This is a genomic window from Flavobacterium galactosidilyticum (assembly GCF_020911945.1).
GTDB lineage: Bacteria > Bacteroidota > Bacteroidia > Flavobacteriales > Flavobacteriaceae > Flavobacterium > Flavobacterium galactosidilyticum.
On record NZ_CP087135.1, the window covers coordinates 1,730,144 to 1,845,486 of the forward strand.

103 protein-coding genes and 1 pseudogene (2 of these 104 running past the window's edge) are annotated in these 115,343 nt (G+C 32.6%); 37 read left to right on the top strand and 67 right to left on the bottom strand.

All coding sequences use genetic code 11. The annotated features are described in order from the left end of the window. On the top strand, positions 1-73 hold the end of the coding sequence (rpsT, locus tag LNP27_RS07605) for a 30S ribosomal protein S20 (protein ID WP_229943996.1). Its footprint begins 179 nt before the window's first position; 73 of the gene's 252 nt are visible here — the last part of the coding sequence; its start codon lies beyond the left edge, outside the window; the stop codon is at positions 71-73. A gap of 71 nt (positions 74-144) precedes the next feature. Here the strand turns inward: rpsT and LNP27_RS07610 are convergent, their stop codons facing one another. Both LNP27_RS07610 and LNP27_RS07615 read right to left on the bottom strand, forming a co-directional pair. Beyond that, complete coding sequence (locus LNP27_RS07610) at positions 145-555, bottom strand: response regulator (RefSeq protein ID WP_229943997.1); 411 nt, start codon at positions 553-555, stop codon at positions 145-147. After that, positions 555-2,279 carry a PAS domain-containing sensor histidine kinase gene (locus LNP27_RS07615; RefSeq protein ID WP_229943999.1) on the bottom strand — a complete coding sequence of 575 codons (1,725 nt, stop codon included), beginning with the start codon at positions 2,277-2,279 and terminating at the stop codon, positions 555-557. The genes LNP27_RS07610 and LNP27_RS07615 overlap by 1 nt, the downstream gene beginning before the upstream one ends. 171 nt (positions 2,280-2,450) lie before the next feature. Here LNP27_RS07615 and typA point away from each other — a divergent pair, with 171 nt between their 5' ends. Then, the gene (gene typA, locus LNP27_RS07620; RefSeq protein WP_229944000.1) at positions 2,451-4,247 is read left to right on the top strand and encodes a translational GTPase TypA; all 1,797 of its coding nucleotides are present in this window, start codon (positions 2,451-2,453) and stop codon (positions 4,245-4,247) included. Positions 4,248-4,481: 234 nt separating this feature from the next. On the opposite strand, the gene LNP27_RS07625 is transcribed toward typA, so the two are convergent. From LNP27_RS07625 to LNP27_RS07650, 6 genes are all read right to left on the bottom strand, one after another. Beyond that, positions 4,482-8,753 carry a T9SS type B sorting domain-containing protein gene (locus tag LNP27_RS07625; protein ID WP_229944002.1) on the bottom strand — a complete coding sequence of 1,424 codons (4,272 nt, stop codon included), beginning with the start codon at positions 8,751-8,753 and terminating at the stop codon, positions 4,482-4,484. Positions 8,754-8,777: 24 nt separating this feature from the next. Further along, positions 8,778-10,841: a T9SS type B sorting domain-containing protein gene (locus LNP27_RS07630; RefSeq protein WP_229944003.1), complete on the bottom strand. Its 2,064-nt coding sequence runs from the start codon at positions 10,839-10,841 to the stop codon at positions 8,778-8,780. Between the two features lie 15 nt (positions 10,842-10,856). After that, entirely contained in the window at positions 10,857-11,693 is an 837-nt protein-coding gene (locus tag LNP27_RS07635) for an ABC transporter permease (RefSeq protein WP_346432400.1), read from the bottom strand. Positions 11,694-11,740: 47 nt separating this feature from the next. Next, the gene (locus LNP27_RS07640) at positions 11,741-12,637 is read right to left on the bottom strand and encodes an ABC transporter ATP-binding protein (RefSeq protein ID WP_229944004.1); all 897 of its coding nucleotides are present in this window, start codon (positions 12,635-12,637) and stop codon (positions 11,741-11,743) included. Between the two features lie 238 nt (positions 12,638-12,875). Beyond that, on the bottom strand, positions 12,876-13,103 hold the full coding sequence (locus tag LNP27_RS07645; protein WP_229944005.1) for a response regulator: 228 nt from the start codon (positions 13,101-13,103) through the stop codon (positions 12,876-12,878). Continuing rightward, positions 13,093-14,922 (bottom strand): PAS domain-containing sensor histidine kinase, encoded by a 1,830-nt coding sequence (locus LNP27_RS07650; RefSeq protein WP_229944006.1) that lies wholly within the window; start codon positions 14,920-14,922, stop codon positions 13,093-13,095. The genes LNP27_RS07645 and LNP27_RS07650 overlap by 11 nt, the downstream gene beginning before the upstream one ends. A gap of 722 nt (positions 14,923-15,644) precedes the next feature. Here LNP27_RS07650 and LNP27_RS07655 point away from each other — a divergent pair. Together LNP27_RS07655 and LNP27_RS07660 are read left to right on the top strand one after the other, a co-directional pair. Continuing rightward, positions 15,645-16,709 carry a hypothetical protein gene (locus LNP27_RS07655; RefSeq protein ID WP_229944007.1) on the top strand — a complete coding sequence of 355 codons (1,065 nt, stop codon included), beginning with the start codon at positions 15,645-15,647 and terminating at the stop codon, positions 16,707-16,709. Between the two features lie 141 nt (positions 16,710-16,850). Then, positions 16,851-17,726: an SdiA-regulated/phytase-like domain-containing protein gene (locus LNP27_RS07660; protein ID WP_229944008.1), complete on the top strand. Its 876-nt coding sequence runs from the start codon at positions 16,851-16,853 to the stop codon at positions 17,724-17,726. Here LNP27_RS07660 and LNP27_RS07665 read toward each other — a convergent pair. Beyond that, complete coding sequence (locus tag LNP27_RS07665) at positions 17,709-21,446, bottom strand: metallophosphoesterase (protein WP_229944009.1); 3,738 nt, start codon at positions 21,444-21,446, stop codon at positions 17,709-17,711. The genes LNP27_RS07660 and LNP27_RS07665 overlap by 18 nt on opposite strands. Before the next feature lie 25 nt (positions 21,447-21,471). On the opposite strand from LNP27_RS07665, the gene LNP27_RS07670 reads away from it, so the two are divergent. Then, on the top strand, positions 21,472-22,644 hold the full coding sequence (locus LNP27_RS07670) for a Pycsar system effector family protein (protein ID WP_229944010.1): 1,173 nt from the start codon (positions 21,472-21,474) through the stop codon (positions 22,642-22,644). On the opposite strand, the gene LNP27_RS07675 is transcribed toward LNP27_RS07670, so the two are convergent. The 8 genes and pseudogenes from LNP27_RS07675 to LNP27_RS07710 form a co-directional block, all read right to left on the bottom strand. After that, a complete protein-coding gene (locus tag LNP27_RS07675; protein WP_229944011.1) occupies positions 22,641-25,010 on the bottom strand; it encodes a GAF domain-containing protein in 2,370 nt (789 codons plus the stop codon). The two genes, LNP27_RS07670 and LNP27_RS07675, sit on opposite strands and share 4 nt — an antisense overlap. Positions 25,011-25,165: 155 nt before the next feature. After that, positions 25,166-26,224 carry a nucleoid-associated protein gene (locus LNP27_RS07680; RefSeq protein WP_229944012.1) on the bottom strand — a complete coding sequence of 353 codons (1,059 nt, stop codon included), beginning with the start codon at positions 26,222-26,224 and terminating at the stop codon, positions 25,166-25,168. Between the two features lie 154 nt (positions 26,225-26,378). Then, positions 26,379-26,918 carry a plasmid pRiA4b ORF-3 family protein gene (locus LNP27_RS07685; RefSeq protein WP_229944013.1) on the bottom strand — a complete coding sequence of 180 codons (540 nt, stop codon included), beginning with the start codon at positions 26,916-26,918 and terminating at the stop codon, positions 26,379-26,381. Positions 26,919-27,130: 212 nt separating this feature from the next. Continuing rightward, complete coding sequence (locus LNP27_RS07690; protein WP_229944014.1) at positions 27,131-27,742, bottom strand: HPP family protein; 612 nt, start codon at positions 27,740-27,742, stop codon at positions 27,131-27,133. 6 nt (positions 27,743-27,748) lie between these two features. Beyond that, positions 27,749-29,029, bottom strand: a complete 1,281-nt coding sequence (locus LNP27_RS07695; RefSeq protein WP_229944016.1) for a chloride channel protein — start codon at positions 29,027-29,029, stop codon at positions 27,749-27,751. A gap of 130 nt (positions 29,030-29,159) precedes the next feature. Next, a pseudogene (gloA2, locus tag LNP27_RS07700) lies at positions 29,160-29,550 on the bottom strand (SMU1112c/YaeR family gloxylase I-like metalloprotein). A 48-nt stretch (positions 29,551-29,598) separates the two neighbouring features. Beyond that, positions 29,599-29,994: a hypothetical protein gene (locus tag LNP27_RS07705; RefSeq protein WP_229944017.1), complete on the bottom strand. Its 396-nt coding sequence runs from the start codon at positions 29,992-29,994 to the stop codon at positions 29,599-29,601. A gap of 46 nt (positions 29,995-30,040) precedes the next feature. After that, positions 30,041-30,607 carry a sugar O-acetyltransferase gene (locus tag LNP27_RS07710; RefSeq protein WP_229944018.1) on the bottom strand — a complete coding sequence of 189 codons (567 nt, stop codon included), beginning with the start codon at positions 30,605-30,607 and terminating at the stop codon, positions 30,041-30,043. Between the two features lie 141 nt (positions 30,608-30,748). Between LNP27_RS07710 and LNP27_RS07715 the strand changes: the two genes are divergently transcribed. The 6 genes from LNP27_RS07715 (at position 30,749) to LNP27_RS07740 (ending at position 36,614) form a co-directional block, all read left to right on the top strand. Then, a complete protein-coding gene (locus LNP27_RS07715; protein WP_229944019.1) occupies positions 30,749-32,908 on the top strand; it encodes a TonB-dependent receptor in 2,160 nt (719 codons plus the stop codon). 186 nt (positions 32,909-33,094) lie between these two features. Next, positions 33,095-33,715, top strand: a complete 621-nt coding sequence (locus tag LNP27_RS07720; protein WP_229944020.1) for a hypothetical protein — start codon at positions 33,095-33,097, stop codon at positions 33,713-33,715. Positions 33,716-33,727: 12 nt separating this feature from the next. Then, the gene (locus LNP27_RS07725; RefSeq protein ID WP_229944021.1) at positions 33,728-35,083 is read left to right on the top strand and encodes a histidine kinase; all 1,356 of its coding nucleotides are present in this window, start codon (positions 33,728-33,730) and stop codon (positions 35,081-35,083) included. A gap of 137 nt (positions 35,084-35,220) precedes the next feature. Beyond that, positions 35,221-35,439, top strand: coding sequence for a 2TM domain-containing protein (locus LNP27_RS07730; RefSeq protein ID WP_346432403.1), 219 nt, complete (start codon positions 35,221-35,223; stop codon positions 35,437-35,439). 15 nt (positions 35,440-35,454) lie between these two features. Further along, the gene (locus LNP27_RS07735; protein WP_229941066.1) at positions 35,455-35,808 is read left to right on the top strand and encodes a 2TM domain-containing protein; all 354 of its coding nucleotides are present in this window, start codon (positions 35,455-35,457) and stop codon (positions 35,806-35,808) included. A gap of 50 nt (positions 35,809-35,858) precedes the next feature. Further along, entirely contained in the window at positions 35,859-36,614 is a 756-nt protein-coding gene (locus LNP27_RS07740) for a LytR/AlgR family response regulator transcription factor (protein ID WP_229941067.1), read from the top strand. 107 nt (positions 36,615-36,721) lie between these two features. Here LNP27_RS07740 and LNP27_RS07745 read toward each other — a convergent pair whose 3' ends face one another. The 7 genes from LNP27_RS07745 to LNP27_RS07775 form a co-directional block, all read right to left on the bottom strand. Continuing rightward, on the bottom strand, positions 36,722-36,904 hold the full coding sequence (locus tag LNP27_RS07745) for a CsbD family protein (protein WP_229941068.1): 183 nt from the start codon (positions 36,902-36,904) through the stop codon (positions 36,722-36,724). 216 nt (positions 36,905-37,120) lie between these two features. Continuing rightward, positions 37,121-37,894: a CDP-alcohol phosphatidyltransferase family protein gene (locus LNP27_RS07750; protein ID WP_229941069.1), complete on the bottom strand. Its 774-nt coding sequence runs from the start codon at positions 37,892-37,894 to the stop codon at positions 37,121-37,123. 92 nt (positions 37,895-37,986) lie between these two features. Continuing rightward, positions 37,987-39,009, bottom strand: coding sequence for a COX15/CtaA family protein (locus tag LNP27_RS07755; protein ID WP_229944048.1), 1,023 nt, complete (start codon positions 39,007-39,009; stop codon positions 37,987-37,989). Positions 39,010-39,296: 287 nt separating this feature from the next. Next, positions 39,297-39,476 (bottom strand): hypothetical protein, encoded by a 180-nt coding sequence (locus LNP27_RS07760; RefSeq protein WP_229941070.1) that lies wholly within the window; start codon positions 39,474-39,476, stop codon positions 39,297-39,299. Positions 39,477-39,533: 57 nt separating this feature from the next. Further along, entirely contained in the window at positions 39,534-40,949 is a 1,416-nt protein-coding gene (locus LNP27_RS07765; RefSeq protein WP_229941071.1) for a CCA tRNA nucleotidyltransferase, read from the bottom strand. Positions 40,950-40,978: 29 nt separating this feature from the next. Next, on the bottom strand, positions 40,979-41,362 hold the full coding sequence (locus tag LNP27_RS07770) for a GxxExxY protein (protein ID WP_229941072.1): 384 nt from the start codon (positions 41,360-41,362) through the stop codon (positions 40,979-40,981). An 85-nt stretch (positions 41,363-41,447) separates the two neighbouring features. Next, a complete protein-coding gene (locus tag LNP27_RS07775; RefSeq protein WP_229941073.1) occupies positions 41,448-42,014 on the bottom strand; it encodes an L-threonylcarbamoyladenylate synthase in 567 nt (188 codons plus the stop codon). Positions 42,015-42,082: 68 nt separating this feature from the next. On the opposite strand from LNP27_RS07775, the gene LNP27_RS07780 reads away from it, so the two are divergent. Both LNP27_RS07780 and LNP27_RS07785 read left to right on the top strand, forming a co-directional pair. After that, positions 42,083-42,958 carry a lysophospholipid acyltransferase family protein gene (locus LNP27_RS07780; protein WP_229941074.1) on the top strand — a complete coding sequence of 292 codons (876 nt, stop codon included), beginning with the start codon at positions 42,083-42,085 and terminating at the stop codon, positions 42,956-42,958. Positions 42,959-43,002: 44 nt separating this feature from the next. Then, a complete protein-coding gene (locus tag LNP27_RS07785; protein WP_229941075.1) occupies positions 43,003-44,184 on the top strand; it encodes a glycosyltransferase in 1,182 nt (393 codons plus the stop codon). Here the strand turns inward: LNP27_RS07785 and LNP27_RS07790 are convergent. The 3 genes from LNP27_RS07790 to LNP27_RS07800 are packed head-to-tail and all read right to left on the bottom strand — an operon-like array spanning position 44,179 to position 46,939. Then, positions 44,179-44,967, bottom strand: coding sequence for a glycosyltransferase family 2 protein (locus tag LNP27_RS07790; RefSeq protein ID WP_229941076.1), 789 nt, complete (start codon positions 44,965-44,967; stop codon positions 44,179-44,181). The genes LNP27_RS07785 and LNP27_RS07790 overlap by 6 nt on opposite strands. A gap of 23 nt (positions 44,968-44,990) precedes the next feature. Next, positions 44,991-46,103 (bottom strand): glycosyltransferase family 4 protein, encoded by a 1,113-nt coding sequence (locus tag LNP27_RS07795; RefSeq protein WP_229941077.1) that lies wholly within the window; start codon positions 46,101-46,103, stop codon positions 44,991-44,993. 20 nt (positions 46,104-46,123) lie between these two features. Beyond that, positions 46,124-46,939, bottom strand: a complete 816-nt coding sequence (locus LNP27_RS07800) for a 2,3,4,5-tetrahydropyridine-2,6-dicarboxylate N-succinyltransferase (protein WP_229941078.1) — start codon at positions 46,937-46,939, stop codon at positions 46,124-46,126. Positions 46,940-47,362: 423 nt separating this feature from the next. Between LNP27_RS07800 and LNP27_RS07805 the strand changes: the two genes are divergently transcribed. The 3 genes from LNP27_RS07805 to LNP27_RS07815 all read left to right on the top strand — a co-directional run bounded on the left by LNP27_RS07805 (position 47,363) and on the right by LNP27_RS07815 (position 49,568). Further along, a complete protein-coding gene (locus tag LNP27_RS07805; protein WP_229944049.1) occupies positions 47,363-47,539 on the top strand; it encodes a hypothetical protein in 177 nt (58 codons plus the stop codon). Between the two features lies 1 nt (position 47,540). Further along, on the top strand, positions 47,541-47,957 hold the full coding sequence (ruvX, locus tag LNP27_RS07810; RefSeq protein ID WP_229941079.1) for a Holliday junction resolvase RuvX: 417 nt from the start codon (positions 47,541-47,543) through the stop codon (positions 47,955-47,957). 114 nt (positions 47,958-48,071) lie between these two features. Continuing rightward, entirely contained in the window at positions 48,072-49,568 is a 1,497-nt protein-coding gene (locus tag LNP27_RS07815; protein ID WP_229941080.1) for a malate:quinone oxidoreductase, read from the top strand. Positions 49,569-49,610: 42 nt separating this feature from the next. On the opposite strand, the gene LNP27_RS07820 is transcribed toward LNP27_RS07815, so the two are convergent. Further along, positions 49,611-51,845, bottom strand: a complete 2,235-nt coding sequence (locus LNP27_RS07820; RefSeq protein WP_229941081.1) for an FUSC family protein — start codon at positions 51,843-51,845, stop codon at positions 49,611-49,613. A 195-nt stretch (positions 51,846-52,040) separates the two neighbouring features. On the opposite strand from LNP27_RS07820, the gene def reads away from it, so the two are divergent. The 3 genes from def (at position 52,041) to mazG (ending at position 54,077) form a co-directional block, all read left to right on the top strand. After that, a complete protein-coding gene (gene def, locus LNP27_RS07825; RefSeq protein WP_229941082.1) occupies positions 52,041-52,628 on the top strand; it encodes a peptide deformylase in 588 nt (195 codons plus the stop codon). An 86-nt stretch (positions 52,629-52,714) separates the two neighbouring features. Then, positions 52,715-53,167: a DUF5606 family protein gene (locus tag LNP27_RS07830; protein ID WP_229941083.1), complete on the top strand. Its 453-nt coding sequence runs from the start codon at positions 52,715-52,717 to the stop codon at positions 53,165-53,167. Positions 53,168-53,294: 127 nt separating this feature from the next. Further along, positions 53,295-54,077 (top strand): nucleoside triphosphate pyrophosphohydrolase, encoded by a 783-nt coding sequence (gene mazG, locus LNP27_RS07835; RefSeq protein ID WP_229941084.1) that lies wholly within the window; start codon positions 53,295-53,297, stop codon positions 54,075-54,077. A gap of 596 nt (positions 54,078-54,673) precedes the next feature. On the opposite strand, the gene LNP27_RS07840 is transcribed toward mazG, so the two are convergent. Beyond that, complete coding sequence (locus tag LNP27_RS07840; protein WP_229941085.1) at positions 54,674-55,354, bottom strand: Crp/Fnr family transcriptional regulator; 681 nt, start codon at positions 55,352-55,354, stop codon at positions 54,674-54,676. 109 nt (positions 55,355-55,463) lie between these two features. On the opposite strand from LNP27_RS07840, the gene LNP27_RS07845 reads away from it, so the two are divergent. The 8 genes from LNP27_RS07845 to LNP27_RS07880 all read left to right on the top strand — a co-directional run bounded on the left by LNP27_RS07845 (position 55,464) and on the right by LNP27_RS07880 (position 64,294). Continuing rightward, on the top strand, positions 55,464-57,869 hold the full coding sequence (locus tag LNP27_RS07845; RefSeq protein WP_229941086.1) for a heavy metal translocating P-type ATPase: 2,406 nt from the start codon (positions 55,464-55,466) through the stop codon (positions 57,867-57,869). Positions 57,870-57,986: 117 nt separating this feature from the next. Beyond that, a complete protein-coding gene (ccoS, locus tag LNP27_RS07850; RefSeq protein WP_229941087.1) occupies positions 57,987-58,190 on the top strand; it encodes a cbb3-type cytochrome oxidase assembly protein CcoS in 204 nt (67 codons plus the stop codon). Between the two features lie 53 nt (positions 58,191-58,243). After that, complete coding sequence (ccoN, locus tag LNP27_RS07855) at positions 58,244-60,421, top strand: cytochrome-c oxidase, cbb3-type subunit I (RefSeq protein ID WP_229941088.1); 2,178 nt, start codon at positions 58,244-58,246, stop codon at positions 60,419-60,421. Between the two features lie 18 nt (positions 60,422-60,439). After that, positions 60,440-60,619 carry a CcoQ/FixQ family Cbb3-type cytochrome c oxidase assembly chaperone gene (locus LNP27_RS07860; RefSeq protein WP_229941089.1) on the top strand — a complete coding sequence of 60 codons (180 nt, stop codon included), beginning with the start codon at positions 60,440-60,442 and terminating at the stop codon, positions 60,617-60,619. Between the two features lie 19 nt (positions 60,620-60,638). After that, positions 60,639-61,520 (top strand): cbb3-type cytochrome c oxidase N-terminal domain-containing protein, encoded by an 882-nt coding sequence (locus LNP27_RS07865; RefSeq protein WP_229941090.1) that lies wholly within the window; start codon positions 60,639-60,641, stop codon positions 61,518-61,520. Between the two features lie 95 nt (positions 61,521-61,615). Then, positions 61,616-63,034: a cytochrome c oxidase accessory protein CcoG gene (ccoG, locus tag LNP27_RS07870; protein WP_229941091.1), complete on the top strand. Its 1,419-nt coding sequence runs from the start codon at positions 61,616-61,618 to the stop codon at positions 63,032-63,034. 37 nt (positions 63,035-63,071) lie between these two features. Next, a complete protein-coding gene (locus LNP27_RS07875) occupies positions 63,072-63,524 on the top strand; it encodes a FixH family protein (protein ID WP_229941092.1) in 453 nt (150 codons plus the stop codon). Positions 63,525-63,592: 68 nt separating this feature from the next. Then, positions 63,593-64,294, top strand: coding sequence for a sulfite exporter TauE/SafE family protein (locus LNP27_RS07880; RefSeq protein ID WP_229941093.1), 702 nt, complete (start codon positions 63,593-63,595; stop codon positions 64,292-64,294). A 70-nt stretch (positions 64,295-64,364) separates the two neighbouring features. On the opposite strand, the gene hemN is transcribed toward LNP27_RS07880, so the two are convergent. From hemN to LNP27_RS07915, 7 genes are all read right to left on the bottom strand, one after another. Next, on the bottom strand, positions 64,365-65,729 hold the full coding sequence (gene hemN / locus LNP27_RS07885; RefSeq protein ID WP_229941094.1) for an oxygen-independent coproporphyrinogen III oxidase: 1,365 nt from the start codon (positions 65,727-65,729) through the stop codon (positions 64,365-64,367). A gap of 119 nt (positions 65,730-65,848) precedes the next feature. Further along, positions 65,849-66,325 (bottom strand): hypothetical protein, encoded by a 477-nt coding sequence (locus tag LNP27_RS07890; RefSeq protein ID WP_229941096.1) that lies wholly within the window; start codon positions 66,323-66,325, stop codon positions 65,849-65,851. A 643-nt stretch (positions 66,326-66,968) separates the two neighbouring features. Beyond that, a complete protein-coding gene (locus LNP27_RS07895; protein ID WP_229941098.1) occupies positions 66,969-68,990 on the bottom strand; it encodes a DUF349 domain-containing protein in 2,022 nt (673 codons plus the stop codon). Between the two features lie 256 nt (positions 68,991-69,246). Then, positions 69,247-69,996: a shikimate dehydrogenase family protein gene (locus LNP27_RS07900; protein ID WP_229941100.1), complete on the bottom strand. Its 750-nt coding sequence runs from the start codon at positions 69,994-69,996 to the stop codon at positions 69,247-69,249. Further along, positions 69,996-71,393 (bottom strand): tetratricopeptide repeat protein, encoded by a 1,398-nt coding sequence (locus tag LNP27_RS07905; protein ID WP_229941102.1) that lies wholly within the window; start codon positions 71,391-71,393, stop codon positions 69,996-69,998. Before LNP27_RS07905 ends, LNP27_RS07900 begins: the two co-directional genes overlap by 1 nt. A 228-nt stretch (positions 71,394-71,621) precedes the next feature. Next, positions 71,622-72,809 (bottom strand): aspartate aminotransferase family protein, encoded by a 1,188-nt coding sequence (locus tag LNP27_RS07910; RefSeq protein WP_229941104.1) that lies wholly within the window; start codon positions 72,807-72,809, stop codon positions 71,622-71,624. A 16-nt stretch (positions 72,810-72,825) separates the two neighbouring features. After that, positions 72,826-74,481 carry an OstA-like protein gene (locus tag LNP27_RS07915; protein WP_229941106.1) on the bottom strand — a complete coding sequence of 552 codons (1,656 nt, stop codon included), beginning with the start codon at positions 74,479-74,481 and terminating at the stop codon, positions 72,826-72,828. 275 nt (positions 74,482-74,756) lie between these two features. On the opposite strand from LNP27_RS07915, the gene LNP27_RS07920 reads away from it, so the two are divergent. Next, positions 74,757-76,628 carry an alpha-amylase family protein gene (locus tag LNP27_RS07920; protein WP_229941108.1) on the top strand — a complete coding sequence of 624 codons (1,872 nt, stop codon included), beginning with the start codon at positions 74,757-74,759 and terminating at the stop codon, positions 76,626-76,628. A gap of 81 nt (positions 76,629-76,709) precedes the next feature. On the opposite strand, the gene LNP27_RS07925 is transcribed toward LNP27_RS07920, so the two are convergent. From LNP27_RS07925 to rsfS, 7 genes are all read right to left on the bottom strand, one after another. Next, a complete protein-coding gene (locus LNP27_RS07925; protein ID WP_305070156.1) occupies positions 76,710-77,483 on the bottom strand; it encodes a superoxide dismutase in 774 nt (257 codons plus the stop codon). Between the two features lie 7 nt (positions 77,484-77,490). Then, complete coding sequence (locus tag LNP27_RS07930; RefSeq protein ID WP_229941110.1) at positions 77,491-77,760, bottom strand: acyl-CoA-binding protein; 270 nt, start codon at positions 77,758-77,760, stop codon at positions 77,491-77,493. Then, positions 77,760-78,413 carry a phosphatidylserine decarboxylase family protein gene (locus tag LNP27_RS07935; RefSeq protein ID WP_229941111.1) on the bottom strand — a complete coding sequence of 218 codons (654 nt, stop codon included), beginning with the start codon at positions 78,411-78,413 and terminating at the stop codon, positions 77,760-77,762. Before LNP27_RS07935 ends, LNP27_RS07930 begins: the two co-directional genes overlap by 1 nt. Beyond that, positions 78,403-79,293, bottom strand: coding sequence for a phosphatidate cytidylyltransferase (locus LNP27_RS07940; protein WP_229941113.1), 891 nt, complete (start codon positions 79,291-79,293; stop codon positions 78,403-78,405). Before LNP27_RS07940 ends, LNP27_RS07935 begins: the two co-directional genes overlap by 11 nt. Before the next feature lies 1 nt (position 79,294). Then, positions 79,295-79,897: an LUD domain-containing protein gene (locus LNP27_RS07945; protein ID WP_229941114.1), complete on the bottom strand. Its 603-nt coding sequence runs from the start codon at positions 79,895-79,897 to the stop codon at positions 79,295-79,297. 115 nt (positions 79,898-80,012) lie between these two features. Next, on the bottom strand, positions 80,013-81,938 hold the full coding sequence (gene ftsH / locus LNP27_RS07950; protein WP_229941116.1) for an ATP-dependent zinc metalloprotease FtsH: 1,926 nt from the start codon (positions 81,936-81,938) through the stop codon (positions 80,013-80,015). A 19-nt stretch (positions 81,939-81,957) separates the two neighbouring features. Next, complete coding sequence (gene rsfS / locus LNP27_RS07955; RefSeq protein WP_229941117.1) at positions 81,958-82,329, bottom strand: ribosome silencing factor; 372 nt, start codon at positions 82,327-82,329, stop codon at positions 81,958-81,960. Between the two features lie 94 nt (positions 82,330-82,423). Here rsfS and LNP27_RS07960 point away from each other — a divergent pair, with 94 nt between their 5' ends. Continuing rightward, a complete protein-coding gene (locus tag LNP27_RS07960) occupies positions 82,424-83,152 on the top strand; it encodes a biotin--[acetyl-CoA-carboxylase] ligase (protein WP_229941118.1) in 729 nt (242 codons plus the stop codon). A gap of 118 nt (positions 83,153-83,270) precedes the next feature. On the opposite strand, the gene LNP27_RS07965 is transcribed toward LNP27_RS07960, so the two are convergent. Together LNP27_RS07965 and pyrE are read right to left on the bottom strand one after the other, a co-directional pair. Continuing rightward, positions 83,271-83,663: an SRPBCC family protein gene (locus LNP27_RS07965; RefSeq protein ID WP_229944051.1), complete on the bottom strand. Its 393-nt coding sequence runs from the start codon at positions 83,661-83,663 to the stop codon at positions 83,271-83,273. A 21-nt stretch (positions 83,664-83,684) separates the two neighbouring features. Next, entirely contained in the window at positions 83,685-84,332 is a 648-nt protein-coding gene (gene pyrE / locus LNP27_RS07970; RefSeq protein WP_229941119.1) for an orotate phosphoribosyltransferase, read from the bottom strand. 7 nt (positions 84,333-84,339) lie between these two features. Here pyrE and LNP27_RS07975 point away from each other — a divergent pair, with 7 nt between their 5' ends. Next, positions 84,340-84,942 carry an NUDIX hydrolase gene (locus tag LNP27_RS07975; RefSeq protein WP_229941120.1) on the top strand — a complete coding sequence of 201 codons (603 nt, stop codon included), beginning with the start codon at positions 84,340-84,342 and terminating at the stop codon, positions 84,940-84,942. A gap of 130 nt (positions 84,943-85,072) precedes the next feature. On the opposite strand, the gene LNP27_RS07980 is transcribed toward LNP27_RS07975, so the two are convergent. Beyond that, positions 85,073-86,803, bottom strand: coding sequence for a M14 family metallopeptidase (locus LNP27_RS07980; RefSeq protein ID WP_229941121.1), 1,731 nt, complete (start codon positions 86,801-86,803; stop codon positions 85,073-85,075). A gap of 135 nt (positions 86,804-86,938) precedes the next feature. Here LNP27_RS07980 and LNP27_RS07985 point away from each other — a divergent pair, with 135 nt between their 5' ends. Continuing rightward, positions 86,939-88,285 carry a DEAD/DEAH box helicase gene (locus tag LNP27_RS07985; protein WP_229941122.1) on the top strand — a complete coding sequence of 449 codons (1,347 nt, stop codon included), beginning with the start codon at positions 86,939-86,941 and terminating at the stop codon, positions 88,283-88,285. Between the two features lie 147 nt (positions 88,286-88,432). Here LNP27_RS07985 and LNP27_RS07990 read toward each other — a convergent pair whose 3' ends face one another. From LNP27_RS07990 to LNP27_RS08005, 4 genes are all read right to left on the bottom strand, one after another. Next, positions 88,433-89,011 (bottom strand): PhnA domain-containing protein, encoded by a 579-nt coding sequence (locus LNP27_RS07990; protein WP_229941124.1) that lies wholly within the window; start codon positions 89,009-89,011, stop codon positions 88,433-88,435. Between the two features lie 95 nt (positions 89,012-89,106). Further along, on the bottom strand, positions 89,107-89,562 hold the full coding sequence (gene coaD, locus LNP27_RS07995) for a pantetheine-phosphate adenylyltransferase (protein WP_121924403.1): 456 nt from the start codon (positions 89,560-89,562) through the stop codon (positions 89,107-89,109). A 39-nt stretch (positions 89,563-89,601) separates the two neighbouring features. Then, complete coding sequence (locus tag LNP27_RS08000; protein ID WP_229941125.1) at positions 89,602-90,294, bottom strand: DUF421 domain-containing protein; 693 nt, start codon at positions 90,292-90,294, stop codon at positions 89,602-89,604. Positions 90,295-90,303: 9 nt separating this feature from the next. Then, positions 90,304-91,278 carry a D-alanine--D-alanine ligase gene (locus tag LNP27_RS08005; protein WP_229941127.1) on the bottom strand — a complete coding sequence of 325 codons (975 nt, stop codon included), beginning with the start codon at positions 91,276-91,278 and terminating at the stop codon, positions 90,304-90,306. Positions 91,279-91,481: 203 nt separating this feature from the next. Between LNP27_RS08005 and LNP27_RS08010 the strand changes: the two genes are divergently transcribed. Then, the gene (locus LNP27_RS08010; protein ID WP_229941128.1) at positions 91,482-92,084 is read left to right on the top strand and encodes a PASTA domain-containing protein; all 603 of its coding nucleotides are present in this window, start codon (positions 91,482-91,484) and stop codon (positions 92,082-92,084) included. Between the two features lie 10 nt (positions 92,085-92,094). Next, the gene (locus LNP27_RS08015) at positions 92,095-93,135 is read left to right on the top strand and encodes an RluA family pseudouridine synthase (RefSeq protein WP_229941129.1); all 1,041 of its coding nucleotides are present in this window, start codon (positions 92,095-92,097) and stop codon (positions 93,133-93,135) included. 11 nt (positions 93,136-93,146) lie between these two features. Here the strand turns inward: LNP27_RS08015 and cysK are convergent, their stop codons facing one another. The 7 genes from cysK to truA form a co-directional block, all read right to left on the bottom strand. Continuing rightward, positions 93,147-94,061, bottom strand: coding sequence for a cysteine synthase A (gene cysK, locus LNP27_RS08020; protein WP_229941130.1), 915 nt, complete (start codon positions 94,059-94,061; stop codon positions 93,147-93,149). Positions 94,062-94,066: 5 nt separating this feature from the next. Beyond that, positions 94,067-94,903 carry a serine O-acetyltransferase gene (locus LNP27_RS08025; RefSeq protein WP_229941132.1) on the bottom strand — a complete coding sequence of 279 codons (837 nt, stop codon included), beginning with the start codon at positions 94,901-94,903 and terminating at the stop codon, positions 94,067-94,069. Positions 94,904-95,194: 291 nt separating this feature from the next. Further along, a complete protein-coding gene (gene lpdA / locus LNP27_RS08030; RefSeq protein WP_229941133.1) occupies positions 95,195-96,583 on the bottom strand; it encodes a dihydrolipoyl dehydrogenase in 1,389 nt (462 codons plus the stop codon). 149 nt (positions 96,584-96,732) lie between these two features. Then, positions 96,733-96,945, bottom strand: coding sequence for a hypothetical protein (locus tag LNP27_RS08035; protein ID WP_229941134.1), 213 nt, complete (start codon positions 96,943-96,945; stop codon positions 96,733-96,735). Then, positions 96,938-97,150 (bottom strand): hypothetical protein, encoded by a 213-nt coding sequence (locus LNP27_RS08040; RefSeq protein WP_229941135.1) that lies wholly within the window; start codon positions 97,148-97,150, stop codon positions 96,938-96,940. The genes LNP27_RS08035 and LNP27_RS08040 overlap by 8 nt, the downstream gene beginning before the upstream one ends. Positions 97,151-97,266: 116 nt before the next feature. Next, positions 97,267-99,021, bottom strand: a complete 1,755-nt coding sequence (locus LNP27_RS08045) for an ABC transporter ATP-binding protein (RefSeq protein ID WP_229941136.1) — start codon at positions 99,019-99,021, stop codon at positions 97,267-97,269. 68 nt (positions 99,022-99,089) lie between these two features. Next, on the bottom strand, positions 99,090-99,824 hold the full coding sequence (gene truA / locus LNP27_RS08050) for a tRNA pseudouridine(38-40) synthase TruA (RefSeq protein WP_229941137.1): 735 nt from the start codon (positions 99,822-99,824) through the stop codon (positions 99,090-99,092). 266 nt (positions 99,825-100,090) lie between these two features. Here truA and LNP27_RS08055 point away from each other — a divergent pair, with 266 nt between their 5' ends. After that, complete coding sequence (locus tag LNP27_RS08055) at positions 100,091-100,588, top strand: metallophosphoesterase family protein (protein WP_229941138.1); 498 nt, start codon at positions 100,091-100,093, stop codon at positions 100,586-100,588. Here LNP27_RS08055 and LNP27_RS08060 read toward each other — a convergent pair. The 3 genes from LNP27_RS08060 to LNP27_RS08070 all read right to left on the bottom strand — a co-directional run bounded on the left by LNP27_RS08060 (position 100,585) and on the right by LNP27_RS08070 (position 103,558). Further along, positions 100,585-102,303 carry a tetratricopeptide repeat-containing sensor histidine kinase gene (locus LNP27_RS08060; protein WP_229941139.1) on the bottom strand — a complete coding sequence of 573 codons (1,719 nt, stop codon included), beginning with the start codon at positions 102,301-102,303 and terminating at the stop codon, positions 100,585-100,587. The genes LNP27_RS08055 and LNP27_RS08060 overlap by 4 nt on opposite strands. Positions 102,304-102,340: 37 nt before the next feature. Further along, positions 102,341-103,003, bottom strand: coding sequence for a response regulator (locus LNP27_RS08065; protein ID WP_229941140.1), 663 nt, complete (start codon positions 103,001-103,003; stop codon positions 102,341-102,343). Between the two features lie 141 nt (positions 103,004-103,144). Continuing rightward, positions 103,145-103,558 (bottom strand): DUF4293 family protein, encoded by a 414-nt coding sequence (locus tag LNP27_RS08070; protein WP_229941141.1) that lies wholly within the window; start codon positions 103,556-103,558, stop codon positions 103,145-103,147. Positions 103,559-103,741: 183 nt separating this feature from the next. Between LNP27_RS08070 and rho the strand changes: the two genes are divergently transcribed. Further along, positions 103,742-105,490, top strand: coding sequence for a transcription termination factor Rho (gene rho / locus LNP27_RS08075; protein WP_229941142.1), 1,749 nt, complete (start codon positions 103,742-103,744; stop codon positions 105,488-105,490). Between the two features lie 136 nt (positions 105,491-105,626). Here the strand turns inward: rho and LNP27_RS08080 are convergent, their stop codons facing one another. The 3 genes from LNP27_RS08080 to LNP27_RS08090 form a co-directional block, all read right to left on the bottom strand. Then, positions 105,627-106,883, bottom strand: coding sequence for an RsmB/NOP family class I SAM-dependent RNA methyltransferase (locus tag LNP27_RS08080; protein WP_229941143.1), 1,257 nt, complete (start codon positions 106,881-106,883; stop codon positions 105,627-105,629). 140 nt (positions 106,884-107,023) lie between these two features. Then, complete coding sequence (locus LNP27_RS08085; protein WP_229941144.1) at positions 107,024-108,985, bottom strand: KUP/HAK/KT family potassium transporter; 1,962 nt, start codon at positions 108,983-108,985, stop codon at positions 107,024-107,026. Between the two features lie 113 nt (positions 108,986-109,098). Next, the gene (locus LNP27_RS08090) at positions 109,099-110,583 is read right to left on the bottom strand and encodes a hypothetical protein (protein WP_229941145.1); all 1,485 of its coding nucleotides are present in this window, start codon (positions 110,581-110,583) and stop codon (positions 109,099-109,101) included. A 114-nt stretch (positions 110,584-110,697) separates the two neighbouring features. On the opposite strand from LNP27_RS08090, the gene LNP27_RS08095 reads away from it, so the two are divergent. Then, positions 110,698-111,762: a sialidase family protein gene (locus LNP27_RS08095; RefSeq protein ID WP_229941146.1), complete on the top strand. Its 1,065-nt coding sequence runs from the start codon at positions 110,698-110,700 to the stop codon at positions 111,760-111,762. Positions 111,763-111,829: 67 nt separating this feature from the next. Here LNP27_RS08095 and LNP27_RS08100 read toward each other — a convergent pair whose 3' ends face one another. The 4 genes from LNP27_RS08100 to LNP27_RS08115 form a co-directional block, all read right to left on the bottom strand. Beyond that, on the bottom strand, positions 111,830-112,285 hold the full coding sequence (locus tag LNP27_RS08100) for a sensor of ECF-type sigma factor (protein ID WP_229941147.1): 456 nt from the start codon (positions 112,283-112,285) through the stop codon (positions 111,830-111,832). Positions 112,286-112,326: 41 nt separating this feature from the next. Continuing rightward, on the bottom strand, positions 112,327-112,740 hold the full coding sequence (locus tag LNP27_RS08105) for a hypothetical protein (RefSeq protein ID WP_229941148.1): 414 nt from the start codon (positions 112,738-112,740) through the stop codon (positions 112,327-112,329). Positions 112,741-112,770: 30 nt separating this feature from the next. Beyond that, complete coding sequence (locus LNP27_RS08110; RefSeq protein WP_229941149.1) at positions 112,771-113,313, bottom strand: RNA polymerase sigma factor; 543 nt, start codon at positions 113,311-113,313, stop codon at positions 112,771-112,773. A gap of 63 nt (positions 113,314-113,376) precedes the next feature. Then, positions 113,377-114,501, bottom strand: a complete 1,125-nt coding sequence (locus tag LNP27_RS08115) for an SRPBCC family protein (protein ID WP_229941150.1) — start codon at positions 114,499-114,501, stop codon at positions 113,377-113,379. Between the two features lie 605 nt (positions 114,502-115,106). On the opposite strand from LNP27_RS08115, the gene LNP27_RS08125 reads away from it, so the two are divergent. Then, positions 115,107-115,343, top strand: partial view of a pyrophosphohydrolase domain-containing protein gene (locus LNP27_RS08125; RefSeq protein WP_229941152.1) — the 5' portion only. The gene runs 147 nt beyond the window's last position; only the first 237 of its 384 coding nucleotides appear in the window; it begins with the start codon at positions 115,107-115,109; its stop codon lies beyond the right edge, outside the window.

The following is a 115,343-nucleotide window of genomic DNA, read 5'->3' on the forward strand; positions in this document are numbered from 1 at the left end:
AAAGAATATTATCCATGATAACAAAGCTTCTAATTTAAAATCTAAATTAACGAAACTTGTTGCTAAATTGTAATTAACACAATTTATTTGATACAAAAAAAAGCTCTTAATTTATTGAGAGCTTTTTTTTGTATACAAACATTTTTAACCAAGTTTGCTTTTTAAATATTCTAGCATAATTACAGTTATCGGTTTTGACAAAAAGTCTATTACCATTGGATAGTTTTTTGATTTCTCCTGGTCTTCTGGATCAATGGTTGAGGATAGTATAATAACTTTTATAGAGTGGAATTCTGCGTATTCTGGAGTAATAAAATGATCTAAAAACTCCCAGCCTCCCATTACAGGCATATTTAAGTCTAAAAATATAAGTTCTGGTTTAAGCGAAGGTTTGTCTTTATTGTTTGAGTATTTAATGGTGTTGAAGTATTGAAGTGCTTCCTGACCATTTTGAAAAGTGAAGATTTCATTAGTAAACGAAGCTTTAGTAATTACTTTTTTGCATAGCATTAAGGTTATTGGGTCATCATCAACGCATAAAATTTGGTTTAGCATTATTGTTTGTTTTTGAATATTAATGTGAATATAGTTCCTTTATTGACTTGGCTTTCGATGTCGATAATTCCACCCATAGTTTCCACCTGAGATTTTACTAAATATAATCCAAGCCCTTTACTGTCTGGGTAGTTATGAAAACGTTGGTATAATCCAAACACTTTGTCTTTGTTGCGTTCTAAATCAATTCCTATGCCGTTGTCTTTAAAAGTTAAAATAACCGCGTCGTTCAGTTGGCTTGTCGCTATGGATATTTTGAGTTTTCTATTTTCAGATTTGTACTTTATAGAATTTGTTAATAGATTCATTAAGATGCTCTCTATATAAGCTTTGTTGACATAAAGTGTAGTTGCTTTTTCGAAATCAAGTTTAATGATTGGTTTGTATAATTCAATTTGAGAATTTAGTTGGCAGAAGACATTTTCAAAAATTCCTTTCAGTAAAAGTTCTTCTTTTAGAATGGATGGATTGTCTTTAATGATCATAACTTTTGCTAAATCATTGATAGTGTCATTTAATAAATGTGTCGATTTGCTAAATCCGCCTATTAATTCTTTTAATTCTTGATTGTCGTTTGGAGTGTCTTCAATTAAATTTAAAAGTCCAATTAAATTAGACAATGGTGCTCTCAAATTATGTGAAGTTATATAAGAAAATTGCTTTAAATCCTTATTGTTTTGGGTTAATTCACGAATTAGCTGTTCTTTTTCTTTTTCTTTTTCTTGATTTTTTTCTTCGGTTACATCTCTTTGTATAGAAATCCAGTGTGATACCTGATTTTCCGAATTGTAAATTGGAATCATTGAGAAGCGAACCCAATATTCTTCGTTGCTTTTCTTATAACTGATGGTTTCTATAAGGCATTCTTTTTTCGCTTTTATTGCATTAATTAGTTTAAAGTATTCCTGCTCATCGGAATTTGGTCCCTTGAAGATATCTGGTGTTTTTCCTAAGATTTCGTCAGATTCATATCCAGACATATTGGTAAAAGCAGGGTTGGCGTAAATTATTTTTGGAATCGTTAAATTTTCCGAATCTGGTTCAGTTATAATTATTGAATCTTTCGATTGTGTAATAACGGTTTCTAGTAACTTAAGTCTTTGTTCTTCTTCCTTTTGTTTAGTGATGTCTTGAATTGCACCAATCATTCTAATGGCTTTGCCATTATCGTCTTTTAATAAAAAACCCCTATCTAAAACATACTTATAAGTGTTATCAGCGCATCTAAAACGATATTGATCTTGCCAGTTCTCTGTTTTTTGTTCAATGAACGAGTATAGTTTTATAGACATTTTTATGCTGTCCTCAGGATGAATTTTATCGAACCACCAATCAGAACTTTTTCCTACGTCTTCTGGTGAATAACCAAAAACACTTTCTATCCCTTTGTTCCAAGAGATGCTGTTGTCTTGTATTTTCCAATCCCATATAGTGTCACTTGTAGCTTTTGCTACAATATTATATTTTTCATTAGATTCTTTAATTTCTTTATTTGTTTTTTTGAGCTTTTCAAATGTAATGCGGTTTCTCTGGTCGTTCTTAGAAAGAATAAATTTGAAAATTATACCAGTAAAAAGTACAAAGAGAATGTCTTGGATAAAAGCGTAAAATGTACTATTTTCATTATAAGTATGGTTTTGCTGTAGTGCTTTATGACTAATAATAACTACAAACAAAGAGACAAGTATGTAGGTGATGATTACCTGATTCGTTTTACTTTTCATTACTCAAATGTAAATAATTATTGTCTAATTATTAAACATCATTACTAACTTATTTTGAACTTTTTTTTGCAAGAGTTTTTAGTTGCTAATGCGTTAGTTACATGGAAACTATTTGGTAAATGTTATTTATTTAAAAAAAAATTGTACATTTGCGCCCATTAAAAAACACAGATGGAATCTATAAGAAACATTGCAATTATTGCCCACGTCGATCACGGTAAAACAACAGTGGTTGACAAAATTATGTATCACTGTCAACTATTTCGTGACAATGAAAACTCAGGTGATTTAATCCTTGATAATAACGACTTAGAGCGTGAAAGAGGTATTACTATTACGTCTAAAAACGTTTCTGTTCAGTATAAAGGGACAAAAATTAATATTATTGACACTCCTGGTCACGCCGATTTTGGTGGTGAAGTAGAGCGTGTATTGAACATGGCTGATGGAGTTTGTCTACTTGTAGATGCTTTTGAAGGGCCAATGCCACAAACACGTTTTGTATTACAAAAAGCGTTAGATCTTGGTCTAAAACCTTGCGTTGTTATTAATAAAGTTGATAAAGAAAACTGTACTCCTGAAGAAGTTCATGAAAAAGTTTTTGATTTAATGTTTGAATTAGGTGCTACTGAAGAGCAATTGGATTTCCCTACTGTTTATGGTTCAGCTAAAAACAACTGGATGTCTGATGACTGGAAAGTGCAAACAGAAAATATCGAGCCATTACTAGATATGGTTATCGCTAACGTACCAGCTCCTAAAGTATCAGAAGGAACTCCACAAATGTTAATTACATCTTTAGATTTCTCTGCTTTTACAGGTCGTATCGCTATTGGTCGTCTTGAAAGAGGAGTTTTGAAAGAAGGAATGCCAATATCTTTAGTAAAAAGAGATGGTACTGTTTCAAAATCTAGAATTAAAGAATTACATACTTTTGAAGGTCTTGGACGTAAAAAAGTACAAGAAGTAATTGCTGGAGATATTTGTGCAATTGTTGGGGTTGAAGGTTTTGAAATTGGTGATACTATCGCTGATCATGAAAACCCTGAAGGATTAGCATCTATTGCTATCGACGAACCAACTATGAGTATGTTGTTTACAATTAATGATTCTCCTTTCTTTGGAAAAGAGGGTAAATTTGTAACTTCTCGTCATATTAGAGAACGTTTAAATAAAGAATTAGAGAAAAACTTAGCAATGAAATTAGGTGAAACTGATTCAGCTGATAAGTTTATGGTTTTTGGTCGTGGTGTACTTCACTTATCTGTTCTTATTGAAACAATGAGAAGAGAAGGGTATGAGTTACAAATTGGTCAGCCACAAGTTATCATCAAAGAAATTGATGGTAAAAAATGTGAGCCTATCGAGGAACTAACAATCGATTTACCAGAAAACCTTTCAGGTAGAGCGGTAGAATTTGTTACTATGCGTAAAGGTGAAATGTTGAGTATGGAAACTAAAGGTGACCGAATGGTTGTAAAATTCAATATTCCATCTCGTGGAATCATTGGATTGCGTAATCAATTGCTTACTGCTACTGCAGGTGAGGCTATTATGGCACACCGATTCATAGGGTATGAGCCTTACAAAGGAGAAATTTCTGGACGTAACAAAGGTTCATTAATCTCTATGGAAAAAGGAAAAGCTATCCCTTACTCTATTGATAAATTGCAAGATCGTGGTAAGTTTTTTGTTGAACCAAACGCTGAAATTTACGAAGGACAGGTTATTGGTGAAAACTCACGTAGCGATGATATGTGTGTTAACGTAACTAAAGAGAAAAAGCAGTCTAACGTACGTTCATCTGGAAATGATGAAAAAGCGAGAATTATTCCTCCAATTATTTTCTCTCTAGAGGAAGCATTAGAGTACATTCAAAAAGATGAATATGTTGAGGTAACTCCAAAATCTATTCGTTTGAGAAAAATCTATTTGACTGAAACTGATAGAAAAAGATTCAAAATCTAAGACTTTGAAATTTCAATATTTAAAATCCCAAATTCCTATTATAGGAATTTGGGATTTTTGTTTTTAATTGTCTTCCGGAATTAAAAAATGTTAGTTTACTACTTTGATTGCGTGAAGGATAGGAGCCTGCTACCGAAGTAGCGCGGATAGCCTGACAGCATAAGGAAAAGGGCCAACCCACTATTATGATCAGTTGGCCCTTTTTGTTTATGGTGGCACGCCCAAATAATTTTATTATCTTTTTAGGCTGAAATGTCCTTTAGCTTGGCGCCCATCTTCTAACTTGACAGTGTACCAATAATCATCTGAAGGTAGTGGCGCACCGTTGAAAGTGCCATCCCATCCTTGGCCTAAAGGGTTCAATTGTTTTAGTAATTTACCGTATCTATCGAATATATAAATAGTGGAATTTGGATTAAAATTTGAATTTATTCCTTTTACGTTCCAATAATCATTGTATGTATCGTTGTTTGGAGTAAAAAACTTAGGAATCCCAATTACTGAAATAGTTTTACTTACAGTTCCACAACCATTGATGTCATTTATAAACACATCATGAATACCGGAAGGCACATTGCTAAATACGTTATAGGTCTGATAGGGTCCTGAAGGATTATCGAGACTGTATTCGTATAGGCCTTTTCCGGTTACATTGATAGTTACTGAATTTATATCGGTAAAATCTACAATAGCAATAGTTGTGATAGTCGCTATGTCTGATGCGGTGACTTTTATATTCCTAGTGCTACTGCAACCTAAAAGTGTGCTTACTTCAACAGTATAATTTCCTTCAGCATTAACAATGATTGTTGGGGTTGTATCGGGTAAAACCACGCCATCTTTTGACCAAATATAGGAGTAATCAGTAGCCGGTGAACCGTCCTGAATTCCTGCAGAGAGTGTTACGACGAAAGTGGGATCATTAGAGCAAACTAGTTGATCTTGACTATGGTCTTCGTTGGTGTCTATTTTTGGTTTTGGATTTACTATGAGTTTAATATAGGGGCCTATACCAAAACAGGCATTGTCCAACGTGCTATCTACTCGTATCCATATTTGTTGAGAATTTGGACTGCTATTCCTATAATTTGTAATGTCATTGATTCCATTTAGTTGTGATAAAGCATCTGCTTGATTTTGGTAATAATTTATAGTGTAGTTTCCTACTGGGAGTATGTTATTAATATCTGTTGCGACACTACTTAAATCAAAAGTAGCGATTCCATCTTTATCATCGTTTAAGGAATCTATATAATCATCACAAGTTTCAAATGTTTTTTGGAACGTGTTAGGAATTGAAGTGGCTGAAATTTTTAAATCAATTTGCGCTACGCTAAAACATCCATAGCTATTTTCAATTCTTACCCAAACGGTTTGGTTAAATGAAATTTGATTTGTGAAAGCTAAAGGGTCATTAATCAATTGCAAAGGATCTTCCGTGTTTGCTCCAGCAAAACTTTTATAAAAAGTAAAATCTTCAGAATTAGAAGTGCTGGAAATATAAACATTTTTTATGGTTAGATTAAAAGCGGTAAGACCATCTAAATCATCATCGCATTGTACTATAGATATATTATTAACAATCGGAAGCGGATTAGTAATTAGAGTGGTTTCATCCGATAATAATTTACAGCTATTTCCTGTTTTATTTAGTTGAACGCGATATTTATAGCCATTCATTATATTTTTTACATTTGTTAGAACTAGACTATTTGTTGTAACTCCTGAGTACGTTGCATCGTTAACAATATTATTCCAGCCTGAACCTGAATTTAATTCCCATTGATAGGTTTCTGCATTATCTACAATGTTAATAACTGTGTTTTGAAGTTCACATGTTGGAGTAGCTTGTGGTTGTATGGTAATTAGTATTGGTGAGGCAATTAAATAGTTTGCGTTTGGCGTAGTATAAGGTGCTCCAATAATCAATCCATTTGGATCTACTGTAAATGGAGAGCTTGCATACCTTCCATCGCCTTCAGGATCAAGAAAACCCGCTTCGATAACGTCATTACAAAGATCGCCATCGCTATCTAAATCACGATAATTTTTGATACCGTCGCCATCAAAGTCAGTAGCAGTTTCAACTGAATCTAAAATCCCATCATTATCGCTATCTAAATCTAAATAATCTGGAACGCCATCTAAGTCAGTATCTACTGGTGTAAATCCAGGTTCCAAGGCATTATCTAAGCCGTTTTTATTCGTGTCGGCGTTTGACATAGCCACGGAAACGTTGCCCTGAGCTTCTATAGTATCCGGAATACCGTCGTTATCAGTATCGGTGTCTAAATCATCTGTGATACTGTCATTATCAGAGTCTCTTGTAATTATTTCTTTGATGACAAAAGTGGCTTTATTAGAATTTATATCTGAAAGATTATAGTGTATAAATTCTACTTTCTTTGCAAGATAGGATTCGATTTTAAATGTACCTGTTCCGGGTAAGAGCGAAGTAGTTCCTTTTAATCTAAATCGGATTTCGAAAGAAGAAAATTCTTTAACGCCGCTTTCAAAAACCCCGTCATAATTAGTGTCTACCTCAAGTTGCCCATCCGGATCTGTTAGTGTTAGTGTTTGTGATGGATCAACTCTTAAAACAAAATCACCGTCATTATTTGCCAATTCACTTACGGAAGTTGTTTGCGTGGCGGTATCTGCAGTAATATACTCAAAACTTATAGACCGTGGATTGGTAAAAGTCATACTATAGGTATTCGATTTTGTAATTCCCGCTGGTACGATAGATAGAAATCCCCAATTAGTTTTCCCCAGTATAGGACCGTCTCCTGTAATTACTCCACTAAAATTCGTTCCTAAAAGTGTGTTACTTTGATTTATAAAATTTGAAGTAGATTCGACAGTATTTAGTATCCCGTCATTGTCTAAGTCAATATCAATATTATTGTTTACCCCGTCTCCATCTGTATCTGGAGGACATATGCTAACTGGGATTTTATCGGATAATGTAGAAATACAATTTAAGATACTTCTTCTGACTTGGTAATAACCAGCTTGTGTAGGGAGAATACTGTTGGATATTGCGCCAGGAATATCAACACCATTAAAAATCCACTGAAAACTATAATCTGGATCTGGATTAGTTTTTAATGTTATGTTTGGAATACAGTTTCCTGTTACTGATAGATTAGTTTCTAATAGAATCTCAGGTTTTAAGTCAAATCCGGAGTAATATCCTCCGTAAGTGGCTACGTTGTTAGTCCCATAATAGGAAACATAAACTTGCTTACTGGATTTTATGCTAACATTTCCCGAAAGGGAATTAAGAGAGTAAAATACAAAATTGGAATTTCCGGCAATTGGTCTAGGAGTTGATACAATTGGATTATTATCTATCTCAACCGTTGCACCAGTTTCAGTAACAATATTTACAGTACCGTTAAAAAATTTATTTCCAATTTTATCTATATCAGGTATATTATCAACCACTTTTGGGGTGGAACAATTGAGCGGTGGAACAAAAAATAAATTTTGATTAGCATTAGAATTTTCTCCAATACTTTGATAAGCAAATACTTTTTTAGATGTTTCTATGGATAAACTACCATTGGTAAAAGCACTTCCATCTAAGATATATTTTTGACCAGCTTCGATAGTTTCTACGGCAGTTGGGCTTCCATTAACAAAAATTTCAGTGTTATCTTCGTCTGCAATGAGTAAAACACGTTCTATTGCATTAAAACCATTTCCTTTTATGAAAATGTATTCGGCGCCAATTTTATCTGCGCCAACGATTTGATCAAAGCCTAAATCTCTTCCTGAAGTGCTAGCATTTGATGGATCGTTAGTTCCTCCAAATGATCCACTATTGACTACTATATTTTTATCGGACTCGATTAAGGCCCCAATTAAATTGAAGCCTGAAAGCCCATCGATTGCTAAAATATAACTTTGATTTTTATTTAAAGTGATAGTTTCCGGCCCATCAAAAATAGTTCCGTCGGCTAAAACGGTTCCAGGTAGAATATTTGAAATGGTTATTGTTGTGTTATTCTCGGTAGCTAAAATTGAAAAGAAATTTAGTAGTCCAGCGATGTTTGATGTGTTTAACATTGCACCAGCTCTAAATCGCTTACCTAAAGCACTATTGCCTTTTGCTAGTAGTCCTCCCGCCTGATTTCCGTTACCTGAATTAGTTCTAACACTAGCAAATATCAAACCTTCAGCTTCAATAATATAACCTTTATTTGAAACTACTCCCGTTGAAGTACTTGTGACAAATAGTTGCGTATTAATACCGCTACCTATGTAGTGCTTATACGCATTGCTGTTGCTAACAGTCTCGTTTATTATATTTCCACCAATTTCTATAATTTTAAAATTAACAATAGTAGTACTAGGTGTAGAGATATAAATATAATGGTCTTGAGGAGTTACCGCAGAATTATTATTTGAAGTTAAGGGTGGTATATAGTGTGTCTTACTTAACTGAGCAAAGCAGGTTATTGATATAAAAGCAAATAAGAAAAGTAAATTTTTTTTCATCTGATAAAAATATAAAAATTATTCCTATCTTTTTAACGAAAAATGCCCTTTTATTGTTTTTGAATCCGCTAATTTTATGTGAAACCAATAATCATCAGCAGGCAGCGGAATTCCATTATAACTACCATTCCATCCTGAGCTGGTCGCATTAAGTTGTTTTAGTAATTTTCCATAGCGGTCAAAAATGGTGATTATTGCCATAGGATATAAATCAAGATTTTTTATTTTCCATAAATCATTGTAGCCATCTACGTTTGGCGTGAAAAAGCGAGGGTAATCAAGAACGTAAACCTTAGTTGTAGAAATTCCACAACTTGTGTTGTCTCGAACATAAACTATATAGTCTCCAGGACGAACATTTGTAAATAGAGATTCATCTTGAAAAGTAATTCCGTCCAGTGAATATTCAAAAGGTCCGGTTCCAATTGTTTTTATCTCAACAGAATTATTTCCAGAAAAATCATTTATTATTACCTCATTTATGATATTTGGCGATGTGGTATTGTACGCAGTTACATTTAACTCGATTTCGTAAATACTATAACAATCAATTCCGTTCTCCACTCGTGCAAAAATGTTTTGATTCGGGATATTAGTGTAGTTATTATTTAACTTATTCTCTTTGTTTACTGCGTCATCTAAAAAGGAATAATAGCCTTCTACTAAATAGGGAGCAGCAACTGCTGGGGTGATTTTAGGACTTATTTCATTTGTTAAATGAAATACTCGAGTTCCATCGTCGATTGCATCATTATCACAAAAAGTTACGGTTTGAACAGCGTTTGAAATAGTCAAAACGTTAAGTTTTAGTTCAACAAAATCTAAACATTCTGCAGTAGCACTTGTAATACTAGCATAAACTGTATTGGTTGTAGATTTATAAGTGGTGGGATTAGTTATTTCTGTACCTGATAAATCAGAATAGTACTTGATACTATTGTTACTGCTTATATTGACAGAAGAAGTCATTTGGGTCAAGTCAAAAAGTGCAGTTCCACTACTATCTCCACATTGAGTAAGCGTTTTCAGTATTGGATTCTTGTAACTAATTTTTACTTTTCCTACTGCAATGCAACCTGCTGCTAGTGAGATATTAACAGAGTACGTTCCAGGACTATCAACTTCCAGAGTAGAAGTGGAACCAATTGAAGTTCTCCCACCATCTTTAAACCATTCGTAAGAATAAGCAGAATTTGATAATCCAGTGTCTAGAATAGTTTTTTCATTGAAACAAAGTGTTTGATCAGGACCCAAGTTGATTTTTGGAGCAAAACTACCCGCCTCAATAAAAACGGCTGAGCTAAAATATGAATTATTTTGATCAGCTATAACTAATTTTACATGATACGTTTTACCAACTTCAGTTGTACTGGAAGCATTTAAAACTTTTGTTTGTCCAGCATAATTAATTGGGCTATTGTTAGTATTATAACCTCCATAATAATTCTCGTTTTCCGGACCACAATTTTTTATAGGTTCTGTTGAGTTTATAATGGCATTAATTTGAGGATGAATGCTTTTTGATGATACAGGAATTGAAGAATTGGGAAGTACTGCTATATTTTTATAGGAACTAGTACTCATTTTTTCTTTGATTAAAAAAGCAAAACCATCTGCATAATTACATGGGAAATCATCTTGATATTCATTAGAAGCAAAAATATAATTGAAACTAATAAAATCGGTGTTAGCTATAAAATCGAATTCCAAAAATGTAGCGTTTAATGAATTTGAAATTGATAATACTTGATTTAAATCATTGTCTCCAGCCCAACTTGGGTTTTGGTTACGGTTAATGACAAATGGACCAACTGAATTTATACTGCTCCAAGTACTTAAAACAATTCCTTCTTTTAAAGGAAAACTGCCACCTTGATTATTAAAATAACCATAACTGTTACTAGAACCAGAAAATGAATCTCCAGTTACTGTAAAATTTGAAGCACTAACACAGGGACTATTTATTAGGATTTCTTCAACGAGTTCTTGTGCGCTTTTAGAATCATTTATAGCAATAGATTGAGCTGTCGCAATATAAGCGATGCAACTTAAATAGGTGTAAAGTATTGTTTTTATTAGAAATTTCATTGTCTAACAAATGTACTATAAATCTCTATTTTTCAATAATTTATAAGAGGAGTAAACGAATATCACTGTCCAACTCAATACAATTATTATGGATACTAACTCGACATTATAATGCTTAACGTTATCTAAACCTATTTGTGTTCCTAAGTTTTTAACTACTGATAATCGGCTAAATGGTTCTACAATTAAATTAGACATCGATTCTAAAGGGAAAAACTGCATGATAGAAGCTGCTTTCTCGTTATTTGGAAAGATCTTAAAGGTCAAAATTCCTTTTATGATTCCTTCTATAATATTCCAAACTAATAAAAAACCTAATGCAAATGCAGATCGTTTTACCAAGATTCCTAAAAATAAACAGAAAGAGAAGAAGCCAACTAATTTTATGAAATACGCTAATAGATATTCTAATCCAGAAAAAACAATATTCAATTCAGTATAAGATGAAAAACTAAATCCTAATAGGAGTGACATTACAAAAATAAATACAGTTGATACTGTAGCAAATAAAACAACGGTTAGGAATTTAGAAAGAATAAACTCCTTTTTACTCATTCCGTCAATCAAATTTTGTTTTAATGTTCCATAACTGTATTCATTTGCCATCATCGAAACAATTACGATAGCTAAAAATAATTTTAGTATGGCGGCGATATAAGTGTTGAAATGCCAAATAAACGGGAAGTTGAAAATGCCCATTTCTGCCAAATGAAATTTAAAAATTCCTAAATCAAATTTTATCGAGGCAATTAATGCAATAAAGGTTAAAAGTATAAAGTAAGTCAATGTTAAAACTCGACTGGCTTTATTTTTCCATATTTTTTGAAGTTCTATTGAGAGCAATCGTTTCATGATTTGAGTATTAAGTCTATTGGTCTTTGCTATTGCAATGAATTTAGTTATTTCTTTTCTGTCAGTTCTAAAAATTGCTCTTCCAAGCTGTTTTTTCTTTTGACCAAATGACTCAGAATTATATTTTTTTCGAAAAGGAATCTATTTAAATCTTTAGCTTCTAAGTTTTCTTTTAAATAGACTAAAATTTTCCCTTGCTCATTAACTACTTTTTTTGCAGCAGGATGCGTTTGTAAAACAGTCAGTAAGTGGTCCATATCATCGGCTTGTAATTCAAAAAAAACATCGTTTGCAGACATTCCATCTACTAAGCCGGTGTATAAAATCACTCCTTTTCTTAATACTAAAACATGAGTACAAACTTTCTCTACTTCGTCTAATAAATGGGAGGCAAGTAGTATTGTAGTTCCTTTAGCAGCAATTTGTTTGATAATATCCCTGATCTGATGAATTCCTTGAGGATCTAAACCATTTGTGGGTTCATCAAGAATCAAAATTTCAGGATCATTCAATAGGGCAGAAGCTATGGCTAATCGCTGTTTCATTCCCAGTGAGAAAGTACTGAATTTACTGTTTTGGCGTTCTGTCAAACCTACTAATTCCAGTTTTTCATTCACTTTAGCATAATTGATTCCTTTAATTTTGCAAACTAGTTCTAAGTTTTCCCTAGCAGTCATGTACGGATAGAAATTAGGTCTTTCTATAATAGCACCTACTTTTTTTAGTGCTTCATGTGTTTCCATTGCTCCTCCAAACCAGCTATATTCTCCCGAAGTTTTATTTATTACATTTAATGTAATTCCTAAAGTAGTAGATTTTCCGCTTCCATTTGGACCTAGAATTCCATAAACATTGCCTTTTTGTATTTCGAAAGAAACATTTTTTAATGCTTCTAGCGCACCGTAACGTTTGTTGAGATTTTTAACAGAGAGTATTGTTTCCAAAATGTTAGCGTTTTAGTTTTTTATATGACGAACAAAATAGGAAAATGTTACTCGATAATCTTAGAGTAGTTAATTCTCATATTAGTTCGGACATAGCTTTAAGTTTTTCGGCTGTAATAGGTTTCATAATATAGTCCTTAAGATATTGATTTTTTTTAGCCATTTTTATATCAGCGGGATCTATCGATGAGGTTACAATAAAAATAGAGATTTCTTTTTTTATTGATAATTTGATAAATTAATCCATAAACTGCCAACCATCCATTATGGGCATATTTAAATCGAGCAATATGGCATCAGGTATCTTGTCGCTGTCATCACTGTTTATCTTTAATTCTTCTAATGCTGATTGGGCGCTAAAGAAAGAATAGATTTCATCACAAAATTGATTTTTCTTAATCAACATGGTCATTAATTTTACCGTTAATTTGTCATCATCGATGATGTATATTTTTTTAGTTTTCATTTAAATAAATTTTAAAAGTAGAGCCAACACCTACTTTGCTTTCAACTTCAATTTTGCCTTTCATGGCTTCGATTTGGTTTTTAGTAATAAATAAACCAATGCCTCTAGCATCGCTATTGTCGTGGAATGTTTTATACATCCCAAATATTTTATGACCATTTTTTTCTAGATCTATTCCTAAACCATTATCTTTAAAGTTGATGATCGTATGCTTGTCACAAATCTCATAGTCTATTTCTAAAGTCGATGGTCTGTCATCCGCTTTATATCGAATGGCGTTTGTAAATAAATTAAACAATATACTCTCAAGGTAAGCGGGAACAGTGAAGATGGTTAAGTCATCTGGAATAGTGTCTAATATTGTGATTTGATTTTCTTTGATAAGCAGATCTAAATTGTTTTTGGTTTTATTGATTTCATCTTTCAAGCAAACATTTCTTTTCTCAATATTTATACTTTTCTGGATTGTGACAATTTCGTTTAAATATTCAATAGTTTCAGAAAGTCTTTCTGTTGCCTCTTTGAAAAGATCAATATAGGATAGTTTTTCTTCTATATTATCAGTATCTTTTATTACTTCCAGAACCATAGACAAATTGCTGGTATGAGAACGGATATTATGAGAAATTATATGGGCGAAATTAAATAATTTCTTATTCTGATCTGTTGTTACCTCAAGTAATTTGTTTAGCTCTAATTCTTTACTTTTTCTAATGCTTACATCGCGACCAACTCCTATATAGTAGATTAGAATATTTTGCTCATTAAAAACTGGTGTGATATTTAGATCATACCAATACTTTTCTTTATTTTTTTTGTAGTTTAATATAGTGACTTTTATATTTTTCTTGGCACGAATTGCCTTACTCAATAAATCGGTTGTATTCTTGTCTGTTTCGGGGCCTTTTGATAAATAACCGGGTGTAAATCCTACGATTTCCTTTAAGTTGAAGCCTGTAAGTTGCAAATAGGCTTTATTTGCCCAAATCGTTTTACCCATTGGATCGGCAATAATAATTGTTTCATTAGTTTCTGAAACTGCAAGAGAAAGCATATTCGTATAAGTTTCTCTACTTTTTCGCTTGGAAATGTCTCTAAAAAATAAAACTAAATAAGTTTTATTACCTATTGTATACTTTTTTCCAGAGGCGACTTCAACTGCAATGGACTCTCCTGATTTTGAATTTAGTTGAACCTCGTTTACACTATAATATTCACTTGTTAAATGATATTCAATAAAGTCAGATGTAGCTTTTTTGTCCTTGCTCTGTATTAATTTAGAAAGATTTTGTCCTAAAAGTTCGGTATCATTAAATCCCGATAATTCAGCTGCTCTGGGATTATATTGCGTAATCATTCCATTAGAGGTATCAACTATAAAGATAGCATCATTAGCATTGGAGAAGATAGAAGTGAATTTTTCAACATTTAACTCAAGCTCTTTAACAAGATGTTGCTTTTTAGTAATATCTTGAAAAGTTCCCAATAATCGTCTAGGTTTTCCTTTCTTGAAAATAACTTGGCAAATACACTCAACGTATTTAATATTGTTTTTTGCAGTTGTAACTTGGAATTTGCCATGGAATGGAATTCCTTCATTGATAGCTTTATCGATTAATAATTTAATTCGATCTCTATTTTCACCTTCAGTATAGAATTCAATGCCACTTCCTTGAATAGGAACAAAATCATCTGCCACTTCCAGTATATTTCTTGTGACTACATCCCAATATGCTGAGGCTTTTTTTAAGTTAAGCTCCCATATTCCAATTTTTGTTGACTTCGCAGCATTGAGATATAGTCTAAGCTTGTTTGACATTTTTGTAGATTTAGTATTAAATTAATGTTTTTGGGGGTCAAATATGTATTCAAAAAATTGCCTTTCAATGGATGAAAAGCTGCTAAATTGATAGTTTTGTTAAACGTGGTATTTCAATTTTGAAGAATACAAGATTTGGTGCAAAAGTACTTGTTTTTTGAGGAAATCTGTTTTGAAAACTTAATTTTTTTTACTGGATATGGCAGTAATAAAAGAGTTTTTTTACTAAAAAACATTTACAAGTGTCTAAATCATGTGAGTCTTAAAAAATGCTTTTATTTACAATTGGTTAGTTAGAAATAGTGCAGTAAATTAACAGCAGAAGTAGCATTATTAATTGTTGTTTTGTAATTGTTTGGGATTGAAATGTTAAAAGGAAAATTCGGATGAACACAATATGGAAAAGTAAATAAGAAGTAAGTTTTTTATGCACCCGGGATTGAATAGCGTAATAAAAGCTTCCACTGCTACATTATAGCCAATTAAAAAACGTAATAATTGTAATTTCTATAAAAACCAGAATAAATGATCTATGGAATACAATTGAATTTTGAAATTTTTCAACTTAAGTTTGTGAAAATAGCTGTAATTTGTACTATATTCAAATTAATAAAACTAAACACTTTTAATTTATAGTTTATACTGCAATTCTGGAGTTTTATAATATGAAATTAAGTCTTAAAGTATCTTATTAATTGTAATTTATTATTAAACTTTTTAAAATGAGTGAACCTTTAATGCTTTTCAAAAAGCCATCGTATCCTATAAATGATTCCCTTTTAAAGTATTTAGAGCGCTTTGATAGGATTTCAAAAGTTTCTATTTTTTATGATGATTTATTGCGTTTTTCGGGATCGATAACGGTTTATGATAAAAACGATGAAGATACCTTGTGGATCAGAGTGTATTATACTGAATATGAAAGAGAGGAAATTGATTTGAATCTAAAAAAAATCTACTCACTTCTACACTCTGATGGTAATCTTGGAATCATAAAATTCCTTAATGTCGATTCTATAGATTATTGCACTTTTGGTAATTCAAAACCCTTTCGTGTGAAAGTAAGAAATATTCTCAATGATAATTACACTCATTTTTATATAAAAAAGGCAGATGCTTCACGGATTTATGGTTTAGAACTAGAGCATATTCTTTCGCCTGATAAAATCAACTTTTTAGTATATCAAGACACGTTGATTGAGGAGCATATTATGGGCATTGCGGGAGATGTATTCATTAAAACTTTGTTAGCAAAATGTACTGAAACTGAAAAATCGCAAATTGCAAAAGAGTTTGTAAAGTTTAATGAGCGCTGTATGATTCGCTTATTGGGAGATATGCGGGCCTATAACTATGTAATTATTCCAATCCATGATTTTGATCAAGTAGTTTATAGGATACGGGCAATAGATTTTGATCAACAATGTTACGAGGGCAATTTCAAAGTATATCGTCCGCAGTTTTTTAAGGAGAATTATCCAATGGTTAAATTGGTAAAAGAGAAACTTCAAGATAGTTCTATTGAGCAATATAAAGATGAGGAGCGCTCTGTACTGGCTAAAAGAATTATTTCTGCTGAAGATCGTATCAAAACATTGTTAGAAATTATGGGGAAAGATGTTCTTGCACCTGAGTCACATTTGCAACAATTACAAATGGAACTATACCGTTACACTAATGATCTTAATTTTAAAAAAGCAAAATCTATGGGAGAGATTATGAATGCTGCTTTTGAATTTATTGTTCGAAACTTTAAAAATAGTAATCTGTTTAAAATGAAGCTGTAAGATTTACGCCCTCTTTATTGGAGTATTCCCGCAATGAATTTTTTCTTTATTAGAAATGAAAATAGTTCTATTTTATAGAATTATGCAGAATAGAATAAGTGGTAACAACTTTTAGCTTAATGGTGATTTAAATAATTAAATATGAAAAAATATCTATTAGTGGTAGGCTTATTTATTGCCTTGGCTTGTCAACAAGGATTAAATTCTTTGCCAACACTATTTTCTCTATCTAAAAAACTTAAAGAAGTTTCGGGAATAATATATGTTCCTACTACTAAATTGCTTTGGACTTTAGAAGATCATGGCAACGCTAATGCTATTTATGGTATCGATTCTAATGGTAAAATTGACAGGACTATTACTGTCGATAATGCTGAGAATATTGATTGGGAAGATATTACAAAAGACAAGCTAGGCAATTTGTATATTGGTGATTTTGGTAATAATGAAAACAGAAGGAAGGATTTATGCATTTATAAAATAGATAAAAAGAATTTACATTCTGATGTGGTAAATCCAGCTTATAAAATTTCATTTGCCTATCCAGAACAAAATAATTTTCCTCCAAAAAAAACAGAAATGTTTTATGATGTAGAAGGTTTTTTTGAGTTTAAAAATAATTTCTATCTCTTTACAAAAAACAGAAGTAAAGGGTTTGATGGAACTTCTTTTTTATATAAAATACCTAATACTCCAGGATTTCACCAAGCTGTTTTAATGGGTAAGTTCAAAACCTGTGAGCAGTACAATCATTGCGCAATTACAAGTGCTGCAATAAGCCCTGATGATACTAAAGTAGTTGTTTTAACGCATGACAAACTCTTTTTATTTGAAAACTTTCAAAATGATAATTTCCTTAATGGAACAAAAACAATACTTGAATTAAATCATTTTTCTCAAAAAGAGGCAGTTTGCTTTATTGACAACGATTGCTTATATATTGCTGATGAACGAACTAAAAAAGTAGGAGGTAACGTTTACAGTGTTAGTCTTAAAAAGCTAAAATCCAAATCCTAAACCAAACGCAATACGAGCGTGCTCGTCGCCAATACTTTTAAAATAAGTAACCCTTCCCGTTAGTGTATTAAGTGCGTTAATCCATAATCCGCCACCATAAGATTGGTGCCATTTTTCTGAGTTTTCTCCTTTTTGCCAAACTCTTCCATAATCAAAACCACCTAAAATTCCGAAAGACATCGGTATAACATTTCTTTTGATTTTACCCAAATCCCAACGGATGTCACTACTTTGATAAAAAGATTTGTTTCCTAAAAAACGTTCGTTTCTAAAACCTCTTAGATCATAATCACCTCCTAAAGTTGCGCCTTGGTAAAAATCAAAATTGTTATTCAATAGCGTTTTTGCTTTAAGAATGGTAGCAATAACTAGCTTGCCATTGGCATCAATTTTATGATTGAAATTAAGTTTACTTTCTATTGTTGGGAAATTTCTTTTAGTATCATCCAAATTCATTTTCCAACTTCCAGCTATAGAAAACCCCATTCCCATAGAAGGAAAGGCGGGAAAATCATAATTCTCATAGCTGTATTTTAAGGTGGCTCCTGCAAATTTTTGATTTTCAAAAACTTCAGGGTTTATCATTGGGTCGATCTCTAAAAACCGATTTCTAGTTTCTTCAACGGTAATTCGCTCAAAACTAGTTTGAAAGAAGATGGTGCTACCATATCTCCCTACTTTTTTTACAGATGGTAAAACTTTTAGCATTTTGATACGAGCTCGGTTATAATTTTTACCTAAAATAGCATCATCATTTATAGTCTCATTTCCATAACCAAAATAATTGATTGTAAAATTTGGACTTGTATATTGGCTTTCAAAATCTAAATCCCATTTGCCAAATAATTTTGGAAAAGAAGCATTGTAAAAAAGCTCAAAACCTGATGTGGCAAAATAATAATTGGTTTTTAAACTATGTTTTTGTGTGTATGGATTTTGTTGAAAATCATTGACTTTGTAGCCGGTAATTAGACCTAATTTTAAACCGTCATCGGGATTGTAACCGATATTGGGAAGTAATGAAAAGAAATTATATTTCGGTTTTTTATAATCATAGAAGCTAGTTTCATAATCATCTGATAATAATGATTTTGTTTTAGAATCTAATGAATAGGTATTTTCTTTTGATTTGAAATCGTGAATTTTTATTTTTCTCCCATTTTCAACTACATACGAATCTAGGTCTTGACCTCCAATTAATCGGATTTTAATTCCTGATTTGGATTTTCCTCTTACTTCAAAAATATCGTCATCATCTAAACCATAAATCCATATTTTTTTTGTTTTTTTATCAGTGAAATTTCTTTTGTATTGTAATTCTTCTTTATTATCTTTTATTCGAAAAACTTGAATTTCAAGCTTGTTTTTTTCTGTGTTCTGAATTACGAATTTTTCTTTTTTATCAGTTCCAACAATCAAAACGGTATGTTGTAAAACGTTATAATATTCTGAAGCAGCATGCTCTAAATTCTTTCTACGCAGTTTTAATTTGCGCTTGATATCATTTGTTGTTTCGTCTTTTATTGCTAGTGGTAAATTATGGAATGCGCTATCGATAGCTTCATCTGTGAGGTTTTCTTCAATGTACTTTGCTTGCTTAATCCATTCGCTTTCATCTGTCGTTTTTAGTACCGCAAGGTCTAATGGATATGGTTCGCGATTCATTATTTTGACATTTTTTATATGCTCTCTAAAAGATTGCATGTGGCGCAACGGTACACTTTTCATTAAAAGCGAAAGTAAAGCACCATCATATTTTGTAAAGGCCTGATCACGATCACGCGGAATAGGCTTGTAAATTATTTTTTGACCCACATGATATTCTCCCCAACGCCATTGGTCTTCATGTCTGTCCCAATCACCAATTAGAATATCAAATAATCTGGCTTTTATGTATTCACCTTCGTCTATTGTATATTTTTCATCTTTTAAAAGATTTTTTAGCACATCTTCCGTACTAATAATTGCACTTGGGCTACCAAAACTTTTAACTGCTATTTGACTAGTGGTTGGACGCTCTTCAACCATATATAGTTCATCTCCAAAATCAGTATTAAAAGATGCTAATGCGCGTTGTTTCGGGATGTAATACAAGTAAGGATTAGTATGGCTAACACCAATTTTTTCGGCTAAATTTCCAACAATAAAAGGGGTGTAAGGATGAGCAGTGGTATAAAAATCCGACAGTAAGCTTTCAGCATAAGTGTCGTTAAATTCATCTTGAATAAACTGATTCTTAAAGGCTACTGATTGAAGAAATCTTCCAGTACTTTTCTTTAAAGCACGCATCACATATTCTTTATTGTTTTTATCAAGGAGTTGTAAGGAATTAGACTGATGTCCGCCTCCAGAACGTTTTGGTGTTAAACCTCCAAAAAGAGTATCAATAGTGGCGGTAGGAACTTCTATTGGAAGACTATAATAGTTACGATAATGATTTCCGAAGAGGAATTTATGAAATTGTGATTTTTTAGTCTGTTTTTCAGTATAAATACTTGCGATAGTAGTCTTAGGAAATGTCTTAGGAAATTCTGTTGTATTGTAATCATTTTTTTGATTTAAGACAGTTTGTTCAAAAAGTAATTTTTCAGATTCATTTTCCTGACCAAAAAAAGAAACTTTTGCCGCTCCATTTTTATATAAAATTAATGTTGCGTATCCATTTTTACCATAGGAGAAATCATTTGGAAAAATGGCTCGGGCAGCTTCAGATTTTGATCCAGATCCACTAATAATTTGTTTAATGTTATCTTTTTCTATGTATTGTAAATTGTGATCATGACCTGATACCACAATAACATTGTCCTGATTTTGTAATAATGTTTTTACTCTTTGTACAAATTGAGTATAATATTTGTTTTGAATGTCTTGTGGACTTACTCCTGAAGTTTTTCGAATAAAATTGATAACTGAACCTAAAACTGGAAGTGGGATTTTTTGTTCTAATGGGAAAATTTGTTTTTCTAATGAAAATTGTCCTCCATGTGTTCCGTTGCTCATCAGTGGATGATGCAATGCTAAGACAACTGTTTTATCTTTATTTTTTATTAAAATATCTTCTAATTCCTCAAAAAAAGCTTCGCGAGTTTTAATGGTACAATTATCATTTATAGTTGGAATTTTATCCCAATCTTCTAAATACCATTGACTATCAACAGTCACTAGGATAAGATTTTTATTTATTTCAACATCATCAATACCGCAACTTTTTCTAGGAAGAAATGATTTTTTATTGTTGAGATATTCCGTAACAAATTTAGCTTGACGCTCTAAACCTTTGATTCCGCTATACCAGTCGTGATTCCCGGGAATAAAAATAGTTTGTCCTTTGAAGTTTTTTGATAGCTTCAATTGGTTTGTCAGTTTGCTTTCAGCTATAAATCGCTCATTTGGATTGTCAGTATTTGGTAGTCCTTTTGGATAAATATTATCACCAAGGAATAAAAGAGTCGAGTTTTTATCTGCTTCTTTTAAGCGATTTTGCAATTCACCCAGTTTTCTTTCTGCCGTTTCATCATTAAAATTTCCCGCATCTCCCAGTAAATAAAAAGTATGTGAAATTTTAGCTGTATCAGAAATACGTTCTGTAATCGGTTTCGCCGCATTTTTCCCATATTGTGGATGACGTGTTGAGCAAGATTGAAAAATGAGTACCGTTAAAAAAAGTATAAACGTTACTTTATTGAAGCGAATAAAATAGTTATCCAAAAATAATTTCATAATTTAGTAGTATAAAAACCAGTCCATGAATTTGACACAACAGGCCGAAAATTTTATTCATAAATTATTCAAAGATAAACTTTCTCCCTCATATACTTATCATAATTTGAGGCATACCATTGATGTAGTTACTGCAGTTGCTATTCTTTCTGAAATTGAGGAAATTAATCCTGAAGACAAGGAGATTTTAATGGTTGCAGCTTGGTTTCATGATGCAGGCTATATTAACGGTTGCGATAATCATGAAGAATGTAGCGTTGTAATTGTCACTGATTTTTTGAAAAATAACGAGAAATCTTCTGATTATATAGCGAAAGTATCTGGTCTAATTCGATCGACCACTTTAGGTTTTGTTCCCACAACTCTTCTTGAAAAAATCATTAAAGATGCTGATTTTTACCATCTCACTAGCGATAAATATACATCTACTTGTAATGCTTTACGTTTAGAATTACAGGCTAACCATCAAAAAACTTTCTCCGATTCCGAATGGAATCTTGAAAATATTAATTTTTTGAGCAATGAGCATCAATATTATACGGACTATGCTTTAAAAACTTGGCAACCACTAAAAGAAAACACAATTAAGCTCCTTCAAATAAAATTAAATAATATGGAATTGAACAATACTAAAGAGTCCAAAAAAAAGAATAAAGAAGAAAAACCAGTTCGAGCCATTGATACTTTATTTAGGATTACACTCAACAATCATACTAGTTTGAGCGGTATTGCAGATAGTAAAGCTAATATTCTGCTTTCTGTCAATGCAATTATTATTTCTATTGCACTTTCAACTTTAATTCCTAAATTGGATAATCCTAGCAACGCGCATTTGATGATTCCAACTTTTATCATGTTAATGTCTAGCGTAGTTACCATAATTTTTGCCATACTTTCTACACGTCCAAAAGTGACTAAAGGAGTATTTACGCGACAAGATATTGAAAACCAAAAAGTAAATTTATTGTTCTTTGGTAATTTTTATAAAATGCCTTTAGAAGAGTATCAATGGGCAATGAATGAAATGATGAAAGACAAGGATTATCTTTATAATTCTATGATTAAGGATTTGTATTTTCTAGGAGTAGTGCTCGAGAAAAAATATCGGTTATTGAGAATTGCCTATAATTTTTTTATGGTAGGTATTGTCCTGTCTGTTATTTCTTTTGTAGTTGCTTTCAAAATGATTGGTAATTAATTCAATTCATTTAATAATTCTTGGTACGAATATTTTTGTAAAATTTGTCCTTTGTTTTCATTGTTAATTTTTACTCGAATCGCTTTAAGGCCTGATACGCCTTGTAATTCCTCTACTTCAAATTGTTCAATTGTAGGTTCTAATATGTTTTTATATTGTAAAAAATTGATGTATTTCAAATATTCAGTTTCTTCATTCGTATGTGAATAGACGATTGTTATTTTTTCTTTTTCGGTTATTCTGTCTTTAGTTCCTTTTATGTTGGCTTTATCAATACGTTTTTTTACCACTTCATATCGTGCGTTATACGTTCCGTCAACATCAAAACGCTTTTCATCCATTCTAAAACGGATTGAAATAGGGGAACTAAAAACTAAAATTAAGGAAGTAACATCCAATTGATACGGTAATGAAGATTTCATCTGATGATGCTCCATTTCCATTTCACATAATGTTTGCAATTGCCAAAGTCTTAAGTTGTGCAGGTACATTAGGTCAAAAGGTTTTGAAGGTGCAATAGAAGAACCAATGTACAGATTATGTTCTATGCCATCGGTTTTGAAGCGTTCGTAATAATGAGGGAAAATATTTTGGGCCTCTAGTTGTTTCTGATCAAGAAGCGAAGCTAATTTTTTATTAATTATAGACAAGGCATCATCAAATTTCTTTCGAGAATGATAAAACATTCCTGATTTTTCATCTAAACTTTCTAAATAATTTGCTGCCAAAGTATTTACAACTGCACCACTTTTAGTGTTTTTTAGAACCGGATGAATTTCATTTTCAATATAAAGTTGAATCTGCTGTTCTGTATCGGCTTTTAAAGGCAATTCTAGTTGATTTAAAAGCGATTGTAATTCAAATTTTCTTTGTTCTAATACGACTAAATTGCTTTTTGCTTTTTGATTCTCAAATAGGTCAATAAGCGTCTTTAATTGATTTTTTAAATCTTCTTTTACGGTCTGGTTTCTGTGTTCTGATGAGCCTTTGATGTCAATCTGGCCATACAAAGGATATACCTCTTTGAAAACAATTTCTTTGAAAATATAATCTTTATTTCGCTGGCTCGTTTCAAAATAATTTAAAGCTTCTCGAGTAAATTTCCAATAAACACTTGGATGAATAGCCGTATATTCTCTTTGAATAATTGCTTCTATTTGATTTTGCTTGTCTTTATTATGACGTTCAAGTGTGTCAATTAAGTAAGGTAGGATTAAATTTAATTTTCTAGAATTAAGACTGTTAAGTTCTCTTTTTTTGGACGAAACTAATTCGATGATTCCTAAAATAATATCATTTTTTACAATAGGAGCAAATATACAACTGTGAATATTTTGTTTTAATAAATGCTGTGCTAGTTTTTCATTTCCAGGAACTAATGCAAATTTTTCAACATTTGAAATCGATAAAGATGTTTTAGTTTCTAATAATTTTTCAAAAGAACAACCTAAAAAATCATTTTTGCAATCTAATTCTACCTCAGTCGAAAGTATGAAACTTCCACTATTGTTATCTTTAAAGCCAGGCTTTGTAAATTTATTCTCTTCGTGATCGTATATAAGTAATCCTATTCGTAAATTAGAATTTTTAAAAATAGAGCGAAAGATGGATTCAAAATTATCTTGAAGTGTGATTTGTTCTTTTTCTGATTTTAATAAATTGCTTTTTAACTTAGAAATTGAATTTTCAACTGTAGCATCAAACAGAATAGCAATACCAAAGCCTTTTAATATCCAGCTATTTATTGGGAATTTAGATTTCCACAATTCAATATCGTCGAAATTATCCATCAATAAATCAATGTCATCTGGCGTCAATTCTGGCGCTAGATCTGTTGGTGTAATTTCAAGAAAATCGGCATTATACAAAATCCGATATTGATTCATAACTCCATTTTTGTTTGGAATATCATAAAATAAGGGATTGTTATAATCAATATTCTGACCGTAAAATTGATTCAATATTAGCGTACAGCTCATGATGTAAAAATGATGGTCATCAAGATTTCGAATCGACATATCAAATGATATTCCGGCTTCTTCTACTATTTTCTTAAATCGTTTAGTATAATTAAAGGTAAAGTTCTGGAAAGGAATGGTTACTGCTTTGATTTCATTATTGGTTAAAGCCGTTGGAAATAAATCAGCAAGTAGATTCCTTATCAAAGATTCATTTTCGGATATCACTTTTAAATCTTCGATACCGGTTCTGAACTCAGGGAAAGGTTCAATTTCCTTGAGCAATGCTTTGGCATAATTAGCGCGATAATCTACATTAGTAAACGAAATTTCTTCCAAAGCTTCAATAAGCTTATGAAATGAAATCATGGTTTTGAACGGGCTTTCGGAGAAAAATTGATGTGGCATTTTCTTTGCTTTTAGAGGTGTAAATTTACAAATAATACTAAATGAATTGCTGTTTTGTTAGGGTTGTTCTTTGTTACAGAAAATAAAAAATCCCCAAATACTGCTGTAAATGGGGATTAAATCTATTTTTAAGCGTTGATTATAAACTTTTCAGATTATGATTTTTCTTCTTTATTAAAATAAACAAGGTAATAATACATCTGTTTTTCTTCATCCCAACCTTTTTCTACATATTTCTCAGCACTTTCAGGATTGATGAAGTCCATTTTAATTTGGATATGCGTATCTAAATTAATTACGTTTTTAATTGATTTACGGGCGTCAGAAACTGCAGCGTTCGCAATAGGAAATGAAGTAATATCTTCAATACTGTATTTTTCTCCTTTATCTACTTTGTAATTCTTAAATTCTGGAATTAAGTCAGGATTGTCTAATACTTCATTTAAAAATTCAGTCTCTTCGAATTCATCATTTTTTGCGAAATAATTTACGGAACGGTTCATAAACATAACCTCTTCTTTCTTGTCTTCTGCAGGGAAAACAACATCTTTGGCAAAGTTTTGACAGAATTTTAAATATTTTTTAGTGATGAAGTTTTCATCTTCAAAAGCATCTACCGAAAGGAAATGTTCTAACCAATATCTAGCATCATAACGGTTGCTATCCACTGTCAGGATTTTATATCCTTCTTCTTTTTTATAGTTGAAAATCAAACAACCTTTATCTAACTTATTAAGGCTTACACCTTGTTGTAAGATCATTTCTAAATGCGATTCTTTTTCTTCAAATTGTAAAAAGTCAGCCTGAATTTCGCTCTTGAAGATTCCTATTGCATCGACCACATTATTGTCAATGCTTAAGTTGGTCAAATAGGTAACATATACCTCACCGTTCTTGATATGTGGATGATTCGATTGCTCAAATAAGTGGTTTGTTATTTTTTTAGAAACATCATGAATGCTGCTAGGATTGTCAAAAACTTCAGTTGCATATTTGAACATGTCATTGTAATCTAAATCGATTTCATGTGCAAATTGATAATAGTTTTCTTCCTTTTCTCTAAATGGCTTAAAGAAAAATTCCTTCATCAAAGGCACAATTTCATCGTTTAGATTAAAAGGCTGCTCAGACAAGAAAATTGCTTCATTCCTACTTTTATTACCAACTCTATGAATTGATAAATTTTCGATGTGGGTGTTATATAAGTTTATCATTTTTGTACAAGTGTTTAAGAGGTAGATTTTTTTAGACTTCTAAATATAAGCGTTGAGAAAAGTTATTTTGTCCAAGAAAATAGCTTTTCATTAGTGGCGAAGTTTTTTTAAGTGGTTTAGGCTCGCTCTCCTTTGTAGAGAGCCGTGAAGAAGACTAATTCCAGTTCTCCTCAAATCCGAAGTCTTCGAAGCTATCGTCTCCTTCAAACATGTCTAGATCATCATCATCGAAACCATCTTCAAATTCGTCGTTATAGTCATCAGCATTATCTGCTTCAAAGTTCTTTTCCATCGCTTCATCAGGCATTTCACCGTGAGAAAAAATAGTTTCTGGATAGGTATTACCAACAGTTTGATCTTCAATAGCAGCTAATTCTACTAGGAATGTCCACATATTAATGAAGTCATACACATAAATTATCTTAGTGTTTTCCTTGTTTAATATATCTGATAATTGATAATCACTCATGATTTTTTGTTCACCTAGAACATCTCCAGTGTCAAAAAGTGAAATCTCTTCTTCTTGGTTCCAAGTTTCATCGCACGTATAAAAGGAAGCTACTTCCATCCCGTCAAAACCAAAGGAATTGAATATAGCATTGTGTAAATCTTCTAAAGTATCGTCTTCAAGTATTGCAATATCTCTAAAAATATCTTCTTCTGCGTCAAGAATCACTCTAAATTTGTAAACCATAATCGTTCTATTTTTTTGAAAGGTCAAAGGTAAAATATAATTTTAGATTTCGTCCCGAAGTTTTGGAACAGATTTTCGATTTGTTGATAATATTTTTGCGTATGAAGAGCAAATGGGAAGTTGCGAAATCAACGTTTTTCAGAAGTGGTATGCAAGCTAAAAGTTCTGTTTAAATTGGATAACTTTAAAATAAATTAAAAATTTATACAATTTTAGACTGTTTTATTGTTTCGAAATTTACTCGCAATTCTTTTTCTAAACTGATGGTATTTTTTATGATTGGGATACTGTCTGTCGTGTGCCATATTGTTAGTAATCAAGGCAACTGCAAGCAAAATAAGTGCTCCGCTCAAAACTGGTGAGAGAACGTACCAATAACCTAGATTTTTAACTTTTTCAGAACCAGCAATTGCAATCAAAGCAGTGGCACCACCTGGCGGATGTAATGTTTTGGTGATTTGCATCATAACGATAGATGAAGCAACGGCAAGCGGAGCTGTTAACCAAAGTATTTCAGGAAGAAATTTATAAATAGTAACGCCAATAATTGCAGATATAACATGGCCACCAATAAGGTTTCTAGGTTGCGCTAATGGGCTTTGAATTACTCCATAAACCAAAACACTCGATGCGCCAAAAGACCCTATTAAGTAAACCATATCCGAATTAGGAAGTGTTTGCGATTGCAAATAAGCGATTATGCCCATACCAACTAATCCTCCAACAAATGCCCAAAAATGTTCTTTAAAATCTACTAGTGTTTCTTTGTAGAGAATATATTTAGTTTTGCGATAATTTCTCTTTATTTTATGGATAGATTTCATTATTAATTATTTGGCTATACTAGGAGAATAAGAATAAACGGTAAATGGATAAATCATTTTTGCTGTATATTTTGATATCAAGCAAACTACTAATATTGGTAGAAATAAGGTGTAATCGTTTGTTAAACCGCAAACCAAGAATATAGCGGTAAAAGGCGCATGTATACTGGAGCTTAAAACGGCTGCCATACCAATAATCATAAAGTTTATTGGAATTACATCAGCATCTAAATACTTGTTTAATAGTAATGCCAAGAGCAATCCTAAAAAAGCGCCAATAAAAAGACTCGGTGCAAAAACGCCACCATCTCCTCCCGAAGCTAATGTAGTCGAAGTAACAATAGGTTTTAGTACGATGATTCCAACGAATGTTAATCCTAATGAAAGTGTAAGTGTTGTGTCATTTGGATTTAGGAATAGCGATTTCATAGAATGGTATCCTTCACCATACAATTGTGGAAATAGGGTAAAAGATAAGCATAGAATTAATGATCCAAAGATAATTTTAAAATGAGGTTCTGCAATTTTTGAAAATTGACTCTTAAAAAACAATACAGTACGAGTTAGATAAACAGAATGTAGTGCAGCTAACACCCCTAAAAGTATGAAATAAGGAATTGCCTTTAGGTGCCAAGTAGTAACATGGACTGAAAATAAAGGTTTTTCATGAAGCAAATAAACAAGTGCTGAAGCAACGGTAACGGCTATTATATTCGTGAGAATGAATGCACGAGTTGCTTTTTTAGAAATCACCTCCAATGAGAATAGAATTCCCGCAATTGGGCTACTGAATAAGACGGTAATTCCTGCTGAAACACCCGCGCAAATTAATTCTGTTTTGTATTGTCTAAAAACATTCTGTTTTCGTTGTGCAACTGCACCTATAGTAGCAGTAGCAACCACTGTCGAAACCTCAATTCCTGTTGATCCACCAGAAACTACGGTCAATAATCCGTTAATAAAATGAGATGAGATCTTGTAACTAGGTAGATTTTTAGTTTTTGAATTCACACTTTCAAAAATTTCTTTGATTCCTTTGTTCTCCTTCTTTTTAAATAAATATTCTCTCAGAAAAAAGATAATTGATAAACCAAAAATAGGAAAAACTATAAAAAATACAGGATTTAAAGTAGCTCGGTGAAAAAATATAGCTTCATAATATTCTGTTGCATTTTTTAAAACAATACCTAAGAAAGCGGAGAGAAATCCAATAAGAATGGAAACTATTACTAGTTTTTGAAGTTTAATGAAGCGATAATTCTTTTTGATTTGTGTGGTATTATTCATTTGAAAAAAGCAATGTGTCCGAGTATTACAAAATTAAATAAACAAAATCAGATTTGAATTAAAAAAAAGGTTGGACTGTTTTCTTTTGCGATTTCGATATTATTTTGACTTTTTTATAAACAAAAACACCTTATTTTTCATAAAACTCTACCGGTAAGTTATCTGGGTCCGCAATAAAGAAGAAGCTTTTTTGAGTGAATTCATCTATACGAATTGCTTCTGCAGTTATATTTTCATGTACTAAATAATCTCTTGTTTTTTGAATGTCAGTCACTTCAAAAGCTAAATGGCGCATTCCAGCCGCCTCAGGAGTGGAAGGACGTTTTGGAGGGTTTGGAAATGAGAATAATTCTATCACATATTCTCCGTTAAGTGCTAAATCAAGTTTATACGATTGTCTTTCTTGACGGTAAATTTCCTGAATTATTGTTAGTCCTAAAAACGCTTGTATAGAAAGTTTTCGATTTTTGATAATCGGAACAAATAATGGCAATATGGTGAATTTTATTCAGTTGTAGCATTTGTATTATAATGAAGAAAGCCTAATCGGTTGATTAGGCTTAGGGTTTTTATTTTTTTGCATCGGAACAAAGTCCGACAATTTCATGGAAAGTGTTATGCAAATCAGTGATTGATTTTACTATTGCAACATCAGCAGCGTTAGATTGAACTAATTTATGTAAAGCTTTGCTCTTTATTTGTAATCTTTCAGCAGAAGAAATGATAGCATCAGTTTTAAATTCTAATGGAATTTCTGCTTTTAGTAATTGAGATGCTTTATTCATCATTTCTTCTGAACGCGCTTTTATTGGTGCTAAATTTCCTTCTTCAGCGGGATGAAAAGTCTCCGACATTACTTCGTGGAATTCTTTGATGGCAGGCCATTTGTCAAAAGTAGATTGTGCCGATGTAGTATTAGCGATAAAAATAAGCGAAAACACTAGCGATAATTTAAATAGTTTCATATCTTTTATTTTAAATAACCTGAAATTTAGGTAAATATAGTGAAAATTATTTTTCTTGTTGGTTTAGCTTTCTGATTACTTTGGCTGGATTGCCAACAGCTAGTGAGTTAGCCGGAATGTTTTTGGTAACCACAGATCCAGCACCAATTACACAACCATTTCCTATCGTAATCCCAGGGCAAATCACAGAATTTCCTCCTACCCAACAATCGTCGCCGATTATTATAGGCAAAGCATTTTCTAGTGTTTTTCGCAATTCTGCATCAAGAGGATGTGTAGCGGTATACAATTGAACTCCGGGAGCAAAAAAAACATTGGAACCAATAGTCACTTTCGTAGAGTCTAAAACCACGCAGTTTACATTAAAGTAAACATTTTCTCCACAAATAATATTATAGCCATAATCACAGAAAAATGGTGGTTCTATATAGAGGTTTGCACCAGCATTAGGAATCAGTTCTTTGATAATTTCGCGCGCTTTTTTAGTAATTCTGTACTCGGTAATATTTAATCGGTGGAGTAAATTTTTAGCTTTTCGTCTGTCTTTTACTAAAGTAGGATCGCCAGCTAAATAATATTCTCCAGCAATCATTTTCTCTTTTTCGGTTATCATAAAATTAATTTTTGATTGAGGTAAATGTAAAAGAAAACGAATTGGTTTACAACTCATCCTCAATTATCGACAGTTCAGTTAACTACTTTTTAATAATTTTAATACTTCAAATACATTTGTTTCATCAAAAACTAAAACAAGATGAAAACTATTTTTATACTTACTATTCACTTAATTTCAACATTGACTTTCTCGCAAAACAACATTTCTGGGAAAGTGGTGGATGAAAAGGGAAAACCTGTTTCAGGCGCTAATGTTTATATCGAAGGAACTTATGATGGAACTACTAGTTCTGAAACTGGAGATTTTACTTTCGAAACAAATAGTAAGGGAACTCAAATTTTAGTGGTAAGTTTTCTTGTTTTTGAAACTTCAAAAACTACTATTGATGTAGCCAATTTCAAGAACAGAACAATCAAGTTAAAAGATAATGTGAATGCGCTTGACGCAGTTGTTATTACGGCAGGAACTTTTGAGGCTGGAGGAAAAGCTAAAGTTTCAGTTTTGAAACCTCTAGATATTGTTACCACGGCAGGTTCAGCGGGGAATATTATTGCTGCTTTGCAAACCTTGCCGGGAACACAAAACGTAGGTGAGGATGGTAGGTTGTTTGTGCGAGGAGGTGATGCGAGTGAGACGCAGACATTTGTAGATGGAATTCGGGTTTCACAACCTTACGGCGCTACCACTCAAAATTTGCCTACAAGAGGGCGTTTTTCTCCTTTTTTATTTAGCGGAATATCATTTTCAACAGGAGGTTATTCTGCTGAATATGGGGAAGCTTTATCAAGCGTTTTACTTTTGAACACACAAGATGAACCTGAGCAAAATAAAACCGAAATTTCATTGATGACAGTAGGTTTAGGTGCGGGAAATACGCAGAAATGGAAAAAGAGTTCGTTAAGTGTGAACGCTTCTTATATTAATTTGGCACCCTATCAAGTGGCTATTAAGCAAAATGTCGATTGGAACAAACCTTTTCAGTCTTTGTCTGGAGAAACCGTTTATCGCTATAATTTCAATAGCGGATTCTTAAAATTATACGCGGCTTTTGATTCCTCAAAATTTGATATTAACCAAGAAAACAGCAACACTCCGCAAAAAATACGAGTAGACTTAAACAATACTAATTTCTATTTTAATTCTTCTTATAAAGGTGTTTTTGGATCTAATTGGCAAATCACATCTGGTTTGAGTTATGGATATAGCAAGAACAAAATAAAATTAGATGTGGATAATGTTGCCAATTATGAGAATGCCGCACATTTGAAATTGAAACTTAAAAAGAGCTTTTCGGATCGAGTGAAATTGTCTTTTGGAGCCGATTATTTTGTAACAAAATTCGATGAAGAATATAATCCGAAAAATGGAAGTAGCGCAATTTTAGGTTACAACTCCATTATTGCTGCTGTTTTTACCGAAGCTGATATTTTCTTTTCTAAAAAGATTGTTGCTAAAGTAGGTTTTAGAGCGTCTAATAATCAATTATTAGATGAAATTGCAATTGCTCCAAGAATTTCATTAGCATACAAAATCGCAAAAAGCAGTCAGATTTCAATGGCTTATGGAGATTTTACTCAAACGCCAAATGTAGATTATATCAAATATTCTAAATTCCATCAATTTGAAAGTGAGAAATCTTCACATTACATTTTGAATTATCAATACAATAAAAATGGTAAAACTTTAATAGCGGAAGCTTATTATAAAGATTACAGTAATTTGGTAAAATACGACACACCAACAATTCAGTACAATTCAATCTTCAATAATTCGGGTTTTGGATATGCTAAAGGTGTCGATTTATTTTGGCGAGATGGAACGACTTTCAAGAATTTAGAATATTGGATTTCTTATTCTTATATCGATTCGGAGAGAGATTATAAAAACTTCCCAACGCAGGCAACTCCAAGTTTTATTGCTAATAATAGCCTTTCAGTAGTTACTAAATACTGGATTAGCGATTGGAAATCACAAATAGGTTTCACAAATTCTTTTAGTACCGGAAGGCCTTATAACAATCCAAATGAAACACAATTTATGAATGGTAAAACAAAATCATACAACAATTTGAGTTTTAATTGGGCTTATTTATTGTCACAGCAAAAGATTTTGTATTTCTCGGTTTCTAATGTTTTAGGTGCACAAAATGTGTATGGTTACGATTATGCCAAAAATCCGAATTCAAACGGAGTTTATAATCGTACAGCAATTACACCTACAGCAGATCGTTTTTTCTTTGTTGGATTCTTTTGGACCATTAGTAATGATAAAAAAGACAATCAGTTGAAGAATTTATAGCATTTTTTGCGAAGGTTTTCAATTCATCCTCGTAATTCAACAGTTCAGTAACTATAAATTTTACAAAAGACAGAATCGCAATACTTTTGGGTTATAAATAAACAGTTGCAATTACAAAAATCAATAGCAACTTTCAACTTTAATTTAAAAACAAAAAAAATACAAACATTTAAAACACTAGAAATCATGACTAAAATTATCACAACCATCGCATTATTTATTTGTAGTTTAGTATCAGCTCAAGGCCAATTCGAACAAGGAATGGGAAAAGCATTCCAGTTATGGGGCGAAGGAAAAAATACGGAAGCGTCAGATTTGTTTGAAAGGATCGCAGCTGCCGAAAAAACAAGTTGGTTGCCTAATTACTATGTAGCTTTAGTGAATACAACAGCTGCTTTTAGAACTAAAGACCAAGGGCAGGTTAATTTATTGCTATCAAAAGCACAAAAAGCATTAGATATAGAAATGGATAAAAACCCTAATAATGCGGAATTATTAGTAATACAAGCTATGATTCATACTGCCTGGATCGCATTTGACCCAATGACAAACGGACAAAAATTATCTGGAAAAGTGATGGAATTGTATGGAAAAGCACAAGCAATTGCGCCAGAAAATCCAAGAGTTGTTTTTGGTAAAGCAGAGTTTGAAATAGGTGCAGCACAGTTTTGGGGAACTGATACTAAACCTATGTGTGCTCAAATTGAGAAAGCTATCGGACTTTTTGCTACTTTTAAACCTGAAACTGCTTTTTCTCCAAAATGGGGTTTAGATAGAGCCGTTGAAGCGATGAAAAATTGTAAATAACATACTGTACCAATGGAAGCCCAAAGAATTAAAACATTTACTGAATTTCAGAAAGGTTTTATCGTTTGTTTGAAAATCAGCTTGATTTTTACGTTAGCATTTTCGGTGATACAAATGAATTTCGAACTGAAAAATGTAGCAATGACCTTTTTAATAAGTGCAATGTATTCTTTTGGGATTGGTTTTGGGAATGGAATTATAAATGTACTTCTGGATAAAAAATGGGATTGGCTAGAGCAGACTAATTTGAGAGTGTATTTTGGTTTAGTAACGACTATTTTGTACACTATCCCAGTTGTTTTGGCAGTTAACTATCTCATATTTGTAGTTTTTCAAGATTTAGATCCTTCCCAGTTTTTCAGTGAGAGAATGATTTTGGTACATCTTTTTTATATTATTTTATCGTTAGGTGTTTCGATTTTTATGCATGCCAGAAGTTTTATGGTCAACTGGAAACAAGCTTCTAAAAAAGAGGTTATTGAGCATAAAATTATTGCTGGAACGGCTTCGGCTAAGTTTGAGAGCTTAAAAAACCAAATAGATCCTCATTTTCTCTTTAATAGTTTGAATGTTTTAAGTTCATTAATCGAAGAAAATCCAGAAAATGCACAACGGTTTACAACTTCGTTATCCAAGATTTATAGGTATGTTTTGGAGCAAAAAGACAAAGAATTGGTTTCGGTCGAAGAGGAACTGGCTTTCGCCAAAACCTATATGAATTTATTGAAAATGCGTTTTGAGAACAGTTTGTTTTATGAAATGCCGCCAACTACCATCAGTACTGAAGCTAAGGTTGTTCCGCTTTCTTTGCAGCTATTATTAGAGAATACGGTAAAACACAATGTGGTTAGTGAAAAAAGACCATTGCACATTCGGATTTATGTGGAGGGCGATTATCTGGCTGTTCAAAATGAGTATCAAAAGAAAGAAGTTTTGCAGGAACGACAGGGTGTAGGCTTGCAAAATATTATCAATCGATACGGAATTGTAACCAATAGAAAAGTACTGATTATCCAAAAAGAACAAACATTTACGGTCAAAATACCAATGCTAACAAAACAAATATCAGTTATGGAAATAGCAGCAGATTACAGTGAAAAAAACGCATATTACAAAGCCAAAAAGAGAGTGGAAGAATTGAAAGGATTTTACGGAAACTTAATTTCATATTGCATTGTCATTCCTATTTTAGTATTCATTAATTTAAGATTTTCACCTCAATTTCAATGGTTTTGGTTCTCTGCTGGAGGATGGGGATTTGGATTAACGATGCATGCATTCAAAGTTTTTGGATACAGTTCCAATTGGGAAGAAAGAAAAATTCAAGAAATTTTGCGTAAAGAGGAACAGAACCAAAACTGGAAATAAGAGTCAGAGCAACTTTAAACCTAGAAAAATTTAAATATAAAATCATGTAAAATCCATATCATAATGAAGATCGCTATTTTAAAGCTAAGAAGCGAGTAGAAGAAATTAAAGGATTTTATGGGAATTTAATTTCTTATATAGTTGTTAATTTAGGGTTGTTGGTAATTAACTTAGTAACCTCTCCTAAGTATTTATGGTTTTTTTGGCCCATGTTAGGATGGGGAATAGGAGTGATTTTTCACGGAATGAAAGTTTTTAATTGTATGCCTTTCCTGGGGAAAGATTGGGAAGAACAAAAGATTAAAGAATTCATGGAGAAAGAAAAAGCAAACGAACAAAAAAGGAATTGGAGCTAATTTAATGCAAACACGATGCGAAGAGACACACACAGCAAGTTCGACAATTATGATTTGGATGTTAATAATCCAGATGCACGTTACAATATGGCTTATAAAAGAGTAAAAAGAATTAAAGGATTTTATGTTCATTTATTAGTTTATATACTTGTAAATGCTTTCATGCTATTTTCTCATTTTAATAGGAGTAGGATTGGAGAGGAGGTTTTCTGGGAGTGGCAAACCTGGAATACAGTTTTCTTTTGGGGAACTGGATTAATAGCGCATGGTTTATCGGTTTTTGGAAAGAATATATTTTTTGGTTCTGATTGGGAGCAAAAGAAAATCCAAGAATTCATGGATAAAAATAAAGACAATAAATGGGAGTGATCCTAATTATCTATTGTTCCTAACCGTAACTTAATAATGAAAGATCAACTATGACCACAATAATAATAGAAGACGAGAAACCTGCCGCACGATTACTGCAAAGAAAATTACAAAAGCTAGACGTAGAAGTAGGAGTAATGCTGCACTCTGTTGAAGAGTCAATGGAATGGTTTACTGCAAATAAACATCCTGATTTAATTTTTCTTGATATTCAATTATCAGATGGGTTATCATTTGAAATTTTTGAAAATATAGATATAAAAAGCGCCGTGATTTTTACAACTGCTTATGATGAATATGCATTGCGAGCATTCAAATTAAATAGCATTGATTATCTTTTAAAACCTATTGATGAAGATGATTTGGAAGTGGCTGTTGCTAAATTTAAATCGCGATTGCCTCAGCAAGAAACGTTGCAATTGGATTTTGATCAAATCAAAAAAATGCTTTCGAATCCATTTGATAAAAATTACAAAAAACGTTTTACAGTTAAAATTGGTCAACATTTGAAAGTTATTCTAATCGAAGAAATAGAATGTTTTTTTAGTGAAAATAAGGGGACTTATTTGCACACTTTTGACAATAGAAATTTTTTGATCGAAACCACTTTGGAACTTTTAGAACAAGATTTGAATCCATTGGAATTCTTTAGAGTAAGCCGAAAATTCATAATTCCGTTGAAAGCTATTAAGGAAATTGTGGTCCATAGTAACTCTCGTTTGAAAGTTATTTTGCCCACTTATAAAGAGGAGGAAGTTATAATTAGTAGAGAAAAAGTGGTTGGTTTTAAAAAATGGATTGAGTGATTTTAAAGCATGAAAAAACGGTCTTAAATGCCACTTTAAAATTCCTAATTTCTGGAATCTTTAATCGTTGCTTTAAGACCGTTTTTAATTATTTATGAGGTACGAAATTAATCAAACAATGATTTAATTTCTTTCTCTGTTTTACCAATTTTTTGTTGCAGTTTTCCCCACATTTCATCTTCCTTACCTTCCTCAAATAGTAAGTCATCATCTGTTAAATCAGCATATTTCTGTTTAAGTTTACCTTTAAACTCATTCCAGTTTCCTTTAATCTCTTTTGAATTTGGCATAATGTTTAATTTTTAAATTACTAATTATTGTTTTACAAATTTAAAGAGTTAGTAAAGATAAGTTGTTACATAATTAGGAGTTATAATTGTATAATTAATAGGCAGTTATGATTTATTGAGTCTTTTTAGTCTTGAACTGACTAAGAATGTAAAGTTCTTTAAGTGTTTGATTTTTAATTAAATAAATAGGTGTTATAAATTCTCTCTATACTGCATTTATACCCTAAAAACAGTTTTCCTAATGCCGATTAAAACAAAAATAAGTGAAGTGTATATTATGAAAAGCGGAATAATATATTCGATTAAATTTAAGGGCAGCATGATGGCAATAATCAGCAATTGAAAGCCTAATCCATAAATACTTACAAGTGTCATAAACCAATTAGGTAAAGTTTTTACTTTATAAGCGTCCTTATCCAAAGTGTGAATTATTTTATCAAATGCTCCATAAAAAATTGTGTATATTTGAAATAAAATATCAACTGATTTTTGAGTTTCTCCGGGTAAAGCACGAGGTGATTCATCTTCAAAAATCTTGCTGGTTTTGTCTCCACCAACGGATAGATTTCTTAAAATAACATAGTAATAATTGTATAAAGTTCCTTGTAATTGAATGCCGATAAAAGCTAGAAATGCGAACCAAATATTCGTTTTTGAAACATAGCAAATGGTCATTAAAAACAAAAAATTAAGAATGATGTCAAACACGCTATCAAGATATCTTCCTGTGTAGGAAGGTGTCTTTTTTATTCTTGCTAATTCTCCATCAGCAGCATCTATGATAGATTTTAGAACGATAAAAATAGCAGCTAGTAAGTACTGATTTTGCAGTATAAAGTAAATAGCAATCAATCCACAAACCCCAAAAACAAGCGTAACATGAATAGGAGTAAAGCGCGTATTTTTAAGTTGATTAGCAATAAAAGTTCCTATTGGTCTTCCGTAATCGGATAAATCTAAAAATTTATCTTGAGCTGCAAGTTTAGACATTTAAGTTTATAAACAAAGAAATGCGACAATATAGTCAGGTATTATTTTATTCGCTCTAAATCAGCAAAAGATTGATTTTGAATCACAACGTTTTATTTTGATAAACGGTGCAATGTAAACGTCATGGCTGACAGTAAAAAGAAAGCCATTATTTGGTGTACAAGTCCCAGCCATAACGGAACGCTATACAATAAAGTAAAAACTCCTAAAATGAATTGTAAAAACACAAATATTAGTAAGGTATTAATTCCTCTTTTCTGTAAAGTAGTTAGCATGTATTTTTTACTTCTAATGTATAGAGCAATGATTAATCCCACTACAAAATAAGCCATTGTTCTATGAACAAATTGCACACCACTTTTTCCTTCAACAAGATTAAGGAATAGTGTTTTTTGCTCTATGAAAACACTATCATGAATAAACTGTCCATCACTCATTAATGGCCAATGATTGTGTATTAAACCAGCATTTAATCCAGCAACAAAACCACCATAAATAATTTGTATCAATAAAAAGACTAATGCAACACGTGCTAGATTTCGCAATGGCACTATAACCTGAATTTTATTTGGATAAATTAAATCTAACGCAACCCAAAGTGTATAAGCAAAGGTTATAAAGGCAAAAGTTAAGTGCAATGACAATCTGAAATGGCTTACATCAGGATTATCAATTAATCCGCTTCGTACCATAAACCAACCTAGGAATCCTTGAAAAGCTCCCATAAAAAGTAAAACCACACATTTTTTGATCGTTGCACTTGATAGTTGTTTTTTAAACAAGAAATATACAAATGGAATTATGAATACTAAACCAATAATTCTACCGATGAAACGGTGAAACCATTCCCAGAAATAGATAAATTTGTAATCACTAAGTGTAAAATCATTGTGGATATTGATTTTCTGATATTCAGGAAATTTTTTGTATTCTTCAAAAGTCTGAATCCACTTTGCTTCTGTAAGTGGCGGAAAAGTATCAGTTACTAAATGCCAGTCGGTCATGGAAAGTCCGGAGTTTGTTAAACGAGTAATTCCGCCTACTACGACCATTATAAAAAGTAATATACAACCTGAAAGTAGCCAATAAATGACTGATTTGTTATTTTTCATTATATTATACTGTTGGGAAATTTTGAGGATATTATCTTGTGTAACAGATGTCTAGGACTGTAATTTGAGTTGCGGAAATAATATAAATCAATTCAAAATGAGTAACATTTTTATTCTGACGTTTATTATATCAGTAGGCTTTCCTATTTCGTTTAGAAAAGAAACCTGATTTAGTGCTTCATAAAATAATATATATAATTTATTACTGTAAGTCCTTGATTTATTTCTTTTGTTCCAATAATCAAAAATGTTTTTTCTTGAAGTTCTAGCATTAGTTGACCATTTAATTATTATAGCCATGCTTGGATTTCTTTATTGGCTTGTTCATCAGAAATACATTCCCCATTTTTATATTGTTCCAAAGCAATTTCTATTCTTTTCCTTTGATCAGGAGTGAAAATATAAATATCATCATCTTCAATAGAGCAAATGCCTTTTATCAATTCTGTTTTTAATTCAGCACTATTCATAGCTTTATTTTTTATGTAAAATTAATGAAATCCAATTGAATTAATATAGAACAGTAGTTAAACTTTAACCAATCCCATTTTCGCTCCTTTTTTCAACACAAAGTCGTAAGCAGCTTTATATTCGTTGGGGATTTCCCCCTCTAAAATTGCTTCTTTTACAGCTTCTTTTAGCATACCAATTTCCTTTGATGGTTGTAAGTTGAAAATGACCATGATTTCCTCTCCCGAAATTGGTGGTTGAAAATTACGAACTTGATCGCGCTCTTCAACTTCCACAATTTTCTTACGAACAATTTCAAAATTGTTATGGTATTTTTTAAATTTACTCGGGTTCTTAGTAGTAATATCTGCCTCACACAATGTCATTAAATGCTCTACATCTTCACCAGCATCAAAAACCAAACGACGTACAGCAGAATCTGTAACAGTATCTTGTGATAATACGATTGGTCTTGAACTCATCATGACCATTTTTTGCACAAATTTCATTTTGTGATTCAAAGGCATGTGTAAACGTTCGAATATTTTTTTGGCCATTTTACCGCCTAAAAACTCGTGACCGTGAAAGGTCCAACCTTGTTTTTTATTAAAACGTTTGGTTGGCGCTTTTCCAATGTCATGTAATAACGCTGACCAACGCAACCAAACATCATTAGTGTTCGGGCAAATATTGTCAACCACTTCTAGCGTGTGATAAAAATTATTTTTGTGCGTGTGTCCTTCAATTTCTTCTACTTGATTCAAAGCGGTCAATTCAGGAAGTATAATATCCAAAAGTCCTGTTTTAAACAATAATAAAAAACCAATAGAAGGTTTGTCCGTTGAAAGGATTTTATTCAGTTCCTCTACAATACGTTCTCCGGAAATAATTTTAATACGTTCCGCATTTTTTGCAATTGATTGTAATGAATTCTCTTCGATTTCAAAATTCAATTGATTAGCAAAACGAATTCCTCGCAACATGCGCAACGGATCGTCAGAGAAAGTAATGTCTGGATCCAGCGGTGTTTTTATTACTTTATTCTCTAAGTCGGCTAAACCATCAAATGGATCAGATAATTCTCCAAAGTTATTTGGGTTTAATGATAATGCCAATGCATTTATAGTAAAATCGCGTCTATTTTGATCGTCTTCAAGAGTTCCGTTTTCAACAACAGGATTCCGACTTTCAAAATGATAGGATTCTTTTCGAGCGCCTACAAATTCAATTTCAGTATCTTCAAAACGCAACATCGCAGTGCCGTACGTTTTGAAAACTTGTACTTTTGGTTTTTTAGGAAGCAATTGAGATACTTTCAAAGCCAATTCGATTCCGCTACCAACAGCAACGATGTCAATGTCTTTTTTGAAGTCTCTTTTCAAAAGTAAATCTCGTACGAAACCACCAATTACATAACTATCAATGTTAAGTTCTTGAGAAGCTTGAGAAATAACTTCGAATATTTTATTATTTAATGCTGATTTGTAGTTCATAAGTTTCTACCGCAGATTCGCAGATTTTTTTATTTTTTTGTGCGAACAATTCGTTTGTACTCTAAAGAAGCCGAATTAAAATTAGCTAATAGTGCTAATTCATTATCGGAGACTTTTAGATAGTTTAAACATTGATTATAATTACTATTATTGAAGCAATCTAAAGTTTTTATTTCTAAAATTATTGAATTATAAAGTACAAAATCAGCATAAAATTGATGCTTCAAAATTGTGTTTTTATACTTTACTGAATATATTTTTTCTCTTTCGTATGGGATTTTATTTTCGTTAAATTCATATTCTAAAGCATCTTTATACACTATTTCGGAAAAACCTTTTCGAAGATTTTTATGTACTTCAAATAGAACGCCAATTATTTTGTAAGTTTCGTCAGTAGATAAATATTCTTCCATTTATAATTAATTTAAAAATCTGCGAATCTGCGGTGATAATAATGAATCTGAAGCTAAAAAATAATTTGCGAATTTGCGGTAAAAACTATTTTCGAATGATTTTCACCTGAGAATCGCTTGTCAATTTTATAATTGTCGAGGGTTTTCCTGCAATTTTATTGTGGTGCAAATTTACAACATAGTCTACACCATTTATAATTTCAGGACTAATTTCTTTGAAACTTTTTGGGGTAGGTTGCCCTGAAATATTAGCTGAAGTAGACACTAATGGCTTTTTCATTTTCTCTAATAATTTAAAACAAAAATCCTCTTTCACGATTCTAACAGCCAAAGTTTGATCTGCAGCTATTAAATTTTGCGCTACGTTTCTTGGTTTGTCTAAAACAAGAGTAGTTGGGTTTTCAGCTAAATCAATGATTTGCCAAGCAACTTCTGGAATATCTTTGAATACATTGTATAGCATTTTCTCACCATTCATCAAGACGATCATGCTTTGCGTTTCGGCTCTTTTCTTGAGTTTATATATTTTGGCTACAGCTTCAGGATTAGTAGCATCACAGCCAATTCCCCAAACTGTATCTGTAGGATAAAGGATAATTCCGCCTTCTTTTATGATTTCGAATGCTTTATGCACTTCTTCGTTAATATTCATGTTTTTAAATTTGTGCAAATATAAAGCAATTTTTAATTATCACGTTTTTGTTATCTTTGCAGAAAAAAATGAATCTGTTACTTTTCATTATTGCCTATCCGCTGCTGCTCATCATATCGATTTTACCTTTTAGAATTCTCTATATTTTATCGGACATCATTTGTTTTTTTGTATATCAAGTTATTGGTTACCGAAAAAAGGTAGTGAGAAGTAATTTGGCTTTAGCATTACCACACTTATCGGATGAAGAACGCTTGATAGTTGAAAAAAAATCATACAAACATTTGTGCGACATGTTCCTAGAAATGATCAAAACCATGACAATTTCTAAGAAAGAAATGGACAAGCGATTTAGCTATAAAAATCTTGATGAATATAAAAATCTTGAGAAAGAAGGCAAGAGTATTGCTTTGATGTTAGCGCATTACGCAAGTTATGAATGGGTTGTATCTATGAATAGCAAAGTTTCTTTTAAAGGATATGGAATTTATAAAAAAGTAAATAACAAATATTTTGATAGTTTAGTACGCAGAATACGGTCTAAGTTTGATGCCGAATTAATTTCTATTGATAAAACTGCTGAAGTGATTGCAAGTAATTATGCGAATAATATTAAATCTACGTATGGGTTTGCAAGTGATCAATCACCGCAGCTGCGAGGCATTAATCATTGGCACAAATTTATGGGAATTGAAGTTCCTGTTTATGTTGGGGGTGAATTACTTTCTAAAAAATTCGACATGAACATGATGTTTTTAAAAGTTTCAAAAGTAAAAAGAGGCTTTTACGAAGCAGAGTTTGAGCTTTTGTCTACTGATGTTAAATCAGTGCCTAATTTTGAACTTATGAATACCTTTTTAGAAAAGGTTGAGCAGCAAATCCTTGAAGCTCCTGAATATTATTTGTGGACACACAGAAGGTGGAAACACATGGGGAAAAGGTAGATTGTAGATTTTTGTGGTATTAAATAACTTTGTAATGTGTTGTTATGGTTGATGAAAATGAGCGTAATAATTTGAAAGTCGATTTTTTTATTATCGACAATACGCCTATTGGCGGTGTAGAACGCGTTACTTGTTCTCTAATAAATCTTTTTTTTGAAAAAGGAATCAAGGTAGATTATGTGATATCAATGCAAAATAAGTTTGAAAAACCTCACTTTCCTTATCCAGAAATAAGTAACTACATCAATCTTAATTGTTCTTCAAAGGAATTAGAAGAAAAATTATATCAACAATTTATAGCTTTAGAAATTAAAAATTTAATATTTCAAGGAGACAATATGTCTATTTCTATCGCTCTGCTGAAAGCAGCGAAACGTGCTGGAGTAAAAGCGATTCCTCAATATCATGGTTCTCCTCATGCTTATTTAGATAAATATATTTCAGGAAATGATATAGTTAAAAATCCGTATTTGGCTTTGAAATATTTATTTGCACGTGCTACGCGGCCTTTTAAACTTCTTAAATTAAAAAAATATTTAGTACTTGCAGAGAATGGTATTGCATGCGTAAGTCATGGTTCAGCAAATGAAATTAAGAAGATCTTTAAGAATTCACAAGTAATAAATGAGAGGGTTTTTACTATTTATAATCCACTGCATTTAGAGTTGCAAAATATCAATACCGATATAAATCAGAAAAGTAATAACATTGTTTATTTATCTAGATTGGAGAATAAGCATAAAAACTCATTTTTAGTAGTGAAAGCTTGGAATGAGATTGCTCATAAATATCCGAATTGGCAATTGGACATATTGGGTGATGGTGCTATTAGCGATAAAATGAAAAATTATGTTGACGAAAACAAGATAACGAACGTAGTTTTTCACGGTATGATTACTGAGATCGCTCCACATTTATCAAAAAGTAAAATATCTATTCTTACTTCAAACTGCGAAGGATTGGGAATGGGAATTCTAGAATCTATCTGTTATAAAAACGCAGTTGTTTGTACTAAAAGTGATGGAGGAATCACGGATTTAGTGAAGCATAAAAAATCTGGTTTGATTGTGGCAAGAAATGATCATAAAGGCTTTGCAAAAAGCATGGAAAAGTTAATGAATGATGAACAATTACGAACTGAATATGCAAATGAATCTTATAAAATAGCCAGTAATTTCTCAGATGAGGAAATTATTGAAGAATGGAGAAAGAGATTCGAATTATAGGTAATTATTTAAACCATTCTCGCATCTTGCTAATTTTTCTTTAACTACTTTTTCTAAAATTAAATCATTGGTAGGTAACATTTTTTTACTATTTTCTTTGTGAAAAATATGCAAAACATTAGCGTTGAATTTGATGTTTTTTCTTGTGATTTTTGCGTTTAATAAGCGCACTACAAGTTCAGTATCTTCTCGGCCCCAGCCAATGAAATCTTCATTGAATCCATTAACCTTAATTAAGTCACTTTTAAAACAAGCCATATTGCATGACCTAACTTGTTTGTCGCTTGTCGTTTTATGACTTATAATTTTAGAAAGTATGGTGTTGTTTATCCTGTTTTTATGATTAGCTAAAATGCTATTATTGCTTACAGCAAAATTAATATTTTTCTCAGCAATCAATTTTTTAGAATACTCTTCTTTGAGAAGAACTCTAGTTCCTATGGTAAATTGATTGGCCTTAGAGTGTGCAATATGATCTTTTATAAAATTTGGATGCAGCACTAAATCACCATCAATCATAATGATTAATTCACCAGTAGCTTTCGCAATTGCCCTATTTCGGGAAGCTGCTGCTCTAAATCCAAGGTCTTCTTGCCATGAATGAATAATAGGAGTTTTTAATCTTTGTTGCCATTTTTTAACTACAATTTCAGTTTCTTTAGTAGAACCATCATCAGCAATCACTATTTCGTCAGGCATTACTGTTAGATTTTCAATACTCATTAGTACGACTTCTAAAGCTTCAGGCCAATTATATGTGGTTATTAGTAAAGTTGTTGTCATAATTTATATTTAGCAATGTGTTTTTAAACTTCGGAGTATAATTTATTGATTTTGGATGCGATAATTTCATCATTAAATTTTTGAACAAATTCCCAACCTTTTCGGGTAATTTCTTTGCATAAATCCTCGTTTTGCAGTAATTTCATAATGGCTTTTTCCATTTCGTCAACACTTGTTGGATTTATATAAACGGAATTTGGTCCGCCAGCTTCTGGAAAAACACCGCAATGGGTTGTTATGACTGGAGTTTTTGAATATAAAGCTTCAATGATAGGTATTCCAAAACCTTCATAAAGTGAAGGATAGATAAATACTTGTGCGAGCTTGTACAAAATGGATAATTCTTTGATTGAGACATTTTTCAAAAACAGGACTTTGTTTTCTAGATTGTTCTGCGCAATATAATCCTTGATTTCTTTTGCATAAGAAGTTTCATTGCCCACAATAACTAGGGTAGTGTGAATGTTTTTTATTGCTTTTACAGCCAAAAGAATGTTTTTTCGGGCTTCGATTGTACCAACATTGAGGAGGAATTTTTCCGGTAAGCCGAACTTGGTGGTTACTTCTTTGTATTCTTTTTCAGAATAATCTTCTTTAAAAGCAGCATGACATCCTTGATAGATTACTTTTATTTTTGAAGGCTCAATTTTCAAGAATTCAATAATATCATTTTTTGTTTGCTCGCTAATTGCAATTACTAAATTAGCTTGTTGAGCTGCTTTTTTAAATTTATAGAAATGTATTTTACGATCAAAAAAAGAATACAAATGCGGATATCTAACAAATATTAAATCGTGAATAGTGACTATGCTTTTGATATTTTTAGATCTCAGGCCTGCAGGAAGTTCACCGGATAACCCATGAAATAAGGTAATGTTGTCTTTTTTTAAATCGTTTACAATTCCTTTTTGTCTCCATAAATTATAAAATTTCAAGTAAAAAAAAGTAGATGGTTTCTTTTCGAAGACGTTTTTGCTGTTAGCTGTAAATAATATCTCTTTTGAATCTTTGGGATTGTATAAATAATAATTGTTTTCTGGAAAATATTGGCTTAGAAGCCGAATCAAATCACGACTGTAGTTACCCAGTCCTGTTTTATTGTGAAAAACTCTTTTTGCTTCAAAGCCAATATTCATCTTATCTACTTTATTTAGTGTTAAACTGCTACGTCATATTCTCTCAACGCATTGTTTAGAGAAGTTTTCAAATCGGTAGATGGCTTACGAGTACCAATAATTAAAGCACAAGGAACTTGAAAATCTCCAGCGGCAAACTTTTTAGTATAGCTTCCAGGAATCACTACTGAACGAGCAGGAACGTATCCTTTCATTTCTAAAGGAGTGTCTCCAGTTACATCGATTATTTTTGTTGATGCTGTCAAACATACATTGGCTCCTAGAACTGCTTCTTTACCTACATGAACACCTTCAACAACGATACAGCGTGAACCAATAAATGCGCCATCTTCGATGATTACTGGAGCTGCTTGTAATGGCTCAAGAACACCACCAATTCCTACTCCACCACTTAAGTGAACGTTTTTACCAATTTGAGCACAGCTTCCTACGGTTGCCCAAGTGTCTACCATAGTTCCTTCATCTACATAAGCACCAATGTTTACATAACTCGGCATCAAAATAACGCCACTAGAAATATATGCTCCGTAACGAGCAACAGCATTAGGAACTACGCGTATTCCTTTTTCAGCATAATTTCTTTTCAGTAGCATTTTATCATGATATTCAAAAATGCCAGACTCCCATGTTTCCATTTTTTGAATTGGGAAATACATTACTACAGCTTTCTTAACCCATTCGTTTACTTGCCAACCTTCAGCAACTGGCTCAGCTACACGTAACTTCCCTGAATCTAGTAATTCAATAACTTCTCTGATAGCATCAGTAGTTGTAGTTTCTTGCAATAATGCACGGTTTTCCCATGCTTGTTCTATAATAGTTTGTAATGGATTCATTTTGATAGATTTTTGGCAAATATAGGATTTTTAGCGATATGCAAAAAGTCAAATTGCGGCGAAAATGTTATATATTTGTAACTCAAATCGTTTAATTATGGGAACTATCAGACTAGAATTTAATTCAGACAGTAAAGCTAAATTATTAGAATTATTGAGTTCGTTTTCTTCGGATGAATTAAAAATAGTTCAAGAAATATCCTAATTTTGATGAGAACAATCGTAAAATGGATAGTTATGCTAAGCTGAAAAGTGGTAAAGAGAAAATGTATTCAGTAGATGAAGTTGCGGCAATTTTAGATAAAACATTTTCGGAATATGATAGTTAGTATTTCCAATGAATTTCTAAAATTATTGACAGAGCAAGTTCGTTACATTTAGAAAGATAAACCACGAGCAGCATTAAAATTCAGGAAAGATTTAATAAAAACATTAAAAAAAGACCTTAAACAACCATTTCATTTCAAAAAATCAAGATATTTTCATAACGAAAAGATAAGAGATTATGTTTTTAAAGGATATGTAGTTGTTTATGAAGTTGATATTGTGAAGAAAATCGTTTTTGTCTTTGATTGTATAAAATATAAAGATTCATTATAAAATGCCAAGAATTCTCTCCATAGATTACGGACAAAAGCGCACCGGAATAGCCGTTACCGATGAAATGCAAATCATAGCTTCAGGATTAACTACTATTCCAAGTGCGACTGCAATAGATTTTTTGAAAGATTATTTTTCAAAAGAAAAAGTAGAAGCAGTACTCATAGGGGAGCCAAAGCAGATGAACGGACAACCATCAGAAAGCGCTTCTATAATTAAAGGTTTTGTGACTCATTTTACCAACCATTTTCCGGATATGAAAGTAATACGAGTTGACGAGCGCTTTACTTCAAAAATGGCTTTTCAATCCATGATTGATAGCGGTATGAAAAAGAAACAACGACAGAACAAGGCTCTTATCGACGAAATCTCAGCGACAATAATGTTGCAAGATTATTTAACATATAACAAGTTTTAGCATTCATTTTGTAGACCTTAAACCTCTAAATTCCTTCCTATTTTTACTTTTTAACATTAAATTGTTATAATTTTTTTAGTTATATAAAGTATCTTTGCACTCTAAATTTTTTTTATGCCTGATACAACCATACCAACAGATAGTGACGTAATTCTTATAGGAGCTGGTATTATGAGTGCCACTCTTGGCTTAATTCTAAAAGAATTACAGCCCGATTTAAAAATTGAAATTTACGAAAGATTAGATATTGCCGCTGCTGAAAGTTCTGATGCGTGGAATAATGCAGGAACGGGACACTCCGCTTTTTGTGAGCTTAATTATACGCCAGAAGCTCAGGATGGAAGTATTAGTCCAAACAAAGCAATCAGTATTGCAGAATCTTTTGAAGTTTCACGCCAGTTTTGGTCTTATTTAGTCCAAGAAAATATAGTTTCCTCTCCTGAGAATTTTATAAAAAGTATTCCTCACGTGAGTTTTGTTTGGGGTGAAAAAAATGTAGATTTCCTTAAAAAGAGATTCGATACGCTGCAAGCTAATCCGCTTTTTAAAGACATGGTTTTTAGTTCTGATTTTTCTAAATTGAAAGAATGGATGCCTTTAGTTATGGAAGGTAGGGAGAATTCAGAAAAATTTGCTGCAACTTCAGTTTCAATAGGTACAGATGTTAATTTTGGAGAATTAACCAGAGAAATTTTTGGTTACTTAACAAAATTGGACGGTGTTACCATTCATTTTCATCATGAAGTGAGAAAACTGAAGCAACTTGATGATAAAACTTGGAGAGTAAAAGTGACGGATTTAGCTACTGGTCAGAAAAGTAAAGCCTATACAAAATTTGTTTTTATTGGCGCTGGAGGAGGTTCTTTGCCTTTATTAGAAAAAGCTAATGTTCAAGAAGGAAAGGGATATGGTGGTTTTCCGGTAAGCGGTCAGTGGCTAAAATGTGTTAATCCTGAAGTGATTGCAAAACACCAAGCTAAAGTATATGGTAAAGCTAGCGTTGGCGCACCGCCAATGTCGGTTCCGCATATTGATTCTCGAATGATTGATGGCGAGAGAGCATTGCTTTTTGGACCTTTTGCCGGTTTTTCTACTCGATTTTTAAAGAATGGATCTTATTCAGATTTGCCATTATCTATAAAAACAGATAATATTATTCCTATGATAGCTGCTGGCATCAAGAATATTCCGTTGACAAAATATTTAATTGAGCAAGTACGTCTATCGCCTAAAGATCGAATTAATGCTTTGAAAGAATATGTACCAGGTGCAAAATCTAAGGATTGGGTTCTGGAAAGAGCAGGACAAAGGGTTCAGGTAATTAAGAAAGACGAGAAAGAAGGTGGTATATTAGAATTTGGTACTGAGATGATTACTACTGAGGACGGTTCGCTTTCTGTTTTGCTTGGTGCTTCACCTGGAGCTTCAACTGCTGTTTCTATTATGGTTGAGTTGATTGCGAAATGTTTTAAAGATCAATTCGAAACGCCAGAATGGCAAGAGAAATTAAAAAAGATGATTCCTTCTTTTGGTCATAAATTAAACGATAATCCAGATTTATTATTTGAAATCAGAAAAGAAACTTCAAGTGTTCTAAAACTGAATAATTAGAACTTTATAAGGATATAAAAGGCGCTAAAGTGGAGATTATCTCTATTTTAGCGCTTTTTTCGTTAAGGTGTTTTTTAATACTTTAGTCGTTTTTGCTATGTTTTCCGAAAGATTAATCAGCCAAATCAATTGTTCTATTACCAATTGTGCTTCCTGCATTTTTAACTGAAATGCTTCTTCCTCAATGGGAGTGCCTTCCTTTAATTCTTTTTCACTAATACTTTTTAATGCTGTAAAATGCATAGCTAATTCCTCTTTTGGTGTATTTCCTTTAAAATTTGAATCATTTTTCATTAAAATTGCAATGGCATGATCTAAGTTTTTATAGACAGTGCTGACTACAGCATTAAACGCTTCAGAAGCAGCTGTAGTTTTGTGAGATTGTATATAAGTCCCTAATGAAGCTAAAGAAGAAAGCAGGGTGTGATTAAGGACTGCCAACTTGTAAACCTGAGGCAACTGTTTTTGTTTTGATTTAGGCTCTTGTGACATTCTTTGAAAAGAAGCCATCAAATTCCCAATTTCTATAAAAGCATTTTTGCGCGCCAAACGATAGGAAGTAGATATGCTTCCTTTTTTGTTGTAAAAAGTTGCTATTTCTTTGAGATAATCTTGATTCGCCTTTATCGATTTTTCTAATTGGTTTGGAATATTCAAAAACTCCCAAGAAGGCCATAAAAAGTGATTGGCTAAAAACGCTAATAAGGCACCAACTATAGTATCTAATATTCGGTATTGAACTAAATTACTAATGTTGGGTTCTAAAATACCATAAACAAAAACAACATACATCGTCACAAATGTAGCACTAACTTTGTAGTTTATTTGAGTAAAAGTAAAGCCTAATAGCATACATATAATTGAAAGTATACTAATGATATAGTTGTCTTTTACGAAATAAAGTACGCCAAAAGCGATAAATCCTCCTATAATAGTACCAATTATTCTTTGAAAAGAGCGTTCCTTTGTTAAGCCGTAAGTAGGCCTCATAATTACAATTATAGTAAGTAGAATCCAATATGCATTTTGAAAAGGTAGAAATGCCGCAATAACTAGAGCAATCATAAGTGTTATTGTTAAGCGAAGCGAGTGTCTGAAAATAGTAGAAGAGAAACTCAAATTTTCAGTTAAAGTTCTTAGGGGATAGTATTGGGGTGTTAGGAATTTTTCTAAATCCTTATCTATTCCTTTAAAATCTTGTGATTTGGACGAAAGCGCAAAGGCTCGTTCGATAACTTTTATTTTTTCAACCTGTTTTTCAGCATAGTGAAGCATGGTCGTTAACATAAAGACACCTTCAGAATTCGGATTTTTCTCCAAATCATTTTTATAATCACTGATTGCATTTTGTAATGCCTCTAGGTCATTGATTAAATTATATTTGGAAATGTAAGTAGTTCTCTTTTTTACACTTTTGGCTAATTGCTTTAAACTAGCGGCTAAGTTGTAAGCTAATCGTTGATAGGTCTGCAAAACTTTTGGTTGGTCATCAAATTTTTGATGAAGTTTATCATGGTCAAATGACGTAGATAGCGCAAGTTCAAGAATTTCTACTAATGATATAAAAATCAAAAGCATTTTTCTATTTTGATTTGAAGTGCCTGACGTAGAGGAGTTGCTAATAAGTACTTCTCTTATATTTTGATGAATAGTGTTTATTTCAACCTGCAGATGCAATTGTTTTTCAATAATCGATTTTTTATCAGCGTTTAGTGTCCACAAGTCACCCCGCAGTTTTAGGTATTTTGCAGTCAATTTAATACAATCGGCTGTTTGTAATTCAATATAGCGATGCGGGCTGAGATAATGAAAAATAAGCGAAATAAATAAATAAAATAAACCCCCGGCAAGAATTAATCCGGAGTGAAATAACATAGCCGAGCCCGTATTTATGTGTGCAAAAGCAATTGATATTGATATTAAAACAGAGAATGACGCTACTGTTGCTCTATGTCCATATGCAGAAAGCATACACAGGAAGAAGATTAGTAGTGCTAAAATAGGGTAGAAGATATAAGGAAAAGGAAAAAGTATATTTATTAGCAAATTAACAAGTGATACGGCTAACCCTGTAATAATTACTCCATTGACCTTGTGTTTTAAGTTGCTTGGAATATCACTTGGATATGTAAAGAAAGCACCAATTGCAATAGTAAAACCAATTTCAAAATGACCGAGAAACGTAAAAAATAAGACAGGAAGAACCGATGCAATTGTCACTTTTAAAGCATTGGTGAAGTAAGTTCCGTCTGTGAATTTTTGAATATTGTAGATCATAATGTTGTATACTAGCAAAGGTAAGATTTGTACGAATTATTCAAAGAATAAACGATTAACTTTTGACTTAAATTGTTAATATTAGCTAATAATTAATGGATGATTATCCATTGTCTATTTTTTTGCTACTTTTGCAAACTGAAATAAAAAGGAAGCGTATTCCAATTTTTGAGGTTAATATTTAATACAACGCGAATGATTTTACCAATTATAGGATATGGTGATCCAGTTTTAAGAAAAACAGGGGAAGTTCTATCTGCTGAGCATCCAAACTTAAAAGAAACGATAGCCAACATGTACGAAACAATGTATAATGCATATGGCGTAGGATTAGCTGCTCCTCAAGTAGGGTTAGCACTTCGATTATTTGTAATTGATACGACACCTTTCAGTGATGATGAAGAATTAGATGATGCTAGTCAAAAACAATTACAAGGATTCAAAAGAACTTTTATCAATGCTAAAATGATAAAAGAAGAAGGTGAAGAATGGAGCTTTAATGAAGGTTGTTTGAGTATTCCTGATGTTAGAGAAGATGTTTATAGAAACCCAACCATTACCATTGAGTACTGTGAAGAAGATTTTGTTATGAAAACAGAAGTTTTTGACGGATTAATTGCAAGAGTGATTCAGCATGAATACGATCATATAGAAGGGATTTTATTTACGGATAAAATTTCATCATTGAAAAAAAGATTAATACAAAAGAAATTAAAAAACATATTAGAAGGAAAAACATTTCAAGATTACCGAATGAAATTTTTTGGTAAGAAAGGGAGATAATAATCTTTTCAACATTCTCTTGGTATGATTTTTGGTCTTTAATGAAAAAATAATAAGTCAAATTCTTAATAATAATTACAACAAACATGAATTTAGAAAAAATATTAGCCATTTCTGGGAAACCAGGTTTATATGTATTGCAAGTACAAACTCGTACTGGATTTGTAGCAGAATCACTAGCTGATGGAAAAAAAATCACAGTGAATTTGAAAAGCAATGTTAGTTTATTGTCTGAGATTTCGATTTATACGTATGAAGGTGAAAAACCTTTATCTGAAATCATGCAAAAAATTGCTGATAAAGAAAATAAAGGTCAAGCAATTTCTCATAAAGAAGATAATGCTACTTTAATTGCATATTTCAAGGAGATTTTACCTGAGTATGATGACGAAAGAGTATATCCTTCAGATATTAAGAAAGTATTAAACTGGTATAATATACTTCAAGTAAAAGGTTTAGTAGTTGATGAAGTAGTAACTACTGCTGCTGAAGAGGTAGCTGCTATAGCAGATGAAACTCCAGTTGCTGAAATTAAATAAAACTCAAAAAACTCAAAAAACGAAAGATTAAAGTACTAAGTAGTAATTTTACTCTAAAATAATTTTAAATCCTGTTCAGCTATTTTCTGGACAGGATTTTTTTATTTTTACCAAAAAAATAGTTCTAATGAATTCAAGACAAACACAATTACAAGCTTTCGGACGATTATTAGATATAATGGATGACTTGCGTGAAAAATGTCCGTGGGATATGAAACAAACCATGGAAAGTCTGCGCCATCTCACTATCGAGGAAACCTATGAACTAGGCGATGCGATTTTGGACAAAGACATGACTGAAATTAAAAAAGAATTAGGAGATGTATTATTGCATTTGGTCTTTTATTCAAAAATTGGAAGTGAAACCAATGACTTTGATATAGCTGATGTTTGCAATGAAATATGTGAAAAACTTATACATCGTCATCCACATATTTACAGTGATGTAGTAGTCAAGGATGAAGAGGAAGTTAAACAAAATTGGGAAAAACTAAAACTTAAAGAAGGTAAAAAGTCAGTTTTAGAAGGCGTTCCTAAAAGCTTACCAGCATTAGTAAAAGCAAGTAGAATTCAGGATAAAGTAAAAGGTGTGGGATTTGACTGGGAAGAATCTCATCAAGTTTGGGATAAAGTGCAAGAAGAATTGGCAGAATTGCAAGTTGAGGTCGAGGCTGGTGATCAAGACAAAATAGAAGCTGAATTTGGCGACGTATTGTTTTCGATGATTAATTACGCGCGATTTCTGAAAGTAAATCCTGAAGATGCTTTGGAGCGCACTAATAAAAAATTCATTAGTAGGTTTCAATACTTAGAAAGTAAAGCAAGCGAATTAGGAAAACCATTAATGGATATGACCTTAGCTGAAATGGACGTTTTTTGGGAAGAAGCGAAGCGACTTCCTAAAAAATAGTAATTGAAAATCTATGATTTTCAAATATTTAAATTTTGGGAAGAAGCGAAGCGACTTCCTAAAAAATAGTAATTGAAAATCTATGATTTTCAAATATTTAAATTTTGGGAAGAAGCGAAGCGACTTCCTAAAAAATAGTAATTGAAAATCTATGATTTTCAAATATTTAAATTTTGGGAAGAAGCGAAGCGACTTCCTAAAAAATAGTAATTGAAAATCTATGATTTTCAAATATTTAAATTATGGGAAGAAGCGAAGACGTTACAATTGTTAAGTGACTAGCTAATGGAAAGACTTTCGATTATGTATAAGTAGATAAACTAATGTCAGAAAATTAAAATCGAATTGAAATTTTCGTATTAGGCTGTTAACTAAATTGTTTTTAGTAACTATTTCTATATTTCGGAAATTTATTAAATCTTGCTTTTTTTTAGAAGTACTGAGATGCAGATTTATAGTTGTAAAAAATGTGGCAATTTAAAGTCTCTTAACAAATGAAATATGTCTAACTTTATTACTGTACGATAGTTTTATGAATGGCTTTAGTCTGTTTATTGTATTTATAGTCAATTTCTCAGTAATGAATAAAAGAGAATTTATTCAGCCATTTTTTTAAGTTTATTGATGTCTTTTAAAATGATTTTTTTCCCATTTAATTCAATTAAATCTAATTTTTTAAAATCAGATAAAAGGCGGATGCAGCTTTCTGTGGCTGTGCCAATCATGCTGGCTAACTCGTCTCTGGAAAGCTGTACTTTTAGTGAGTTATCTTCATTTTTACCAAAGGTATCACTTAAGTAAAGTAGTGTTTCAGCTAACCTTTCTTTAACGGTTTTTTGCGCTAAGTTGACCATGTGATCATCGGCATCTTTCAAGTCACCACATATCGATCTCATGACATTCATCGAGAACTGATTGTTTTTGTCAAAAAATCCCATTACTTCCGTTTTTGGAATAAAGCAAACCTCCATATCTTCAAGAGCAACGGCACTCAAATTAACTGGTTCGTCACTAATCATAGAACGATGTCCTAACAATTCCCCTTTTGAAACTAGTTTCACAATATGATCCTTGCCATTTGCACTCAGTTTTGTTAGTTTGCAAATACCATCTTTGATGCAATAAATACCATTTACGTTTTCACCTTCTTCAAATATAACATCTCCTTTTTTAACAATGAGGGATGTTTTACAGTCGGAAATTTTTAGTAACTCGTCTTTAGAAAGTGCTTTTAGGGAGCTAAATTCTCTGACGATACATTGTTCACATTTAATCATAGTAGAAGAGGTTTTTTTAACTTAACAAATTTAGACATTTATATGACAAATATCATTTTTTAACGGAATCAATTTCTTAACCTTTGTGACAGGTAAAATGAGTAAAGTTATGGACACACAAAACTGTTTCCATTGTGGTTTAGATATTATAAAAGAAGACGAAATAATTTTTGATGCTAAAAATTTCTGTTGCAACGGTTGTAAGACTGTTTATGAAATTTTTAGTCTCAATGATATGACGTGTTATTATGATTTCGAAAAATCCCCTGGAGCAACTCCGCAAGATATTAGCGGCAAATATGATTTTTTAGATAATGAGAGCATTGTATCCAAACTTTTGGAATTTCAAGAGAATTCGACCGCTATTATTTCACTTAACATTCCACACATACATTGTAGCTCGTGTATTTGGATTCTGGAAAATTTACAGCGTCTTCAAAAGGGAATAAGCACTTCACAGGTTAATTTTCCTGAAAAGAAAGTTCGAATCACCTATAATCCTGAGGTGGTTTCTATCAAAAGCATTGTTTATTTATTGAGTTCTATTGGCTATGAGCCGTATATTAGTTTAGAAAACTATGAAACGGGCAGCAATAATGTAGATAGAAGCTTAACTTATAAGTTAGGTGTGGCTTTCTTTTGTTTTGGAAATATAATGTTGCTTTCATTTCCTGAATATTTTGAAGTAAAAGAATTTTGGCTAGATCATTATCGTGGTTTTTTTAGATGGTTAATTTTTGCTTTGGCTATGCCAAGTTTTATTTATTCTGCAAGTGGCTATTATGTTTCTGCCTATAAAAGCATCAAAACAAGAATGCTCAATATTGATATTCCTATTGCTTTAGGAATTGTGGTAATGTTTATTCGAAGTGCTTTTGACATCATTATGGATTACGGACCTGGTTTTTTTGATAGTTTAACGGGACTGATTTTCTTCATGCTTTTGGGTAAAATGTTCCAAATTAAAACCTACAGTTTCTTAAGTTTTGAAAGAGATTTTAAATCCTATTTTCCAATTGCCATTACTAAAATTAAAGCCGATGCCTCTGAGGAAAGTGTTCCTATTTACGAAGTAGAAAAAGGAGATCGCTTACTTATAAGGAATCAAGAATTGATTCCTGTTGATGGGATTTTGATATCTGAACAAGCAGAAATTGATTATAGTTTTGTAACGGGTGAAGCGATTGCAATTAATAAAAAATCAGGTGACAAGGTTTTTGCAGGTGGAAAGCAAATAGGAAAAGTAATCGAAATGGAGGTTTTGCATTCGGTTTCACAAAGTTATTTAACGCAATTATGGAGTAACGATGTTTTTCAAAAAAATGTAGAGCAAAAACATAAAACTATTACCGATAGCATTTCTCGATACTTTACCCCAATACTTTTATTAATTGCTTTTGTGTCTTTTGGATATTGGATTTTTATAGATGCTAATACTGCTTTTAATGTTTTTACCGCAGTGCTTATTGTTGCTTGTCCTTGTGCATTAGCGCTTACTGCTCCATTTACTTTTGGAAATGTATTGCGTATTATGGGTAAGCAAAAATTCTATTTAAAAAACGCTTTAGTTATTGAGCAATTGGCGAAAGTTGATACCATTGTTTTTGACAAGACGGGTACTATTACAACGAACAAAAAATCAAATATAACTTATGAAGGAACTGTTTTATCAGATGAAAATTTATTGCTGATTAAAACTGTACTTCGTGCTTCTAACCATCCTTTGAGTAGAATGTTATACGATTATTTACCGATACCACTTTTAGAAAGCAAGTCTGCTTCAACTGCTAAAAAAATGAAAGTAGATTATTTCGAAGAGATTGTGGGTAAGGGAATTCAATCTAAAATTTTCGGTTATGACATTTTAATTGGATCTGCTGCTTTTGTACAAAAAATAGAAAATCCTGATCTCCAGCAAACTTCAGTCCATATCAAAATAGATGGTGTTTATTGCGGAAAGTTTGTTTTCAATAATGAATATAGAGAAGGATTAGAGCAATTATTTGAGGTTTTAGACAAGCACTATAAAATCAAAGTTCTTTCTGGAGATAATGAGGGTGAGCGTAGTGTTTTAGAAGAAATATTACCTAAAAGTACCGAGCTCGTTTTTAATCAAAAACCAGAGCAAAAGTTAGAATTCATCAAAAAAATGCAAGATCAAGGAAGCAATGTGATGATGGTGGGTGACGGTTTGAATGATGCGGGAGCGCTAGCACAAAGTAATGTTGGGATCTCTATTTCTGAAAATGTTAATGTATTTTCACCAGCTTGTGATGCGATTTTAGATGCTAGTGAATTTAAAAAATTAAACTACTTTTTGAAATTTTCTAAAAATTCTATCACCACAATTAAGATGAGTTTTGCGCTTTCGCTATTATATAATATTGTCGGACTTTCATTTGCTGTAACCGGAAATTTATTGCCTTTAGTTGCCGCTATCATAATGCCTTTAAGTACAGTGACTATTGTCAGTTTTGTGACACTTATGAGTAATTATTATGCTAATAGAAAGTAGATTTTTCTAATTTTTTTTAAACTATCTTCACAAAAATTTAACGTTTTTTGTCAAGTATGACAATTGTCATATTTTACTCGAAAACTGGAAAGTAACTTTGTTAACACAAATTAAGCTATGAGTGTCATTTATTTATTAATATCCATCAGTATAATAATTGCTATTGGTTTTTTTATTGCTTTTATTACAGCGGTAAAGACAGGGCAATATGATGATGATTACACACCATCTGTCAGAATGCTTTTTGATGATGAGTTGATGAAATCTACGAAAAAAATAACTAAGCTTGAAAATAATGAAGAAAAGAAACAGGAGAATTAATCCAGTTCTATTGACTTCAAACATTAAAATTAAAATAAAAAACAAATTTAATTATGGAAATGCAGCAGTTTTATTATGACAACAAAATTGTAAAGAAATTCATTTTCGCTACTATTGCTTTTGGCGTAGTAGGGATGATAGTGGGGCTCACGTTAGCCTTTATGTTTCTTTTCCCAAACATGACCGATGGAATATCTTGGTTAAGCTACGGTAGATTAAGACCCTTACATACAAATGCGGTTATTTTTGCGTTTGTAGGAAATGCTTTTTTTGCCGGAATGTATTATTCCATGCAGCGATTGCTTAAAGCCAGAATGTACAGTGATTTATTAAGTAATATTCACTTTTGGGGATGGCAATTAATCATTGTTGCTGCAGCAATTACCTTGCCTTTAGGTTTTAGTTCCTCTAAAGAATATGCTGAATTAGAGTGGCCTATTGATATTGCAATTACGCTTATTTGGGTTGTAATGGGTATCAACATGATTGGAACCATGATCAAACGTAGAGAGCGCCATTTATATGTTGCAATCTGGTTTTACTTGGCAACATTTGTTACTGTTGCGGTTTTACATATTTTCAATAATATAGAAATTCCAGTTTCTGCTTGGAAAAGTTATTCTGTTTACGCAGGAGTTCAAGATGCATTAGTACAATGGTGGTACGGTCACAATGCAGTTGCATTTTTCTTAACAACTCCGTTCTTAGGATTAATGTATTACTTTGTTCCTAAAGCTGCTAATCGCCCTGTGTATTCTTACAGACTATCAATCGTTCACTTCTGGTCGTTAATTTTTATTTACATCTGGGCTGGACCGCACCACTTATTATATTCTGCATTGCCTAACTGGGCACAAAATTTAGGTGTTGCTTTCTCAATTATGTTACTTGCTCCATCTTGGGGTGGTATGATCAACGGATTATTGACTTTGAGAGGTGTATGGGATAAAGTACGTGTTGATCCTGTTTTGAAATTTTTCGTTGTAGCGATTACAGGTTATGGTATGGCTACTTTTGAAGGGCCAATGTTGTCTCTTAAAAACGTAAATGCTATTGCGCATTATACGGACTGGATTATTGCTCACGTTCACGTAGGTGCATTAGCATGGAATGGATTCATGGCTTTTGGTATGATTTATTGGTTAGTTCCTAGAATGGCTAAAACTTCATTATACTCTCTAAAACTGGCTAACTTCCATTTCTGGATTGGTACTTTAGGTATTATATTATATACAATTCCTATGTATGTTGCTGGTTTCTTACAAGCATCTATGTGGAAACAATTTAACCCAGACGGAACTTTAACATATGGTAACTTCCTTGAAACAGTAACTCAAATCATGCCAATGTATTGGATGAGAGCTATTGGGGGATGTCTTTACTTAGCTGGTATGCTTGTTTTAGTATATAACATTGTTCAAACTTTAAGAGCAGGTTCGGCAATTGAAGACGAGTTGGCAGAAGCACCAGCTTTAGTAAAAATTAGTTCTGGAAGAGTAAAAGGAGAAAAATTCCACCCTTGGTTGGAAAGAAAACCTATTCAATTGACAATTTTAGCAACAATAGCTATTTTAATTGGTGGTGTAATTCAAATTGTACCTACCATTATGGTTAAATCTAATATTCCAACAATTACAAGTGTTAAACCATATTCTCCATTAGAATTAGAGGGGCGTGATTTATACATTCGTGAAGGTTGTGTAGGATGTCACTCTCAGTCTGTTCGTCCTTTCCGTAGTGAAGTAGAGCGTTACGGACCACAATCTAAAGCAGGTGAGTTTGTTTATGATCATCCATTTTTGTGGGGTTCAAAACGTACAGGTCCAGATTTATTAAGAGTAGGTGGTAAGTACAATGATAACTGGCACTTTAACCACTTCTGGAACCCACAAAGTATTTCTGCAGGCTCAATTATGCCAGGTTACAAATGGTTGTTTGATAATAAAGCAATGGATATTTCTAATACTCAAAAGAAAATGCAAGTGATGGTTACACTTGGTGTACCTTACACAGAAGCTGAAGTAGCAAGTGGTTTGGATGACTTAAGAAAACAAGCAATTGCAATCGAAGAAAGTTTGAAAAATGATCCTGACTTTGTAAAAAGTTATGAAGAAAGTAAAGCAAAAGCAAAAGCTAAAGGTGAGGAATTTGTTCCAATGAACGAAAGAGAAATTGTAGCGATGATTGCTTATATGCAAAGACTTGGAACTGATATTAAAGTAAAGAAATAGTACTAAAATTATAAAGTCATGTTCGAACAAGTAAAACATAATTTAGAGACTATTGATGGAGTGGCGACATTTCCTATCATCTCATTACTGATTTTTTTCTTCTTTTTTGTAGGATTAGGCATTTGGGTGTTTTCCTATAAAAAAGAAAGAATCGATGAGTTGAGTCAAATGCCATTGCAAGACAATAAAATAGTATAATTTTTTAAAAATATATAGAATGAAAAAATTAATTCCAGCATACGTAAGCGTACTTGTTCTTTTCTTTGCTGCATTTGGAGCAATGGAGTATTTCGTTGACTCAGGGGATAAGCCTGCTTTTATTAAGTACCCTATGGTTTCTGTGTTTTTAATGGTATTTCTCTTTGTATTAATAGCGATATCAATTACAATGAGAGCTGTAGACAATATCACTTATCAATTAATGACTGAAGAGGAAAAAGCGAAATTAAATGCAGCAGGTACTCAGAGTTTCACTGAAAGTGATTGGTATAAAAAATTAGTATCAACGTTTGTAAGACCAGAATCTACAGTAGTAAGCGAAGACCAATTATTATTGGAGCATGACTATGATGGTATCAAAGAGTTAGATAACAATCTTCCGCCATGGTGGGTCTATTTATTCTACGCTTCTATCGTTTTTGGTGTCGTTTATATGGTTCGCTTCGAAATCTTAGGCGCTGATGATCAAGAAATGGAGCTGGCAAAAGAAATTGCACAAGCTAAAATTGAAGTAGCAGAATACATGAAAACTGCTCCTGATATGATGGACGAAAAAACAGTGACTGTATTGACTGATCCCGCCGATTTAGCTGTTGGAAAGGAAATTTATACTACTAATTGTGCTGCTTGCCACAGAGCTGATGCAGGTGGTCAAATTGGTCCAAACTTGACTGATGACGAATGGATATTAGGTGGAGGAATAAAAAATATATTTCATACTCTAGTAAATGGTGGTCGTGATGGGAAAGGTATGATTGCATGGAAAGGAACTTTGAAGCCTAAAGAAATGCAAAAAGTAGCTAGCTATATCATATCTTTGAAAGGAAGTAATCCTGTTGATCCTAAAGCACCAGAGGGAGAAGTTTGGGTTGAGGAGTAACATTTTTACAGTTAAATAGCAATTAAAAACACACGTTTTTATTTAGCTTTAGGATTTTAAGAATTATTTTAAAATTGTGTTTTAAATAAAAAGAAATGTCAAAATTACCAGATGAAGCTTTTAGAGATACTATTGGAACAATAGATAATGAAGGTAATAGGAAATTTATTTTCCCAAAAAAACCTTCAGGAAAGTTTTATGATTACAGGAAATGGGTTAGCTATTTATTACTTATAATTCTTGTTGCGAATCCTTTTATAAAGATAAATGGCAACCAGTTCATGTTGTTCAATATTTTAGAAAGAAGATTCAATATTTTTGGATTTCCTTTTTGGCCTCAGGATTTTTATATTTTTGTTATTTCTATGATTGTTGGGGTTGTTTTTATAATCCTATTTACTGTAATTTTTGGAAGAATATTTTGTGGGTGGATTTGTCCGCAGACCATTTTTTTAGAAATGGTTTTCCGTAGAATTGAATATTGGATTGAAGGAGATCGAGGTGCACAAATTCGTTTAGATAAGCAAGAATGGAATTCTGAAAAGATTAGAAAAAAAGGAATGAAATGGACTCTTTTTCTAATTATTTCTTTTTTTATTGCCAATGTGTTTTTAGCCTATCTTATTAGTAGTGATAAATTGCTTTTAATGATTGAAGAAGGACCATCTAGTCACATTAGTACTATTATCTCTTTATTGATTTTTACAGGTATCTTTTACTTTGTTTTTGTTTGGTTTAGAGAGCAAGTTTGTATTATTGCTTGCCCTTACGGAAGGTTACAAGGTGTTTTACTAGATAATAAATCTATAAATGTAGCATATGACTTTGTTCGTGGTGAAAAAGAATTAGGTAGAGCAAAATTCAATAAGCAAGAAGATAGAGAGGCATCAGGAAAAGGAGATTGTATTGATTGTAAACAATGTGTAAATGTTTGTCCTACTGGGATAGATATTCGTAACGGAACTCAATTAGAATGTATCAATTGTACGGCATGTATTGATGAATGCGATGCTATTATGGACAATGTAGGTTTGCCTAAGGGGCTTATTCGTTACGCTTCTGAAGAAGAAATAGAGAAAAATACTAAGTTCCAATTTACACCTAGAATGAAAGGCTATTCAGCTGTTTTGTTTATATTGGTTGGTATCTTAATAGGACTTTTATTTTTACGTACAGATGTTGAAGCTACAATATTGCGTTTACCAGGACAATTGTTTCAACATAAGGGAGAAAACATTAGTAATATTTATACGTTTAAAATTATTAACAAAACCAATAAAGATGTTAATGATATCCATTTCAAATTGGTTGGAATAAAAGGTACTTTGAATGTTGTAGGTAAACAAGATCTTATTGTTCCTAAACAAGGAATGGTTGGTGGAACACTGTTTGTCGAAATCAATAAAAATTTATTAGATAGCGATAAGACAAAATTGAAGATAGAAGTTTACGATGGTGATAAGAAAATTGAAACTAGTACGACTAGTTTTTTAAGTCCACGTAGTTTTGATTAACACTGTGGTAAAGCCTTCAAATTTTAAAGAAAATATCATGAAAATTAATTGGGGAACAGCAATTGTAATTGCTTTTGGTTTGTTTATTACGTTCATATTGTATTTTGTTGTTAAGGTTCAATCAGACTCAAAATATGATAATGATTTAGTTGTCGAAGAATATTACAAGCACGATGCAAAATTTGGTGATGAAATGAAACGCATTCAAAATGCTGAAGATTTAGTTTCAAAACCAGTAATTACTATACTTAGTGAGGGAGTTACTATCGTTTTTCCAGTGACTCTTGTTCCAGAAAATATAAAAGGAAAAGTGTCCCTGTACAGACCGTCTAACAAAAAGTTAGATTTTGAAATTCCAATTTCTCTTTCTGACGCTACTACTTTGCTCATACCTAAAAAAAGTTTGGCGGGCGGTCGATGGGACATTAACATGGAATGGCAGTATGAAGGAAAATCATACTTGACCAAAGAAACAATTTACATTAAGTAGTTAAAAAGCCATAAAGTCATACCTTTGATTTTATGGCTTTTAATCTTAATTATAACTTTTGACACAAAATGCTATACTCAGCCTTTATATTTGGTTTAATAAGTAGTTTTCATTGCATAGGCATGTGTGGTCCTATTGCGATGATGTTGCCTGTAGATCGATCAAATCAGGCTAAAAAAGTTACTCAAATCATAACCTATCATTTAGGAAGATTAACAGCATACGGAACCATAGGTTTTGTTTTTGGACTTCTAGGAAAAGGTTTCTTTCTCGCAGGTATTCAGCAGAATTTGTCCATATTCATAGGTGCAGCTATGATTGTTGTGGTTTTGGTACCAGAGAAAATATTTGCCAAATATAATTTTTCAAAACCAGCCTATAGATTGATTTCTAAAATAAAAACATCCTTAGGAAGTCAGTTTAGGAATAAGAGTTATAAGTCATTATTTACTATTGGTCTATTAAATGGCTTTTTGCCATGCGGAATGGTGTACGTTGCTTTATTTGGTGCAATCGCGATGCAAAGCGCAAGTCTAGGAGTTTTATATATGGTATTATTCGGTTTAGGAACGGTTCCTATGATGAGCAGTATTGTTTATATAAATTCTTTTTTGACTGTTCCAATTAGAAATAAAATCCAAAAAGTAATTCCGTATGTTGCCGTGCTTATAGGTTGCTTGTTTATCTTAAGAGGTTTAGGATTGGGAATTCCGTACATTTCTCCATCCAATATGAGCTTATTTGTTCAAGAAGATCCAAATTGCCACTAACTTTTTAGCTTTACAATATTTCAAAAAAAAAATACGCTCGAGGCGTATTTTTTTTTATTTCATTATACAATTATATTGTCATCGAAAACAATTGTGTGTCTGGTGTTTTTCGTTTTAAACGAAGGTCGAATGCCATGCAAATATTACGTACATAAGGCTTGCCAGCATCTGTAACCTGAATACTTTTCTCCTTAATGATAAGTAGTCCGTCGTTTTCCATTTCTTTTAATTGAATTAAAACCTCTGGAATTTCTTCAAAATAAGTTTCTTTATTCTCCCACGAAGTTACAAATTGACACATTAAATTCAAGATGTGTTTTCTGATGATTAAATCTTCATTTGTCAATAGATGCCCGCGGTAAACAGGTAATTTATCCCATTCTAAAATTTGGTAATAATCTTCTAAATTTTTCACATTCTGAGCAAAACTGTACCAACTATCACTAATAGATGAAACACCTAAACCAATCATTAATTGTGTTTTTGAAGAGCTATACCCCATGAAGTTACGGTGCAAATTTCCATTTTCAAAAGCATCATAAAGGCTATCCGTTTTTAAGGCAAAATGATCCATTCCTATTTCATGGTATCCATTTTCGAACAATAATTTTTTGCCTGTTTCATATAACATTCTTTTCTTATCATCTTTAGGAATGTCTTCGTCCTTAAATCCGCGTTGTCCATTTCCTTTAATCCAAGGTACGTGTGCATAACTATAAAAAGCTAAACGATCTGGTTGTAATGATTTTGTTTTTTCAATAGTGTCGATAATATCTTCAAGTTCTTGAAATGGTAAACCAAAAATAATATCATGACCAATTGAGGTATAACCTATTTCTCTAGCCCATAAAGTAACTTTCGCTACATTGTGAAAAGGTTGCTCTCTGTGTATTGCTTTCTGAACTTTAGCAGAATAATCTTGTACGCCGTAACTGACTCTTCTAAATCCTAAGTCATAGAGTTTTTTTAAATGTTCGTGGGAAGTATTATTTGGATGTCCTTCAAAACTAAATTCATAGTTTTCAGCTTTTTTTGCACTAGTGAAAATTCCGTTAATTAAGTCTTCTAAGTTTTTAGGAGAGAAAAAGGTTGGAGTTCCACCACCTAGATGAATTTCTTTTATAGTTGGTTTTTCACCTAGTATTTTACAATATATTGCCCATTCTTTTAGAACTGCTTCTATATATGGATTTTCTACGCTATGGTTTTTTGTGATGCGCTTATTACAACCACAAAATGTACATAAACTTTCGCAGAATGGTAAGTGAATATAAAGACTTATCCCTTCTGGACCATTACTTTGTATAAATGATTTCTTTAAAGTTTCTGTCCAAATCTCGTATGAAAAATCAGCTTCATTCCAATAAGGAACCGTTGGATAGCTAGTGTATCTAGGTCCTGGAACATTGTATTTTTGAATTAAAGAATTTTTCATAATAGGAGTATTTATTAGAAATCAAAAATACTACTAAGACTAAATATTTAAAATGATAATTATCATATAAGAAAATAACAAAAAAAAGAGACTCTAAAGTCTCTTTCATTCCATATTTATTACTTTTTAATATGACTATCAAATATTGCTTTCCATTTTTTTGCTAGTTGATAATCTTCATACAAACATATTTGTCCCATTTGATCGTTTTCAATTTTATAAAAAGGAACTGATTCTGTTTTTTTATTTTCTTTATATTGGAATTCTACCACTATACTATTAGTTGTGTCACCATTATTAGCTGTAGTGAGAACCAATTTGCAAGACTGAACATCATTTAAATTTACAAATGAATTTTTTTCTGATTTCGTATTGAAATCCATTAAAAGGAATCCTTTGTTTTTATCGTCTAAAGCTAATATTTTTTTATTAAGCCTATCTACAATCTCAAATTTGAAATGATTGTTTTGGCTAAATTGATCTTTTATTGCGTTAATTTTTGATTTATTAAGTGAAGTGGATCGTAAATTATATAAAATAGGTGCAGCGATTATTAATGTTAATACAAGACCGATTATAGTTACAGATGTGTCCATTTTTTTATTTTTTAGTGATTTATATAACAAGATAATTTGAATTGAAAATCAAAAGATATCAACTCATAATAGGACGATAATTGTGTCCTTTAATACTAAAGCAATTATATTATTGAATATAATATGTCAAAGTATCATTTTAGAATCAATGTCTATTTTACCAAAAAGAATGAAAGGGAAAGAGTAGCAGCGAAACCATTTCGCATCGATTAATGTCTTGATTCGCAAAACGTAAAAAAGGTGTTCTAATTTTAAAATCAGGAATTGCAAGAAAAAAACTTTCTAAATATTTTACAAAATATTGATTAGAAGTTTTGTGATGTAGAAGAAATAGGTGGGTGATCTGAGGTTGTATAAAAACAGAAGTATGAATACTGTCAGACGAGAAAGTCGAAGAGGTTTTCTCGATTTCAAAGGAATGACCCGGAGATTTATTTGCATTAAAAACAAATAATAAAACTAATGAAAGCCCAATGATTATTATGGTTTTCCGTATCCAATTCATTTTGTAAATATAGCCTTTGGTATTGATTTTACACCATTTTTTCTTATAAATGAAAGTTAAATCTAATCTTAATTTCGCATAAAAAAACCTCGAATTCGTAAGGTTCGAGGTTTGTGATTTACAATCTTAATTGATAATTTATTCTATGTTTAAGCTTCTCAATTGTTTAAGTTTTTCTTTCCACACAGCAAGCGTTTCTTTATGAATAGCAATGTTTTTTCGAACTTCTAATACAATAGAGTTCTCTTTTTTTGCATTTTTAGTATTGGTGAAAAACTGAATGTTGTTTTCTAATTGAAAAATTTCATGTTGAACTTCATCAATTTTGCGCATGATAAAAATCTTTTCATTATCTAATTTGCGTGTGTCATGACTTTCAGATAAGTGATCCATTCTATTGGCAAAACGCATCATTTCAGTATCTTTTTTACTTAAGTTCAACTTTTCAAAAAGAGCATCTAGAATTTTATTGAATTTTCCTTCAATATGTCTTCTTGGGAAGGGAACTTTACCAAAGTTTTTCCACGTTTCAATGTGCAATTTTATAGCGTCTAAATCGGCTTTATGTTCACCTACTAATTGGAATTCTCTCAAGGTTTCTAAATAAGCTTTTTTGTTGTCAAAAGCAGCAACTTCTTCAGTGTTTTCCTCGTTTTTCTGCTCTTTTAATTTTTCGAAATAATGATTACAAGCATCTTTAAATTCTTTCCAGATTTTGTCTGAATATTTTCTTGGCACATGTCCTATTTGCTTCCATTCCTCTTGAATTTGCTTCATGATAGGGGTTGTGGCAGCAAAATCAGTACTCTCTTGTAGTTCTTTGGCTTTAGCAACAAGCGCCGTTTTTTTGCTTAAATTATCATTTTGATCTTTCTTTATGTCTTTGTAAAAAGAGTTCTTAAAAGAATTAAAATTTCTAACGGCCGTTTTAAATGCCGACCAAGTTTCTTCATTTACATCAGACGGTACTTTTCCAGCGGAGAAGAAAGCGGTACGTAACGCTTCTACTTTTGCTATTTGAGCCAGCCATTGCGAGTGAGCATTCACTTTCTCAGTAGCTAGTACTTCAATTTGAGCAATGATATCTTTTTTCTTTGCTAAATTTTCAAGCTCGGTTCCTCTTAGATTTTCAAATAAAACTTCTCTTTTGTCGTGCATTTGTTTAGTCAAGTCACTAAACTTATTCCATATTTCGTCTCGATGTTCTCTAGAAACAGGTCCAATATCTTCTTTCCAGATTCTATGTAAATCTTGTAATTCTCTAAACGCTTTATTAATATCTGCTTCTTTTACTAATTCTTCAACACGAGCAACTATTTTTTGTTTTTGCTCTAAATTGTGTTTAAAATCTAGATCTCTTGCTTCTCTATCTAGGTGTAAATAATCATAGAAGTTTTCTACATGAAAGTGAAAATTATTCCAAACGTGATTGTATTTATCTTTAGGAATTGCTCCAGCATTTTTCCAACGCTCTCTTAAATCATTAAAATGTTTTAAGGTGTCTTTGATATTTGCTTGCGGGTTTATCAATTCTTTTAACTCCTCAACTATCGCCAAACGGGTTTCTAAATTCGTTTTTAGATTCGTTTGTAGGCTTTTGAAATGCGCATTTTTGGCATCCCTGAAAATGGAATAATATTTATCAAAATTCGTTTTTAGTGGAGAATGATACTGAAAATCTTCGTTCGGATCTTGATTTTCAGCTAGAAAATCTTCTTTTTTCTCTTCTAAAAGATGGTTGTATTTTGCTAGGAATGATTTTTTTATTTCTTCAATATGCTCTTTTGCTGATATCACTTTGTGAGTTGAAACTAAATTTTTTAGCTCTTCAACTAACGCTTCTAATGATAGTGCATCATAATCCTGCATTGGAATAGCATGACGCTCTTTTAAGGTTTCATCTTCACTTTCCTCTGCATTAGAATCAGCGATAGCATCTAGCGCAATCTTATTTTGAGTTTCATTTGCAGCATCAGCCTCCAGAGCTTTATCCCTAGTTGGAATTACCTCATTTTCTGCAGGAATAGCAGTAGGTTCTATTGCAACACTATTTTCTACGATCTCTGTTTGAGACTTATCAGTTGCAATTGCATTGTTTTCTATATTTCCATCTGCTTCGTTTTCATGACGAGACAGGTTATCATTCTTTTCTTCTAACATTTTTTCAATGTATAAGGTTTGTATTAATATGTATTGCGAAAGGTACTAAAGCAGTTTGAAAATACAAAATTAATCAACTGATTATCACTTTTTTTAAAGGAAATTGATTGATTTAAATCCATTATAGATTGTTTGCTGTCGTTTTTATCATTTATTTTTCAATAATTACCGTGCGTTCTTTCCTTTTTTGAATAAAAAAAACTACAACTTTTCATGGTTGTAGTTTGATATAATTTTATGTAATTGTGTCTTTATATTATTTATTCCAAATATCCCAAGCCTTTTCTGCTTGAAAAATAAGCATGTCTAACCCATTTTTGATTTGTGCACCTTGTGCTTTTGCTTTTTTGAGAAATTGGGTTTCTGCTGGATTGTAAATTAGGTCAAACGCTATATGATTTTTCGTGAAATATTCATACGGAATTAGTGGATATGCTTCAGTGTTAGGACTTGTTCCTACAGGAGTGGAGTTGATTATGATTTGGTAATTATCAAATGTAGTTGCATTGATTCTGTCATAATCGATTGCGTTCTCTTTGGCTTCTCTTGAAACAAAAGTGTACGGAATATTCAGCTCATTTAAAGCAAAAGCAACTCCTTTTGAAGCGCCGCCTGTTCCTAAAATCAAAGCTTTTTTGTGATGGCTTTTCAATAAGGGCTCTAATGATTTTTTGAAACCATAATAATCAGTGTTGTATCCTTTCAGTTTTCCTTTTTTGGTGATTTTAATGGTATTTACAGCACCAATTAATGCTGCTTTTTTTGATAGTTTATCCAAAAAAGGAATTACTGTTTCTTTATAAGGAATAGTAACATTTAAACCTTTTAAGTTGGGAGTATTTTTTATGATTTCAGGAAAAGCTGTTATTTCCTGAATATCAAAATTCTCGTAGGTACAACCGTCAAAGTTTTCGTTGTTGAATTTATCTGTAAAATACCCTTTTGAAAAAGAGTAATTAATATTTCTTCCCAGTAAACCAAAACGTTTTCTTACTATGTCAATCATTATATTTTTTTATGTTTTGCTATAAAATTTTGTACTACTTTTTTTGCCCAAACAACTGGAAATTGCTCTTCTAAAAGGTTTAGGTTTTCAAAATTCAATCGCAAGGCATTGCTTAAATGGAATTTTGCTTTTGTCGTATCTGTTAGCATATAATACAAACCAGCCAAACGATATTCTACTTCGTTTTCTTCTGGAAAATATTCAGATGCTTGCAATAACGTTTGAATAGCACTTTCGAATTCACCTAAAAACTGAAGAATGTCTACCCAAAATAACCAAGTATCCAACGAGTAATCTCCAAATTCTACTGCTTTTCTGTATCCAAATTCAGCTTCTTCAAAGAAGTTCATTTGTTTGTTGATGGAAGCGAAGCGTTTCCAATACAAACGGTTTTGATTGTCAATAGCTAATGCTTTGTTGACAAAGAAAAGTGCTTTTTGAAAGTTTTTTTGACGCACATAAAAATCAGTTATAGCAATCCAACCTTTATCTAATAATGGATCTTCATGTACAGTTTGGTTGAAATATTTCAGCGCTAAGACTTTGTTGCCTAGTTTTTCATGGCATTTTCCTATTCGTAATAAAGCGTAAGAAGTAGCATCGTCTAATTCGATAGTTCTTTCATAGCTTTCAATTGCTTCTTTGTATTTTTTTAATCGTTCAAAAGCTTTCGCTTTTTCCATAAATGCACCAAGGAATTCATCGTCGATTAAGGTGGCATAATCAAAGGCGCGAATCGCACTTTCATATTCTTTTACACCATAATGCAAACGACCTACTTGATGCCATGCAATTTCACTATAGGGATTCTTCTCGATATATTCGTTCAAGAAAGTTATAGCTTCTTGATTTTGATCTAAGAATTCAAAGCAATATACTACGTTGTATAAGGCAGATTGATCTTCTAAATCTTCCTCAAGACATTTAATAAAACTTTCTTTTGCTGACTCAAAGTTATCCATGAATAAGTATTCCATACCTATTAAATTATGGACATCAGCATAATCATCTGTATATTTTAAAGCAATTTTTAATAATTCAACTGCTTTTTCGTGTTGATCTCTTTTAGAGTAAATATTTGCTTTTTGAATGTATATCTCTTCGTTCGTTGGTTCGATTGCATATAATTCATTTAATAATTTTTCGGCTAATTCTAGTTTGTCATCATAGACTAACATCTCCACTTGAACTAATTTTAGTCCTGTTGATTTAGGGTGTTGGTCTAGTGCTAGTTTTAGTGCTTTTTTTGCCAAAGCGGCCTTGCCCATATCGAGATAGTGAAGAATAATTTCTTCAAATTCCTCTGAGTCAAAAAAGAGAACTTTGTTGGTTTTCAACATAGACTCAAATTTAGACAGGGACAAGTTATAGTCTTCTTCTTCGTTGCTTAATTGCATACTGTGTTTTTTTAATTTGGCCTAACTAAAGTTAGGCATCCTTAATATTAATGTGAGGAGAAGTAGGAATTCTTTTGAACAATTTAATTAACAAAAAATAAATTTCTTTTTTGAAAATGAATTTTCGTAATAACCTGAGATTCTAGCCCTGATAGAAATGAAAATCCTTTTATGGCGTTGTTCGCCTTAAAAGATTGTAATGGATAGCAGGAATAGCTTCTAAAAAAATTACTCTCTATTATAAATTTCGTCCATTACCTCAAGTATTATTTTGCAACCTTCTTGAATTTCTTCGTTAGAAATAGTTAGTGGCGGTGTGATTCGGATCGCTGTTCCTTCAAAAAGTAGCCAAAATAAAATGAGTCCTTTGTCTTGACATTTAAGTATCACTTCATTTGTTATGTGGTCACTTTTTGTCATTGCGGCCAGCATTAATCCTTTTCCTCGTATTTCCTCTATCAAAGGATGTACCAAAAGCGATCTAAATAGTTTTTCTTTTTCTAGGGCTTCAAGCATTAGATTGGTCTCGGTAATTTCTTTCAAAGTGGCCAAGCAGGCTGACGCAATGACAGGATGACCACCAAAAGTAGTAATATGTCCTAGTTTCGGGTTTTCGCTCAATAAATCCATTCGTTCCGCCGAAGCTGTGAAAGCACCTACAGGCATGCCACCTCCCATTCCTTTTCCCATGACAAGAATATCAGGTACTACATCGTAGTTTTGGAATCCAAAAAGTTTTCCTGTTCGTCCAAAACCCGGTTGGATTTCGTCTAGAATCATCATGGCACCCACTTCGTCGCAGCGTTGACGTACCTTTTTTAGAAAATCATTATGTGGTTGTATAAATCCAGCGCCACCTTGAATGGTCTCTAGAATAATTCCGGCCGTTTTAGTAGTTATTTTGTGTAAATCTTCTTCGTTATTGAAAGTGATAAAATCTACATCAGGAATCAAAGGACGAAATACTTGTTTGCGTTCTTCAAACCCCATAACGCTCATAGAACCCATTGTATTACCATGATAGGCATTGTGACACGATATCAATTGGCTTCTTCCTGTAGTTCTTCTAGCAAGTTTTAAAGCGCCTTCTATAGCTTCGGTTCCTGAATTGACCAAATAGGTTTTGTCCAATGGTTTCGGCAAGAGAGAAGCTAGTAATTTACAATATTCAACTGCTGGACTTTGCGAATATTCACCATAAACCATCACGTGAGAATATTTGTCCAATTGGTCTTTTATAGCTTGGTTTACTCTTGGATGTTGATGTCCAAGCGGACAAGCGGAAACTCCAGCCACAAAATCCAAGTATTTTTTATTGTTAGTATCATAAATATAAGAACCTATTGCATGTGAAACTTCCATGCCTAAAGGATATGGAGACGTTTGTGCCTGGTATTTTATAAAATCAGTATTCAAAACTAATGTCTTTTAATTATTTAACTTTTGTTCCTTTTGGCGATTGTGGACTTTTCTTTTTATCATAATTCAAAGTCTCTTTTCGAATTTTCATAGGAACATTTTCTTTTGCTTCGTCAGATTGGGTTGCTTTAGCTATTTTTTCATTGTCCTCATTTTCTTCTGGCGGAAAAATATCATCTTTTGATTTGATTTTTTCGTCACCTCGCCAGACTAATCCTCTCAGTTTTCGAGCACTTTCTGGCAAATCTTTTTCAGGATAAATATCTCCATCTACTTGATTGAAAAAAGTAATGGTTTCTATTTCGTTTTTGTCTAAAAGAAGATTGATTTTACTACTTACGTTTTTATTGATGCCTATCAGTTCTTGAGCGTCATTTCGCATGTAATAAACAACTTCAGCATTTTTGACAATATCAACATCATGTAGTTTTCCTTCCGTAAATTTACCATAGAGATTTTGACCTTTCACTTGATTATAGCCTGAGCCAATGGTATCTTTTGAAACTAGGAATGTGTTGTTGAGAACTTTGAGCGAATCTAGTTTTTGCGTAGTGCTATTTCCTATGAGATGCATGATATCTCCTGTTATTTGGCTTTCACCGTTCCAAAGGATAGGATTTCCAATCAATTTTGTCAGACCGAGTTTAGTGCTCGAATGAATAGAATCGCATTTTCCGCTCATGTCAGTTTTGTAAAATCGCACATTATTGAAAGCTCTGATAATTCGATTTCCTTCTTTTCCAGTTACCATCAATTTCTTTCCGTGAATGTAAACCGAATCATTTTCTACAAAATTTACCGCTACGGCTCTTTTTGTTACAAAAACGGAGTCTTTCTTTTTATACATTTCAGCATAATGTCCTTTTATAATTCCACGGTTGATTGAATCCGTAATTTTCACGTTTCTAGTTGCCGAGGCAAATTCACGATTTCGATCATAATACAAACTATCGCCTCTTATCACTCGATCATCGTATTTGATATAGGATTTGTTGAGGAAATGAGCTAAGTTTTTCTTGGTGTCATAAAACCCCTTTTCAGTATAAATATAATTGGCTTTACTAGTAATTGTTGAAGGTCCTAAAAGATAGGAATGCCCAGAATTACTAAAATAATCAAGATGATTTGATTTTATAACATAAGTAGGATTTGTGATAGTAACTGCGGTCAGGAATTGAAATTTTTTCTGATTAACGTAATAGCGTCCTGAATTGCTTTGTAAAGTATTGTCTTTATTGGTTATAGTACCAGGAGTTTCATAAAAAACTTCTTGAGTGTTACGATCAAAATTTATTATTTCTGTTGTCAAAGTTGCATCTGGCGAACTCATTACTGCTTCGCCTGAAGCGTACGCTTTTTTTACGTTTCCGTTATATTCAGCGTATTTACTGTTTAAGAATAATGTGTCTCCTTGCACCATTTGTACATTACCAAAAGCTTTAATATAGTTTTCTTTTTGGAAATAATATGCTTTATTACAGGTCATTACCACGCCATCATGATTCACACGAACATTTCCAATTAGCAATAATGCATCAGGAATTTCTACTTGATTTACATCGGCAAAATCAGAGTTTTCTACAATAATTTTTTTTGGAGCTTGCGCCAAAACAAAATTTGTGATTAAAAGTAGTAAACAATAACGAAGGAAAAACAGCGGTTTATTCAATGGATTTATTTTTTGTCAAATTTATGAAAAAGGAAACGATCCTAATCGATATTAAGGTTTATTTATAATTCGTTAGAAGTGTGCTAAAAAACAATAAGTTGCTGCGGCAAAGTTATCAACAAATAGTGGTACTCCTTCGTTGTAGTATCTGTTTTTTAATAGAGAATTATGTAGTTTCAAAGCATATCGACTTCTATGTATCTAAAATAGATTAAATTTAAAAATTGATTGTTCATATAGCCCAAAAAAGAAATCAGCACAAATAATTTTGTACGATGAAAAAAACCACTATTGTTGCAGGAATTAGCGTCATGCTTTTAGCAATGGCATGTAAAACGAAAGATTTAAAAATGAACGGAATACAGAAAGAGTCAGTATCCAATAAAAAAGAAGTTGTATATCAGGTTTTTACCCGATTATTTGGAAATAAAAATACCACAAACAAGCGCTGGGGGACCATTGAGGAAAATGGAGTAGGGAAGTTTAATGATTTTACCCCCAAAGCACTGAGAGAAATAAAGGATTTAGGGGTAACTTATATTTGGTACACAGGTGTTCCGCATCATGCTTTAATAAGGGATTATACGTCTATAGGGATTTCTAACGATGATCCAGAAGTGGTAAAAGGTAGAGCTGGATCGCCTTATGCAGTTAAGGATTATTATAATGTAAACCCTGATTTAGCAGTTAATCCAGCGAATCGTTTGATGGAATTTGAAGATTTAATCGTTCGGACTCACGATGCAGGAATGAAAGTTATCATTGATATTGTTCCTAATCACATTGCCAGAAAGTATGAGGGCAAGACTAATCCGAAAGGAGTTAAAGATTTTGGTGCAGATGATGACACTACTGTTGAGTACAAAAGAGATAATAATTTCTATTATATTCCAAATACTTCCTTTGAAATTCCTGATACTGACAAGCCGCTTAATGGGGAAAGTAATCCACTAATTGACGGTGAATTTAAAGAAAATCCAGCAAAATGGACAGGAAACGGTTCGCGTTTGGCTAAGCCAGATAAAAATGATTGGTATGAAACCGTAAAAGTAAATTACGGAATCCGCCCAGATGGTTCTAAAGATTTTCCACAGCTTCCTGAAGGATTTTATTCGAAATCGTATCGGGAACATTATGAATTTTGGAAAGATAAAGACGTTCCTAATTCATGGATGAAATTTAGAGATATTGCTTTGTATTGGACTGCTAAAGGTGTAGATGGTTTCAGGTATGATATGGCTGAAATGGTGCCTGTTGAATTCTGGAGTTATATGAACTCATCTATTAAAATGAAAAACCCAACTGCTTTTTTACTTGCGGAAGTTTATAATCCAGGAGAATATCGCAATTATATTCATTTAGGGAAAATGGATTATTTGTACGATAAAGTGGAAACATATGATAAGTTGAAAGATATTATTCAAGGAAAGTCTTTGCCTGATGGTCTATCAAATATTCAAAACGGTTTGGCAGATATTGAACATAATATGTTACACTTTTTAGATAATCATGACGAACAACGATTGGCAAGTCCAGAATTTGCAGGATCTCCACAAAAAGGTATGCCTTTAATGGTGTTTTCTACGACAATAAGTACATCGCCAACCATGATTTATTTTGGTCAAGAAGTAGGAGAGGCAGCAAATGAAAATGCTGGTTTTGGAACGCGTTCTAGAACATCTATTTTTGATTATATAGGAGTACCCAATCATCAACGCTGGATGAATTATGGTAAATTTGACGGAGGTCAATTGAGTCGAGAAGAAAAAGACTTGCGCGATTTTTATAAACGTTTGCTTAATTTTTCTATTACTAGCAGTGCTTTGACGGGAGCTTTTCAAGAAATTCAAACTCTCAACCGAAAAAGTACGGCTGGTTACGATCCCGGAATTTATGCTTTTACGCGTTGGTCTGAAGTGGAAAAATTGATAATTGTTACTAATTTTTCATGGGTAGCTGCAAGTAAGTTCGAACTAAAAGTTCCTTCAGATATTATTCGTAAATGGAGATTAAAAGATGGTAATTACACTTTGACGGATCAGTTGTACAAGCGAAATTCTGTTCAGTTAGTAGTGTTGAATAGGGAAGGGAAAGCTGAAATTTCAATTGCACCGTCAGAATCTTTTATCTTTCAGTTAAATAAATAGATTATAGAATTAGCTAATAAATTTTTAAAAAAAAAACCGTTACGAATTTTCACAACGGTATTTTTTTTTGGTAGCTAATAATTATTTTCTAATAGCTGCATCATAATTTTCTTCTACTTTTTTCCAGTTGATAACTGTGAAAAAAGCATCTATATAGTTTCCTCTTCTGTATTGATAATCTAAATAATAAGCATGCTCCCAAACGTCTAATGCTAATATTGGGGTTCCTGGAACTAGCGCGTTTCTCATCAAAGGATTATCTTGATTTGCTGTACTTGTCACTTGTAGTTTCCCGTAACGATCAACTATTAGCCAAGCCCATCCTGAACCAAATTGCTGATTTGCTTCACTTTTAAATAAGGTGGTGAAATTACCAAATGAACCAAAATCCTTAATAATCGCTTCTGCTAAATTACTTTTTGGTTCACCTCCAGCTTTAGGAGCCATACATTTCCAATATAAGGAGTGATTATAGAAACCTCCTGCATTATTTCGCATAATAGCGTCATTTGGATCTAATTTAGCCAATACTTCTTCTATTGTTAAGTTTTCTAAAGGTGTCCCTAGTATCGCTTTATTTAGGTTATTTGTGTACGTTAGGTAATGCTTAGAATAGTGCATCTCTAAAGTTTCTGGTAATATTGCAGGTGTCAATGCATTGTATGTATAACCTAATTTGTCTAACAGGAAAGAACCTTCGTTTGCTTTCACATCTTCAGGAGACCCAATAAGCATTTTTTGCTCGGTCACCGTCGGTAAAGGAACTTCGACTACTTCGATTAATTTTTTGTCATTGCACGATTGTAAAATACTACAGAAAGCTAATAATGGAATTAGAATATATAATTTCTTCATGGTCTAATTATTTTTTAACCAATGATTGTATCATTTCGATGTATTGTTCTTTTGCATCATTTATGGTTAGATGACTTATTTGCATCCACGCATTCGTTTTGAAAGCATCTCTTAAATGAAACGAAGGATTTTGTTTTAAATCGATAGTCCCTTTTGTAGAATGCTTGTATAAAGCATACAGTCGCAACTGGACATCTTGAGGTAAAGATGCCTGCGTCATCTTAGAAGCTATTTTTACAGCTTCTTGAAAGCGGATATCTAAATCTTTTTCAATCATTATTTTTTTGTTGCAATAACTGTTTTTCCTCCAACTGCTTTTTGATTTAAGCTAACATTTATTGGTGTGCCTAAAGGTAAGAAAATATCAACTCTTGATCCAAATTTTATAAAGCCAGCATCTGTACCTTGTACAACCTGCATCCCTTCTTGAGCGTAATTGACAATTCTTCTAGCCAATGCACCGGCTATTTGACGATACAATACATTGCCAAAAGAGTTATTTTCGATTACGATAGTTGTTCTTTCGTTTTCTTCACTTGCTTTTGGATGCCATGCCACTAAGAATTTACCAGGATGGTATTTACTAAATTTCACTAAACCACTCAAGCCATAACGCGTTACGTGTACGTTGATAGGAGACATGAAAATAGATATTTGCAAACGCTTATCTTTGAAATATTCGCCTTCGTAAACTTCTTCAATAACTACTACTTTGCCGTCAACAGGAGCAAGAATCTGGTTTTCATTGATGATTACATTTCTTTTAGGATTTCTAAAAAACTGTAAAATGATAATCAGAATTAGCAACGCAGCTATCTGAATAACCATTTTAAGCCAGGTAGTATCAATGAAATTGTCAGTTAGTAAAAGTACAACTGCTGTGAAAATCGAGCCTAATAAAATAGATTGGGTTCCTTCTTTATGAAACATAGTTTAAGATTTGGTAAAACAAAAAAATAATTGGTGCGACAAATATAACACTATCTAAACGATCTAGGATGCCTCCATGACCGGGCATTATACTTCCGCTGTCTTTTACACCAGCAATACGCTTGAATTTAGATTCAATTAAGTCTCCTATAGTTCCTGCAACTCCAACAATTACAGCAATAGAAGTCCAAATTATAACGGATTTTTCACTGTGTTCAGGGCTGGCCTGTATGTAAAATTTAGATATTAAATAACCTGCAAGAATGGCAAATAATATGCCGCCTACAAATCCTTCAATAGTTTTTTTAGGAGATATTCTTTCAAATAATTTATTTCTTCCTATAGATTTTCCAACAATATAAGCAAAAGTATCATTCGTCCAAATTAAGATAAATAATCCAATTATGATTTTAGGATTGTAATCCTTTACTCCAAATGAAATTTTTGTTATAAATACAAAAGGTAATATTATATAACCTATTAAGTATAAGTATTTTGACGACGTACTTATTTTTTGGATGTTGTCATAAAACAAGAAAATAATACATTTGGTAGAAACGACTATAGCGACCACCAATAAAACAATATTCAATTGTTGAATATTGATTGCTATTTTTATATTGGTGTTGAGTAATTTATTGATTATTTCAGCAGTACTCGCACTGTAATGACTCACTAAGGTCACTGCGGTATATAAGGTAGTTCCAAAAATAATTGGAAATACTTTATGTACTTGGACTAGATTACAAAATTCATAAATTGTAATAATCAGAAAGATGCCAAATAAAATAAAAAAGGTTTCAGTTGAATAAAGAATAGAAACCAATAGTAATACTATATAAACAGCTCCCGATATTGCTCGCTTTAGAGTTTCATTCATCTTAAAGATCTTCTAAAAGCAGTAAATAAAGGTTTTTAGCAGTACTTCCGTATTGAGTGAAGTCTTCTTCTTTAGCTTTTTCGAAATATTTTATTGTGGTAATATTAGTTGGGTAGTCTCTTTCGTATTTCTTTTTAATAGCACTTAATCCGTCACTTTTAGCACCAATAATTTGGCTTGTTTTAGCGAAGACAATTATATTTACAGGTAATTCGTTTGGTTTGTGTTGTTTGATTTGTTTAGAAGAAAATAAGATAGAACCTTCATCTGCAATTAAGTTTTCGCAACTAGCTAACAAAAATTTAGGATTAGTAGGTTTGCTATATAGTAATTTATTGTCATCAAGCATACTGAAAAGTTCAGTATCATAGCATATAACTTCGCTTTCAAACCAGTCGTTTTCTTCAAGTATGTTTTCAAACTGTTCTTTTACTTCATCGCGATTTTCACAGTATAAAAATTTACCTCCATTTTTTTTAAAATTAAAAGTAAATAACTCATCTATTGGGATAGTCTTTTCAGCAGCTGAATTACTGAATTCACTTTCTTTCTCTTCCTCAGAAGCAGGATTGATAGAACCAAAAAATTTTCTAAAAAGACTCATATTGCTGTTGACGGCTATAATTTATTATTTGAAAACGCCCAAAGATAAAAAAATCTTAATTCAAAAGTAGTTTTTGAATTAAGATTTTATAAATAATTGATTATTTAGTGAATTTCTATGACACTACTTCTTCTAAATTTTTATCCCATGTTCTTTTTCCGAAAATTGCCTCTAGGTCATCTTTGAAAATTACTTCTTTTTCAATTAGGATATCAGCTAACTGATTTAATTTATCTTTATTTTCTTCTAAAATCGCAATTGCTCTTGTGTACTGACCTTCAATTAATTCTGAAATTTCCTTGTCAATTACTTTAGCTGTTTCATCAGAATATGGTTTAGAAAAATTGTATTCACTTTGTCCTGATGAATCGTAATAGGTAACGTTTCCTATTTTATCATTCAAACCATAGATGGTAACCATAGCACGAGCTTGACGAGTTACTTTTTCTAAATCACTCAATGCTCCAGTGGAAATTCTGTCAAAAGTTACTTTTTCAGCAGCTCTACCACCCATAGTTGCGCACATTTCGTCTAACATTTGATCTGTTCTAACGATTTGTCTTTCTTCCGGAAGGTACCACGCCGCTCCTAAACTTTGTCCACGAGGAACAATAGTTACTTTAATAAGAGGTGCAGCATGCTCTAACATCCAGCTTACCGTTGCATGACCTGCTTCGTGAATAGCAATTGCTCTTTTCTCTTCAGGAGTTATGATTTTATTTTTCTTCTCAAGACCACCTATAATTCTATCTACGGCGTCAAGGAAATCTTGTCTATCTACTGCAGTTTTGTTATATCTAGCTGCAATAAGTGCTGCTTCATTACATACATTAGCGATATCAGCACCAGAAAAACCTGGAGTTTGTTTCGCTAAAAAGTCTAGGTCAAGACCTTCGACTTTTTTGATAGGAGCCAAGTGAACTTGAAAAATTTCAGCTCTTTCTCTAATGTCTGGTAAGTCAACAAAAATTTGTCTGTCAAAACGACCAGCACGCATTAACGCTTTGTCAAGTACGTCAGCTCTGTTTGTTGCTGCCAAAACAATTACGTTAGAGTTAGTGCCAAAACCATCCATTTCTGTTAGTAATTGATTCAATGTGTTCTCACGTTCGTCATTTCCGCCTGACATATTACTTTTTCCTCTAGCTCTACCTACTGCATCGATCTCATCAATGAATATAATTGCAGGAGATTTTTCTTTTGCTTGCTTAAACAAATCACGTACACGGGAGGCACCAACACCTACAAACATTTCAACAAAATCAGATCCTGATAAAGAGAAAAACGGCACTTGCGCTTCACCAGCAACAGCTTTTGCTAATAAAGTTTTTCCAGTTCCTGGGGGACCTACAAGTAAAGCTCCTTTTGGGATTTTACCACCAAGATTAGTATATTTTTCAGGGTTTTTTAAGAATTCTACAATTTCTTGTATTTCCTCTTTAGCTCCTTCTAGTCCAGCAACATCTTTAAATGTAGTTTTGATATCTGTTTTTTCATCAAATAATTTTGCTTTTGATTTTCCAATATTGAAAATCTGACCGCCACCACCTGCACCACCACCAGACATTTTTCTCATGATAAAGATCCAAACGGCAATGATGATGATAATTGGTAACAGACTAATTAAAATATCTGACCAGTTATTTTTAGGCAAGAAGTTAAAGTCTTTCAATTTTCCTTCAGCAACAGCTTTTTCTAATTTTGTTTGAAAAATTTGATCGTTACCAATATCAAAGGTATAATTAGGCCCTTTGTTAGGTCTATCAAAAACATCTTTGGAAACCTTCTTGTGAGCAGCATCTTTCAATGCAGCATCAGTCAAGAATACTTCAGCTTCTGTTTTGTTGTAAACAATAACCTTTTCTATTTGCCCTTTTTCTAGGTAATCATTAAATTTTGATGAGGTCAACTGTCCAGGTTCATTTAAGCTAGAACCTCCAGTTATAAAACTTATAAATAAGAAAATAAGTAAAATCGCAGTATAAATTAACCACGGACTTACCTTAAACTTATTTGGATTTGGATTGTTTTCTTTAGCCATTACTACGGATTATGTGTCTTTAGTATTTGTTTTCTATGGTTGTTATTTTTGCATCGCCCCATAAACTTTCGATGTTGTAGTATTCTCTAATGTGTTTTTGAAACACGTGCACCACAATGTTTACATAATCCATTAATACCCATTCTGCATTATCTGTCCCTTCAACATGCCAAGGCTTGTCTTTCAACTCTTTTGAAACAATTTTTTGGATGGAACCTACAATGGCGTTAACTTGTGTGTTTGAATTACCGTTGCAAATGACAAAATAGTCGCAAACTGCCGTGTCTATTTCTCTTAGATCCATTATGGTAATATCATTTCCTTTTACTTCTTCTATTCCGTTAATGATATTCGCTAATAGGATGTCATTATTTATCGTCTTTTTCGCCATGAATTATTTTTATATAAGTTTGTAAAGTTACCATTTTTTGTGATTATTTTTGAACCTTAACATAATATTAAATTCTGTTTACAAAAAATGTATCATGAAAGTAATCAAACTCGATGCCATAGATTCAACAAACGAGTTCCTAAAAGGCCTGTCCAAAAAACAAGAATTAGAAAGTTTTATCGTTGTTAGTGCAGAAAGGCAAACAAAAGGCAAAGGTCAGATGGGTGCTCTTTGGTCTTCTGAGGCGGGTAAAAACTTAGTAATGAGTGTTTTGGTAAAGGATTTTTTGTCTGGTATTGATCAGTTGTTTAACCTAAATATAGTCTTTTCACTTGCGGTAATCGAAGTTTTAGAATCAATAAATATTCCTAATCTTAGTGTTAAATGGCCTAACGACATAATGTCATACAATAAAAAAATTGGCGGAATTTTGATCGAAAACAGTATCAAAAGTGACGGAACGATTATTTCTATTGTGGGTTTGGGACTGAACGTAAATCAAATTGATTTTGAAAACTTGCCAAAAGCTTCTTCTTTGGCTTTAATTTGCAGTACTACTTTTGACAAAGAAGAAATTCTTTTTAAAATTGTTGAAAAGTTGGACCGGAATATACAGTCTTGGAATCAAAATTCGGATTCATTTTGGTCTGAATATATTACTAAACTTTTCAAAAAAGGAATTCCAATGCCATTTTCAGACATCAATAAAAATCATTTTATGGGAATTATTCAAGGGGTTTCTGCTATTGGAAAGTTGCAAATTATGTTGGAAAATGGTAGTATTTCAGAATTTGATATTAAAGAAATTCAGCTGTTGTATTAAAAGGTAATGTAGTAGGAAGCAGGGCACATTTGGAACATGAGAAGTTTTATAAAAAAAAGAGGAAAGAAATTATACAATAGTATAAATCTTTCCTCTTTTTTTAATTTTTTTTAAATAGCTATAATTTAGTCATATTGGCTGCTAAAGTCTCAATGAATTTACTAATTGGACCTTTAATCATCATAGCCATCATTGGGTTAAAATCACCTTCGAAATCTAATTTAACTGCACTTGAATTATCAGAAACAGTATCAATATTTGCTACCAAAGTGAAGGGTAGTTTATCACTAGCAGCACCTAATACAATTTTGTTAGGAGCTACTTTTTCTTTCATTTTTAGCTTTATTTCCGGCATCCCTTTTAATCCAAAAATAAAGGCATCGTCACCAATAACTTCAAACTTAGCGATATTTTCAGGCATTAATTTTTCGAAATTTTTTACGTCACTCAATAAATCAAATAATTCTTGCGCTGATTTAGGTACGGTAACTTTTGGACTTTCTAAGTTCATCATTTTTATCTTTTTAGTTAGTTAAACTTCAATAGTCCAGGTAGATGGGCTCACATTCCATTCTCTTAATGTTTGCTCTTCTTCTTCAGTGATGTATCTTTTGGCTACAGCCAAATTCAATAAATTTTGGTAATTGCTCAGCGTATATAGATCCACATTAGCCGATTTGAAATTCTCTTCGGAAACATTGAATCCGTAAGTAAATATGGCGGCCATACCTTTCACATTAGCACCTGCTTCGCGTAAAGCCGCAACAGCCATTAAGCTGCTGTTTCCAGTGCTAATTAAATCTTCTACAACAACAACATTTTGTCCTTTTTGTAAAAAACCTTCCACTTGATTTTGTCTTCCATGTTTTTTAGCTTCTGGTCGAACATATACAAAGGGTAATCCCATACTCTCCGCTACGAGAATCCCAATGCCTATTGCTCCGGTGGCAACGCCTGCAATGACATCTGGTTTTCCAAGCTGTTTTTCAATGTTTTTCGAAAATTCATCTCTGACATAATTTCTTACGGCTGGAAATGATAGAATTAAACGATTATCACAATAAATTGGCGATTTCCATCCAGAAGCCCATGTAAAAGGATTTCTTGGATTCAATTTAATTGCATTTATTTGCAAAAGGAATTCGGCTGTTTTTTCGGCTGTATCTTTATTAAAAATCATAGTACAAATGTATAAAGTTTTTGTTAACGACAAGCCACTTTTTTTGACAAATCACATCTCTAAAGAGACGGATTTTCAACTTTTTTTGTTAGAAAGTATTGATATCGAACAACTTATAGTAAAAATATTTCAAAATAAAATAATTAAAGCTTATTTGTATCATCCAGATGAAAGCTTGATAATGAAGACTTTAAAAGCTAAAATCCCTGTTTGTAAAGCGGGTGGAGGTTTGGTTTACAATAAAAAAAGAGAGGTGCTTTTCATTTTTAGAAATGGAAAATGGGATTTGCCTAAAGGCGGAATTGAAAAAGGCGAAGGAATCGAGGACACTGCGATGCGTGAAGTAGAGGAGGAGACTGGCGTAAATGGCCTATCGATATTACACAAACTTCAAAAAACGTATCATGTTTTCAGGAGAAATGGCAAGTATAAATTAAAAATTACGCACTGGTTCGAAATGGAATCTGACTTTGAAGGTACTCCACAAGGTCAATTAGAAGAAGGAATTGAAAAAGTAGCTTGGTTGAATCCAGAGCAAATCAAAGAAGCATTAAAAAACTCTTATGAAAATATAAAATTATTGTTTGAGGAAGAAGAGCTTTTGAAATAATCTCTTTTAGAAATAGAGTAGGTATATTTTTAAACACGAATATCACTAATTTTCACAGATTGATTTGTGAAAATTAGTGATATTCGTGTTTTTATTAGTGACTTTTAAATTGATTTAAATCTTCATCATTTTATTTTAAAATACGATATACGGGATATTGTAAATGAGCATTTTCATAGTAAACAGAATGTTTATAAACCCAATCTAACTGTGCTCTTGGACTTTTTGCAAAGTTGATATCAGTTTGCTTTTTTTGCTCTAATTCTACTTTTAGTTTTGGATTTTCTTTTAAAATTTGACTCGCTGTATCCTCGAATACATATTCAGAGTAACCTTCTTTTTGTTGCAATATAGTGTCGAAAAAATTCCAATTAAAAAAGGAGTCAATTGCTTCAGGTTCTAGTGTTTCTAGCAAATATTTAATTCCTTTCTGACTTATTTTAATAATATAGTCACCTTTGGCAAAAGCCACTTTCATGATTTGTGATTTTGTAGTTGTGTTACTATGTGAATAATGACCTTCGTAAGCAGAATTTGTAGTTTTAAAATCAGCAATTTTATAACTTTCAACTTCAATAAGTGTGTCTTTTTGAATCTCTTCCATTTGAATTCCGTTACTTTTTAGTAAGTCGATGACTGGCCAAAATCCTTTTGGAATAACATAAGCGGTTGGAATAATAATCTCTTTAGCCGATTTATATTCCTTACGGAATGAAACGTCTTTTTTAAATGGTTTTGTACGGTCGTAGAATAAGCGGTTTCCGGTGGTAACATCACTTTTTTTATAGCTTCCTTCATATCCTAGAAAATTGAACGGAATTGCTTTTGTACTATCAACTTCCCATTTTATAGTGTAAGATTTTTGAGGTTTATATTGCTCTTCATTTTTTAATCGCAATTGTTTGATTTTAGAATAATTAGTATCGGTGAAATCAATCGCTGCACGTATGTACTCATAAGTTACTTTAACGCGTTCTGCATATTTTTTGAGCATATGAGTTTCTACTACGAATCCAATGGTGTTAAATAAAGAAGTATAACCCGTTGCATATCGCGGACTTTCAAAAAATTGAGCAAAACCTTTGTCTGGCGTATCTGCAAAAGCATTTACATACGGAGTGGTTTCGATCCCTTTTTTTTGTAAATCTAAAATTAAAGTTGGCATCATTTCCGTGTTTAAAAAATTGCCTAATACTGTGCCTAACTTGTTGTGCTGCGTCATGATATAGGTCAGTTTGTATTGATAATCGGCTCCATTACTCACATGATTGTCAATAAATATATCTGGGTTGATTTTATGGAAAATTTCGACAAAACTTTTGGTATTTCTAGTGTCTGACTTGATAAAATCTCGATTTAAATCATAGTTTCTAGCATTTCCTCTAAAACCATAGATTTCTGGACCATCTTGATTCGTTCTTGTGGTCGAATTTCTATTTAAAGCACCGCCAATATTATAGACTGGAATACACACGATAACTGTATTTTTTGGTGCTTTTATTTTGCCTAAAGCTAAATCTCTAAGTAACTGCATGCTGGCGTCAATTCCGTCCGGTTCACCTGCATGAATTCCGTTATTCAATAAGATTACAGCTTTGTTTTTTTGGATTTTTTCAAAGTCGAATTGCTTTTCAGGATTAAAAATGACAATATGCAACGGTTCGCCACTGTCTGTTAATCCCATTTTTTGCATTTCAATAGTTGGGAAATCATTGGCTAGAAGTTTATAATAAGCAATTGTTTCTTGATAAGTTCCTGTTTGGTTTCCATTTCCTTTCTCGAAAAAAGTATCGTATTTATTCGTTTTTTGTGCGAATACACTAATGGAAAATAGTAAAAAAAGGAAGGTGAAAAATCTCATTGTTCAGTTTTTAGATTGAATATCAAATGTAGTTATTTTTAACTCTTTTTTTATGTTATATAGCTCTTGCAAACGGTCTATTTAAAACAAATGATAATTTAAAATTTAAAATTACCTTTGCACAAATAAAAAAAAATGAATAAGAAACACCATTCCAACAATATACTTTTGAATTTAGGCATCGAAAGCCTGAATGAAATGCAAGAAGTTGCCCAAGATGCAATTTTAAATGATAGTAATGTTCTATTGCTTTCACCAACAGGTTCTGGGAAAACTTTAGCTTTTTTGTTGCCAATTTTAGAAATGTTGCAGCCTGAAATTCAGTCAGTACAATGCTTGATTCTAGTTCCTTCACGTGAATTAGGATTACAAATAGAGCAAGTTTGGAAAAAAATGGGTACTGATTATAAAGTAAATGTGTGCTACGGAGGACATTCCATTGATACTGAAATTAAGAATTTAAGCAATCCACCAGCCGTTTTAATAGGAACTCCAGGAAGAATTGCGGATCATATTGATAGAGGGACTTTTCGCTTAGATAAAATTCAAACCTTGATTCTGGATGAATTTGATAAATCATTGCAATTGGGTTTCCATGAGCAAATGTCATTTATTATTGGGAAATTAACCAAATTGAACAAACGCGTTTTGGTTTCAGCAACTTCTGATATTGAGATTCCAAGATATACGAGAGTTGTGAATCCTACGATTCTTGACTTTATCCCTGAAAATGAGCAAGAATCAAACCTTTCTATGAGAATGGTAGTTTCTAAGGATAAAGATAAAATTGGTAGTTTATTTAATTTAATTTGTTCGCTAAAATCAGAGTCGGCAATTGTTTTTTGTAACCATCGTGATGCCGCAGAACGTATTAGCGACACTTTGAACGAAAAAGGAATTTATGCTACGTACTATCACGGTGGTATGGATCAAGACGAAAGAGAACGTGCTTTAATTCAATTCCGTAACGGAAGTGTAAGTTATTTAATTACGACTGATTTAGCAGCTCGTGGACTTGATATTCCGGAGATGAATCACGTTATTCATTATCATTTGCCTTCAAAAGAGGATGAGTTTACACATAGAAATGGTCGTACGGCTCGTATGACCGCTTCTGGAACTGCCTATATTGTTGCTCATGAAAGTGAGAAAAAAGCAGATTATCTAGATTATGGAATGCCAGTTTTTAATGTAGAAAATGCAACATCTTTACCAAAACCGCCGCTATTCCAAACGATTTATATCAGTGGTGGAAAGAAAAACAAGCTGAATAAAATTGATATAGTAGGTTTCTTTTCTCAAAAAGGAAAACTTGAAAAAGGTGATTTAGGATTAATTGAAGTAAAAGATTTTATCTCTTTTGCAGCGGTTAAATTCAATAAAGTAAAAGATTTGCTGCACGCGATTAAAGATGAAAAAATGAAAGGCAAGAAATTCAAAATCGAAGTCGCGAGAAAAGTTATTAAGAAAGAAGAAGAGTAATTTAGTGTTCAGTTCTTAGCTTTTAGTGAGCGGTAAAAAATTACAATAAAAAAATCGTTAATAGTAAATCAAATTTACTGTTAACGATTTTTGCTATGAGGAATTCGCTAAAAACTGAAAAATTTTTTTAACTTCTTATACTGAAAACTATGTTTTCTTAACGTATTGTGTAATAATTACAATCGTTTGTCCGTCAACTTTTCCTTCTATATATTCAGCATTTTCATGGTCTAAACGGATGTTGCGTACTGCTGTTCCTTGTTTAGCCACCATGCTTGATCCTTTTACTTTTAAATCTTTGATCAAAACAACTGAGTCTCCAGTTTCTAGGATTACACCATTACTGTCGCGGTGTATTATTTTATTTTCGTCATCTTCTCCTTCGCCAGTTGCTTGTGCCCAAGCTAGAGTGTCTTCATCTAGGTACATTTGGTCTAGTAATTCTTGTGGCCATCCATGAGAACGCAAACGGCTTAGCATTCTCCAAGCAACAACTTGCACGGGAATTTGCTCGCTCCACATGCTGTCGTTTAGACATCTCCAATGATTTAAATCTAAGTTTTCAGGATTTTCTATTTGATCGATACACGTAGTACAAGCGAAAATACTTTCGTCGATTCCACCTTTTTTGGTAGGAAGTACTTCGTATACTTTTAGGTTTTCAGTTGCGCCACAAAGTTCACATTTAGACCCACTGCGTTTGCTTATTTCTCTTTCTATACTCATTATTTGATGTCTTTTATTTTAGGCGAAATTACTGTTTAAAGATTGTCTTCGCAAATTATAGTAGCATTGATTAGCTTTCGAATAGGATTTCAAAACTATTTTACTCTGACTGCATCTGGAACCAGTAATTCATATTGTCCGCCGTTTCTCAGAACGTCTCTAACAATGCTGGAGCTGATGTAAGAAGTTTTTGCTGCGGTTAATAAAAATACTGTTTCTATTTTTGCTAATCTTCTGTTAGTATGCGCGATGGCTTTCTCAAATTCAAAGTCGGCGGGATTTCGCAAGCCACGAAGAATAAAATTAGCTTTGATTTTATGACATAAATCAATTGTCAATCCTTCGTAAGTAATGACAGAAACTTTAGGCTCATCTTTAAAAGTCTCCTCGATAAATCGCTTTCTTTCTTCGAGTGAAAACATATATTTTTTTTCAGCATTGACACCAATAGCAATTACAATTTCGTCAAAAAGTGAAATTGCTCGCTTTATTATATCTTCATGACCTAAGGTAATTGGGTCAAAAGATCCTGGGAATATTGCTTTTCTCATCTTATATTTTATTCTAGTGGCAAACTGATTTAGGTTAAATTATGATTTTCGAATAGTATGTAATGATTCGACCCATTCCGATTTATTGCAGACCTCACATGTTGCAATTCCTGTACGTTGATGTTTTGTGTTACCGCAAAAAGTGCAAGAATACATACCTTCATTAGGAATAGTAGTATTTTTTTGATTGAATAAAAACGGTAGAATAGGTAAACCTGATTTTACATTTTCATCTTCATAATAAAAAACACTTATATCTCCGCTGGTTTCCATAAATGCATTTTTTACTTGTCCTAAGTGTTCAACTGATCTCAATCTAAGTTCAGAGAAAAATTCATCTTGTGCTAAACTTTCTTTTTTGAAAGTTGCAATCGAAAATTTTCCTTCATGAATTAAACATTCTGTTTTTCCTTCAATAAACTCTTCAAATTTTTTGCTTTTTCCGGTTAACCACGTTACCAAACGGTATAAAAGTATAATTACAGTAAATACGGTAATGGCTGGAATTATACCCACATCTTCATAAAACATAGGATCTCCTGCTGCTGATCCTAAAGCAATTATTATCACTGTTTCAAAGACAGACAATTGTTTTACACCGCGTTTCCCAGCTACTTTTAAAGTTAGTAATAAAACGATAAACATTACTGTAGAACGAAAAATGACTTCTATAAGAAATGATTCTGGTAAACCATTGTATAATAATCTATTCCATTCAAATATTTCTTTCATGAGGAGAATTTAGTTGTTTAAAGCCAATTCAATAGCATTCGTGAACAAATCCTCTAGGGATATTCCTGCTGCTTTTGCTTGTTGCGGAATCAAACTTTCAGTGGTTAATCCCGGAATTGTATTCATTTCAAGCATGAAGGGTTCTCCATTTACTATTATAAATTCGCTACGGGAAAAACCTTTCATTTTTAAGACTTCGTAAGCGCGCTTTGCTATTTCGCCAACTTTTTTAGTCATTTCATCAGAGATTCTAGCAGGTGTGATTTCTTGTGATTTACCAAGATACTTAGCTTCATAATCAAAAAAATCATTTTCAGAAACGATTTCAGTAATAGGCAGAACCGTTACGTTTCCTTTATAATTGATTACTCCAACAGAAACTTCGGTTCCGTCTAGAAAACTTTCTATTATAATTTCGTTATCTTCTTTGTATGCAACTTCAATGGCAATAGGTAACTCGGCAGCGGTTTTTACTTTTGAAATTCCGAAACTCGATCCTGCTTTATTTGGCTTTACAAAACAAGGCAAACCCACTTTAGCTACAATTTCGTCAGTATTGATTTTGTCTCCTTTGTTTAAATAATAGGAAGTCGCTGTTTTGATTCCGTATGGTTTTAAAACGGATAATAAATCCCGTTTGTTAAACGTTAAAGCTGATTGATAATAGTCACAAGACGTTTGTGGCATGTTCAAAAGTTCGAAATAGGCTTGCATTAATCCATCTTCGCCCGGGGTTCCATGAATAGCATTAAATACACAATCGAAACTGATTTTTTTTCCAGCTACTGCTACTGAAAAGTCATTTTTGTCAATAGGGAATTCGACGTCGTTAGCATCCACATAAACCCATTTTTCTTTGAAAATATGGATTCTGAATCCGTTGTATTTTGTTTTATCTAAATATTGATATACGACGTTTCCGCTAATAAGTGAGATTTTGTATTCGCTGGAATATCCGCCCATAATGATGGCAATGTTCTTCATTTTTGAGAAATATAAGTTGTGAAAATGATTCGTTTTTAGCCCCGATAGCAGTGGAAATCCCACGCTTTTGGGCGTGGATTGCAACGAATAGCGGGAAATAGCTCCTAAAACCCATCAGGATTAATCTTTAAAAGCATTAAACAAAATTATCATTTTTTTTGGAACGAAATAGCTTTATCTTTGCGACATCTAAAAATTAATTTATGAGTTTAGGAAAGTATCTTACTAGCCGCGTTTTTTTAATGCAAATTCTAGCTGCATTTGCTATTGTAGCGACCTTGGGTTACCTATTTATGCATTGGTTGACTTTTACAACTGATCACGGTCATGAAATTGCAGTCCCTGATTTGCGTAAGCTGACCGAGGAGCAAGTGCAAAACAAACTGGATGAACTGGATTTAGATTATATACTATTAGATAGTGTTGATTTTAGAAGCGATTTCCCACAGTTTAGTGTGGTAGAGCAAGATCCAACGCCTGGTACAAAGGTAAAAGTAGGTCGAAAAATATATATTAAATTGAATACTTCTGGGTTTTCGTCAGTGCGAATTCCAGATTTAATTGAAAAAACCTATCGTGAAGCGGTCCCAACATTGAAAGCACTAGGACTTGATGAAGGAACGGTTACTTATGTTCCAAATTTAGGTAAGGATATGGTGCTGGAAATGCGCTTTAAAGGACGAAACTTGAAAGTAGGAGATAAGGTCTTGAAATCATCTAAGATTGACCTGGTTTTAGGCGATGGAAAAATGAGCTACCAAGAACAAGAAAATGCTGTAGATACGCTAGCTGCGCCAATAGAATAAACAATAATTAATGAATAATACTGTAGATTCAATAGATTTAGAAGACGAGTTATATGAACATTTTAGGTTTGAAGTTCCTAAAGGCCAAGCGGCTTTGCGAATTGATAAATATTTGATGGGATTAATCCAAAATGCTACTCGAAATAAAATACAAACTGCCGCAACCGAAGGGAATATTTTTGTGAATGATGCGACAGTAAAATCAAATTATAAGGTGAAAGCCAATGATGTAGTTCGCGTGATGCTGACACATCCTCCTTATGAGAACCATATTATCCCAGAGAATATTCCGCTGGATATTGTTTATGAAGACGAAACGTTATTGCTGATAAACAAATTGCCTGGAATGGTAGTACATCCTGGTCATGGGAATTACACGGGAACTTTGGTTCATGCTTTGGCCTATCATTTTGATAACTTGCCAATGAACAGCAGTGAGCGTCCTGGATTAGTACACAGAATTGATAAAGACACTTCAGGTTTGCTAGTTATTGCTAAAACCGAAGCAGCAATGACACATTTAGCTAAACAATTTGAAGCAAAAACTTCTGAAAGGGAATATGTAGCTCTTGTTTGGGGAAATGTAATAGAAGATCAAGGTACTATTGAAGGAAACTTAGCGCGTCACTTGAAAGATCGCATGCAGATGGCGGTTTTTGCTGATCCAGAAATAGGAAAGCCAGCTATTACTCATTATAAAGTTTTAGAGCGTTTTGGTTATGTCACTTTGATTTCGTGCCAACTAGAAACCGGTAGAACACACCAGATTCGTGCGCATTTAAAACACATAGGGCATCCACTTTTTAATGATGAACGTTATGGCGGTCATTTGATTTTGAAAGGAACTACGTTTACAAAATACAAGCAATTTATAGACAACTGTTTCAAAGCGTTACCAAGACAAGCTTTGCATGCTAAAACCTTAGGCTTTATCCATCCTACAACGGGTGAAATGATGCGTTTTGATACGGAACTGCCGCAAGATTTAGAAGATTGCATTGAGAAATGGAGAAATTATTCAAAATCTCATGGAACGGACGAAGTCGAATAAATAAAAAATGCTTAGACAAAAAGCCCTTCAACACTTAAATAATGCTCACCAGTATCATAACAAAAGGTAAGTATTTTTGAATTTTCAGGGATTTGAGATAGTTTTTTAGCTACTGCAGCTAATGATGCTCCTGATGATATTCCTACGAACATTCCTTCTTCTTTTGCGGCTCTTTGTGCATAAGTGAATGCTTCATCTTTGCTCACTTGAATACTTCCATCTAATAAATCTGTATTTAGATTAGTAGGTATAAATCCGGCACCAATTCCTTGAATAGGATGTGGAGCGGGTTTTCCGCCACTAATAACTGCAGAAGCTTCCGGTTCTACAGCGAATACTTTTAGGTTGGGAAAATGTTGTTTTAATATTTCGGCACAACCGGTAATATGGCCGCCAGTTCCTACGCCTGTGATTAGATAATCTAGTCCATCAGGAAATGCTTTGATGATTTCTTGAGCAGTGGTTTTTTTATGAATTTCGATATTAGAAGGATTTTCAAATTGAAGTGGTGACCAAGCGTTTGGTATTTTGTTTACTAATTCCTGCGCTTCTTCAATGGCACCTTTCATTCCTTTTTCCCGAGGCGTCAATACAAATTCAGCGCCATACAAACTCATCAATCGGCGTCTTTCTATGGTCATCGATTCTGGCATCACTAGAATTAACTTATAGCCTTTTACGGCAGCGACCATAGCGAGTCCAATTCCTGTATTTCCAGAGGTCGCTTCAATGATAGTCCCGCCTTCTTTTAATAGTCCTTTTTTTTCGGCATCTTCAATCATCGCTAAAGCTATTCTGTCTTTGATGCTGGCTCCAGGATTAGCACGTTCTAGTTTGATCCAAACGTTGTGGTTGTTACCAAATAATCTGTTTATTTTTACATGTGGCGTGTTGCCTATTGTTTCAAGTATGTTGTTGTATTGCATAATAGTTATATCGAGAAAAAATTAATATCTTTTATTTCTTGTTGGTTCAAAACAGTGTTTTTATTGGATTGCATCACAAAGGAATACGGATTTACGCTTTTAGTTATAAACGTATTTCCACCAATGATACTGTGGTTTCCTATGATAGTGCTTCCGCCAAGGATTGTAGCATTGGCATAAATAATCACATGGTCTTCTACAGTAGGATGTCGTTTTTTTTCCTGCATGCTTTTTTCAACTTGCAAAGCTCCCAGAGTAACTCCTTGATAAATACTCACGTGTTTGCCAATGGTTGTTGTTTCCCCAATTACAATTCCAGTACCATGATCTATTATAAATGGAACGCCGATAGTAGCTGAAGGGTGAATATCAATTCCAGTTTTGCTATGCGCATATTCCGTCAATATGCGAGGCAAAAGGCAATCTGTCAAGGAAGTAATTGCATTCGCAATTCTATAGATTTCAATGGCAAAAAAACCAGGATAAGAGTTGATAATTTCCTGAATACAATCAGCAGCAGGATCGGTATCTAAAATTGCTTGTGCATCTTGTTGCATCGAGGAGTATAAATCTGCAAGTATAGCATAAAAGGATTTTGCTATAGCTCGACTTTTTTCTGTTGTTTTATCTTTATTGATTTCGGTAAGAATCGCTACGAAGCGTGCTTTATTTTGCTCTAAAAGCATTTCAATTTGGATGGTTTCCAGTACTTTTTCAGGAAATATTATCTTGAATAAATCATCAATCCAATTTGTAATTTTTGAAGAATCGATAGCTCTAACCCAATTTTTGTTTTGGTTTTCGTTCAGAATTTGCGAAAAATGATTGGTTTCAGTATTCATCTATTGTATAATAATTTCAAAATTAATGGAGTAAAATAACTCAGAATACAAAGATAGTTTAGAATCGGAATTTTTTTATTGCGTTTTGTAAAAAAAATGTTAAGATTTTAATTTGTGAAAAAGTTTAAAAATCTAGGATTACGTTTTTAAACTATGTGAGAAATAGAAAAACATGTGAGTTTGATGTTTAAAAAAAGAGCAAAAAAATTCCGATTGGTGTAAACCAATCGGAATTTAGAATTTTAGGGAGAGATTGCTTTGTTTTGTGCCCGCAACTCCTCGCATTGACAATTATAGGTGAATTACTTCGCCGTAAGCGTCCGCAACTGCTTCCATTACCGCTTCACTCATGGTAGGGTGTGGGTGAATTGCTTTTAGAATTTCATGACCTGTAGTTTCTAGTTTACGAGCTACAACTGCCTCTGCAATCATATCAGTAACACCAGCACCAATCATGTGGCAACCTAACCATTCGCCGTATTTTGCGTCAAAAATTACTTTTACAAAACCATCTGGAGTTCCAGCTGCTTTTGCTTTTCCTGAAGCAGAAAACGGGAATTTACCAATTTTCAATTCGTATCCTTTTTCTTTAGCTTGTTTCTCCGTTAAACCAACTGAAGCAATCTCAGGAGTAGCATACGTACAACCCGGAACGTTTCCGTAATCGATAGGCTCTACGTGAAGTCCTGCAATTTTCTCTACACAGTTGATTCCTTCAGCAGAAGCAACGTGCGCTAATGCTTGTCCAGGTGTAATATCGCCAATAGCGTAATATCCTGGAATATTAGTTTGGTTGTAAGCGTTTACTAAGATTTTATCTCTATCTGTAGCAATTCCTACTTCTTCTAATCCTATGTTTTCAATATTAGTTTTGATTCCAACAGCTGAAAGTAAAATATCGGCTTCTATAACTTCCTCTCCTTTTGCTGTTTTTACAAATGCTTTTACGCCTGCACCAGTAGTATCAATTCTTTCAACAGAAGAGTTAGTCATGATTTTGATGCCTGCTTTTTTCAAAGAACGCTCCATTTGTTTAGAGATATCCTCGTCTTCAACAGGAACGATATTTGGCATAAATTCTACAATAGTAACATCAGTTCCCATGGAGTTGTAGAAGTGTGCAAATTCAACTCCAATAGCTCCAGAACCAACGATAATCATCGATTTAGGTTGTGTAGGTAAAGTCATTGCTTGACGGTACCCAATTACTTTTACACCATCTTGCGGTAAGCTTGGCAATTCACGAGAACGAGCTCCAGTAGCGATGACAATATGATCAGCGCTGTACTCTGTAACTTTATTGTCTTTATCCGTAACATCAACTTTTTTGCCTGGTTTTAGTTTTCCAAAACCATCAATTACGTCGATTTTATTTTTTTTCATCAAGAATTGAACTCCTTTGCTCATTCCTTCAGCTACAGTACGACTGCGTTGTACAACTGCAGGGAAGTCTTTGTCAAAAGATGAAACAGTCAATCCGTAATCAGAAGCGTGTTTTAGATAGTCAAAAACTTGTGCTGATTTTAATAATGCTTTTGTTGGGATACAACCCCAGTTTAGGCAAACTCCACCTAAGTTTTCTTTTTCAATTACGGCTACTTTGAAGCCTAATTGTGATGCTCTAATGGCTGTAACATAACCACCCGGGCCACTTCCTAAAACTATAATATCGTATTTCATTTTTTAAAGTATTTATTATTTATACTATTGTCATTTGGATTTTACTACAAAGACAAGTCGTTTTATATTAGATTTTTTACGTTGCGAATTTAAGAATTTATTTTTAGAATTAAACTCAGTATTTTAGGACATTGAAAGTTTATTTGATTTTAGGATAAAGAAGTAATTATTGCGTCAACTTCTATTTTTTCTTCCGCATACTTTTTTTGTAATGATGAATTTTCTTCCATTCGATTGTAATATTCAATGGCTTTGTGAGCGAAAGTTTTTTTATGAAAATTAGAAATTTCAGGAATTGATTGAAAAATTTTTCTAAACAAAATCTCGTAATACGCTTGCCACTCGCTTTCGTTTTTATCCAATACAAATGGTTTGCGCGTTTTTTTGATGAACAATTACCATTTTGTGGACTAGCAAACTAAGTATTAACGGTAAAGGAAACTGAAAAGCATTCTTTGGAATTCTGATTATTTGTTGCTTTCCAAAATCACCCTCGGTTGTGAATAAAACAATAGTTTCATCTGCTTTTTCTATATATTCGAAACCTTGAAGAAAATCATCCTGCATTTGGTAATTCGGAACTAACCAACTGGCAGCTTCTTTGGTAAGGCCTTCGCTGTGAAAAGAATCTACTTTTAACTTTATTTCGTTAAACTCAATTCTTTTTTGGAATTAAATCCTAATTAATTTGCCACTGAAAACTGAGAGTCATACAAGTTTTTGTAATACCCACTTTCACGGTTTATTAATTCTTGATGTGTTCCTTGTTCTACAATCAAACCTTTGTCCATTACCACGATTTTATCAGCATTGACAATCGTTGCTAAACGGTGTGCAATAACAATTGATGTCCTACCTTTAGTAATTGTTTCAGTTGCACGTTGAATTAACTCTTCGGAATAGGTGTCAATAGATGAAGTAGCTTCGTCCAGAATCAATATGCTTGGATTACTCACATACGCTCTCAAGAAAGCAATCAATTGTCGCTGTCCTGACGAAAGCATAACACCACGTTCTTTAACATCAAAATCATAATTATCCGGAAGATTCATGATAAATTCGTGAACGCCAATTTTTTTGGCGGCAGCCAAAACTTGATCACGTGAAATTGCTGGATTATTTAAAGTGATATTATTGAAAATAGTATCGGCAAAAAGGAAAATATCTTGCAAAACTACTGCGATTTGTAAACGTAGGGAACCAAGAGTATAATTCTCGATATTGTTATTGTCTATATAAATCGAACCGCTATTAATTTCGTAAAAACGATTTAATAAATTAATAATTGTTGATTTTCCAGCTCCTGTCGAGCCTACAATGGCAATAGTTTGTCCTGCACTTACTTCTAAATCGATTCCTTTGATCACCTCTTCACCTGGAATATATCCAAAATGAACTTTATTAAACTGAATGTCTCCTTTAAAAACCGGAGCTTCAATAACTCCTGTATCTTGTATTTGATCTTCAGTGTCTAAAATATCAAAAACACGATTAGCCGCAATCATTCCAAGTTGCATTTCATTGAATTTATCTGCAATTTGACGCAAGGGATTAAACAACATAGCAATAAACATTGTGTAAGAAAATAAATCTCCAAAAGTGGTAAAAGTATCTCCGTTTAATATTTTCATACCTCCATAAAGGACGATAAAACCTAAGGTTAGTGATGAAATAATATCAGCAATAGGGAAGAAGATGGAGTTGTAAAGTATTGTTTTTATCCAAGCTTTTTTATGTTTGTCGTTGATTTGCTTGAATTTCTCATATTCAATTTTCTCACGGTTAAAAAGTTGTACGATTTTCATTCCCGTTACACGTTCTTGCACAAAAGAGTTCATGTTGGCAATTTGTGTACGAACTTCTTCAAAGGCAACTTGCATTTTTCTTTGAAATATTCGAGTAAAGAAAACCAGAATAGGCATGGCTACAATCACAATCCATGTGAGTTTCCAGTTCATATAGAACATGAAAATTAGTACGACTACCATTTTCATCAAGTCACTAATAATCATGAACAAACCTTGACTGAAAATTCTAGCTATAGATTCAATATCTGATACGGAACGCGTTACTAATTGTCCTACAGGAACGTGATCAAAATATTTCATTCGGAAACTTAAAATATGTTGAAACAGTTTAGTTCGAATGTCTTTCACGATATCCTGACCCAGCCAGTTCGCCCAATAAACAAAGTAAAATTGCGAGAATACTTCTAGTAAAAGTACAATTCCCATAAGAGAAACGTAAAGCAATAAGCCATGTTGGTCTTGGGTTGCAATGTAACCATCTACGGTTTGTTTCAATAAATACGGGCGTAATGCCGCAAATATGGACAACGAAATGGCGAAAACAATTACGCCATTAAACCTAAATTGATAAGGTTTGGTATATCTTAATATTCGTTTGAATAATCTAGTATCAAATGCTTTTGCTTTCATTTAGTGTCATTGCGAGCTACAAAGCAATATCAAGTAGTATTGCTAAACTGCTCCTTTTATTAATTATTTTACAAATAATCGTATTCTATTTTGGTTAAATATAAACCATGCGCTGGAACTGAAAAACCAGCTTTATCTCTATTCTTACTTTTTATAATTGCATCAAAATCAGCTAATGTAATTTTATGCAAACCAATATTTATTAAAGTTCCCACAATGGCGCGAACCATGTTTCGTAAGAAGCGATTGGCCGAAATAGTGAAAATCAACTTTTCATTTTCTTGCGTCCAATGCGCTGCGAAAATTGTGCAATCAAAAGTATTTACATCCGTGTTAACTTTAGAGAAACATTGAAAATCAATATGATTAAATAATAGATGCGCTGCTTCATTCATCAGATTTATGTCTAATGTTTGATGAAAATACCAACATTGTTCTTGCAAAAACGGATCTTTAAATGTGTTAATGTGATATTCATAGGTTCTTTTTGTAGCGTCAAAACGAGTGTGCGCTTCATCAGCAACTGGAATGATATCATAAACTGCAATATCTTTTGGTAAAAAGGAATTGAGTTTGTGTACCACATTTGGAATCTCAAAAGATTTTTCAAAATCAAAATGCGCGTACATTTCTTTGGCATGAACTCCAGTATCTGTGCGTCCGGCTCCCATAAGATTGATTTCGGTGTTTAATATTGTAGAAACAGCTTTGTTCATTGTTTCTTGTACTGACGATGCATTAGGTTGGTATTGCCAACCATGATAATTCGTTCCGTTGTACGCTAATTTTATAAAATACCTCAAGTCGATTTTTTTGAAGCTACAAAGATACTTATTAATTTTTTGGCTAGGAAGTGGCTAATAGCCAAAGTTTGTTAAGTTTTGATTCGATTTTTTATTTGAAAACGGAATGTCTAATTTTACCGAAATTCCTTGCCCAAATTGCAGTGGAAAACCCAGGCTGGCTTGGCGAGCGACGAAGCAATGGGCGTGGATTGAAACGGAAAGCTGGAAATAGATCCAGATTGCCTCTTTCCGAGCAATGACGCTACTAAAATGACACTTTTACAATGAAAAAAATTCTTCTGCTTTCTGATACACACAGTCATCTTGACGACACGATTTTAAAATATGTGAAACAAGCTGATGAGGTTTGGCATGCGGGCGATATTGGAGATCTGGTTGTAACGGATACTATTAAAAAGCTGAAACCTTTGAGATGTGTGTTTGGGAATATTGATGATGCTCAGGCGAGACTCGAATTTCCTTTACACAATAGATTTATGTGCGAAGGAGTAGATGTTTGGATTACGCACATTGGTGGTTATCCCGGAAAATACAATCCTAATATTAAGGCTGAAATAGAATCTAATCCTCCTAAATTATTTATTTGCGGACATTCTCATATTCTGAAGGTGATATTTGATAAAAAGAATAATCTTTTGCATATGAATCCTGGAGCAGCTGGAAAAAGTGGTTTTCATCAAGTGCGAACTCTGTTACGCTTTGTTATAGATGGTGATAAAATCAAAGATTTAGAGATTATTGAAATCGAAAAACGAGTTTAGCTATTTTGTTCTTGATATACAATTGGTACGCTAATTTTGATAGCTGTTCCCAAATTTATTTTAGAATCTATTTCAATAGTTCCATCTAAGTTGTTCAGTCGTGCTTTGATTTGGTTAATACCAAAACCTTCAAGAGCATGAAATTTGTTGGAATCAAATCCTTTTCCGTTGTCAATAATATAAATTATAAGGGAATTGTTACTTTCCTTAAGTGTTAATTTTGCTTCTTGCGCATCACTATGTTTTATGATATTGTTTGAAAGTTCCATGATTATAAAATAAATTTTCATTTCGAAATCCTCATCATAGCGCGTATATTGATCGACCGAGCAAGAGTATTTAAAGTCAAGAATTGAATTTGAATTTTTTTCGCATAAATCATTTAAAGCATGGAATAGACCAAATTGCGCTAAAAGAGAAGGCATCAATGCATGTGATAAATCACGAACCTGATCATGAGCTTGTTCTAAAATAGCTTTCGTTTTAATGATTTCCTGAGAAGGAGACTGATTTTGTAGTATATGAGCGTGAAGATGCATTCCTGCGGATGATAGGAGAGCACTAATGTTATCGTGTAAGAATGAGGCGATCTTTTTTCGTTCTAATTGTTGACCATTTATAGTGGCGTTAATGGTGTTTTCTTGAACTTTACTTCTTAGGTCTGTGAGTTTGTTTTTTTGCTTTAGCCGCGCGTTTTGGGAGTAGAAGTAAAAGGCTAAAAATAATAATAGTAGTATTGCCAGTAATACGATAACAATTTTTTTATTTCTAGATTTTGCTTTTAATAAATCGTTTTCTTTCGTTTTGAATTCGTTTCCGATCTTGTCAATTTCTCTTTTATATTCGTCAATTTGCAAATTAATTCCTGCAACGTTGGCTTTATTTAGTTTCTCTTCATTGTTTAATTCGTCAGTAATAGTATTATAAATTTCGAGATTTTTATAGGCATTTTTATAATCACCATTTTTAAGCAAAAACTTAGAATATTCATGATGAGAATGTGATAAATCAGATTTTTCATCTCCTTCTTTTCCTAATTTTATAGCATTTTCAAAATAAAAGCGAGCTTTGTTCACATCATTTTTATAGCTATAGTACATTCCGTTTACCATATTTAAAGCGACAATGGTCGTCTCATTACCATGCTCACTGTGGTATTTGTTGATGTACTCTAAATAGGGACGACCTTCTTCAAAACGACCTCTATCAAAATAAGCCCAAGCCAAGTTCACTTTTGTGAAAAGTATTTGTGATGAATCTTTTGCTTTAATGCTATATTCTAAAGATTTTTTATAATGGTAAATCCCTTTTTCATATTCCTTTTTATCAAAATAGTAAATATTGCCTAAATTGTTATTAAGCCAGTTTTTGAGAACATCATTAGTCGTTTTATCAGCATAAGCTAAACCTTTCTTATAATACAAAAAAGCCTGGTCAGACTCTGATAAATGGTCGAAATTTGCGCCAATAGTATTATACGAAGTTGCTATCAGATTGTTATCTTTTATTTTAATAGCTAGACTTAAACCAGTTCTAGATTTAATTAATGATTTTTCGAAATTACCGGTTTTCATCAATTCCTTCGCTTCTGTTATAATGGCCACAGCGTCATTTTTTGAAGATGGGTTTTTTTGTGCCAAAACGGTAAACGAAAAAATATTTGATACTAAAATCAATGCAGTAAGAAATTTTTTCAGCATCATATATTTTATCATCTAGAATTACATTTTGATTTGAAAGTGGTTTATCAAATCAGGGTTTTATCAATTTGTTTTTAATGGCATATTTTACAAGACTTATGGAATTTTTAGCATCCAGTTTTTTCATTATATTTTTCCGATGTGTCTCTACAGTATTTGTACTAATAAATAAGTGGTCACTGATTTCTTTTCCGCTAAATTCTAAAGAGATTAAAATAATGATTTCTAATTCTCTTTCGGTTAAAATGAAATTAATGGGAAGTTCAGGTTTGTTCATTTTTGGATTTCCCTTGGTAACTGTAGTAAATATTTTTTCCCGAACATGTTTACAAAAATACTCTTCTCCACTATTAATGCTTTGAATGGCTTCAATGATATTCTCACCCGCACATTTTTTTGTCAAATAGCCGCTGCTGCCTAATTTCATCACTTCTTTTATTATCCTTAAATCATCGTGACTTGACAAGACAATAATCTTACAAGGAAAACCTTTCTTAGAAAACTCTTTAATGACTTGAATTCCATCTTTTCCGGGCATGTTGATGTCAAGAATCAATATATCAGCTTTGCTGTTTAGTACTTCCTCATACAAATCAGTACCAGTTATTGAAAAGCCTACGACTTCAAATGAAGCGTTAGTGTGAAGTAAGGTTTTAATGCCATCAATAAGGATTTGATGGTCGTCAGCAAGATATATTCGGGTAGTTTTTAACATAGGTAGGTTCTAATTTTCAAATTTAAAAAAAAAAAAGAGTCTGACGCTACTATTTGCAGTAAATAGTAAATTTTGGACACAAAAAAACCCGAATTGTTACATTCGGGTTTCCTTCGCACTAATAAACTAAAGTTTATAGGTTTACCTCAATCTGTCCACAGATTTTACAAGATCTTCATCCTTTTTGATGGCCTTATTAGCTAATACTAATAACACGATAGCAACTACAGGTAGAAACATCCCAATACCTTTCTCAGAAACAGCGGGTGTCTCTCCAGATAAATTTAGTGAACGATATACAAACAATCCTAATAAAATCAAATTTAATATTATGTTCAATCTGCCCATAACAAATTGATTTTGTCTTTTTTTGTAAGAAACAATACTTAATAAGGTCAACGTTGTACTCAATCCTAGCAAAATAGTGTAAACTTGACTTTGCATAAAAAAATACTCCTTACTATCACTCATGGTCCATAAAGGAATAAAAAATAGTAAAACGCCCGTTACTACGAACGTAAGAAATAAATAAATGGTTTGAATTCTCTGTATCATTTGGTAAATATCTGTCACAAAAATATATTTTCTTTTTTAGAAATACTATTGTCTGATAAAAATTTATTCGTATTATTGCATCATAATACCGTAAGCACTTCATACTGCGGTTGATTCAATTTAAAGTTACTACCTATACTTTTAGATTATACCTCAAAAATTAATTAAATTCATAGAACATTCATGTTTGATATTTCTGCATTAAAAGAAATGAAGCTTTCTGAGCTTCAAGAAATAGCTAAAGCGGCTAAAACAATAAAATTTAACGGTGTAAAGAAAGAGACTTTAGTAAGTCAGATTCTAGAACATCAAGCAGCTAATGTTGACAATTCAAATACAAAAGCGGAAAGTAATCAAGAGGATGACAAGCCAAAAAGAGCTAGAATTGCTCCAATAAAAAAAGCAATAACTCCGAAAGTAAAAGCTAGCCCTGCTATTGAAGAAGAAATTGTATTGGAAAAAGCAGTTGTAGAATCAGTTCCAGCTAATGAGGAGGCAACTTCAGAAGAAAAACCTAGACAAGAAGATAAAAAAGCGGGTAAAGCGATTAAATTTAATAAGTCAGCTTACGAGAAAAAAATAGCTTTAAAAAAGGATAAAGAAGAATCAAAAGAAACTTCAAAAGAACAGGAAAGCACTTTAGAAACTACTACAGAAATAACTACTGAAGAGAAAACGGAAGTTGTAGCTCCTATAAAAAAAATAAATCCTAACCAATTGCATAAACAAAATCAAAATGCAAATGGTAACGGAAACCAAAATCAAAACCCTAATTTTAAAAATAAAAAAAATAATTTCGCCGCTTCAGATTTTGAGTTTGACGGAATTATAGAAAGCGAAGGTGTTCTAGAAATGATGCCTGATGGTTACGGTTTTTTAAGATCTTCAGATTATAATTATTTGGCTTCGCCAGATGATATTTATTTATCAACTTCTCAAATTAGATTATTCGGTTTGAAAACTGGAGATACAGTAAAAGGGGTGGTTCGTCCGCCAAAAGAAGGAGAGAAATTTTTTCCATTAGTTCGCGTTTTAAAAATAAACGGACATGATCCACAAGTGGTTCGCGATAGAGTTTCATTCGAACATTTAACCCCTGTTTTTCCATCTGAAAAATTCAAATTAGCTGAAAAGCAAAGTACTATTTCAACGCGAATTATTGATTTGTTTTCACCAATTGGTAAAGGACAACGTGGAATGATTGTGGCACAGCCTAAAACGGGAAAAACCATGTTGCTGAAGGAAATTGCCAATGCAATCGCGGCAAATCATCCTGAAGTATATTTGATTGTTTTATTGATAGATGAACGTCCAGAAGAGGTTACAGATATGCAACGTAGTGTCCGTGGTGAAGTAATCGCTTCGACATTTGACAGAGAGCCGCAAGAGCATGTGAAAATTGCAAATATCGTTCTTGAAAAAGCAAAACGTTTGGTAGAATGTGGTCACGATGTAGTGATTTTATTGGATTCGATTACGCGTTTGGCAAGAGCGTATAATACAGTACAACCTGCTTCAGGAAAAGTATTAAGTGGTGGTGTAGATGCTAATGCATTGCAAAAACCAAAACGTTTCTTTGGAGCGGCACGTAATGTGGAGAACGGTGGTTCATTAAGTATTATTGCAACTGCATTAACTGAAACCGGATCGAAAATGGACGAAGTTATCTTTGAAGAATTTAAAGGTACCGGTAATATGGAATTGCAATTAGATAGAAAAATTGCCAACAAACGTATTTTCCCAGCAATCGATTTGACGTCTTCAAGTACACGTCGTGACGATATGTTATTAGATCCAAAAACTTTACAACGTATGTGGATTATGAGAAAATATCTTTCTGACATGAATCCGGTGGAAGCAATGGATTTTATCAACGATCGTTTTAAGAAAACTAGAAATAATGAAGAGTTTTTAATCTCAATGAACGATTAATTATAAAAGGTCAAAGTTTTTTTAGTTTAATGTTTAAAGTTAGAAAAAGAGTAAACGGAAAAAAAATAATGATATAAAAAAAGTCCTCGAATTTCGAGGACTTTTTTTGTGAATTATAGAGTGTAAAATCTAAGTTTTATTCAATTTCTTTCTCAACTCTTTTTTCTTTTTGTTCTGAACTTTCTTTTCTTTCTAACAAAGCCATATAAAAGCCATCAAAACCAGACTCTGAAGCAAGGATTTTTTGATCTTTTATGAATTTGAATTGTTTTCCAATATCAGTTGTTAAAAAACGAGCCACTTGATCTTGGTTTTCCGAAGGTAAAACCGAGCAAGTCGCATATACTAATTTTCCACCTGGTTTTACAATTTTAGAGTAACTTTCTAAAACCTCTGATTGTACTTTTCGTATATTGTCAATGAACTCTGGCTGTAATTTCCATTTAGCATCAGGATTTCTTTTTAGAACTCCTAAACCGCTACAAGGCGCATCGATAAGTACACGGTCAGCTCTTTCATGTAATTTTTTGATGATTTTTGTCGAATCGATAATTCTATATTCGATGTTAAAGGCACCATCTCTTTTAGCACGGATTTTCAATTGCTTCAATTTACTTTCATACAAATCCATAGCAATCAATTGTCCTTTGTTTTCCATCAAAGCAGCAATGTGTAATGTTTTTCCACCCGCACCCGCGCAAGTGTCAACCACCCGCATTCCCGGTTTTACATCGAGGAAAGCAGCTACTAATTGCGAATTTGCATCTTGAACTTCAAAGAAACCTTGTTTAAAAGCATCTGTCAAGAATACATTAGCTCTTTCTTTTAAAACTAAAGCATCGGGTTGATTTTTTAATGTTTCAGTTTCAATGTTTAAGTCCATCAGAATAGCACGTAGCTCTTCTCTAGTAGTCTTGAGTGTATTTACTCTAAGGATAACTTTAGCAGGTTGGTTTTGAGCCGCAATTTCTGTTGCCCAAACTTTTTCGCCTAGCTCTTTTACGCCTAATTCATCCATCCAGTCTGGAATAGATTCTTTCAAAGCTCTCACTTTCGAAAGTTCATCAAAGCGACCTTTTATTTTTCTTTCTGGAGTTCCTTCCAGCTGACGCCAATCTGGAATAGGGTAACCTCTTAAAACTGCCCAAACAGAAAACATTCTCCATAGATTGTCTCTGTCAAAAGGTTCTTTTACTTCGGCTATTTCTGCGTATAATCTTTTCCAACGTACAATTTCGTAGATGGTTTCGGCAACAAACTTTCTATCTGAACTTCCCCAACGTTTGTCTTTTTTAAGGGATCTTGCTACTACTTTATCAGCATATTCACCTTCGTTAAAAATGGCGTTTAATGCGTCTATCGTTGTGTAAACTAAATTTCTGTGTAATCTCATTTTAAATAATTGAGGTGCAAAGGTACTATTTATTGACTGAATGTTATATTTTAAATAATGAATGTTGTTTTTAAATTTTTTGTCAAAAAAAAAACACTGTAAATGCTACAATGTTTTTTGGTTTAATTTTAAAGGAATAGTTACTTTAATCTTGTCAAATCCACCTTTTCAGGTGCGTGAAGTACTAATGGGAATTTTTCGATTTTGACAGAGCTGCTGTCTAATCCAAAAGCACTTTCCTCAGATAAACTTAATTTTTTAAGTAAGAAATAGGAATTCATAATTAATTTTTCACGCCATCTCAAGCGACTATCGTTGGAAAGAAATTTTTCAGAAAGTACAAATTTGAAATCGCCAATAATATTATTCTTGTTCAATGATTCGTATCTACTGGTAATATCTACCTCACCTTTTTTAACCATGTCTTTGATCACTTCTCTAAACATTAGGTTTATTTTAGTAGGTTCCCTAAAGCCGAGATTAAAATCGACGCGATACAAATCATCTTTTACAATTTCAGTAACTTTATATTGTGCTTTATATGGTTCTGATAATATATTAACGTGTACAAACCAATATATATCAGCTCTTTTAGGTCGCTTTTGTAAAATGGAATACATCACTTTTTCTTCAATTTCATCAGTTCTACCTGCATTTGTCATGTACACTAAATGCGTTGCGTATTTTGGAATCGTCAAATCAGCACTAAGTTCGACAAGTACTTTTTTGTAGTCTTCAATTTTAACGAGCTTAGTATAAGTTTTATTAATTTGTTTAGCAGAATACCATATTGTCATTATACTAATTAACACCGAAGCAATAATTAGAGTTACATAACCACCATCAGCAAATTTAGTAATATTAGCGGCTAGGAAACTAAATTCGATTAGAAGATAAATTGTTATTAATGGTACAATAAAATACAATTTTACTCTTTTCATTATTAAATAAAAGTTGAGTAAAATGGTGGTCATTATCATGCATAAAATAATAGCAAGGCCGTAAGCATGCTCCATGTTATTGGACTCTTCAAAGTGCAGTACAATTCCAACACAACCAGCAAATAGCAACCAGTTTATCGATGGAATGTAAAGTTGACCTTTTAACTCCGTTGGATATTTGATTTTTACCTTTGGCCAAAAGTTCAATCTCATGGCTTCATTTATCAAAGTAAAGGAGCCGCTGATAAGGGCTTGAGATGCTATTACTGCTGCTAATGTAGCAATAACAATTCCTATAGGTTGAAACCAATCTTCCATGATAAGGTAGAATGGATTTCCGTTCTTCCCTCCTAAATTTTGTAATGTTCGCCCTTCGTGATGAATTAAATAAGCTGCTTGGCCAAAGTAGTTAAGTACTAAAGCCGTTTTTACAAATATCCAACTAATTCTAATGTTTTTTCGTCCGCAATGTCCCATGTCAGAGTATAGCGCTTCAGCTCCTGTTGTACATAGAAAAACAAATCCTAATACAAAAAAACCATCGGGATGTATCGATAATAATTGGTATGCGTAATAAGGGTTTAATGCTTTGAAAACTTCAGGATGTTTCGTAATTTGAATTATTCCCAATACAGCTAGCATTGCAAACCAAATCAACATCATTGGGGCAAAAAATTTACCTACTAATTTGGATCCAAACTGTTGTATGGTAAAGAGAATAAATAATATACCTATTACAATCGGTATGGTATTGATTTCAGGATAAAAAGTTTTAATTCCTTCTACTGCAGAAGATACAGAGATGGGCGGGGTAATAATTCCATCAGCGAGTAGTGCGCTTCCGCCAATAATTGCGGGGACAATCAACCACCTGATTTTTGTTTTTTTTACTAAGGCGTATAGCGCAAAAATACCTCCTTCGCCATGATTATCAGCACTTAATGTGATTAATACATATTTTATTGTTGTTTGTAAGGTAAGCGTCCAAAAAACCGCAGAAACGCCACCTAAAACAACATTCGCATTTATTATATGATCGCCTAAGATGGCTTTCATTACATACAGTGGTGAAGTTCCTATATCACCGTAAATTATTCCTAATGATATTAATAAACCACCTAACGTTAACTTACTATGCAGGTTCTTATGTGATGCGCTCATGTAATAATTTTAAAAAACTTGTCAAAAGTACACTTTTAAAATAAATTGACACTTTATAAGCAAAAAAAACACGACTTGGTAGCCGTGGTTTTTTATTTTTAAATATTTTATATTTAGATTCTTCTGTTCTCAGGTCTGGATGATGAATTACCTCTTTGAGATTCAACTCTTTGCGGTGCAGATTCTCTTGCCGAGTTTCCGCGACCTTGCGGTTCTGCTCTTTGTGGTGCAGATTGCCTTGCTGAACTTCCTCTACCTTGTGAGTAATCTCTTTGCGGTGCTGCTTCTCTAGAAGGATTTGTTCTACCTTGTGAGTAATCTCTTTGCGGTGCTGCTTCTCTAGAAGGACTTGTTCTACCTTGTGAGTAATCTCTTTGTGGAGCTGCTTCTCTAGAAGGACTTGTTCTACCTTGTGAGTAATCTCTTTGTGGAGCTGCTTCTCTAGAAGGACTTGTTCTACCTTGTGAGTAATCTCTCTGTGGAGCTGCTTCTCTAGAAGGACTTGTTCTACCTTGTGAGTAATCTCTTTGCGGTGCTGCTTCTCTAGAGGGACTTGTTCTACCTTGTGAGTAATCTCTCGATGAACCTGCTCTTTGCGGAGCTGCTTGGCCAGAAGGACTTGTTCTGTTTTGAGAATAGTCTTTCGATGAACCTGATCTTTGCGGAGATGCTTGGCCAGAAGGACTTGTTCTATTTTGAGAATACTCTCTTGAAGAACCTCCTCTTTGTGATCCTATATCTCTCGAAGAGTTACCTCTTTGTGATGTTATATCTCGCGAGGAGTTTGATCTGTTTTGAGAGTTTTCTCTTGTCGCACTGCCTCTTCTATTAGAATAAGTAACTTCATTTCGAGAGCCTCTACTTTTTTCTAATTCGTAACGGTTTACAACGTTCGCATTTCTTCGTGAAAATGAATAGTTCGGGTTTTGTCTCTCATATCCATTAGCACGTCTCGAATTATAAACTACAGCAATTCGCTCATTTCTTCTATGGCTTACATAATTGTAGCTGTTATTAAAATTTAAACAGATATTAATGTTGTTTCTGTATCGGAATACGGGAAAAGGATTCCATGCATAATAATAAGAAGGATAATAATTCCAGTTCCAAGATGAATAGTAAGGACGGTAGTTAGTTGACCAAAATGATGCATAAATAATTGGCGGAGTGTAATACACCGGCTCATAAATATAATTTTGGCCATACATGAAAACATCACCTACTACTTGCACGTGGATTTTGTTGTTTCTGTCTTTTTCTACATCAATTGTAGCTACATCTTGATATACATCTTGATCAAGAACAGACTGAATGATGATAAGGTGTGTTCTACCTTCAACAGTTTCTATAACTCTTAAATAATCAACTTGATCGTCATTATTCAAATCTAAATTAGAAATTTGAAGTTTAGGATCGTTGAGTCTTCGTTCAAAATCCTGTAGGTCTCTAGAATCCCCAAAAATAGAAGCAACAGCTCTCAAATCAAGATTGTCGCTTATTTCGGCGTTCATAGCATTAACCGATGTTCTATCTTGTGCATTCATTTGCATTGCGAAAAAAGCAGTTAAAAAACTCAGTACTAGTAGTTTCGTTTTCATAATTAATTGGATTAAATTCCTTTTTTTGGAATAACCAATTACTGTGCCAATATATTAATTAATCCAATCGGAATTATTTTAATAATTGTAAATTTGCGCTAAAATGTATTACACATGAAAAATATTTTACTGGTTTTGTCGCTATTTGTGTTATTAATTTCTTGTAAAACTGGAAGTTATGATAATTTTAAATTAAATAATAATGAATTTCAGTCAGTTGAAACTGATACATTATTTCAGGATAAAATAAGTATTAGAGCGATTCAAATCGATAAAAATAAAATTTGGTATGCAGCTGATAATGGAAGGTATGGTTTTTTCAATTTAGATAATAGTCAAAAAAAAGAAAATAGAATAACAAAGGATTCTTTAAAACTGGAATTTAGAAGTATTGCTCAAACTTCTAAACATGTTTATATTTTAAATGTAGGAAATCCTGCTCTGTTATACCAAATTTCGAAAGAAGACTCTAGTGCGAAATTAGTGTATGAGGAACGTCACGAGAAAGTTTTTTTTGATAGCATGCAATTTTGGAACAATACAGAAGGAATAGCGATGGGAGATCCAGTCGAAGACTGTCTAAATATTATTGTAACTCGCGACGGCGGTAATTCATGGAATAAAATACCATGTGATAAATTGCCAAAGGTTTTAACGGGAGAAGCCGCTTTTGCAGCTAGTAACACTAATATTATTATAAAAGAAAATAACACATGGATTGTTTCAGGAGGGAAAAGTTCTAGGGCTTTTTATTCACCGGACAGAGGGAATACTTGGGAAGTCTATGATACGCCAATAGTGCAAGGCAAAACGATGACTGGAATTTTTACAGCTGACTTTTATGATTCTAAAATAGGATTTGTAGCTGGAGGAGACTATGAAAATAGAAATCAAAACTTCGGTAATAAAGCGATTACTGATGATGGTGGAAAAACTTGGAAACTTATAGCTGAAAATCATGGTTTTGGATACGCTTCTTGTGTGCAATATGTACCAAATAGTAATGGAAAATCGATTGTTTCAGTTGGCTTCTCAGGAGTATATTACTCTTCTAATGGTGGTGAAACTTGGAAACAATTGTCAAGTGATGCAACTTTAAATACAATTCGCTTTATTAATGAAACTACGGCTGTTGCCGCAGGACAAAATAAAATGATAAGAATTAGTTTTAAAAAATAAAACACCCTAAACGTTAGAATTTATCTGTAGTTTAGGGTGTGTTATTGAACTAACAATCAAAAGTTTATTATTTTGAGCCTTTATTCCTGTATTGCTGTAGTAACTTTCTATTGAAATCTTCTTCCGCTTTTTTAAGTTTTATGATTTTTGAAGCTGGAAGTATCGCTCTTAGATTAGATGTGAATTTTTTTCTCAGTAAAAATAATTCCTCTTCAGTATCTTGAATTTGGGCTAAAAAAGTATTTGCTTCTTTTTCGCTTATTTTATCGAGTGAGCCATCATTCATTTTTTTCATAAAAGCTCTCATTTTTTGATGCCTCAATTCAAATTGTTTGTCATCAAAAGTATTGTATATAGGCCAGAATTTTTCAGCTTGCGCATTAGTTAAGTCTAATTCGGTAGTGAAAAAAGCAACTTTTAGTGTTTTAATTTGTTCTTTTTTCTCTTTCATACTTTCGCTTTGAGCGTAAAAGCTAGTAGAGACTAACAAAAGTAGTATGGGTAATAATTTTTTTATATTCATTTTTCGTCTTTTAATTAGTGCTTAAAAAATAGGTTTGTGATTTATTCTAAAATAAGATTCTCCAGATTCGAATTTACTGATAGAATATCCTCTATTGCTTTATCTTCAATAGACATACTTATTTTTATATTGTTAATGTCTGATGTTTCCAGTCCATTAATTAAGTCGTATTGATTTACATTGGATTGATAAGTGATGTAATTTTCTAATTGCGCTGAATCCAATTCTTGTTTATCAGTGTAAAAATTATTTATAAACGGAATCATGAGCGCAAGGACTAATACTGCTGCAACCATTAAAAATAAATTCTTTTTTCTTTGAAAAAGAGAAATTACTTTTGGTTCATTTGCAGGCAACTGCTCCATCATTTTTATTGAAAAATTTTCAAAGTATTTCTCTGGTGTTTTAAAACCAGATTCAATCTTAGGTTCATTTTCTAGTTTAAATGTTTTCATATCTATAAGACACTATTGTTTTAAAAAGGTTTAATTTGATGTTACAAAAGCTTCAATTTTTTTTACTGCAATGTGATAGGATGCTTTAAGTCCTCCTACAGAGGTTCCTAGAATCTCAGATATTTCTTCATATTTGAGTTCTTCAAAATATTTCATTTTAAAAATCAATTGTTGTTTTTCAGGCAATAAGGCTATCGCTTTTTGTAATTTTAATTGAATTTCATTTCCATCAAAAAAGACATCAGCTTCAAGATTATCGAGTGCCTTGTTTTGTAATGTTTCAGATGAGATGCCGCTTTTTTTAGCTTTTTGTTTCAAAAAAGTTAATGCTTCATTAGTAGCAATACGATACATCCAGGAAAAGAGTTTACTTTCTCCCTTGAAATTTTTTAAATTTTGGAATATTTTAATAAAAGTATTTTGCAATACATCATCAGCATCATCGTGATTTAAAACGATATTACGAATGTGATTGTAAAGCGGTCTTTGATAGTCGACTATTAACCTCTGAAACGCTTGGTTTTGCGTCTTGATGTTCAATAATTCGGATATAAATTCCTTTTCTTCTTGCAAAATTGGTCTTTTAGAATTAGAATAGAAATCAGATGAAAGGTTTAATCTGCTTTAGAAGTATTTTTAAAACTCTGAGTTCTCTTCTTCTTTTTTGATAACAGGTTCTGGTGTTACAGAAGATTCTGATTTTTTTACAATAGGAGTAACGTATGTGTTTACCGGAGGAATCACTTTAGTTTTTATTGGATAGTAAATTTCGGTTACCCATTTTGATGGACTTTTAGTTTCAGCTTTCCTTACTTTAAAAATAGCTAAATGAGAAAAAGTTGGATCTACAACAATTTTATTTGCATTAATATAAGCCGTTGCTTTGTCTAAAGCCTTATTAGTATGAGAGTAATCACCAGTTAAAGTCGTTTTTACTGCTTCAAGTTCTTCTAGTTTTCCGCTCAAAATATCGCTTCCTGCGCTAGTGAAAATTTCCGTTTTTATAGGAATGCAGAAAGACAATCGAGTTAATCCCTTTGCTAAATCATAAGTGTGGTAAAGCAAAAAAGGTTTTCCATTGCGCTCGATGTCGTTTTTATCACAAAAATCATTGATTTTATCAAATACTATTCTTGAATTTTTAGTAACCTTAGAAATTTCACTAGTAAAGGTTTGGTGCAAATAGAACGTAGCTGGTATTTTTGCTAATCCATCTACTTTTACTGTAAAGGTATTTATTTCGTAATCAAGAGTTTTGTCTAGGTTTACCAAGCTATTTTCGTACATCTTTCCAATAATTGCATTGATTCCACCCTTAAATGCTGTATAGACTTTCATCGAAAAACTCATTTTTCCAGTAGTTTTCCACGTTACTTTGGTACCGCCAATGGTGTCCTTAAAACTCCAAAAAACGGATGATGAGGTACCGTTGTAGTTCATTTTTTGAGAAATACTGTCATTTTCTTTAACAAATAGAGTTTTCAAGTCACCCGAACCATCTTGTCCGTCCCATGAGTAAGAAGCTCCAGCTCCAACAGTTTTACCAGAATAATTGATTTTTATGGTAGGATCCTCAGTCATCCAGGAGCCAAAATCTTCCCAGTTTCTGAAATCATTCACAAAACTAAATACATTGGATTTTGGAGAATTTATAATTTTGCTTCTTTCTACTGTAAAATCTCCTTTTTGAGTAGCGATAAAAATAGTAAGCGCTACAAAACTAAGTAGCAGTAAAAGAAATAAATACTTTAAAATTCTCATAATTCAACTATTTGTTAATTTCTGTAAAGTTAAAAATTTAATTAAGACAGTACAGAAAGTAGCCAGTAAATATAACGGTGTTTTCCTAATAAAACCTTTTCGATAGCTGTCTTCCTAGTCTCTGCATAGTAAATTTACTTCTAATGAACATTTTTTAATATATATTACTAACGATTTTTTATCTAAATAATATACTATTATTTTAGAAGTTAGCTGGAACCATAAACTAAAATTATTTACGTGCTTTAGACTATAAATATAGTTTTTACGATTAATCTACTAATGAAAAAGTCCACTTTTCAGTGAACAATAATTATTTTTTATTAAGAACTTTAGCGCTTGAAAAATATTTTTATCAATACTAAAATTACAATGAAAGCTAAAAAACCTAATAATATTTTGTAACTTTCTTTGTAGAATATCCTATGTAAATTAGCGTCTTTTCGATAAGCGTAAACCATCCCAATGACAAACGCTAAAAAAAAGACTATACCAAATGTTATTTGCCCTTGACTAAACATAATTAAAATATTTTTTGTGCCAAATTTAGGTATTTGTTTAATAATAGTTTAGTAATTTGTTGTTTCATTTGATAAAATAATAAGATGCAAAAACAATTAAACGCCGTCAAGGAGTTTCACACTACTTTTAATTTAAGTTTCAAAGAAAATCCAACCGCCAATCTAGACGAAAAATTACACGAGCTTCGTTATAATTTAATGAAGGAAGAAAATGAAGAATATTTAAAGGCAGTTCAAAATAATGATCTGACTGAAATTGCTGATGCCTTGGGTGACATGCTATATATCCTTTGTGGAACAATAATTGAGCATGGCTTGCAA

Excerpts from the sequence above, each read along its gene's own strand:
- LNP27_RS07610 (WP_229943997.1), bottom strand. The coding sequence starts at position 555 with ATGCTAAACCAAATTTTATGCGTTGATGATGACCCAATAACCTTAATG.
- LNP27_RS07615 (WP_229943999.1), bottom strand. The coding sequence starts at position 2,279 with ATGAAAAGTAAAACGAATCAGGTAATCATCACCTACATACTTGTCTCT.
- typA (WP_229944000.1), top strand. The coding sequence starts at position 2,451 with ATGGAATCTATAAGAAACATTGCAATTATTGCCCACGTCGATCACGGT.
- LNP27_RS07625 (WP_229944002.1), bottom strand. The coding sequence starts at position 8,753 with ATGAAAAAAAATTTACTTTTCTTATTTGCTTTTATATCAATAACCTGC.
- LNP27_RS07630 (WP_229944003.1), bottom strand. The coding sequence starts at position 10,841 with ATGAAATTTCTAATAAAAACAATACTTTACACCTATTTAAGTTGCATC.
- LNP27_RS07635 (WP_346432400.1), bottom strand. The coding sequence starts at position 11,693 with ATGAAACGATTGCTCTCAATAGAACTTCAAAAAATATGGAAAAATAAA.
- LNP27_RS07645 (WP_229944005.1), bottom strand. The coding sequence starts at position 13,103 with ATGAAAACTAAAAAAATATACATCATCGATGATGACAAATTAACGGTA.
- LNP27_RS07650 (WP_229944006.1), bottom strand. The coding sequence starts at position 14,922 with ATGTCAAACAAGCTTAGACTATATCTCAATGCTGCGAAGTCAACAAAA.
- LNP27_RS07655 (WP_229944007.1), top strand. The coding sequence starts at position 15,645 with ATGAGTGAACCTTTAATGCTTTTCAAAAAGCCATCGTATCCTATAAAT.
- LNP27_RS07660 (WP_229944008.1), top strand. The coding sequence starts at position 16,851 with ATGAAAAAATATCTATTAGTGGTAGGCTTATTTATTGCCTTGGCTTGT.
- LNP27_RS07665 (WP_229944009.1), bottom strand. The coding sequence starts at position 21,446 with ATGAAATTATTTTTGGATAACTATTTTATTCGCTTCAATAAAGTAACG.
- LNP27_RS07670 (WP_229944010.1), top strand. The coding sequence starts at position 21,472 with ATGAATTTGACACAACAGGCCGAAAATTTTATTCATAAATTATTCAAA.
- LNP27_RS07675 (WP_229944011.1), bottom strand. The coding sequence starts at position 25,010 with ATGCCACATCAATTTTTCTCCGAAAGCCCGTTCAAAACCATGATTTCA.
- LNP27_RS07680 (WP_229944012.1), bottom strand. The coding sequence starts at position 26,224 with ATGATAAACTTATATAACACCCACATCGAAAATTTATCAATTCATAGA.
- LNP27_RS07685 (WP_229944013.1), bottom strand. The coding sequence starts at position 26,918 with ATGGTTTACAAATTTAGAGTGATTCTTGACGCAGAAGAAGATATTTTT.
- LNP27_RS07690 (WP_229944014.1), bottom strand. The coding sequence starts at position 27,742 with ATGAAATCTATCCATAAAATAAAGAGAAATTATCGCAAAACTAAATAT.
- LNP27_RS07695 (WP_229944016.1), bottom strand. The coding sequence starts at position 29,029 with ATGAATAATACCACACAAATCAAAAAGAATTATCGCTTCATTAAACTT.
- LNP27_RS07705 (WP_229944017.1), bottom strand. The coding sequence starts at position 29,994 with ATGAAACTATTTAAATTATCGCTAGTGTTTTCGCTTATTTTTATCGCT.
- LNP27_RS07710 (WP_229944018.1), bottom strand. The coding sequence starts at position 30,607 with ATGATAACCGAAAAAGAGAAAATGATTGCTGGAGAATATTATTTAGCT.
- LNP27_RS07715 (WP_229944019.1), top strand. The coding sequence starts at position 30,749 with ATGAAAACTATTTTTATACTTACTATTCACTTAATTTCAACATTGACT.
- LNP27_RS07720 (WP_229944020.1), top strand. The coding sequence starts at position 33,095 with ATGACTAAAATTATCACAACCATCGCATTATTTATTTGTAGTTTAGTA.
- LNP27_RS07725 (WP_229944021.1), top strand. The coding sequence starts at position 33,728 with ATGGAAGCCCAAAGAATTAAAACATTTACTGAATTTCAGAAAGGTTTT.
- LNP27_RS07735 (WP_229941066.1), top strand. The coding sequence starts at position 35,455 with ATGCGAAGAGACACACACAGCAAGTTCGACAATTATGATTTGGATGTT.
- LNP27_RS07740 (WP_229941067.1), top strand. The coding sequence starts at position 35,859 with ATGACCACAATAATAATAGAAGACGAGAAACCTGCCGCACGATTACTG.
- LNP27_RS07745 (WP_229941068.1), bottom strand. The coding sequence starts at position 36,904 with ATGCCAAATTCAAAAGAGATTAAAGGAAACTGGAATGAGTTTAAAGGT.
- LNP27_RS07750 (WP_229941069.1), bottom strand. The coding sequence starts at position 37,894 with ATGTCTAAACTTGCAGCTCAAGATAAATTTTTAGATTTATCCGATTAC.
- LNP27_RS07760 (WP_229941070.1), bottom strand. The coding sequence starts at position 39,476 with ATGAATAGTGCTGAATTAAAAACAGAATTGATAAAAGGCATTTGCTCT.
- LNP27_RS07765 (WP_229941071.1), bottom strand. The coding sequence starts at position 40,949 with ATGAACTACAAATCAGCATTAAATAATAAAATATTCGAAGTTATTTCT.
- LNP27_RS07770 (WP_229941072.1), bottom strand. The coding sequence starts at position 41,362 with ATGGAAGAATATTTATCTACTGACGAAACTTACAAAATAATTGGCGTT.
- LNP27_RS07775 (WP_229941073.1), bottom strand. The coding sequence starts at position 42,014 with ATGAATATTAACGAAGAAGTGCATAAAGCATTCGAAATCATAAAAGAA.
- LNP27_RS07780 (WP_229941074.1), top strand. The coding sequence starts at position 42,083 with ATGAATCTGTTACTTTTCATTATTGCCTATCCGCTGCTGCTCATCATA.
- LNP27_RS07785 (WP_229941075.1), top strand. The coding sequence starts at position 43,003 with ATGGTTGATGAAAATGAGCGTAATAATTTGAAAGTCGATTTTTTTATT.
- LNP27_RS07790 (WP_229941076.1), bottom strand. The coding sequence starts at position 44,967 with ATGACAACAACTTTACTAATAACCACATATAATTGGCCTGAAGCTTTA.
- LNP27_RS07795 (WP_229941077.1), bottom strand. The coding sequence starts at position 46,103 with ATGAATATTGGCTTTGAAGCAAAAAGAGTTTTTCACAATAAAACAGGA.
- LNP27_RS07800 (WP_229941078.1), bottom strand. The coding sequence starts at position 46,939 with ATGAATCCATTACAAACTATTATAGAACAAGCATGGGAAAACCGTGCA.
- ruvX (WP_229941079.1), top strand. The coding sequence starts at position 47,541 with ATGCCAAGAATTCTCTCCATAGATTACGGACAAAAGCGCACCGGAATA.
- LNP27_RS07815 (WP_229941080.1), top strand. The coding sequence starts at position 48,072 with ATGCCTGATACAACCATACCAACAGATAGTGACGTAATTCTTATAGGA.
- LNP27_RS07820 (WP_229941081.1), bottom strand. The coding sequence starts at position 51,845 with ATGATCTACAATATTCAAAAATTCACAGACGGAACTTACTTCACCAAT.
- def (WP_229941082.1), top strand. The coding sequence starts at position 52,041 with ATGATTTTACCAATTATAGGATATGGTGATCCAGTTTTAAGAAAAACA.
- LNP27_RS07830 (WP_229941083.1), top strand. The coding sequence starts at position 52,715 with ATGAATTTAGAAAAAATATTAGCCATTTCTGGGAAACCAGGTTTATAT.
- mazG (WP_229941084.1), top strand. The coding sequence starts at position 53,295 with ATGAATTCAAGACAAACACAATTACAAGCTTTCGGACGATTATTAGAT.
- LNP27_RS07840 (WP_229941085.1), bottom strand. The coding sequence starts at position 55,354 with ATGATTAAATGTGAACAATGTATCGTCAGAGAATTTAGCTCCCTAAAA.
- LNP27_RS07845 (WP_229941086.1), top strand. The coding sequence starts at position 55,464 with ATGGACACACAAAACTGTTTCCATTGTGGTTTAGATATTATAAAAGAA.
- ccoS (WP_229941087.1), top strand. The coding sequence starts at position 57,987 with ATGAGTGTCATTTATTTATTAATATCCATCAGTATAATAATTGCTATT.
- ccoN (WP_229941088.1), top strand. The coding sequence starts at position 58,244 with ATGGAAATGCAGCAGTTTTATTATGACAACAAAATTGTAAAGAAATTC.
- LNP27_RS07860 (WP_229941089.1), top strand. The coding sequence starts at position 60,440 with ATGTTCGAACAAGTAAAACATAATTTAGAGACTATTGATGGAGTGGCG.
- LNP27_RS07865 (WP_229941090.1), top strand. The coding sequence starts at position 60,639 with ATGAAAAAATTAATTCCAGCATACGTAAGCGTACTTGTTCTTTTCTTT.
- ccoG (WP_229941091.1), top strand. The coding sequence starts at position 61,616 with ATGTCAAAATTACCAGATGAAGCTTTTAGAGATACTATTGGAACAATA.
- LNP27_RS07875 (WP_229941092.1), top strand. The coding sequence starts at position 63,072 with ATGAAAATTAATTGGGGAACAGCAATTGTAATTGCTTTTGGTTTGTTT.
- LNP27_RS07880 (WP_229941093.1), top strand. The coding sequence starts at position 63,593 with ATGCTATACTCAGCCTTTATATTTGGTTTAATAAGTAGTTTTCATTGC.
- hemN (WP_229941094.1), bottom strand. The coding sequence starts at position 65,729 with ATGAAAAATTCTTTAATTCAAAAATACAATGTTCCAGGACCTAGATAC.
- LNP27_RS07890 (WP_229941096.1), bottom strand. The coding sequence starts at position 66,325 with ATGGACACATCTGTAACTATAATCGGTCTTGTATTAACATTAATAATC.
- LNP27_RS07895 (WP_229941098.1), bottom strand. The coding sequence starts at position 68,990 with ATGTTAGAAGAAAAGAATGATAACCTGTCTCGTCATGAAAACGAAGCA.
- LNP27_RS07900 (WP_229941100.1), bottom strand. The coding sequence starts at position 69,996 with ATGATTGACATAGTAAGAAAACGTTTTGGTTTACTGGGAAGAAATATT.
- LNP27_RS07905 (WP_229941102.1), bottom strand. The coding sequence starts at position 71,393 with ATGCAATTAAGCAACGAAGAAGAAGACTATAACTTGTCCCTGTCTAAA.
- LNP27_RS07920 (WP_229941108.1), top strand. The coding sequence starts at position 74,757 with ATGAAAAAAACCACTATTGTTGCAGGAATTAGCGTCATGCTTTTAGCA.
- LNP27_RS07925 (WP_305070156.1), bottom strand. The coding sequence starts at position 77,483 with ATGAAGAAATTATATATTCTAATTCCATTATTAGCTTTCTGTAGTATT.
- LNP27_RS07930 (WP_229941110.1), bottom strand. The coding sequence starts at position 77,760 with ATGATTGAAAAAGATTTAGATATCCGCTTTCAAGAAGCTGTAAAAATA.
- LNP27_RS07935 (WP_229941111.1), bottom strand. The coding sequence starts at position 78,413 with ATGTTTCATAAAGAAGGAACCCAATCTATTTTATTAGGCTCGATTTTC.
- LNP27_RS07940 (WP_229941113.1), bottom strand. The coding sequence starts at position 79,293 with ATGAATGAAACTCTAAAGCGAGCAATATCGGGAGCTGTTTATATAGTA.
- LNP27_RS07945 (WP_229941114.1), bottom strand. The coding sequence starts at position 79,897 with ATGAGTCTTTTTAGAAAATTTTTTGGTTCTATCAATCCTGCTTCTGAG.
- ftsH (WP_229941116.1), bottom strand. The coding sequence starts at position 81,938 with ATGGCTAAAGAAAACAATCCAAATCCAAATAAGTTTAAGGTAAGTCCG.
- rsfS (WP_229941117.1), bottom strand. The coding sequence starts at position 82,329 with ATGGCGAAAAAGACGATAAATAATGACATCCTATTAGCGAATATCATT.
- LNP27_RS07960 (WP_229941118.1), top strand. The coding sequence starts at position 82,424 with ATGAAAGTAATCAAACTCGATGCCATAGATTCAACAAACGAGTTCCTA.
- LNP27_RS07965 (WP_229944051.1), bottom strand. The coding sequence starts at position 83,663 with ATGAACTTAGAAAGTCCAAAAGTTACCGTACCTAAATCAGCGCAAGAA.
- pyrE (WP_229941119.1), bottom strand. The coding sequence starts at position 84,332 with ATGATTTTTAATAAAGATACAGCCGAAAAAACAGCCGAATTCCTTTTG.
- LNP27_RS07975 (WP_229941120.1), top strand. The coding sequence starts at position 84,340 with ATGTATAAAGTTTTTGTTAACGACAAGCCACTTTTTTTGACAAATCAC.
- LNP27_RS07980 (WP_229941121.1), bottom strand. The coding sequence starts at position 86,803 with ATGAGATTTTTCACCTTCCTTTTTTTACTATTTTCCATTAGTGTATTC.
- LNP27_RS07985 (WP_229941122.1), top strand. The coding sequence starts at position 86,939 with ATGAATAAGAAACACCATTCCAACAATATACTTTTGAATTTAGGCATC.
- LNP27_RS07990 (WP_229941124.1), bottom strand. The coding sequence starts at position 89,011 with ATGAGTATAGAAAGAGAAATAAGCAAACGCAGTGGGTCTAAATGTGAA.
- coaD (WP_121924403.1), bottom strand. The coding sequence starts at position 89,562 with ATGAGAAAAGCAATATTCCCAGGATCTTTTGACCCAATTACCTTAGGT.
- LNP27_RS08000 (WP_229941125.1), bottom strand. The coding sequence starts at position 90,294 with ATGAAAGAAATATTTGAATGGAATAGATTATTATACAATGGTTTACCA.
- LNP27_RS08005 (WP_229941127.1), bottom strand. The coding sequence starts at position 91,278 with ATGAAGAACATTGCCATCATTATGGGCGGATATTCCAGCGAATACAAA.
- LNP27_RS08010 (WP_229941128.1), top strand. The coding sequence starts at position 91,482 with ATGAGTTTAGGAAAGTATCTTACTAGCCGCGTTTTTTTAATGCAAATT.
- LNP27_RS08015 (WP_229941129.1), top strand. The coding sequence starts at position 92,095 with ATGAATAATACTGTAGATTCAATAGATTTAGAAGACGAGTTATATGAA.
- cysK (WP_229941130.1), bottom strand. The coding sequence starts at position 94,061 with ATGCAATACAACAACATACTTGAAACAATAGGCAACACGCCACATGTA.
- LNP27_RS08025 (WP_229941132.1), bottom strand. The coding sequence starts at position 94,903 with ATGAATACTGAAACCAATCATTTTTCGCAAATTCTGAACGAAAACCAA.
- lpdA (WP_229941133.1), bottom strand. The coding sequence starts at position 96,583 with ATGAAATACGATATTATAGTTTTAGGAAGTGGCCCGGGTGGTTATGTT.
- LNP27_RS08040 (WP_229941135.1), bottom strand. The coding sequence starts at position 97,150 with ATGCAGGATGATTTTCTTCAAGGTTTCGAATATATAGAAAAAGCAGAT.
- LNP27_RS08045 (WP_229941136.1), bottom strand. The coding sequence starts at position 99,021 with ATGAAAGCAAAAGCATTTGATACTAGATTATTCAAACGAATATTAAGA.
- LNP27_RS08055 (WP_229941138.1), top strand. The coding sequence starts at position 100,091 with ATGAAAAAAATTCTTCTGCTTTCTGATACACACAGTCATCTTGACGAC.
- LNP27_RS08060 (WP_229941139.1), bottom strand. The coding sequence starts at position 102,303 with ATGATAAAATATATGATGCTGAAAAAATTTCTTACTGCATTGATTTTA.
- LNP27_RS08065 (WP_229941140.1), bottom strand. The coding sequence starts at position 103,003 with ATGTTAAAAACTACCCGAATATATCTTGCTGACGACCATCAAATCCTT.
- LNP27_RS08070 (WP_229941141.1), bottom strand. The coding sequence starts at position 103,558 with ATGATACAGAGAATTCAAACCATTTATTTATTTCTTACGTTCGTAGTA.
- rho (WP_229941142.1), top strand. The coding sequence starts at position 103,742 with ATGTTTGATATTTCTGCATTAAAAGAAATGAAGCTTTCTGAGCTTCAA.
- LNP27_RS08080 (WP_229941143.1), bottom strand. The coding sequence starts at position 106,883 with ATGAGATTACACAGAAATTTAGTTTACACAACGATAGACGCATTAAAC.
- LNP27_RS08085 (WP_229941144.1), bottom strand. The coding sequence starts at position 108,985 with ATGAGCGCATCACATAAGAACCTGCATAGTAAGTTAACGTTAGGTGGT.
- LNP27_RS08090 (WP_229941145.1), bottom strand. The coding sequence starts at position 110,583 with ATGAAAACGAAACTACTAGTACTGAGTTTTTTAACTGCTTTTTTCGCA.
- LNP27_RS08095 (WP_229941146.1), top strand. The coding sequence starts at position 110,698 with ATGAAAAATATTTTACTGGTTTTGTCGCTATTTGTGTTATTAATTTCT.
- LNP27_RS08100 (WP_229941147.1), bottom strand. The coding sequence starts at position 112,285 with ATGAATATAAAAAAATTATTACCCATACTACTTTTGTTAGTCTCTACT.
- LNP27_RS08105 (WP_229941148.1), bottom strand. The coding sequence starts at position 112,740 with ATGAAAACATTTAAACTAGAAAATGAACCTAAGATTGAATCTGGTTTT.
- LNP27_RS08115 (WP_229941150.1), bottom strand. The coding sequence starts at position 114,501 with ATGAGAATTTTAAAGTATTTATTTCTTTTACTGCTACTTAGTTTTGTA.